The organism is Janthinobacterium sp. BJB401 (assembly GCF_013372745.1).
Lineage (GTDB): Bacteria > Pseudomonadota > Gammaproteobacteria > Burkholderiales > Burkholderiaceae_D > Janthinobacterium > Janthinobacterium rivuli.
In genome coordinates this window covers 1-115,343 of the sequence record NZ_JABXFH010000009.1, presented here as the reverse complement: position 1 = coordinate 115,343, position 115,343 = coordinate 1, and the positions used below count along the sequence as shown (strand labels likewise).

Here is a 115,343-nt window from a genome sequence, read left to right as displayed (position 1 = left end):
GTGATAGCCGTCGAAATCGCCCTTGCCGATGGCGGCACCTTGGCTGCGGGCGATCGCATACGCCATACTGAAGTGAAAGTAGAAATTCGGCAGGATATATAAATTCAAATACTCGTCGGCGGGCAGCGCGAGATCGGCAAAGCCGGCGCGGTCGCGGCAGATGCGGTCGCCCGGCCCGTCAAAACGTTCTGCGGGAATGGCCTTGAGATAGCGCATGGTCTGCGCGATCTGTTCCTGCAGGCTGGCGGCGGCGCTGAAATCGGCCACGTCCAGCCCCGCCAGCGGGCAGCAGCCGCGCAGGGAAAAGCTCACGGCCGCGCGCACCTGCTGGGCGAATGGCAGCATGTCCGGGTGCAGACGCGCCGCCAGCAACTGCGGCGCGGTGCCGGTCTTGTCGAGCATGGCGGAAAGCTGCGCCAGCGAACGGTAAAAGATGGTGACGGGATTGATGTGCATCGCGTCCGTCATGCCAAGCCTTCCTGCGCGGCAACCGTCTTCAGCACGCGGATCAGCCGGCGTTCATGGCGGCCCACGGCGGCCCAATCCCAGGCGTCGGCCGGGCCGAATGCCGGGTAATGGCGCTGCCATTTTTCCGCGCGCTTCTGCGAGTTGACGCTCACATGCGAGTCCAGGCCCTTGCCGCTAGACAAGCGCAGGTACACGCGGATGACGCCCCAGCCTTCGCACACATAACGATACGTGAGGCCACCGCACTGGGCCGGGTCGAGCGCGATGCGGCGCGGGGCGAAGTGCCCGGCCATGTCCTGGTAATGCACGGCCAGGAGCACGTCGCTAGCCCCTTCCGCTTCCAGCCTGGCCGCATACGCGCACAGCTCGGCAGGCGAGTGGAAATGCAGCGTTTCCCGTTCCGCCTCCGAATAGGCCTGCGCCACGGCCGCGCCGGGCTTGGCGAAGATTGCTTCGGCCATGACCGCGATACCTGCTGTTGATAATCCCACTGTGCCTGCCTTTCCTGTTGCCTGATGGTTACGCCATGCGCCGCCATCCTAGCATGGCGTCAGCGCCGGTGCCGGCTGAAAAATTCCCAGATGACTTCATTCGCATCGATGGCGCGCGTGGTCTTGCCGATGGGCAGGCCGATATTGAAGGCATCGGCGCCCGGCCAGGTGTGGCCGCCGTCCTTGACGCTGAGCAAGGCCACGCTGGCGCTGCCAGCACCACTCCCCTGCTCCAGCCAGTTCACTTGCGTAGTGTCGCCAGCAGGACCAGGCATCAGGCGCGGCTGCGGCGTGGCGCCTTCGATGCCGTTGTGCTTGCGCCAGTAATCGAAGGTACCTTCGGCCGACAGGTAGCTGGCGGCCTTGCCCTCAAACAGCACGACCTTGTCGGCCGTGCCCTGTATTAACAGCATGCCGACCTTGTCCGTTTTCTGGTGATGCTGCACCACGGGTTCCGGCATGGGCGCGCCCACCGAGGCGACGGCGGCGAATTGCTGCGACAGCTCGGCCGCCAGGCGCAGGGCAAAGAAACCGCCGCGCGACAAGCCCGTCGCATACACGCGCTTGTCATCGATGCGGTAATCCTGCTTGAGTTTACTCAATATCGCTTGCGTAAAACCGACGTCGTCCGTGCCCGCCAGGTAATCCATGCCGAAGCCCACGTTCCAGTCCTGCTTGATGCCTTGCGGATACACAACGATGAACTGGTGCCGCTCGGCCGTCTTGTTCATCTGCGTGTACAGCATTTGTTCCGCCATGCTCATGCCGCCGCCATGGAAATTGAAGACGACGGGAAAGGCTTGCTGCGGCTGGCTTTGGTAAGACGGCGGCGTGTAGACGATGTAGCGGCGCTTGTCTTCCTTGTGCTGCAGCGATTGCACCTGGGCCAGCACGGGCGTGGACAGGCAGGACAGGAGCAACAGGCTGATGACGATTTTCATGGGCTTCCCTTCAAGTAAAAGAGCAGCCAGCATAAGCAGGGGCAGGTGAAATCGCGGTGAAATCCGCTGACTTTATGGCGCCGGAGCAGGAACGATGGCGACACGGTAGCCCGTCGCGCCGGGGTGGAAAACGATGTCCCAGCACATGGCTTGTGCCAGGCGCAGCAGCAGGTTCTGGCCATGCGCGAAGCCGTGGACGCGCCGAGGCTGTCCCGGCGGCATGGTATTGTCGATGCTCAGGCAACCTTGCACAAACGCAATGCTGATCCGGCAATCGGGGCCGCCATGGAACAGCGCATTCGCCAGGCAATTATTAATGAGCAACATGACCAGTTGCGGGTTGCCAACCACTTCCAGCCGCTCGGGCAAGTCCAGGCTCAGCAGGCTGGCATCCCAAGGATGGTCGTCGAGCAGGCGCAACAGGCATTGCTCGATGCAGCCGCGCAATTCCACCATTTCGCCGGGCAGTTGCTCGGCCCGTGCCAGCGCGAACAGCACGTCGATGGTGGCGCGCATTTCGTCCGTGGATTGCCGCAGCTGGGCCTGTTCCCGCCCGCCCAGGGGCTGCGCATGGGCCAGTGCCAGGGTGTTGTGCATCAAGGTCAGCGGCGTGCGCAATTCATGGCTGACGTCGCGGGTGAATGCCTGTTCGCGCTGCAACACCGCCTGCAGTTCGGCAAAGGTGGTTTCCAGGCGGCGCGCCAGGAAACCGATCTCGTCTGGGCGGTCACGCTCGCTGAAATGGACGGCGCTGCCGGGTGCCAGCTGGCGCGCTTCCTGCGCCAGGCGCTGCAAGGGCAGCACGAGGCGCCGTGCCAGCCAGTACGCGAGCAGCAAGGCCAGGGCGATCAGCGCCAAGGCCACGCCAGCGACGACACTGCCCACTTCCCGCGTCAGGCGCGAGACGACCAGCACGGGCGCCACGTCGGCCAGCAGATAGCTGCGCTGGGGCTTTCCGCCGGCAACCATATCGAGCGCCAGCACATGATAATGCTGGCCCGTCGTGGTAAACACTTCACCGCGCGGGGCAGACGGCGGCACTTGCGCGCGCACCGTTTGAGGCAAATCAAGGTAGCTGCCATAAACCGTGATGAGGTCGCTGCCAGACGGCGTAAGCTTGCCGTGCTGCTGCCAGCGCATGCTGACGGCCGCCGCTTCGCGCTCGAGCAGGCGCTGCACCAGCATGTCTTCCGTCACGTAGGCGATCACCAGCGCCAGGCCCGTGTAGCACAGGCACAGCAATACAGCGAAGCCGGCCAGGGCGGCGAACAGGCGCTGCCGGATCGACTTAACCATCGCTGGCCGCCGCATCGAAGACAAGACGGTAGCCCAGCTGCGGTATGGTCACCAGCACACCCGCCGCGCCAGCCCCGCCAACCAACTCCAGTTGCTTGCGCAGCGCGTAGATATGCGATTTCAGGGCGTCGCTGTCGGGCGGCTGGCTGCCCCATAACTGTTGCAGCAAGGCCGAGCGCGAGACGGCGTGCGGATGCTCGCGGCACAGCAGCAGCAAGATTTTAAAACCCGTCTGCGTCAGTTGCAGCGGCACGTCGCCGACCAGCGCGCGCCCTTCGCGCGTCTGCAAGGTAAAGGGACCCACGCGCATTTCCTGGTGCACGTGCAACTGCTGCCGGCGCGCCAGCGCTTCGCAGCGCAAGGCCACTTCGCGCAGGTCGAACGGCTTGGTCAAATAGTCGTCGGCGCCGTCGCGAAAACCGCGTGCCTTGTCTTCATACGCATCGCGCGCCGTCAGCATCAAAATCGGCACATTGCTGGGCGCAGCCGCCTTGATGGCGCGGCACACTTGCAAGCCATCCATGTCAGGCAGGTTCAGGTCCAGCAGCACCACGTCATAGCTGTTGCGCGTGGCCAGCTGCACTGCCAGCGCGCCCGTGCCCGCATGGTCCGTCTGCCAGCCCAGGCCGTCGAGGAAGTCGAGCACCTGGCGCGCGATGGCCAGGTGGTCTTCCACCAGCAGGATGCTCAAGGCAAGCTTGCTCATGACACGCCGGCGATGCGTGCGTATAGCCAGAAATTGCCGGATTTTCCGCGAATTTGCCGATAGCAGCGCAGATAGCCTTCCCGCTCGAAAGCGCAGCGTTCCAGCACGAGCATCGAACGTTCATTGCTTTCCAGCACGGTCGCCTGGATGCGCAGGAAGCCCAGGCGCAGGAAACCCCAGTCCACGACCGACGCGGCAAGGGACGTGGCCACGCCCTGCCCCCAGACGGCGGGCGCCAGGTCGTAGGCGATTTCCGCCGTGCGATGCTGCGGGGAAATCGCATTGAAACCGATCGTGCCCACCAGTTGGCCGCCCTCGCGCAGCACGACGGCCAGGCGAATGGACGACGATGGCTGAGACGACGCATAGTCATCGAAATTGGCCTGCAGGTCGTCGACGCAACGCAAGTTCCAGCTCGTGTGTTCCACGACAGCAGGGTCGGCCAGGTAGGCATACCAGGCGGGCGCGTCGCTACGCTCCAGGTGGCGCAAGGTCACCAGTGGATGGTCAGAAGCGGGTAAATCAACAACGTTCATTGCTTTGCATCTTCCTCAGGCGAGCGGGCAATCGGCGGCCAGCCAGGTGGCGAAATCATCGGCGGCCAGCTCGAAATCGTCGCGCTGCATCGAGCCATGCCCCACCAGGTAGACAGCGCGCTCAGCGCCATCAAACGCCAGCATGACGGCACGGCCGCCGCTGTCATCGCCGATGGTCATGTAGCCGGGGCAAAATTGCTGCGTCTCATACGTTTCATTGCGTTCCCGCAAGCTTTCCACGCCATACAGCACTACCTGCTCACCGCGCATGCCTGCTTGCCCGTCCTGGAGAAAGCGCAGGTAGTGCGCCGGCAAGGCGTGGCCCAGCCAGCGCTCGAACGCTTCGACTTCCTGCTGACTCACGCAGCGCCCTTGCGCCGCGCTTCCCACGTACGCCGCAGCAAGCCGTACAGGGCCGAGTCGCTGACGTGGCCGCCGACGATCCAGCGCTCTGGCAGAAAACCTTCCTTGTTGAAACCCTGGCGTTCGAGCGCGCTGGCCGAACCGGCGTTGAGCGGGTCGATATCGGCTTCCAGGCGGTTCAGGTCGCGCTCGATGAACGCGTATTCCAGCAGTGCCGACAGCGCTTCGTGCATATAGCCCTTGCCCCAGTACGGACGGCCCAGCGCGTAGCCGATCTCGGCCCGGCGGTTCTGGCGGTGCTCGGAAAACAGGCTGCAGCTGCCCAGGTATTCGCCCGTCGCCTTCAGCTCGACGGCGAAGCGGAAGAATTCCTCTTTCTCGAAAGCGGCGATATCCTCGGCAATCTGGCGCGCGGCGCGGCTGGCATCCTCCCAGGGCGGTTCGCTGAAATAGCGCATCACTTCGGGATCGGAATGCATGGCGAATTGCGCCGCCTCATCCGATGCTTGCGGCTTGCGCAGGATCAGCCGCTCAGTGGTGATGGTTTTGGTATAAGCCATGCAACTCCAATCGATGGTTCAAGAACGATACTTATTATTCCATGCAACTATAACGATGTGGCAATTTTGTGGCGCTGCTTTTAATGTACTATGGCAATATTTTTCACCATATCATTGATGCAACTTCATGATTCGCCTATGCACGCAGTAAAGGACGCACCAGTTATCGACGCCACGGCGCAGCCCGAGGTCTTGAGCAAGCACAAGCGGCCAGTGATCGTCTGGGCCAGCATCGGCTTCTTCTGCATGTGCGCCATGCTGCTTGGCATGACCATCTGGATCGTCTGGTCTTCGCATGCGGTCCGCCTGCGCGAAGCGAGCGCGGCGACGGAAAACATGGCGCGCGCCCTGGCGACGCAAGCCTACATGGAACTGGAAATCGCCGATGCGATGCTGGAAGATATTGCCGAACACGTCCGCAACGAAGGCAATAATGACGCGACCGGCGAGCGGCTGGAATCCCATCTGGTGCAACTGTCCAGGAATATCGTGGAAATTGCCGGCGTCTTCATTTTTGACAGCGAGGGCGATTGGCTCGCCACCTCGTCCGGCACCAGGCAGGACGGCAACAACGCGGACCGCGACTACTTTATCTATCACAAGACGCATGCGCAGCTGGGCAGCCGCATCAGCGCGCCCGTGCGCAGCAAATCGACGGGGCAATGGGTCTTGCCCGTGTCGCGCCGGGTGGAATCGGCGGACGGTTCCTTTGCCGGCGTGGTGCTGGTCACCCTGGGCCTGGCCTCGTTCGAACGCATCTACGAGAGCCTCAGCCTTGGCAAGACGGGCACGGCATTCTTTGCCCTCGACGACGGCACCTTGATCTACCGGCGGCCGTTCCAGCCCGATGTCATCGGCATGGATATTTCATCGGGCGCACTCTTGCGCGCCTACCGCGAAAAAGGGCCGGTCGGCACGGCCATGATGACGGCCAAAGTGGACGAAATCGAGCGGCTGTACAGCTATCGCCACCTGGAACGCTTTCCCGTCATCGTGGCGGCAGGCTTGTCGAAGCAAGACATCTTTGCCGAGTGGCAACGGCTGAGCATGCAAATCGTGCTGGCGTCGCTGGCGGCGGGGGCGGCGCTGCTCTACCTGTTCCGCAGGCTGATGCGGCAGATTGCCGTACGCGACCGTATCGAGGCCAGCCTGCGCCAGGTCACGACGGAACTGCAGCACGCGAACGCGGATCTGGCGGCGCGGGCGTCGCAAGACGGCTTGACGGGACTGGCCAACCGCCGCTGTTTCGACGAGACCCTGGCGCATGAACTGAAGCGCGCCCAGCGCAGCGGGCACGCGGTATCGCTGATCATGCTCGACGTGGATTTTTTCAAGAAATTCAACGACCAGTATGGCCACGTGGCGGGCGACGCATGCCTGCAGGCCGTTGCTGGCGCCGTGGCGCGCAGCGTCGGCCGGGCCGAAGACCTGGCGGCCCGCTACGGCGGCGAAGAGTTCGCCGTGATCATGCCTGGCACCAATGCCGCAGGCGCGCTGGAAGTCGCGGAAGCCATCCGCTCGGCGGTGGAAGCCTTGCAGATTCCCCATGCGGCCAGCGCAAATGGCGTCGTGACCGTCAGCCTGGGCGCGGCCACGCTGCAGCCAGGCCAGGAGCGGCGCACCGAGAGCAACGAGCTGATACGCGAAGCCGACACCTTGCTGTACCAGTCGAAAAACACGGGCCGCAACCGCGTCAGCAGCAGCGTGCCAGCAGCATGAGGCCGACCATGTCCAGAAAAAGAATCGCCCTCACCTTGCCGGTCACCCTCAGTGCACTGGCCGTCTGGCTGGGCTTGAGCATGGGCGGCCGCTGGCTGGAATCCGCCGGCTACGCCTTGCCAGGCACAGCCGTCACCGGCCGTATCGGCCTGTCATGGGCGCTGGCCGCCCTGTTCGCGCTGGCGCTGCTGCTGGCGTCAAGCCGGCCCCGCGAAGCAGGCCTGTGCGCGCCGCAGCCATGGAAAACAGTGTGGCTCGTCTCGCCGCCCCTGCTGTATGCGCTGCTGATGCTGTTGCTGGCCTGGGCCGGCGGCTGGCCGCAGCCGCGCGTGCTGCTGATCGTCGCTGGCAATGCGGCGCTGGTGGCCATCTCGGAAGAGCTGATGTTCCGCGCCATCTTGCTGCAGGGCATGCTGGACCGCTACGCCGTCTGGCCAGCCGTCCTGATGTCCTCGGCGCTGTTCGGCCTGGCCCACACCGCCAACGGCCTGGCCACGGGCGACGTCAGCGGCGCCTTGTGGCAAGCCGTGGCCGCCACCCTGCAGGGCGTCGGCTACGCGGCCATCCGCCTGCGCACCCGCTCCATCTGGCCCATGGTGCTCGTGCATGGACTGTGGGATTACGCGCTGGTGACAGCCACCTTGCCCAACCCGGCCGAAGACGGCGCATCGATCCTGCCGACTATCGCCCTGCTGGCCGTGCTGCCCTTGTGCCTGTACGGCGTCTACCTGCTGCGCCCCAGCCAGCGAACGGCAATATCTCAAATGCAACCATAGGAATGTGCATGGCGTTTTTTTCACGTGATTACGAGGTATTCCTGCTGCTGGCCGCGCCCGATGCAGCGCCGCTCTGGGATGCGGAACAATGGACGCCGTTTGCCGCCAGCCTCGATGGCCTCATGGCGCAAGCCAGCGCGCGGGGCAAGGCCGGCGTGCGCAGCCATCAATACAATCCCAAGGGCAAGCCGGTTCCCTTTGGCCGCCTGGGCTGGAACGGCAAATCGCACGCCAAGTGGACGCATACGGCGGCCACGACGGAAGCGCGCTTCATGAGCCTGGAAGCCTGGGCGCCATCGTGGACGACCTGCGAAAAAGACGACCAGGCGCCCGATCTGTTCCTCGCCCTGGCCAATGAATCGCTGCTGGGACGGGCGGGCAAAACCTTGCAATTCGGCCAGCGCCTGGTGTGCGCGATCGCCACGGACATGGGGCCCGATGCGGCCGCCGCCTTGCGCCTATCCCTGGCGCAACTGGCCGTGCAACAAGACGCCGTCGTCTTCGCCCGCACCCAACGTCAGTGGGGCCGCGCCGCGTATGGCGGCTTCACGGGCGCCATCCAGGATATGCTGATCGGCGGCCTGTTCCAGCCCGACGACCCGCATGCGCGGCCGCTCGATGCGGCCACATTCCGCGAGCCGTGGGAAAGGCTGGCGCCAGCCTCCGCTTAAAACGTGCCCGGCAGCAGGATCTTTTTATCCACCTGCTGCAAGTCGCGCAAGCCGCAAAAGGCCATCGTCAGGTCGAGTTCATTGCGGATGATGTCCAGGCATTTGGTGACGCCCGGCCCGCCCATGGCGCCCAGGCCGTATAAAAACGGGCGGCCGATGTACACGCCTTTCGCGCCCAGCGCCACGGCCTTGATCACGTCCTGGCCCGAGCGGATGCCGCCGTCCATGTGCACTTCGATCTGGCTGCCGACGGCGTCGACGATGGCGGGCAAGGCTTCGATCGACGATTGCGCGCCGTCGAGCTGGCGTCCGCCGTGGTTCGAGACGATCAGCGCATCGGCGCCGCTTTCCACGGCCAGGCGCGCGTCTTCCGGATCCATGATGCCCTTGATGATCAGCTTGCCGCCCCAGCGCTGCTTGATCCATTCCACGTCGGCCCACGACAGGCTCAGGTCGAACTGCTGCTGCGTCCAGGCCGACAAGGACGACATGTCGGACACGGACGTGGCGTGGCCGACGATGTTGCCAAAACCCCGGCGTTTCGTGCCCAGCATGCCGGCCACCCAGCGCGGCTTGGTGGCCATGTTGATGATATTCGGAATCGTCAATTTCGGCGGCGCCGACAGGCCGTTGCGCAAGTCCTTGTGGCGCTGGCCCAGCACCTGCAAGTCCAGGGTCAACACCAGTGCGCCGCACTTGGCCGCCTTGGCGCGGTCGATCAGGCGGTTGATGAATTCGCGGTCCTTCATCACATACAGCTGGAACCAGAACGGTTTCGTCGTGTTTGCCGCCACGTCCTCGATCGAGCAAATGCTCATGGTCGACAGAGTGAACGGCACGCCGAAGCGCTCGGCCGCCTGGGCCGCGAGGATTTCGCCATCGGCATGCTGCATCCCCGTCAAGCCCGTGGGCGACAGGGCTACCGGCATCGACACGTGCTGGCCCACCATGGTCGAGGCCAGGCTGCGGTTTTCCAGGTTGACGGCCACGCGCTGGCGGAATTTGATCTTCGCGAAATCGCTGTTGTTGGCGCGGTACGTCGATTCCGTCCAGGAGCCGGAATCGGCGTAGTCGTAAAACATGCGCGGCACCCGTTTCTGGGCCAGCACGCGCAAGTCTTCGATGCAGGTGATGATACTCATGCGTTTCCTCGGTCGATGGCAAGTCGAACCATGATCGTGCATTTGCCTGCAATTGTCTATCCGGCAGGCAATGCCGCCACACTTACCAATCGCGCGCGCCGAGGATTTTCTCGCCCAGTTCAGTCAACTGCGCCTGCGGATAGCGCAGCTTTTCCTTTTCCTCGGGGTCGCCGGGAAACGCATAGCCTTGCGGCGCGCTGCGCTCGCGCCAGCTTTGCACCCGCCAGTCGCGCAGGGATTGATTATCTTCCTGGGCGGGCGTAAAGGAAATATATTGCGCCAGGCGCACCTGGTCGGTGGACGTGTTCGGGCGGATGCCGTGCGCCAGCAAGCTATTAAAGATCAACAACTCCCCTTTCTTCATGGCGATGAATTCCATCGGGTACGGCACCGTCGCCAGGTCCGGCTGCCACGGGTTGCGGTCCAGCGGCACGGTCTTGCGCCACGCCAGCAAGTTGTTGAACAATTCCGGATAGCATTGAAAGCCGCCGCTCTCGGGCGAGGTGTCGGACAGGGCCAGCACGCCTTGCACGTTGACGGGCAACGGGTCGAGCGTGGTATCGGCATCCCAGTGGATGAAGCCGCCAAACTTGCGCTTGCCATTGTTCGGCGTGTTCAGGTTGGCGCGGTCGATGGTCACCCACAAATCCTGGCGGTCCCAGATGTCGACAAAGGCGTCATACACGCGCTGAGTCTGGCGGTTATCCCACAGGGTCTGGTTGTGGTAGGCCTCGACCATGCCGGAACCGTTGAGTTCTTTCATCGCGTGGTCGCGCAACTGGTCCTGGTTCCAGGTGGCGGCGTCGTTCTGGTCGAGTCCTTGAAATTCCCACAGGAAATCGGTTGTGCGGCGCACCTGTTGCGGCGACACGGCATCCTTGACGATGACGTAACCGTAGGTTTGCCAGTGCAAAAAGTCGCTGTCGGACAGCACGCGCAGGGGCAGCTGTTTCCGGATGTCGCGCAACTGGGTCTGTTCCGTGTAGGCCACGGACGGGTTGCCGGGACGGTCTTCGCCGTATTGGTATCGGTCTTCTTGCATCGCTGTCTCCTGTGTTGGTGTGAGACAGATTGTGCTGCGACATTGCCGCGTAAAATGCGTGCGCAGCAACCAATACTGATACTATCCTGACTATCCACCACCTCAAAACGTCACAATGACGCCTTTATTCGAACAAGTCACGATACCGACAGGCCACTCCTGGGGCTTGCTGTGGCGCGAACTCGAGGCCATTCCCTTCCTCTGGCACTACCACCCGCAGTTCGAGCTGACCCTGACGGTCAATGCGCGCGGGCAACGCTACATCGGCGACCACCTGGGCGACTTCGAACCGGGCGACCTGGTGCTGCTGGGGCCGAATCTGCCGCACACGTGGTCGGCCAGCGAGCGCATCGACAGCACGCAACCGATGCTGGCCGTCGTTGTGTGGTTTTCGCTGGAATGGGTGGAGCAGCTGGCCGCCTGCTTTCCGGAATTGCACAGCTTGCGGCAACTGGCGCGCCGCGCCGGCCCTGCCCTGCATTTTTCGCCGGCAACGAGCGCGCGCAGCGCGGCCAGGTTGCTGCAACTCAATGAACTGCCTGTGCCGCAGCGCCTGCCGCTGCTGCTCGACGTGCTGCTGGACCTGGCCGGCGATGGCAGTGCGCAGCCGCTGGCGTCGGAAGCGCTGGCGCCGGTGCATGCCGATGGGCAGCAACAGCGCATGACTATCGTGCTGGACTACATGCACGCGCATTTCCGGGAAGAGATCGCACTGGAAACCCTGGCGCGGCGGGCGGCCCTGTCGCTGGGCGCGTTTCATCGCTGTTTCAAGCGCCACGCGCATTGCACGCCGGGCGAATACCTGGCGCGGCTGCGCATCGGCCGCGCCTGCCAACAGCTAATCGAAAGCAATCTGGCCATCGCCGTCATCGCGCAAGAGGCGGGCTACCGCAACCTCGCGCATTTCAACCGCCAGTTCCGCGCCGCCAGGCACGTCACGCCGCGCGCGTTTCGCCTGCAATACCGGCGCGGCGCCACAGGCACAGCGTAAATCCATTCGGAAACGAAAAAGGGGATCAGATTTTACAATCTGACCCCCAATATTCTGGTGCGGCTGGCAGGAATTGAACCCACGACCCCTTGGTTCGTAGCCAAGTACTCTATCCAGCTGAGCTACAGCCGCCTAAGACAAGATTATAGCAGGGCTTTGCAGAATGGCAAAGGGCGCTGCCGCGATATTTCACAATTGAGATACCAACTGAGATACCACCACCCAGGTGCCGCGACAGCGCGCGCGACCTGCACCGACTGGCTGGCATACGGAAAATATTTTTTAAGCATCTAAATATAACACTGTTATTTAATAGTATTATATTTAAGATAATCAAACAGATTCCAACCGTCCCATCCATCCATGCAGAGGAAATAATGCGCCCCACCTTTACCTTCTCCACATTCGCAACGGCATGCGCCTTCGCCGCAATCTTTGCGACGCCAGGCGTGCAGGCCCAGACCATGATGAGCATCATCGCCTTGCAAGGCGATGCCGCGCCGCCGCCCGTGGTGTTCATCTCGGATACGGGCCGCGAAGGCCTGTTTTACCTGTCCGGCACCGGTTCCGCCACCGATGCCGACGGCGCCACGGTCATTCTCAGCGGCAACAAACTGTACAAGCGCGCCTACAGCGGCGCCTTGCACGCGAAATGGTTCGGCCTGTCGGAAGCATCGAACAACAATACCCCGGCCGTCACCGCCGCCATCAGCAAGCTGAAATCCGGCCAGGAACTGGTGATCGATGCCGGCGAGTACAAATTCCAGGGCGCGCTGCGACTGCCCGCAAACAAGCGCATCCGCCTGACGTCGCTGGGCACCCTGTTTTTCGGGCCAGGCGACGGCCTCATCGTTGAGAACACGCACGATGTGTACCTGGAAAAAGTCGTCGGCCTGAGCTGGACCAGCGCCACGCCCGATTACAGCAGCTACAGCGGCTCGGGCGTCACCCTGCTCAATGCCAGCAATACCAATCTGAATGCACGCTGGATCGAGGGATTCAGAAATGGCATCAAGGTTACGGGCGATGGCAGCGCCAAGGGGTCCCAGTACAACAAGGTGCAATTCAATTATCTGTACCAGAACGCGGTGGGCATCTACCTGACGACGGAAAGCACGGGCAGCAAGAACTGGGTCAATGAAAACACGTTCACAGGTGGCCGCATCGCTGGCGAAACGGGCTTGCGGGCAGAGAAAGGCCCGAACCAGACGGATTACTTCAACGGCAACAAGTTCTACAACATCGGCTTCGAAAGCCTGCTCAACGGCATCGATGTCGACCATTTCAGCCACAACACGATCATCGCGCCCCGTTTCGAGCAGGTGCAATATGGCATCAACCTGAAATCGAATACCTACAGCAATACCATCATCAGCAGCAGCATTTACGAAGGCAGCTTCGTCGGTGGCGGCGTGCCGGGCAATGCGGGCAAGTACACGACCGTGCTGGGAACCTTGCTGACGACGGGCGGCATGATGTCGGGGGCGCTCAGCATTTCGAATTACGAAGGGAAATTCCTGTCGCTTAACAGGGACCCCAGCCACAGCGCGAATAGCGCGACACTGGGTAAAATCCTGAGCCTGTCCAACCTGGTCAATGTCGTGCCATAAGCGCGACGCGGGCGGAAATGCAAAAAACCCGGAAAGCGAGCTTTCCGGGTTTTTCTTTACTGCTGATACTGGTGCGGCTGGCAGGAATTGAACCCACGACCCCTTGGTTCGTAGCCAAGTACTCTATCCAGCTGAGCTACAGCCGCAAACTCTGACACACTTCGCCGGACGGCGCGAAGCTTGAAACTTTCATCAAGATGAAGCGAACTCCATCTTGGCAATACTGGTGCGGCTGGCAGGAATTGAACCCACGACCCCTTGGTTCGTAGCCAAGTACTCTATCCAGCTGAGCTACAGCCGCAAAACTTCTACAACATTCCATCAACAACATGGAGGCGAAACTTGGTACAGCAAAACCAGGCAAAGTCTGATTTTCAGTATTCTGGTGCGGCTGGCAGGAATTGAACCCACGACCCCTTGGTTCGTAGCCAAGTACTCTATCCAGCTGAGCTACAGCCGCGCAGGCAAACATTATAGCGTATTCATTTCGCTTTGAAAAGTTCGATTTTTCAATCGCTTAGCTGATTTTGCAGCAATACTGCCCCGCAAGATCGACTACCTTTTCACTGCCAAAAAGCTCACGCCTTTTTATCGATGGACACTTCCGCTTTCACAGGAGCCTCCAGCGAATCGAGAAGTTGCTGTCTCGAAAGAAGCGGGATTATAGGGACTGCTTTCCAGCCTGTCCAGTGCTATCTGCAAGTGGCGCGCAAGCGTGCGGAGGCGCCGCGCCGCTTGGGGCTACAATACCAGCCAGACAGGGGCGCTTGTGCCTCCCCAATTCATGACGGCGGGCATTGACCAACATGACCCATTTAACTGAGCTGAGCGGCGGCGGCCCGGCGAGGCAAGAGCCCGTGCGGCAGACTCACTGTTGCAGGATTTCCGATGGCCAAGCCTGACCGCACGCAAGATCTGCTGCCTCCATCAGCGCCGCTGAGCCTCTCCGACGAGCGCCTGGCCAACTTGTTGGAAAGCATCACCGACGGCTTCTGCCTGCTCGACCGCGACTGGACCATCCGTTATATCAATACGCGCGGCGCCGACATGCTTGTACCGCAGCGTCCGCCTGGCGCCAGCCTGGCAGGCAACAATTTGTGGCAAGCCTGTACCGCCTTGCAGGGCACGGAACTGGAAACGCAGTACCGGCGCGCCATGGCGCAGCAGCACAGCTGCAGTTTCGAACTGCTGTATCCGCCGCTGGGGCGCTGGCTGGAAGTGCGCACCTTCCCTTCCAGCGACGGCTTGACCACGTACATCCAGGACATCAGCCAGCGCAAGGCGACCGAGGAAAGCTTGCGCCACAGCGAGGAAGGCTTGCGCGCGCTGGCCAATTCCATTCCACAACTGGCCTGGATCGCCAGCTTCGACGGCACCATTGCCTGGTACAACCAGCGCTGGCACGACTACACGGGCACCAGCGCCGAACAGATGGCGGGCGACGGCTGGAGCATCGCCTATGACGCGCAGCATTTGCCGCCCATGCTGCACGCGTGGAAGGCCGCCTTGCGCGATGGCACGCCCTTTGAAATGGAATTCCCCATCCGCGGCGCCGACGGCCAGTACCGCTGGTTCCTGACGCGCGCCAATCCCGTGCGCGACCGGGGCGGCCAGTTGCTGCGCTGGTTTGGCACGAGCACCGACGTCGACCAGGTCAAGCGCGCGCAGGAAGCCTTGCGTGATGAAACGCGCGTGCTCGAGTTGCTCAACAATACGGGCGCGGCCCTGGCCGGCACCCTGGACTTGCCGGCGCTGCTGCAGGAAACCGTCGATGCGGCCACGCGCATCAGCGGCGCGCGCTTCGGCGCCTTTTATTATGACGATGCGGGCGAGATCCACGACGGCGCCGCCCACCTGCCGTCGGCGCGCGCCGTCAACGGCATCAGCCTGTACCAGGCCGAGGCCATCGCCACGGAACTGCGCCAGGGACCGGCCATGCGGCAGAACGACTTGCTGGCCGCGCCCGACGCCAGCGCCGACGGCGCACCGCCGCTGCGCAGTTGCCTGAGCCTGCCCGTCAGCTCGCGCTCGGGCCTGATGCTGGGACGCTTGCTGCTGGGCCATCCGCAGGCGGGCATGTTCAGTGCGCGCAGCGAACGCATCGTCTCGGCCATCGCGGCCCAGGCCGCCGTCGCGCTCGACAATACGCGCCTGTACGCAGCCGCCACGCGCGCCGCCGAAGAGCGCAAGGTGCTGCTCGACAGCGAACGCGAGGCGCGCGCCGAGGCCGAGCGCACGAACCAGTTGAAAGACGATTTTCTCGCCACCCTGTCGCATGAACTGCGCACGCCGCTGTCGGCCATCCTCGGCTGGGCTCAGGTGCTGCGGCGCGGCACGCGCGACCAGGCCGACCTGCACCGCGGCCTGCAAAGCATCGAGCGCAACGCGCGCGCACAGGCGCAGCTGATCGAAGACTTGCTCGACATGAGCCGCATCACCTCCGACAAGGTATTGCTCGACCTGCAAACCCTCGCGCCCGCCAGCATCATCGCCTCGGCCATCGAAACCCTGCGCCCGGCGGCCGACGCCAAGCACATCGCCATCCACAGCAGCATCGCCAGCGACGCGGGCAACATCACGGGCGACCCCAGCCGTATTCAGCAAGTGATCTGGAACCTGCTGTCGAATGCCCTGAAGTTCACGCCGCAAGGGGGCCGGGTCGATATCGGCGTGCGCCGCGAAGCATCGCGCCTGGCCATCACGGTGACCGACAACGGCGTCGGCATCAAGAAAGACTTCCTGCCCCACGTATTTGACCGCTTCCGCCAGGCCGACGCCTCGACCACGCGCCGGCACGGCGGCCTGGGGCTGGGACTGGCGATCGTCAAGCACCTGGTGGAGCAGCATGGCGGCACGGTCGCCGTCAGCAGCGCCGGCGACATGCAGGGCACCAGCTTTACCGTGCGCCTGCCGCTGGGGACGCCGGCCGCTGCCGCGCGCCAGGCGGGCAACGCCCCGTCCGCCAGCCATGACTTGCGCGGCGTCACGGTGCTGCTGGTCGATGACGAAGCCGATGCGCGTGAACTGACGGAACGCATCTTGCGCGACAACAACGCCGATGTACACGGCGCCGGCAGCGTGGCGCAAGCGCTGCAACTGCTGGAGCAGGTGCACCCCGATGTGCTGATCAGCGATATCGGCATGCCCGACGCCGACGGTTTCGACTTGCTGGCGCAAGTGCGCGCACACGCTTCCCCCGATGTGGCGCGGCTGCCCGCGCTGGCGCTGACGGCGTTCGCGCAACCGCAGGATCGCCAGCGGGCGCTGGCCAGCGGCTTCCAGGCCTGGGTCTCGAAACCGCTCGACCCGGCCGAGCTGGTGACGGCCGTGGCGCAACTGGCCGCTGCGCACGCTGCCACGGAGCGCAAAACACCACCCTAAAAAGATGATGCAAAGAAATACATAGTGCAGTACAAAATGACTATTTTCATGGGTTGGCCTTCCTACTTTCAGACGCGGCACTGTCCTACAAGCAACTATGCTGAAGTTTGCTACACTGAAATGCAGAAGCACACCTGCACGGCAGGCTGGAGACGGCGACCTTGGCCGGCGAGGACGACAGAAGCGAGCTCATGCGCTGTTGTGCGCCCTATCTTGTTGCAAGGCGCTACTATCATCCGACCGCCGCCAGCCCCTGGCTGCGGTAAAAGCCCGTGTTGCATAGACCGTATAACCGAGACCCTACATGCCCAGCCAAGATGAGATTTTGAAAGCCAAAATTTTGGTCGTCGATGATTCCCCCGACAATGTTGACCTGATGCTGGAAATCCTGCGCGATGCCGGCTACACCGACGTGACGGCCACCATGCGGCCGGCACAGGTCTGCCCCCTGCACCGGGAGCATTGCTACGACCTGATCTTGCTGGATCTGCAAATGCCGGAACTCAATGGTTTCCAGGTCATGAAAGGCTTGAAGGAAATCGAACATGGCGGCTACCTGCCCGTGCTGGCCCTGACGGCGCAACCGAGTTTCAAGATCGCCGCCCTGGAAGCGGGCGCGCGCGACTTCATCAGCAAGCCTTTCGACCTGATGGAAGTGCACAAACGCATCCACAACATGCTGGAAGTGCGCCTGCTGTACAAGGAACTGGCGCAATACAGCAAGCAGCAGCAGGAACTGGCGCTGCACGATCCGCTGACGGGCTTGCCGAACCGGCGCCTGCTGGAAGACCGCATCGAGCATACCTTGCAGCAATCGGCCCGCAGCCGCGGCAAATCGGCCATCCTGTACCTGGACCTGGACGGCTTCAAGGCCATCAACGACAGCTACGGCCACGGCTATGGTGACGACATCCTGAAAATGGTGGCGGCACGCCTGGTGGGCGCGTCGCGCAAGGAAGACACGGTGGCGCGCATCGGCGGCGATGAATTCGTCATCGTGCTGGGCAACCTGGCCGGCAAGGGCGACGCGCGCGAACCGGCGGCCAAGCTGATCGAAGTCATTTCCGAACCGTATTTCATCAACGACCTGACCCTGCGCCTGTCGACCAGCATCGGCATCGCCATCTACCCGGACGACGCCAGCACCGTCGAATCCCTGCTCGGTGCGGCCGACACGGCCCTGTATGAGGCCAAGCGCGCCGGCAAGAACCGCTTTTGCTGCACGCCGCACGAAGTGATCGCGTCGCAGGTCAACATGCAGAAAAGCAGTATTCCGTCGATCGCCTGACCTGACTTTTACGCCCCGCGGCACATAAAAAAAACCGGCAAGCCGGTTTTTTTTATGCATGGGCCATCTTATTTCTTGCCAGCGGCTGCCTCATGCTGGCCCGCATGCTGGTGGTCCGTTTGCGCATCAACGGTTTCCGGCGGCACTTCGATGCGCGTGATGCCGGCATCGACGGAGATCGGGTCGCTGGCGGGGAAGGTCATTTCCACGGCGTCGTCGAGCAATTCTTCCTTGGCCCGCTCTTCGCCGCTCATGCCCTCTTCATCGGCCAGGATGGCCAGCGCGCTGGCCCATTTGACGAAATTGAGGTTGGACAATTCGCGCACGGTGGTCACGCCAAACGCTTGCTGCAAGGCCTTGGCGTCCTTCGGGCTGACGCCGCGCAGGGCGCTGATGGGCGCATTGACGATGTCGCGGAAGCTTTTGTCGAGGTATTCCTTGTCGACGATGGTATCGATATTCATGGCATGTCCTTTCGTTTCGGTAAGCGGGCCAGTGCTGCATGGGGGAGGCACAGCCCCACTATGGCAGCGTAGAGCGCCCCGGTATGTGCGCAGCCGTACGTAACGGCAGGAACGATAGCTGCTGGCGCAAACGATAATATTGTCTATCACATAAAAATGATGGAAGGAGATTAAAATTGCCGAAAAGACAGAAATTTTCCATCCATGCGCCCCGCGATGAAATCCTCATGTATGATCCACAACTTGAATTTGGTCCTCACCTTTCACCATTCACGGGGCGCTATGTCCGCACAAACAGATCCGATCAAGGAAACGGCCCAGGCCGATGCGGAACGCGCCGCCGATCTCAGCGAGTTGCTCGGTCATGTCAACACCAGCTGGGACAATGAACGGCGCGCCCTGTCGCGCCAGCTGCACGACAGCCTCGGTTCTTCGCTGACGGCGCTGACCATGCACTTGTCGCTGCTGACGCAAAAAATGCCGCAGGAAGCGGCCTTGCTCGACCGCGCGGCAACCATGAAGCAATTGCTGCTGAATGTGATCGAGACCAACCGCCAGATGCAGATGAAGCTGTGGAACGACAAGCTCGAGTTTCTCGGCGTAAATGTGGCGCTGGGCGAGCTGGCCGCGCAATTTGCCGAACAACACAAGATCGCCGTGCGCTGCAGCCTGCCCGAAGATGAACTGATTTGCCCGCGCAACGTGGGCGTGGCCCTGCTGCGCACCCTGGAAGAAGCGCTCGGCAACATCGCCGCGCACGCCCACGCCACGCAGGTGGACATCATCATCGACGACAATGACGAGGCGCTGATGATGACCGTCAAGGATGACGGCGTGGGGCTGCCAGCGAGCGAACCCGTCGAAATGAGCAAGCACGGCCTGCGCGCCGTGCGCGAGCGCGTGCATTACCTGGGAGGCACCCTGAGCCTGGCAGCCAATCCGCAAGGCGGCACGGCCCTGACCGTGGTCTTGCCGCGCATTACCCCAAAAGAATAGTCTTTGCCAGGCCGCATCGGGCCAGAACACTGCCGGAGCGCCCCGAACCGCAGAACGATTCGACGACAGGAGACCGCATGCAAGGACTCATCCCCACCCTGCTGGCAGCGCTGCTGGCCACGGGCGCCGCTCAAGCCGCCGACAAGGCCGTGCCGCCGCCGGAAACCGTGGACAAGCTGGCCTGGCTGGCCGGCTGCTGGAACGTCGACGGCGCCGAGCCCGGCTCCGGCGAACAATGGAGCACTGCCGCTGGCGGCACCCTCCTCGGTACCAGCCGCACCGTCAAGGGCGGCAAGACGACGGCCTTTGAATTCGTGCAGATCCGCCTCACCGACCCGGGCCAGCTGGCCTACATCGTGCAGCCGTCGGGCCAGCCGCCCGTGATCTTCAACCTGCTGCGCCAGGACAAGCCGAATGAATTCATCTTCGCCAACCTGGACAATGATTTCCCCAGCCGCATCATCTACCGCCACGACAGCGAGCGCATCTTGCACGCCAGCATTACCGGCACCTTGAAGGGCAAGCTCACCACCATAGACTTCCCCATGACGCGGGGCCGCTGCGAAGCGGCGCCCCTCGCGCGCAGCAAGTAACAATCAACGTCAAGGCAGGAAGCGGGGCCGCGTCTTGCGGCCCCGCTTGCATCAGCGTTACAAACGAGCGCCAACGTCCGCAGGAGAATACATGGTGAAGGCGGCGGCCAAGCCCAGCCAGCCCGCAAGCCAGGCAATGAAGGCCGCCACGTGGCCATACTCCCAGCGCCCACGCAGGCGCGCATAGGCTGCGGCGAACTCCGCCTGGCTCACGTCGGTGCTACTCCCCCATTCCGCATTGACAGGGGCGACAAGGAAAGCCCACAGCAGCAAGGAGGCAAGCAGTGCGGCTGCCGACGCGGCCAGCAGGCGCCCCTGAGGCAGGCGCCTGGAACGAAAAGCCAGCACGGCAACGGCCGCCATGGCGGCCATTTGCACGACTCCCCCTACCGGACCAAACAGGGCATACAAGGTGCTCGTTACCTGCGCATACAGGGCAGGCGGATAGCCGAGCTTGACGGGCAGCTCCAGCAGATGCGTGGCACCTGGCGCGAGGCCCAGAGCGGCCAGAGTCAGTGCAATGACTTGCAGTAATCGTGATGGCATGCCTGCCTCCTCCGCCAGAGCGCGCACCGTCCACCGGCCATCGCAAGGAAAGATTTTCATCTGCATGGCGTTCGCCTCGCTGGCGCGATCACCCTTCCAATAAGACCAGGCGGGCGTGGTGGAGTTCAGCGTATCGACCGCATCTGGAAGCCTTTTTTGTAGCCGGTGTCGGGCACCCTGGCGCCGGGCGCATAGGTTGGCGAAGCCGTGCCCTTGCAGTGCCGCCGGGTCCACAGCGTGGCGCCCCGCTGACTGCCCGCGATCAGCGATTTCACGGGCAGGACGTGACCCTTGCGCAGCATCCAGCAAATGGTCGGCCCCAACTGGGTAAACGTGACCTTGTCGCCCTTGTAGCGCTTGCCCGTCCACAGGCAGAAGTGATCCTTGCCGCAGGAGGCGGCCAAGGCTTCGCTTGAACCGGCCGGTGCGATCCTGAGCTCGGTGCCATTGGCCAGTGTGATGATGGTAACGCCGTCAGCAGTGACCGCCTGCCGGGCAGCAGCCCCCTCTTCCGACGCAGTCTCAAGGACAAATGCGGCAATATCGGCCTTGGAAAGCACCGGCCGCTCGTCGTCCTGGGAGGCGGCGGTGGCAAACGGCACGGCAGCCAGGCACAGCAGAACGACGAACAGGCCAAGCCAGCGGCGGGGGCTGACGGCAATGTTGGCAAATGCATACGCAGGCATGGCATGTCCTCCGTTCCAGTCGGTACGTGTGGTAATGCAAACACCTTCAGTTAGACAGGCAGGTAGCGGGAGATTCCCTCGGACAGACGACAAAAAGGGGCCTTGCGGCCCCTTCTTGATCTGGCACAAACCAACTGTTTAATGCAGCTTGACCTGTGGCGTGCTGCGCTTGATCAGGAAGCGTCCCATGGCCATGACGGCCGTGCGCACGCTGCCCAGCACGGCGTTATGGTGCATCAGGTGCAGGCTGACATACATCATGCGGGCGACAAAGCCTTCGACGAACCAGCTCAAGCCCTTCAGCGAACCCATCAGGGTACCGACCGAGGTGGTGCGGCCGAACGACACGAGCGAACCGTAGTCCAGGTATTCATAGGGCTTGGTTTGCGGCGGCTTGCCCTTGGCTTGCAGCAGGAAAGTTTTCAGCAGGTAATCGGCTTGCTGATGCGCGGCCTGGGCGCGCGGCGGCACCAGCTTGCCATCGGGCCCCGTACAGGCGGCGCAGTCGCCCAGCGCGAAGATATTCGCGTGGCCCTGCACATTGAGCATGCCCGTCACTTCCAGCTGGCCGGCGCGATTGGTCGGCAAACCCAGGGTGGCCAGAAATTCCGGCGCGCGGATGCCGGCAGCCCACACGCAGATGTCGGCCGCATAGCTGGTGCCGCTGGCTACCGTCACCTTGTCGGCTTCGATCGTGGTGACGCGCGTATCAGTCACCACGCTGATGCCATGCTGGTGCAGCAGTTTCGAGGCGGCAATCGACACGCGCTCGGGCAACGGCGCCAAGATGCGCGGCGCCCCTTCGAGCAGGGTGATGCGCACATCCTTGATGGCGTTGAGATTCTGGAAGCCATACGCGGCATACACGCCGCTCGCTTCGCGCAATTCTGCCGCCAGTTCCACGCCCGTGGCGCCGCCGCCGATGATGACGATGTCGACACCGGGATGGCCCGCGTCGCCCTGGCGCTGCTCGGCCATGGCCAGCAGCTTCAGCAGGGTCAGGCGGAAACGTTCGGCGTCTTCCGTGGCATTCAGGGAAATCGTGTTTTCCTTGGCGCCGGGCACACCGAAGTAATTCGAGGTGCTGCCCACGGCCAGCACCAGCTGGTCGTAGCTGACGGTGCGCTGTGGCAAGAGCTGCTCATCCTTGTCCGTGGCGATGGCACCCACGGTGAGGCTGTTCGAGGCGGCGTCGAGCGCGATCAAAGGACCATAGACATAGGTAAAACCATTGTCGTGCGCCAGCATCTGGTACGACAGGCCCTCTTGATGAATGTCCAGGGTGCCGGCCGCCACTTCATGCAGCGACGGCTTCCAGATATGGTACAGGCGGCTGTCGACCAGGGTGACCTGGCCGGCGCCGAGCTTGCGGCTGAGTTTGCAGGCCAGCTCCAGGCCGCCTGCACCTCCCCCTACGATAACGATTTTACTATGCAAAGATCCTCCTGTTTATTAATCCCTGTGCCCGTTGCCGTTGCCGTTGCCGTGACCATTGCCATGGCCTTTGCCCGGCTTGTTGTCATGCTTGTCGCGCTTGTCATCATGCTTGTCAAAGTGCTTGTCATGCTTGTTGTCATGACGGCCGCGGTCGCCGTAATCGGGACGGCCATGGTCGCCATGCTGCTGGCGGTAACGGGGCACATATTGGTTGTTATACCAACTATCTTGAACGAAATATACCTCTTGGTTACAGGCATTATACTTGCGGCAGTGCTTGGACCAGTGTTTGGCATGGCCAGGCGGCACGCGCAGGTAGATCGGACGGGCCGAATAGTATTGCGGGCGCTGCACGATGACGGGCTGGGCATAGATCAATTGCGGCGCGGGATAGTCGCCGATGTCGAGACGTCCGTAAAAGCCTGGCTGGCCGACGGTGACGGAGACGCCGACCTGGGCGACGGCAGCGGTAGCTGCCGACAGCAAGACAGCGGCAAGAATCAGGGTTTTCATGGTGACACTCCTTTTAGTTATGCCGTCATTGTAGACCTTGTGTGACCAACTGTTTGTTCGCAAGGACACATAAGGATTGCCGTGGCAATCTCACCACAGCTTGCCCAAGGGCACGACCACACCGCTGAACAGCGACCAGTCCGGCGACGCCGCCGTCAAGCCGCGCGCCATGCCGATGTCGATGGCCAGCCGTGGCGTGGGGGTGTAGGTGGCGGCCAGCAGCAATTGCGCCGTGGCCGGCGCGCCGCGCAGGCGCGTGCCCGATACTTCCGCCGTGGCGCCCCAGCGCTCACTGACGGGTGTGGAAAAGGAGGTCGCCCAGCCCGCTTGCACCCTGCCCGTACCAGGGTCGGAGGCCCCCAGGCGCGTGGCGTTCAAATTGGCGTCCAGGTGCACGGCGCCCAGGTCGCGGCTGAAAATGCCATTGAGCGACACGTCGCTCTTGCCGCTGCCGATGCTGTCTTTGGCTGTGGGCAACTTCCAGCCCAGTTCCAGGCCCAGCGCCGTGGCGCTGTCGAGCAAAAAGGCGCGCTTGAGCACGACCGTCGTATCGCCCACGCCCGTCTCGCGCCGGCCCGTGTCATCGCGTGCGCGCACCACACCCTCGCCTTCGAGCAGCACGCCCCATTCGGGCGTGAACGCCAGTTTGAAGGTATATGGCAGACTGGCGCGGCGCGTGTCATCCGTTTTCGACAGCAGGCCGCCGGCCTCGAATTCCAGCTGGCCCGGCACGGGCAGCTGGGCGGGACTGGCCACGGAAGGACGGTAAGGCAGGACGGGATCGCCCTGCTGCGCCTGCGCCAGGGGCGCCAGGGACAGCAGCAGGGATAAGCAAAGCAAGCGGGGAAATAACATGAAAGACCCGGAAGTAGTAAACGCGCAATAGCGACAGCCTACCACCGCCGCGCCGATTGCGCCCGAGCCAGCCCCGTTTCAGGCCAGGCGCCGCACGTCCTGCCTGGCGGCTGGCGCTGCCCGGCGCAACGGCGTGACGTTGCTGGACGCTGGCACGGCCATCTGTTGCGCCTGGGCATGCAAGCGGAACACGCCCACCAGTTCCGTCAGGGTCTGCGCCTGGTCCTGCAGCGATTCGGCGGCAGCCGCCGCCTCTTCCACCAGGGCCGCGTTTTGCTGCGTCACCTGGTCCATTTGCAGCACGGCCTGGTTGACTTGCTCGATGCCGGCGCTTTGCTCGGCGCTGGCGGCCGTGATTTCCTGCATGATGTCGGCCACCTGGCGCACGCTGGCGACCACTTCATCCATCGTCTTGCCCGCGTCATGCACGAGTCTGGAACCGATCTCCACCTGCTCGACGGAGTCGCCGATCAGGGTCTTGATTTCCTTGGCGGCACTGGCAGAACGTTGCGCCAGGTTGCGCACTTCGGACGCGACGACGGCGAAACCGCGTCCCTCCTCGCCCGCCCTGGCCGCTTCCACGGCCGCGTTCAAGGCGAGGATATTCGTCTGGAAGGCAATGCTGTCGATGACGCTGATGATGTCGACGATCTTGCGCGACGAGGCATTGATCGATTCCATCGTCTGCACCACCTGCCCCACCACGGCGCCGCCCTTGCCGGCCACGTCGGATGCGGCGCCGGCCAGCGCATTGGCCTGGCGCGCATTGTCCGCATTCTGCCGCACGGCCGACGTCAGCTGCTCCATCGACGACGCCGTTTCTTCCAGCGAACTGGCCTGCTCTTCCGTGCGGGACGACAAGTCGAGGTTGCCCTGGGCGATTTCACCCGAGGCCGTGTTGATGGTGTCCGTGCCCGAACGCACCTGGCTGACGATGCCCACCAGCTTGTCGCGCATGGTTTTCATGGCAAACAGCAGGCTGGCGCTGTCGTGGCTGGCCGTGCGGATGTCGACGGTAAGGTCGCCCTCGGCGATGGCGCCGGCGATCCTGACGGCATACGCCGGTTCGCCGCCGAGCTGGCGCGTCAGTCCGCGCGTGATCAGCGCTCCCAGCGCCAGGCCGGCCGCCACGCTGCCCAGCACCAGCGCGATCATGAAACTGCGGCTGGCCTGGTACACGCCGGATGCCTGCTCGGCAGCCGCCTTGGCCCGAGCTTCCTTCTGCAAGGACAATTTATCGAGCACGCCGTCGAGCTCGTCCGCATGCTGGCGCGTCTTGGCCAGCAGAGCCGTCAGCTGCGCGCTGCGCTGCGCCAGCGGCTCGGCCGCCGCCAGCGCCAGCGACTGCTGCAAGGTGCTCACATATTCGGCTTCAACGGTGGCGAAGCGGGCAAACAGCTCCTTGGCGGCTGGCGTGACGAACAGCGGCTGGGCCTTGGCCAGGTTGCTCTTGTTCTCTTCCAGGTATTTGGCGATATCGGCCTGGCGCCCCGCGCGCTCTTCGCTGGTGGTCGCCAGCAGGAAATTGCTGCGCGCGCGGCCCACCTTGATGAGGGCGATATTGGCTTCCTTGATGTACGACAACCCCAGCAACTCATGGTTGTACATCTGCCCCGCCATGGTGTCGATCTTGCCCATGTTGAAGATGCCGATGCCGGCCACGATGGCCCCCATCAGCGCCACGCAAAAGAAGGCCGCGAGCAGGCGCGTCCCCACTTTCATTTGATTCAACATGTTTCCTCCTAGACAAGTCGATAGCCAATAATTTAAGCGTATGACTTGAATATAAGGAAAAAACGGCCACTAAAATGCTCGGATTGTCACTAAGCAACAATTCCTTGATTTAAAGCAACATACCCCGGAGCTTGCCGTGCTAGCAAACCCCGAGGAGCGGGAGCGTCAATGCCCGCTGTGCCCGCCTGGCTTGCGCACCGTCATTTCCACGCCACCCTTGGCCGGCAGCTTGCCCCTGCCCTGGCCGCGCACGGGTTCCGGCAAGGCGCCCGTCCATTCATAAGCCACGCTGCCGGCCGGGTGCTTGTACCAGCCCGGATCGCGGTAGTCGCCCGGTTTCTGGTCCCTGCGCACCTTAACTGTCGTAAACATGCCACCCATGCCGATGGCGCCGAAGGGGCCGTCGCCGGCCATCATCGGCAGGGTATTGTCGGGGATCGGCATCTGCATGTCGCCCATGTCGGCCATGCCCCGCTCGCCCATCACCATGTAGCCGGGCACGAGCTGGTTGATCTTCGCCGCCACGCCCTGGTGGTCGACGCCGATCATGGTCGGCACGTCGTGCCCCATGGCATTCATCGTGTGGTGCGACTTGTGGCAGTGGAAAGCCCAGTCACCGAGGTCCGTGGCGGTAAACTCCACGGCGCGCATCTGGCCAACGGCCACGTCCGTCGTCACTTCGGGCCAGCGCGATTCGGGGCGTGTCCAGCCGCCGTCCGTGCCCGTCACCTCGAATTCATGGCCATGCATGTGGATCGGGTGATTCGTCATCGTCAGATTGCCCACGCGCACGCGCACCTTGTCGCCCTGGCGCACGACCATGGGGTCGATGCCGGGGAAGACGCGACTGTTGAAGGTGAACAGATTGAAATCCGTCATTGTCATGATCTTTGGCGTGTAGCTGCCCGGATCGATGTCATAGTTGCTGAGCAAGAAGACGAAATCGCGGTCCACCTTCATGAAGTTCGGGTCTTTCGGATGCGTCACCCAGAAACCCATCATGCCCATGGCCATTTGCGTCATTTCATCGGCATGCGGGTGGTACATAAAGGTGCCGGGGCGCTTGGCGACGAATTCATACACAAAAGTTTTACCGGGGGCGATGCCGGGCTGGGTCAGGCCCGTGACGCCATCCATGCCGTTCGGCAAGCGCTGGCCGTGCCAGTGCACGCTCGTATGTTCCGGCAATTTATTCGTGACAAAGATGCGCACGCGGTCGCCCTCCACCACTTCAATCGTCGGACCTGGCGACTGGCCGTTGTAGCCCCACAAATTGGCCATCATGCCGGGCGCCAGTTCGCGCACGACGGGTTCGGCCACCAGATGGAATTCCTTGACGTTGTTGTTCATGCGCCAGGGCAAGGACCAGCCATTCAGGGTGACGACGGGATTGTATGGACGCCCGTTCGGCGGTGGTGGCGGCGCCTTGGTGTCGGCGCCGGCCATGCTGACGGCTTCCGGCAACGAGGCCGCACCGACTCGGCTGACAGCGGCCGCACTCAGGGCGACGGCGCCCGCATTCATGAAAAAGTTTCTACGTGTAATCATCATTATTCCTTCTCGGCTGGGCCGCTGCCATTGATGGCCGACTGCAATGTTGTTTGGGCGATCCAGAAATCGCGCTGGGTCTCGATGGCGCCGTTCACGCTGGCCACCTGCTCGCGCGCATCGGCCAGCAGTTCGAACACGCTGGCCAGCATGCCGTTGTAACGCAGCAGCACTTCATGCGAGATCGTCTTGCGCAGCGGCACGACCTCATCGCGGTAGTGGCGCGCCAGGTCGTAGGCCGTGCGGTAGCTGGAATACGCCTCGCGCACTTCCGAGCGGGCCCGTACGGCCGTGCCCGCCGTGCGCTGCAGCGACTGTTCATACAGCGCTTGCGCCTTGGCATTGCGCGCCGAACCCCAGTCGAACAGGGGCAGTTCCAGCGATACTTCATAGCCGTTTTCGCGCGGTGCCTCGCTGCTGCTCTTGTTGGTGTAGCCCACGTCGAGCACGTTGACGAAACCCGTCACCTTCGACAAGCCCAGCGCGCTGGCCGTGGCGTGCGCGTCGAGTTTCGCGCTTTGCACGTCGAGGCGCTGCTCCATCGCCTGCGCCTCGATATTGCCCGCCTCCTCCGCCTGGGCTGGCAAGTCGGGCAGGCGCGGCGGCAAAGTAAAACTGGTCTGCTTGCCCCACAGGCCCAGCAAGCGCGTCAGGTGCTCGCGCGTCACCAATGCCTGGTGGCGCGCACGGGCCAGGTCGCTGACGGCGTCCGCGTAAAACACTTGCTGGCGCGCCTGGTCGAGGCGGCTCCAGTTGCCCGCCTGCCGCAAGCGCGTGGCCAGTTCCGCACCCGCCTCGGCCGACAGCAGCGCGCGTTGCATGAACTGTTCCGTCTGCACGGCGGCGACCGCATTGAAGTAGGCACGACGGGTGTCGGCCGCCAGTTGCACGGCGCTGCTGGCGGCTTGCAGCTTGGCTTGTTCGAAACGGCCCCGCTCGATGTTCAAGCGCATCGGCATGGTCAGCAGGCCGGCCAGGTCGAAGCTGACGCCGCGGTCGATTTCGTTGCCGTGGCTGCCGTGCGAGCGGCCGAACGACAGGCCGGGATTGCGCAAGCGGCCCGCCTGCACCAGGTCCGCTTCGGACGCGCCCAGTTCGGCCAGCGCCACCTTCATGCCGTGGTTGTTCATCAGGGCGATGCGCACGGCGCTGTCGGCGTCCAGGGGCTGGGCCAGCAAGGCAGCCAGTTTTTCCTCGCCCCCCTCGCCGGCCAGCGCCGCGGGGGCGCCCGTGCGGACGTCGGCCAGCGTGGACACCGTCCGCATGCCGCCATCCTGGCTGAAGCTGGCGCAACCGCTCAGCAGCAAGACGGCCGCCAGGGCCAGCGGCGTCAGGCAAGTTGATTGTGTGAAACGGGCCATGTCAGTGTCCTTCATGCTGGTGGTGCTGATGTTGCGGGGCAGGTTTGGCATCCGGCTTGGGGCTGGGGTTGGGCTGGGCCATCGGCATCTTGTGCCCTTCCATCTTGTGGCCATCCATCTTGTGGCCATCCATTTTCATCATGCCCATGTGGCCGCCGGCCTTGCCGACTTTGTCGTTGACGGCGCGCCAGGTCTGGTCGGGCGTGGCGTCTTCCTCGGCGGCGGGGCGGTAGCCGGCAAAGGCGGAACGGTAAGTGGTGGCCGGCACGGATGCTTGCGCCTCTTGCGGGGCGGACGGGGACTGCGCTGCGGCGGCCAGCGGCAGCACAGCCAGCGCAAGGCTGAACAGATATTTCATGGTATTCCTTGAATGACAGGGTATGGCGCGGCGGGCGCGCGACTGGAACGCTGGCGCGGCCGGTACGAGGTGCACGATACAAGCTGCAGGGACGTGCGACGGCGGCACCGCCAGGTTCAATGGGCGGTCAGGCGGAGCGTGTGCTTCTCGGGGGACGTTCGGGACCAGACGGTATATGCCCGGCGAACAGGGAATCGGGCGCCAGCGCCGGAAGCGGCGCGCGCAGGGTCAAGGCGTGCAAGGCCGGCATGCCGGGCGGCGCCGTGGCGCCCACGGTGCAGGCGCCATGGTTGCTGCAATCGTGGCCGTGATGCGTGGCGCCGCCATCGTCCATGGCCATTTTCATCGGCTGGTCCGCCATTTGCATGTCGGCCATGTCGTGGCACGTGGGCGCCTCGATTGCGACAGCCGTGACGGTGACGGCGACCGCCAGCTCGCCCACGCAGCAGCTGCGCATGGCCGACGCAAAGCCCTGCAAGGGCAGCGTGACGGCCAGCAGCCAGAGCAGCGAGCGGGCGAGAAAGCGGAAAAAGGCACGGTTCATGGCACAACTATAAACCTTCCCACATGAGGAAGGTCAAGCCCCTATTTGCGCCGGTAGCCGTGCGTCAGCCAGATGACGTAGACACCGTAGTAGCCCTGCCCTTCGAATATGACCTGGCCGTCGGCGAAGGAGATTGTCTCCACTTTATTGACGATGAAATACGCGCGGTTGTCCGCCGCCTCCACGTCGCCCCAGTAGCGTGGAACCTGGTTCCGGTAGCCGCTGGCTCGCCCGATCGCGTCCATCAAATCGCTGATCATGAAGTCGTACAGCATGTCGGCCAGCAGCGGCCGGTGGCCCGCCAGCATGGCCGTGATGTCGGGATAGCCGGCCTGCATCAGCTCGGGCAAGTCGCTTTCCTCGTCCTGCAGGTCATCCTCGCGGCAAGTCTGAATAAAACTGTTGAACGGCTCGTCGAGCAGGGGCGCCAGCGCCGTTTCCGGCACGCTCAGGCGGAACGGATGCAGCGGCAGCACACTATGCTGGCCATAGTTGAGTCCGCGGCAGCCTAGGAAGGACAGCGGGTGCGGCTGTCCAGCGACTTCGCAGCGGATGCCAAGTTCTTGCTCAAACGTCATTCATCCACCCCTGCCATCCCCTTGTCCTCGTTGTACTTGATCAGGGTCACATGGTAAGCGCTGGCGGGCAACCCGGACAGGCTCAGATGCGACAGAAAACAGCGGATCAGTTTATCAGGCCGGCTCCGTGATGCCCACGCAATTGCGCCCGTTTTCCTTGGCCACGTACAGGGCCGCATCGGCTGCCAGCAGCACGGCGTCCGCACCGCCCACCTTGCCCGCTTCCTGTTCCGACGACACGACGCCCAGCGATACCGTGACAAAGCCCGCGCCGGGAATCACGGCGGCGGCCACCTTGGCGCGCAAACGTTCGGCCACCTGCATGGCCACGTCCAGGTCGGCATCGGGCAGCAGCATGATGAATTCATCGCCGCCAGTACGGCACAGCACGTCGGCATCGCGCGAACAGGAGCGCATCAGCTGCGCCAGTCGCAGGATGACTTCGTCGCCCACGGCATGGCCCCAGCGGTCGTTGACTTGCTTGAAATGGTCGATGTCGATGGCGACGACGGAGAACGGCCGCGCCTGCGCCTGCCATGCATCGAGCGCCGCCGCCATGCCGCGCCGGTTCGACAGGCCCGTCAGCGGATCCGTCTCCACGTCGGTCTTCAGCTTGCCGATCTTGTTCTGCAACAACGCCAAACCCTTGAGCAAGGCCCTCTTGATCTGCGCCGCCTCCACATACCAGGCGCGGATGGCGCCGATGTGCTCGGCCGTGCCGGGCGCATCCATGCGCCGTGCGCCCTCGGCCAGTTGCACCAGCGGCCGGGAAATCAGGCTGGCCAGCCACCAGATGAATGGCAGGCTCAGCAAGGCGATCGGCAGCGAATGCCACACCGTATTGGCCATCAGCTGGTTCAGCGGGGCCAGGGTCATGGCAGTCGGGCGCTGCGCCACGATGCCCCAGCCCGTCGACGGCATGACGGCGTAGCCGGCCAGCATGTCCACGCCCAGGCTGTTGTGCATGCGCCGGTTGCCGCCGCCCTGCTGCGCGATGATGGTGTCGATGACGTCATTCTTGCCGGCCACGTCGCCCAGGCGCCCGGGGTCCGGGTGGTACAGCAGGCGCCGGTTCTGGTCGACCACGTACAGGTAGGAGCCGTCGCGGTAGTAATGCTGGCCCAGCATGGTGTACAGGATGTTTTTCTGTTTCAGGTAAATGCTGCCGCCCACATAGCCGAGGTAGCGGCCATCCTTGCCAACGATGGGATGCGAAATGAAGACCACCAGGTTGCCGGCCGAGGAAACGTAGGGCTGCGTCACCAGCGGACGCCGTTCGCGCAGCGCCTGGATGGCGCCGGCCGAATCGAGCGTGCGGTTTTTCAGGGCCAGCGTTTCCGGCGACACGCCCAGCACCTTGCCCTGGGCATCGACGATGAGCACGGAATTGAAACTGTTCGTTTGCAGGCGCAGGCGCTGTGCCTCGTCCGTCAGCCATTGCTCGTCGCCCAGGCGCGATGGCAGGCTGCCGGCGCTGTAGGCCAGCTGCTGGCGCGCCGACTGCAGGAAATCCTCGGCCGTGCTCGCCAATTTGCTCGCGTACGCGTGGTTCGCTTCCAGGGTGGTATCGATCAGCAGCTGGCGCTGCACGCTGTAGCTGGCATAGAAAGTATTGGCCAGGGACACCAGGGCGCTGGCAAAGGCCACGAGCACGATCAAACGGCGCAAATTCATGCGCAGAACAGGTTTAGTCCACATGGGGTTGGCAAGATTTGGAAAGTATTGCGCTAAAGAAAGAGCGCATTATACCGAGAGGCCCGTGCCAATATTGAAATCTTGGCATCCATGGTCAAAGAAAGTGTACAAGCGGCAACGCAGAGCGCTGCCGCTTTGACCTACATCAAGCGTGGATGGCGTGCTTGCGGACCCAGTCCACGTAACGCTGCATCCAGCCCTGGAAAAAGCCCAGGCTGGCCGGTCCGATGCCGCCATGTTCGTCGAACAGGCCGTCCTTGGCCTGGATAAACATTTCAGGCTGGTTCAGCAGCGGCACGTCCAGGTAGGACAGCACATTGCGCAAATGCTGCTGCGCCAGGGCCGTGCCCGTGGCGCCGACGGAAACGCCCAGCACGGCGCCCGGCTTGCCGCCCCACACGCTCTGGCCATACGGACGCGAACCGTGGTCGAGCGCGTTTTTCAGCACGCCGGGGATCGAGCGGTTGTATTCGGGGGTGAGGAAGAGCAAGGCTTGCGAAGCGGAAATGTCAGATTTGAGGCGCAGCACCTGCTCGGACTGCGCGCCATCGTCATCCTGGTTATACAGCGGCAAGTCGCCGATGTCGATGTGCTTGAAGGAAAACTCGGGCGGCGCCAGCTTGACGAGCGCATCGGCCAGCTTGCGGTTGAAGGAATCCTTGCGCAGGCTGCCGACGATGATAGCAACGTTATATTGACTCATATAAATCCCCGATCTTGGTTAATAGAAAGCCCTGGAGTGAAGCTCACGCCAGGGCTATCTTGCCACACAATCATCGGTTTCGCGCTGCTTAACGTGCGCCGGCAAGCCCTTGGTATTCGCGATAATAGCGTCCGCCCAAATTGGTCAACACTTCGTAGCCGATGGTATTGGCCATGGCCGCGACTGCGTCGACCGGGTGTTCGGCGCAGATCAGGTCGACCAGGCTGCCCGGCGCGACGCGCTCTTCGGCGATGGCGCTCACGTCGAGCGTGATGGAATCCATCGAGATGGCGCCGATCTGCGGCACTTTCACGCCATCGACGATGGCCAGGCCCTGGTTGCTCATGCTGCGCAGCCAGCCATCGGCATAGCCGACGGACACCGTCGCCACCTGGCGCGGCTCGCTGGCCGTGTAGCGGCGGCTGTAGCCCACGTGGTCGCCGGCGGCGATCGTGCGCGTCTGCAGCACCTTGCCTTGCAGCCGCACCACGGAGCGCAGGGGATTCGGTTCGCCGCCCTGCGGCCCGATGCCGTACAGGGCGGCGCCGGGGCGCACCAGGTCAAAGTGATAATCGGGCGACAAGAAGATGCCCGAGGAATTGGCCAGGCTGGCGCGGTACTGCGGCAAACGGGCGCGGATGGCGATGAAACGGGCCAGCTGTTCGCCATTCATGGGGTTGCCGCGTTCGTCGGCGCACGCCAGATGGCTCATGATGTAGCGCACCTTGATGCCGTCCAGAAAGTGCGTATCCAGCAGCCAGGCGTCGATTTCCTGCGGCGACAGACCCATGCGCGACATGCCGCTGTCGACCTGCACATTCGCCTCCAAGGTTTTGCCCAGCGCCTGCGCATGCGCGCGCCAGCCGGCCACCTGCGGCTCGCTGTTGAGCACGGGAATCAGGCCATGGGCCGTGAATTCGCCTTCCGTGCCGACGGGCGGACCGTGCAGCACGAAGATGGCCGCGTCCGGCGCCACGTGCGGGCGCAGGCTGATGCCCTCTTCCAGGTGCGCCACGAAGAAATGCCGGCAACCTTCTTCATACAGGGCCGCGCCCACTTGCGCGGCGCCCAGGCCATACGCGTCGGATTTGACGACGGCCGAGCAGGCGGCCGGGTGCGCCTTGTCGCGCAGCAAGCGGTAATTGGCGCGCACGGCGTCCAGATCCACCGTCAGGATGGCGCCGCTACGTTCCTTGGGAGGCATGCTGGCCGCCATCTCAGGCCGCCGCGTGCTGCAGTTTGCCCTGGCCCTGCGCGCCGCTGTAGCGGCTGACGGACAGGTCGTCGGCCAGGATGGCCGGCTTTTTCGACGACATCAGGTCAGCCAGCAATTGCGCCGAACCGCAGGACATGGTCCAGCCCAGGGTGCCGTGACCCGTGTTCAGGAACAGGTTGCGCAGCGGCGTGCGGCCGACGATCGGCGTGCCGTCCGGCGTCATCGGACGCAGCCCCGTCCAGAAAGTCGCTTCCGCCGTGTTGCCGCCGCCGGGGAACAGGTCGTTGACGACCATTTCCAGGGTTTCGCGGCGGCGCGGGTTCAGGTTCAGGTTGTAGCCGGCGATTTCCGCCATGCCGCCCACGCGGATGCGGTCGTCGAAACGCGTCACGGCAATTTTATAGGTTTCATCGAGGATGGTCGATACGGGCGCTTTGGCCGCATTGACGATAGGCACGGTGATCGAATAGCCCTTCAATGGATACACGGGAATGTCCAGCAGCGGCTTCATGAAGCCCGTCGAGTAGGAACCGAGCGCCACGACATAGGAATCGGCCCTGACGATTTCCGCGCCGCATTGCACGCCAGCGATTTCGTCGCCCTGCGTCAGCAGCGCGTCGATGGACACGCCATAGCGGAACTTCACGCCCAGCGCCTCGGCCATCTCGGACAGGCGGGTGGTAAACAGCTGGCAATCGCCCGTTTCATCGTTGGGCAGGCGCAGGCCGCCGAACAGTTTATCCTTGACAGCTTCGAGTGCCGGCTCGGCGCGCGACAACTCGTTGCGCTGCAGTACTTCATATGGCACACCCGCATCTTTCAATACTTCGATATCCTTGGCGGCATCGTTGTATTGCTTTTCAGTGCGGAACAATTGCATCGTGCCTTGCTGGCGGCCTTCATAGGTGATGCCGGCCTCGGCGCGCAGCACCTTGAAGCAGTCGCGGCTGTATTCAGCCAGGCGCACCATGCGTTCCTTGTTCACGGCATACGCTTCCGGTGTGCAATTACGCAACATCTGCCACATCCATTTGAGCTGGGCGGCGCTGCCGTCGAGCGAGATGGCCAGCGGCGCGTGACGCTGCATCATCCACTTCACGGCTTTCAGGGGAATGCCGGGCGCGGCCCATGGCGAAGCGTAGCCGGGCGAGATTTGCCCCGCATTCGCGAAGCTGGTTTCCAGTGCCGGGCCCGGCTGGCGGTCGATGATGGTCACCTCATGTCCTGCCTTGGCCAGATAGTAAGCACTGGTGACGCCGATGACGCCGCTACCCAGAATCACGATACGCATAGTTTCCTCATTATATTTTTTAGGCTGACGCCAGATTAACCGCTATCATATTGGGAAAGAGCCAGTATTTGTTCACGTATAAATCGAGATATTCAGCAATAAATCATGAGAATCCTTAAAGAATCGGCACGTGGCCTCGACAAGCTGGATCGCCACATCCTGCGCATCCTGCAACAGGATGGCCGCATCTCGATGAAAGACCTCGGTGAACAGGTGGGACTGTCCATCACGCCCTGCATCGAGCGGGTCAAGCGCATGGAGCGCGACGGCGTCATCACGGGCTACCATGCCAAGGTGAACCCGGCCGCGCTGGGCGCCAAGCTGCTCGTCTTTGTAGAGATTACGCTCAATCAAAAATCCGCGTCCGCCTTCGAGCAATTCCGCCGCGAAGTGCTGCAGATTCCCGAGGTGCAGGAATGCCACCTGGTGTCGGGCGACTTCGATTACCTGATCAAGGCGCGCATCCATGAAATGGCCGAGTACCGCAAACTGCTGGGCGACATGCTGCTGCAGCTGCCGGGCGCCGCGCAATCGAAAAGCTATGTGGTGATGGAAGAAATCAAGGAAACCCTGGCGCTGTCGACCGACGTATTGCAGAGCCGGTAAAAGTACCGCCAGCCGGCACCAAAGGCATCGATTTTTGCGCCTTTGTATAATCTTGTAGCACATTCTGGGCGACACAAGCACACTGCCCTCCTGACATCACGCCCGTCCCCTCTGAGATTGGAAGCAGTGATGCACATTGGGAGTCCGTATGAACACATTGATAAAACTGGCAGCTTCCTGCCTCGCGGGACTGGCCGTGGCCATGTGCACCGCCAGTGAATACAAAGTCAACCGCGCGCCGGACAATGGCGCCATCTATCAGAACATCAAGGTCGGCAAGACCACCCGCCTCGACCTCGACGCGGCCCTGGGCAACGCCACCGTCGTGAGCTTCGATCCCGGCTATGAAGTCTGGGTCTACAAGAACCAGCTGCAAGCGCCCAAGGTGACGCGCCTGATTCCCCTGCTGGGCGAAAAAGGCACGCGCGAAGTGGCCGTCATGTTCGACCAGGCCGGTATCGTCAAGAAATTCCGCATCCACGAGCCGCGCGAGTAAGCCCATGCGGACGCGCCCACCGCGTCCTCTTGTTCTACACTGGCGTTTTATCCTCCGGTGCCTCCATGCAATTACCCGCAAGCCTCGCCCATATCTCGGCGGAACAAGACTGGCAACACACGACAGCGTATCCACCGCTCGGTTTTATTCCTTTCTCTGAAGGCGCGCTGGGCAATGGCGACACCTTCGGCCTGTACTGGCCCATCGGCCGCGAAGCGAGCGAGCCCATCGTCGTCGAGACGTGGCACGACGAGTGGCGCATCCAGCCGCACTTTTCCAGCCTGGCGGCCTTCCTGCAAGCCCACGCGGCAGCGGAAGACGAGTATGTCGGCACGCCAACCCTGGCCGACGACCCCGCCTCGCCGCGCGCCGCCTTCCTGGAAGCCAAGGAACAGATCGCGCAGCGCAAGCCGGAGGCGGCCATCGCCCTGCTGGAAGCGGCGCTGGCCATCGTGCCCGAATATACGGACGCGCTGGCCTTGCTGCACGGCCAGTATGTGCGCGCGGGAAGAACCGATGCCGCCGTCAGGGTGGCCATCCAGGCCATCATTTCGCCACCGTCCTTTGGCGGCCCGCCACTGAAAGCCTTGCAATGGCTGCGCGCGCAGCCGGTGCCGGACGGGGAAATTGACCCCATCTGGCGCGCCTGCGGGCAATTGTCGTTCCACTTTGGCGGCAGCAAGGAGAATGCCGATTACCCCGTGCTAATGACCGCCATCGCCAGCTACCTGGCGCAAGACAACCATGTTGGCGCCTCGACCCTGATGCAGACGTATGCCGAATTGATGAGCGCGGAAACCGTGTCTTTCCAGGAACGCTATGGCTTCGATGCCAGCGCTTTCATCGGGCGGCAAATCACCGTCAGCGCGATGCTGCCGCAAGGCAGCCGCGACCCTGCCACGCTATGGCCAGGCGACCTGGCTTGATTGCTGCCGAAACAGCTTGCGATATGCCGATGGCGAGGTCTGCAGGCTGGTACGGAAATGCTGGCGCAGCGACAGGGCCGTGCCGAAGCCGGCCTCTTGCGCCACGACATCGATCGAGGCCGCGCTCTTTTCCAGCATGCCTTGTGCATGTGCCAGGCGCTGGTTCAGCAGCCACTGCTTGAACGACGTACCCGTCGCCTGGCGAAAGTGGCGCGTAAAATTGCGCCGGCTCATGGCGGCCCGTTCGGCCAGCGCGTCGATGCTGTGCGCCTGGCCCAGGCTGGCTGTCACACTGGCCAATACCTCGGCAAAGCGCCCTTCGCTGCCGGACACGGGCAGCGGGCGCTCGATGAATTGCGCCTGCCCGCCCTGGCGGTGCGGCGCCACGAGCAACCGGCGCGCCACCCGGTTCGCCACTTCGGCGCCCGCCAGCTGGCGCAGCAGATACAGGCAGCAATCGAGGCCGGCCGCCACGCCGGCCGACGTCAGCACGGCGCCATCGTCCACGTACAGCACTTCCCGGTCCACCCTGACCTTGGGATAGCGGGCCGCCAGCCGGTCCGCCATGCCCCAGTGCGTGGCCGCGCTCTTGCCATCCAACAAGCCCGCCTGCGCCAGGGGAAACGCGCCCAAACATAGCCCCACCATGCGCGCCCCGCGCCGGCTGGCCGCCTGCAACGCCGCGACCAAGGGCGCCGCCCCATCACGGCAATCGTCGTGCCAGGCCGGCATGATGACGATATCGGCCCCATCCAGTCCTTCCAGGCCGAACTCGGGCGTGATGCCAAAGCCGGCCGCCGTGCGCAAGGGCGCGGGATCGGCCGCGCACACGCGCACGTGGAAAGGCGGCAGATCGGCCTCGTCCGTCTGGGCGCCAAACACGAGGCAAGGCACGGACAGGTGAAATGGCGTCATGCCGTCAAAGGCGATCACGGCTACCGTCAGAGGAGCGGCATGGGCAAGAGTAGTAGTCATGGCCCGATTTTATCGCACACTGGCCTTCGGGCCACTTTTTATTTGCATCGCGCGGCTTGACAATGGCTGTATCGGGGAAGTCCTTCCCCTTTCAACCATTCAAGGAGTCACGCATGTCCAACACTACCGCACCACGCCGCGCCCTGCTCGTCATCGACGTGCAAAATGAATACTTTACGGGCGACATGCCCATCGAATACCCGTCCGTCGACATCTCGTTGCCGAATATCGTCACCGCCATGGCCGCCGCCCGCGCCGCCGGCGTGCCCGTGATCGTCGTCCAGCACGATGCGCCGGAAGCCTCGCCCATCTTCGCCAAAGGCAGCGACGGCTGGCAGTTGCATCCGCAAGTGGCCTCCTTTGCCGCCGACCACCGCATCAACAAGAGCATGGGCAGCGCCTTTGCGGGCACGGATCTGCGCGCCTGGCTCGATAGCCACAACATCGACACCTTGAGCGTGATCGGCTACATGACGCACAATTGCGACGCCGCCACCATCTACCACGCCGCGCACGATGGCTTGCAGGTGGAATTCCTGCAGGACGCCACAGGCACCCTGCCCTACGCCAACGCGGGCGGCACGGCCAGCGCCGAGGAAATCCACCGCGTCTTCAGCGCCGTCTTCCATTCGAATTTCGCCGCCGTCGCCAGCACGCAGGACTGGCTCAATGCCGTGCGCGAGGGCAAACCGCTGGAAATAGACAATATCTATCTGTCGAACCAGCGCGCGCGCAAGGCGCAGGTGAACTGACGCCGGCGGGAATGGACGGGTATCATGCGTCCATTCCCTATTTGATGATGAACGATGCGAAAAATAACTGTGCTCGGTTCAAGCGCTGTTGGCTTGTTCCTGCTGGCCACGGCCGCGCTGGTGCTCGATGGACTCAACGACAACCCGGCCCCCGCCGACGTGATCGTCGTGCCCGGCAATACGATCCTGCCTGACGGCACGCCCAGCCCACGCCTGCAGGCGCGGCTCGACGCGGCGCTCAAGCAGTTCCAGGAAAACAGGGCGCCGCGCATTCTCGTCAGCGGGGCGACGGGCAAGGAAGGTTTTGACGAGGCCGCGGCTATGGCCCGCTACCTGCAGTCGCGCGGCGTGCCCGCCAGCGCCATCCTTGAGGATAATCAAGGCTGGACGACGGACGCCACGGCCCGCAACACGGCGCTTCTCATGCGCCAGCACGGCTGGCAGACAGCCATGGTCGCCACGCAATACTTTCACGTGCCCCGCTTCCGCCTGGCGTTGCAACGCGCCGGCATCAGCGTCAGCGGCAACGTGCACGCGCCCTACTTCGAGCTGCGCGACCTGTACTCGGTGCCGCGCGAAACGGTGGGTTATGCCGCGTATTTCATGCGCCATTGATACCAGTTCACTCGCTCCAGTCGCGCGAGCGTTCCACGGCCCGCTGCCACTTGTGCAGCCGGCTCAAGCGTTCATCGGCCGCCATCTGAGGCTCGAAACGGCGTCCCACCTGCCATTGGGCGGCGATTTCTTCCTGCGAATCCCAGAAACCCACGGCCAGGCCCGCCAAATAAGCGGCGCCCAGGGCCGTCGTTTCCGTCACCACGGGGCGCACCACGGGCACATTTAATATGTCGGCCTGGAATTGCATCAGCATGTCGTTGCGGGCCGCGCCGCCGTCGACGCGCAATTCGGATAGCGCGATGCCCGCATCATCCTGCATGGCGGACAAGACGTCCACGTTCTGGTAAGCCACGCCCTCCAATGCCGCGCGCGCGATATGCGCCTTGCCCGTGCCGCGCGTGATGCCGATCAGGGTGCCGCGCGCGTACGGGTCCCAGTACGGCGCGCCGAGGCCCGCGAACGCGGGCACGAATACCAGGCCGCCCGAATCGGGCACGCTGGTGGCCAGCGCTTCCACTTCGGACGAGTCGCGGATGATGCCGATGCCGTCGCGCATCCATTGCACGGCCGCACCGGCGATGAAGGCGCTGCCTTCCAGCAAATAATCTGTCTTGTCGCTGCCCGCGCCCAGGCTCCAGCCCACCGTCGTCAGCAGCCGGTTTTTCGATGGCAAGGGGCGCTTTCCCACGTTCATCAGCATGAAGCAGCCCGTGCCGTAGGTATTCTTCGCCATACCCGGTTTCAGGCACGCCTGGCCGAACGTGGCCGCCTGCTGGTCGCCCGCGATGCCGGCGATCGGCACGGACACGCCCAGCAATGCCGCATGCGTGTGTGCGGCCACGCCGCTCGATGGCACGACATCGGGCAGCAGGGAAGCGGGAATGCCCAGCAGCGCCAGCAAGTCCGTGTCCCACTGCAAGGTGTGGATATTGAACAGCATGGTGCGCGCCGCGTTGCTCGTGTCCGTCAAGTGCGCGCCGCTCATCTTGTAGATCAGCCAGCTGTCGACGGTGCCGAAGGCCAGCTCGCCCCGTTCGGCGCGCGCGCGGGCGCCGGCCACGTTGTCGAGCAGCCATTTGAGTTTGGTGGCGGAAAAATAGGCGTCCAGCACGAGACCCGTCTTTTTCTGGATCAAGTCCGCCTTGCCCTGCTCGACCAGTTGCTCGCAATAGGCGGCATTTCTGCGGTCTTGCCAGACGATGGCGTTGGCGACGGGTTCGCCCGTGGCGCGGTCCCACAGCACCGTCGTTTCACGCTGGTTGGTCACGCCGATGGCGGCCACGTCGGACGCCGCCACGCCGCTGTCGCGCAGCACTTGCTGCAGCACGCCCTCTTGCGAGACCCAGATTTCGTTCGCGTCATGCTCGACCCAGCCCGGCTGGGGGAAAATCTGGCGAAATTCGCGCTGCGCGCTGGCGTGCGGCCGGCCCGCATGGTCGAACAGGATGGCGCGCGAACTGGTGGTGCCCTGATCTAAAGCAAGTATGTAGTTGGTCATTGTCTGGTGGTGCAAATCGGGTAAAAACAGGCACGGAGCCATCAAGCTCCGTGCCTCGGGACAGCGGCGGCAGTTTACCTTACCTTGCCTTCTTTCCAGGCTTGCAGCAGCTTGTCGTAGGCAATCGTTTCACCCTTCGGCTTTTCATTCGCCAGCTTTTTCCATGGAGCGTGCTGGTCCGACAGATACTGGTTCGGATCAACTTTCGGATTGAGCTTGGGTGCGCAGGCCTTCATGCCGGCCCGCTGCAAGCGCGCCATGACCTGGTCCATTTCCTCGGCCAGATTATCCATGGCGGCCTGCGGCGTTTTTTCCGCCGTAATCGCCGTGGCCACGTTCTTCCACCACAGCTGCGCCAGCTTCGGATAGTCGGGCACGTTGTTGCCCGTCGGCGTCCACGCCACTCTGGCCGGGCTGCGGTAGAACTCGATCAAGCCGCCGTACTCGTTCGCGTGTTTCGTGAAGTAATCGTGGCGGATGTCGGAGTCGCGGATGAAGGTCAGGCCGACGATGGATTTCTTCAGCGACACGGTTTTCGACGTAACGAATTGCGCGTACAGCCAGGCGGCGGCCTTGCGGTCGTCCGGCGTGGACTTGAACAGGAACCAGGAACCTACGTCCTGGTAGCCGTTCTGCATGCCCTCTTTCCAATACGGGCCGTGCGGCGACGGCGCCATGCGCCATTTCGGCGTGCCATCCTTGTTCACCACCGGCAAGCCGGGTTTCGTCATGCCGGCCGTAAATGCCGTGTACCAGAAAATCTGCTGGGCGATTTCACCCTGCGCCGGCACGGGGCCCGATTCCGAGAAATTCATGCCGTTCGCCTGCGGCGGCGCGTATTTCTTCATCCAGTCGATATATTTCGTCAGCGCAAAGACGGCCGCCGGCGAATTGGTGGCGCCGCCGCGCGACATCGATGCGCCCACGGGCGTGCACTTGTCGGCCGCGACCTTGATACCCCATTCGTCGACAGGCATGCCGTTCGGAATGCCCTTGTCGGCCGCGCCAGCCATCGACAGCCAGGCATCCGTGAAGCGCCAGCCCAGCGAAGGATCTTTCTTGCCGTAATCCATGTGGCCATAGACTTTCTTGCCGTCCAGTTCCTTCACGTCATTCGTGAAGAAATCGGCGATGTCTTCATAGGCGGACCAGTTCTGCGGCACGCCCAGCTCGTAGCCATACTTGGCCTTGAACTTGGCTTGCAAATCCTTGCGCGCGAACCAGTCGGCGCGGAACCAGTACAGGTTGGCGAACTGCTGGTCGGGCAGCTGATACACCTTGCCGTCCGGCGCCGTGGTAAAGCTGATGCCGATGAAATCCTTCAGGTCCAGGCCGGGATTGGTGAATTCCTTGCCCTTGGCGGCCATGTAGTCGGACAGCGGCTCGACGGCGCCGTAGCGGTAGTGGGTGCCGATCAGGTCGGAATCGGAAATCCAGCCGTCATAGATGCTCTTGCCGGACTGCATGGAAGTTTGCAGCTTTTCCACCACGTCGCCTTCCTGGATGATGTCGTGGCGCACCTTGATGCCCGTGATTTCCTCGAAAGCCTTGGCCAGGGTCTTCGATTCGTAGACGTGGGTGTCGATGGTTTCCGAGACCACGGAAATTTCCTTGATGCCCTTGGCTTTCAGCTTGGCCGCCGCATCGATGAACCATTTCATTTCAGCAAGCTGTTGCTGCTTGCTCAGGCTGGATGGCTGGAATTCCTTGTCGATCCAGGTTTGCGCCTGCTTGGCGTCGGCCAGGGCCGCATTCGACACGAGCATGGCCGCAGCCGCGAAGACCGTGAACTTCAATTTCATCGTGAATCTCCCTTATAGTTGTCATCCGGCCTGCCGGAGGCTGGCCGCTTTTTCATCTACGATTTAACACACCCAACTAACTTAACGCACCTGACAGAAGCGTAGCGAGCGGCAGTGATTTGTGGCCGAGAAGCGCAACCGTACTTTAGTACGGTGAGCATCGCCGGCCGCAAAGCGCGCCGCGCAGTAGCTTATGTCAGATGCTCTCACCCCCAACGCATTACCACTAACAACACTACAAAACTGATGCCGGCCCCGATGGCCTGCTGCATTTCCGTGAACCCCGCCCACGCCAGATTCACATACGCGGCCGTGAGCAAACCGATGAACAGGCGGTCGCCGCGCGTGGTGGGCATGGGCAAAAATCCCTTGCGTGCTATGCTGGGCGAACGGATTTGCCACACCGTCATGCCGGCCAGCATCAAGCCGATGCAAATGAAGAAGATGGCCACTTCCGGCGTCCACGCCATCCAGCCGAACAGGCTGGCTGTGCTATCGGTATTTTCCATGTCATACCCTCCCCATCGCAAAACCTTTGGCAATGTAATGCCGCACGAACCAGATCACCAGCGCGCCAGGCACGATGGTCAGCACCCCGGCCGCCGCCAGCACGCCCCAGTCCATGCCGGCCGCCGACACGGTGCGCGTCATGGTGGCGGCAATCGGCTTGGCATTGACGGACGTCAAGGTGCGCGCCAATAACAGTTCCACCCAGCTGAACATGAAGCAGAAAAACGCCGTCACGCCCACGCCTGACTTGATCATCGGCAAGAAGATGCGGATGAAAAAGCGGGGGAAACTGTAGCCGTCGATATACGCCGTTTCGTCGATTTCCTTGGGCACGCCGGACATGAAACCTTCCAGTATCCACACGGCCAGCGGCACGTTGAAGACCATGTGCGCCAGCGCCACGGCCAGGTGCGTATCCATCAGGCCGACGGTGGAATACAGCTGGAAGAACGGCACGAGGAAGACGGCGGGCGGCGTCATGCGGTTGGTCAAGAGCCAGAAGAACAAATGCTTGTCACCGACAAAGTTGTAGCGCGAGAAGGCATAAGCTGCCGGCAAGGCGACCGTGACCGACATCACCATGTTCAAGGCCACGTAAATCATGGAATTGATGTAGCCGCTGTACCAGGAGCGGTCGGTAAAAATCGTGTGGTAGTTGGCAAACGTCAGTTGCTGCGGCCACAGGCTCAACACCCCGACGATTTCCTCGTTGGTCTTGAGCGACATGTTGAGCATCCAGTAGATGGGCAACAATGACGCCAGCAGGAAGACGACGAGGATGGCGCTGCTCATTTTCTTGTGCATCATTTCTGGTCTCCCGTGCCGACTCTCTGCATCCACGTGTACAGCACAAAGCAGAACAGCAGGATGATGAGGAAATAGATCAGGGAAAACGCGGACGCCGGCCCCAGGTCGAACTGGCCCACGGCCTTTTGCGTCAGGTATTGCGACAAAAAGGTGGTGGCATTGCCCGGTCCGCCGCCCGTCAGCACGAACGGTTCCGTGTATATCATGAAACTGTCCATGAAGCGCAGCAACACGGCGATCATCAGCACATTGCGCAGTTTCGGCAGCTGGATGTAGCGGAACACGGCCAGACGCGAGGCGCCGTCGATGCGCGCCGCCTGGTAATACGCGTCGGGAATGGCGCGCAAACCCGCATAGCACAGCAGCACGACGAGCGGCGTCCAGTGCCAGATATCCATCACCATCACCGTCAGCCACGCGTCGAGCGAATTGCCGTTGTAATTGTAGTCAAAGCCCAGCTGGTTCAGGGTGTAGCCCATCAGGCCGATGTCGCCGCGGCCAAAGATTTGCCAGATGGTGCCCACCACGTTCCAGGGAATCAAGAGGGGCAGCGCGATCAGCACCAAGGCGAGGGACGCCTTCCAGCCATCGGCCGGCATGCACAGGGCAATCAAAATACCCAACGGAATCTGGATCGCCAGCACGGAGCCGGAAAACAGCAGCTGGCGCAGCAAGGCGCTGTGCAAGTCACCGTCGAGCATGACCATGCGGAACCACTCCGTGCCCACGAAGACCTTTTGCGTGGGGCTCAGAATATCCTGCACGGAATAGTTCACCACCGTCATCAGGGGCAGGATGGCGGAAAAGGCCACGCACAGCAGCACGGGCAGGATCAATAGCCAGGCGCGGCGGTTGTTATCGGTTTTACCGTTATGTATCATCAGGCCACCCGCTTATCGTTGACATAGAACAAGGTGCGTTGCGGCGGAAAGCGCAGCCGCACAGCATTCCCGGCGACGGCATCGATGGCGCGCAGCTTGGCCGCCACCGTCGCGCCACCCAGCTGGAATTCCGCCAGGTAATGCGTGCCCATGTTGCGCACGGCAGTGACCTTCGCGTCCAGGCAATGATCATTCCCCTCGCCCGCTTTCAGGCATTCGACGAATTCCGGCCGCACGCCCACCGTGATTTTCCCTTGCGCGCCAGACAGCGCCGCGCGCGCGGCGGCGGACACGGCCAGCAGTTGTCCCGCCACGCGCACGCCGCCATCGTCCAGGGTGCAATCGAGCAAGTTCATGCCCGGATTGCCAATGAAGTAGCCGACAAACGTGTGTTCCGGTTCCTCGAACAGCGCTTGCGCACTGCCCGTCTGCACCACTTCGCCCTGCGTCATGACGACCACCTGGTCGGCAAAGGTCAGCGCTTCCACCTGGTCGTGCGTAACGTAGATCAAGGACAATTTCAGTTCGTGGTGGATTTCCTTCAACTTTCTGCGCAGCAGCCATTTCAAATGCGGGTCGATCACCGTCAGCGGTTCGTCGAACAGCACGGCCGCCACGTCGGGGCGCACGAGGCCGCGTCCCAGCGAAATCTTTTGCTTGGCATCCACGGACAAGCCGCTGGCGCGCAGTTTCAGGTCGCCCGTCAATTCCAGCATCTGCGCCACTTGCTGCACGCGCTTTTTCACCTCGATCTCTTTCCAGCCGCGATTGCGCAACGGAAACGCCAAGTTGTCGTGCACGGTCATGGTGTCGTAAATGACGGGAAACTGGAACACTTGCGCGATATTGCGTGCTTCCGTGGGCAGTTGCGTCACGTCCTTGCCGTCGAACAACACCTTGCCATGCGACGGTTTTACCAGACCGGAAATAATATTGAGCAAGGTCGTCTTGCCGCAGCCGGACGGCCCCAGCAAGGCGTAGGCGCCGCCGTCATGCCACGCCATGCTCATGGGCCGCAGCGCATAGTCGGCGGGTGCCGTCGGATTCGGTTTGTAGGCGTGGGCCAGGTCGACCAGTTCGATGCGCGCCATGTCACACCCCTCCCTGCGCAGGAGCGAACAGCAGGCCGCCGTCTTGCGCGAAGATCAGCAAGGCATGCGGCTGGCAATACACGGTACAGGCACTGCCGATCTCCAGGTTGTGTACGCCGCCGAGCTGCGCCACCAGGGCCAGGTCGCCACGGCGCGCATGCACATAGGTTTCCGAGCCGCTGATTTCGGCCAGGTCCACCGTAGCCGCGATGGCCACGTCGCCATCGGACTGCGGCGACAGATGCAGGCTGTGCGCGCGCACGCCGAGAATCACCTGCGTGCTGCCACCCAGGCGGGCGCGCTGCTCACCGCTCAAGTGTATCGACAGGCCGTCGGCCGCCTGCGCCACGCCGGCAGCATCCACGCGGGCGGGGATCAGATTGATGGGAGGGTCGCTGAAGGTGCGCGCCACGTCGATGGAATTGGGCGCGTTGAAGACGTCCAGGGTCGGCCCCTGCTGCAGCAAACGTCCCTCGTGCAGCACGGCCACGTGGCCGCCCAGCTGCAGCGCTTCCAGCGGTTCCGTGGTCGCATACACGACCGTCGTGCTGCCGCTGGAAAACAGTTCCGTCAATTCGCGGCGCAATTCCTCGCGCAGTTTGTAGTCGAGATTCACCAAGGGCTCGTCGAGCAGCAGCAAGGACGCATCCTTGATCAGCGCGCGTCCCAGCGCCGTGCGCTGCTGCTGTCCGCCCGACAATTCTCCGGGCGTGCGCTGCAGATACGGCGTGATATGCAGGCGCTCGGCCAGCGCCAGCACCTTGCTGCGTATCTGTTCCTCGGGTTCCTTGCGCAAGCGCAAGGGCGAAGCGATATTGTCGTAGACGGTGAAGGCCGGATAGTTGATGAATTGCTGGTACACCATGGCCAGGTTGCGTTTGCTGACGGGCACGCCCGTCACGTCGACGCCATCGGCCGTCACGGTGCCCCCGCTTGGCTTGTCCAGGCCCGCCATCACGCGCATCAGGGTCGTCTTGCCGGCACGCGTGGTGCCCAGCAGGACGTTGATGGCGCCCGGCACGAGGGCCAGCGACATCGGATATAAAAAGTCGTCAGCCCCCTGCTTCCTGCTGATCTTGTCCAGTACCAGTTGCACGCGCTTCTCCTCCAGTGATGGTTTCTTATTCTTCGCCGCACCCTCTGCGGGGCGCGGTCGCCAACGTGTGCTACTTATGACAACGGATGCTGCAACAGCCAGGCATCGAGCCTGTCCGCCGTCTCGCGCGGCAGGTGCAGGCCCAGCTTCGAGCGCCGCCACAGGATGTCGGCCGCGCTGACGGCCCATTCATGGCGCCGCACATAATCGACTTCCGCCGCGTACAGGCCGGCGGCGATTTCCTCACCCATGGCCGCCACGTCCGCCCGCCCGGAGAGCAGCACGTGGATGCGCGTGCCGTAGGCGCGTGCATAGCGCGCCACCAGCGCCGCCGGCAGCCACGCGTACTCGCGCTGCAAGCCTTGCACGAACTGGCCGAACTCGCGCACGGCCCTATTCTGCGGCGTGCTGCCGTACACGTCGCCGCCAGGCAGGCAGGCGCTGGCTGTCCAGGCCGGCAGCGTATTGCCCAGCAAGGGCGCCAGCATGTCCATCGCTTCCTCGGCCAGCTTGCGAAACGTGGTGATCTTGCCGCCGAAAACACTGAGCAGCGGCGCACCTTCCCGGTCCAGCTCGAAACGGTAATCGCGCGTGACGGCCTTGGCGTCGGCCGCCGCGTCTTCCACCAGCGGGCGCACGCCCGCATACGTCCACACCACGTCGGCCGGCACGATGGGCTTGCTGAAATAGTAACTGGAAAGCTCGCACAAGTAACGAATTTCCTCGTCATCGATTTCCACCTTGCCACGGTCGCCTTGGTAGTCGAGGTCGGTGGTGCCGATCAGGGTGAAATCGTGCTCATACGGAATGGCAAACACGATGCGCCCGTCCGGATGCTGGAAGATATACGCGTGATCATGCTCGAACAGGCGCTTGACGACGATATGGCTACCCTTGATCAGGCGCAAATGGCGTCCCTGTCCACCGGGCGCCGCCTGCTGCAGGAACTCGGCCGTCCACGGCCCGGCCGCATTGACGACGCTGCGCGCCCGCACGGTCGTCTGCCTGCCGCTGGCGTGCTGCAAGGTGGCCAGCCAGGAAGCGCCCTCCCCCTCGCCTTCGCGTGCCAGCATCGTGCAGCGCGTGCGCGTCAGCACGTGCGCGCCCTTGTCCGCCGCGTCGATGGCGTTCAGCACCACCAGGCGCGCATCGTCAACCCAGCCGTCGGAATACACGAAGCCACGCTTGAACTCGGGTTTCAAGGGTGCGCCGGCCGCGTGGCGGGTCAGGTCGATGCCGCTGGAGGCCGGCAGGATTTCCCGCTTCGCCAGCATGTCATAGAGGAACAGGCCGGCGCGTATCAGCCAGGCCGGACGCTGGCCCTTGGCATGCGGCATGACGAAGCGCAAGGGCCACATGATGTGCGGCGCCGAGCGCAGCAGCACTTCGCGCTCGATCAGCGCCTTGCGCACGAGGCCGAATTCATAGTATTCGAGGTAGCGCAGGCCGCCGTGTATCAGCTTGGTGGAGGCCGACGAAGTGTGGGACGCCAGGTCATCCTTTTCGCACAGCAGCACGGACAGGCCGCGGCCCGCCGCGTCGCGCGCGATGCCGGCGCCATTGATGCCGCCGCCCACCACCAGCACGTCGCATGCCATCGCTGTCTCCACACCCTGCTGTGCTGCGGCCATCGGGACTCCGTATCTGTCGGGGACACGCTGGCGAGGAAAGACTAGGCATCGCCGGCGACTGTCGTTAAGATCAATACTTAGCTAATACGAATGCAATATGAATAAGGTTACGCCAGAATACGAACTCATAGCAACATATTTTTAGTACTATTTGTTCGTTTCTGTTCGTTTTGATTTTTAAAGAGAGCACCATGATCCTGAATCCCCGCCAGCGCCGCCTGCTCGAAGTGGTGCGCCAGAAGGTCACCATGTCCGTCGAAGAGCTGGCCCAGCAGCTGGCCGTGACGCCGCAAACCGTGCGCCGCGACGTCAAGCAGATGGAAGAAGCGCGCCTGCTGGCCCGCTACCATGGCGGCGTCGGCTTGCCCTCGTCCGTGGAAAACATCGATTACAGCCAGCGCCAGGTGTTCAACAGCGACGCCAAGCGGCGCATCGCCGCCGCCGTCGCCGCGCAAGTGCCGCACGGCTGTTCGCTGCTGATCAATATCGGCACGACGACCGAGGAAGTGGCGCGCGCGCTGGGCCGGCACACGGGCTTGCACGTGGTGACGAACAACCTCAACGTGGCCGCCATCCTGGCCGACAACGCCGCCTGCGAAGTCATCGTGGCCGGCGGCGTGGTGCGCGGGCGCGACCGCGGCATCGTCGGCGAAGCGACGATCGACTTCATCCGCCAGTTCAAGGTCGACATCGGCATCATCGGCATTTCCAGCATCGACGAAGACGGCAGCCTGCGCGACTTCGATGCGCGCGAAGTGAAGGTGGCGCAAGCCATCATCGAGCAGTCGCGCGAAGTGTGGCTGGTGGCCGACCAGCACAAATTCGGCCGCAAGGCGCTGGTGCGGCTGGCCGACCTGGCGCAAGTCGACGTCTTGTTTACGGATGCGCCGCCACCGCCCCGCTTTGCCGAAGTATTGCGCGAAGCGGGCGTGAAGGTGGTGCTGGCCTGAGCGGACCACGTTTCTGCATGAAAACCTCGCACTGTCGCGCGGGCAATACGCCGTGTGTGGGCAAGCACACGCAATGATATGAAATATTTATCAATTCGGCAAAAATGCTGTTACCATTGATGCAACAAGAGTTATTTTTTTAATCTTCCTCTCCGGCAATACGATTATTGGCTTGTTATTGCTTTTTATCTATCCAGAGCAAGAAAAAAGGAAAAACTCTTTGCCGGTAAGTGATTTCCTGTGAAAACAGTGTTAAAACTACCTCAAGCACGATGATAGTTCCCAAACAAACCACTCGACAGCAAGCGTGAAGGCCTTAACCATGCCGGCAACGCCGCCCAGTGAAGGAAAAGAAATGAGCCATAATTTTGAAACGGCCGCCATGCCGCAAGCCGCCCATCCCAACAGCGTCCCCGTCAGCGAGCTGGAAGCCCATCTCGGTTACTGGCTGCGTTTCGTTTCCAACCACGTTTCCCACAGCTTCCAGAAGAAAGCCGAAGCCAATGGCGTGACGGTCTCCGAATGGGTGGTGCTGCGCGAAATGTTCCGCCTGGGCTGCACCTCGCCCACGGTACTGGCGCAAGTGTCCGGCATGAGCAAGGGCGCCGTCTCGAAATTGATCGACCGTCTGGAAAGCAAGGGCATGGTCAGCAAATCGATCCTGCTGGCCGACCGCCGCCAGCATTCGATCGAGCTGACCACGGAAGGCGAGGCGCTGGTGCCCGTGCTAGCCGGGATGGCCGACCAGAACGACGAGGAATTCTTCGGCAAGCTGCCGCGCCAGCTGCGCGACGACCTGCTCGAAGCGATGAAGGAAGTGGCGCGCACGCATCAGCTCAAGAGCGCGCCGCTGAACTAAGGCAATCCTGGCAAGGGTGACACGCTGGCGCGGGCGCTTCGGCTATGATGCTGGCCTGACTGTTTACCAGGAACACGCATGGCCCTGCACATCGAAACTCCCTTGCTCAACTCGCGCGCCCTGAGCCTGCACAGCGAACGCGCCATCTGGCTCAAGCTCGAAGCCTTGCAGCCGCCCGGCTCCTTCAAGATCCGCGGCATCGGCCTCGCCTGCGAAGAATACGCGCGGCGCGGCGCCAGCCGTTTCATCTCCTCTTCCGGCGGCAATGCCGGCATCGCCGTCGCCTATGCGGGACGCCAGCTGGGCATTCCCGTCATCGTCGTCGTACCTGAAACGACCAGCGAACGGGCCAGGGCCCTGATCGCGCAGGAAGGCGCCGAAGTCATCGTGCACGGCGCAGCGTGGCAGGAAGCGAACGCGCTGGCGCAGTCGATGCTCACGCCGCAAGACGCCTTTTTGCACCCATTCGACGATCCGCTGCTGTGGCAGGGCCACGCCGGCATGATCGATGAAGTGGCCAGCGCGGGCCTGAAGCCGGACGCCGTGGTGCTGTCGGTCGGCGGCGGCGGCCTGCTGGCCGGCGTGGCCGAAGGCTTGCAGCGCAACGGCTGGGATGACGTGGCCATCGTGGCCGTGGAAACGCAAGGCGCGGCCTCGCTGGCCGCGGCCGTGGCTGCGCGCGAACACGTGGCCCTGCCGGCCGTGACGAGCATCGCCACGTCGCTGGCCGCGCGCCAGGTCTGCGCGCAGGCGTTTGCCATCAGCCAGACGCGCCTGCTGCACAGCGTGGTGGTGTCGGACCGGGCCGCCGTCGACGCCTGCCAACGCTTCATCACCGACCAGCGCCTGGTGGTGGAACCAGCCTGCGGCGCGGCGCTGGCCGCCGTCTACGGCAAGGCGCCGGAACTGGCGCCCTACCGCAATGTGCTCGTCATCGTCTGCGGCGGCGTGACGGCCACCACGCAGCAGCTCGACCACTGGAGCGCCACCCTGTAGCTAGGGCGCCGCCTCGAGCAGGGCCACGCCATCGCGGCCCTGCCCCTTGGCGGCATACAAAGCCTGGTCGGCCAGGTCCAGCAGCTGCGCCGGCGTCAGCGCGCCTTCGCGGAAGATGGCGATGCCGATGCTGGTCGTCACCGCCAGCGGGCCGCTGGCCAGCGCGAACGGCTGGCGGATGGCGTCGATGATCTTGGCGCCGACCTGGCGCACTTCGGCCGCGCCGTTCACGCCTTCGAGAATGATCACGAATTCATCGCCGGCCAGGCGCGCCACCAGATCGCTGGCGCGCACGCTGCGCACCAAGCGCGCGGCGAATTCCTTCAGCACCTCGTCGCCCGCCTTGTGTCCCAGGCTGTCGTTGATGGCCTTGAAGCGGTCGATGTCGAGATAGGCCAGCGCCATCGGCGCGCGCGCGGCCCGCGTGCGCTGCATGCTTTGCGCCAGTTGCTCGTCGAAGCGGCGCCGGTTGGCGATGCCCGTCAGCGTGTCGGTGGCGGCGGCAAACTGCAGCGCCGTGTGCACCGCCTTGGTCTTGGTGATTTCGTGGATCAGGCCATACACGCCTTCCACCGCGCCGCTCTCGCCCACATCGGGCACGTAGCTGGTCTGGAAGGCGCGCTGGCCGGCATCGCCCTCGCCGCCGATGGAGAATTCATACTCGACTTCCTCGCCCGCGAAGGCGCGCAGCAGGTACTCCTCGCGCAGCTGGTAGGCTTCCTCGCCCAGCACGTCGCGGATCGACTGCATCATGCTCTCCTGCCGCGACCTGCCGAACCATTTTTCAAACGTCGCGTTGATGAACTGATAGCGGTGCTCGCGGTCGATGTAGACGATCACCACGGGCACATGGTCCGTCAGCAGTTTCAAACGCCGCTCGCTGTCGCGCGTCTGCGCCTCGGCGATTTCACGCTCGGCCACCAGCGAATAGAAATCGCGGCTCAAGTCGCCGATCTCGTCGCGCCGCTCGATTTGCAGCACGTCGATCCCCAGGCGATGGCGACGGATCTCATGCACCTGGTGGCGCAAGCGCGCCAAAGGCTGCAACAGGCGCAGCACCACGCGCCAGCCGGCCAGGCCCGCCAGCGCCGCCAGCAGCACGGCGGCCAGCAGAATCTTGCTGCGGATCGCGTGCAGCGGCGCGAACGCGTCGCGCATCGGATACACGGACGCCAGTATCCAGCCCGTCGAGGCGATGCGGTGGTAGGCAAACAGCGCATCGACGCCTTGCGTGGTGGTGCCCGTCAGCCAGCCCTCGAAGCCCTGCATGGCGCGCCGCGTGGGCACGCTGACGGGGCCGTGCGCTTCGATATGCTGCATGATGCGCGACTTGTCGGGATGCTCGACGATCACGCCGGTGCTGGTCATGATGTACAGGTAGCCGCCCGGACCCGGCTTGAGGGCGCCCAGCCGGCCCAGGAAATCGGGCTGGCGCAAGTTGACGCTGGCCGCCAGCACATAGCGCACGCCGCCCTGCGCGTCGAACACGGGCTGCGTCACCACCACGATGGGCATGCCGGAAATGCTGCCGTTGAGCGGCGCGGAAATCACCGAGCGCCGCGTCGCCAGCGTCTGTTCAAAGTAAGGACGGCCCTTCACGTTCAGCCCCGCCTGCGGCTTGAAGGGACTCACGCTGGCCAGGACGATGCCGTCGAGGCCGACCACGCCCGCCGAATAAAACTCCTTGCCCAGTACCGTTTGCGCGGCCAGGAAACGCTGCAGGCTGGCGCCGTCGTGCGCGCCGCCGGCCGCCAGGCTGTCTGCCATCGCGCGCAGCACATTGCGCTTCGCGTCGAGTTCTTCATCGATGAAGACGGCGGCGCTGGACAGCGAGACGTACTGCTGGCGCCCCGTCACGTCGCGCATGCCGCGCTCGGCCACGGCCAGGGTGGCCAGCGCCAGCGAGGCCACCGCGCCCAGCACGAGCAGGAAGACGACCACGCTCATGCGCGCCTTCAGACTGGCGGGCAGGCGCCGGCGCAGCCATGTGCGCCAGGTCGTCACGGCCGCTGCTGCAAATGCCGGCACAGGCGCTCGACCGATTCTTCCAGCGCCAGGGTGCCCGTATCCAGGGTCAGCGCGGCGGCCAGCGGCGCTTCATAGGGGGCCGACACACCCGTGAATTCAGCGATCCGCCCCGCGCGCGCCTTCGCGTACAGGCCCTTGACGTCGCGCGCCTCGCACACGGCCAGCGGCGTGCTGACGTGGACTTCGATGAAATGCGCCGCGCCGATGATGGCGGCGGCCATGGCCCGGTCGGCGCGGCTGGGCGAGATGAAGGCGGCGATGACGATCAAGCCTGCCCCGTTCATCAGGCGCGCCACTTCGGCCGTGCGGCGGATGTTTTCATGCCGGTCTTCGGGCGTAAAACCGAGGTCGCGGTTCAAGCCATGGCGCAGCTGGTCGCCGTCAAGCACCGTCACGGCGCGGCCCTGCACCTTGAGCCGGCGCGCCAGCGCCTCGGCGATACTGGATTTTCCGGCGCCGCTCAAGCCCGTCAGCCAGACCGTGGGGTGTTGTCCTGCTGTCATCACACTGCCTCTCTTTTGTAGAGCTGGCAATATAACAAAGCCGCGCAGGAAAGGACAGATTATCAGGCTGCGCTGCGCGCCTCCAGCAGCAACTGTCGTATCTCGGGCACGCAGGAGCCGCAATTGCCGCCCGCCTTGACGCAGGCCGTCACCTGCGCCGTCGTCGTCAGTTTTTGCTCCTGAATCGCGGCGCAAATGGTGTTGCGCCCCACGCCAAAGCACGAACACACGGTGGGACCGGCGTCGACGCCCTTGCCGATAGGCTGGCCCAGCAGCACGCCGGCGCGGTCCGCCGCATCCATTTGCGCGTGCGCGAACAGGCCCGCCAGCCAGCTGCGCGACGGCAGGTCGGGACGCGGCGAGACATACACGCATTGCGCGATGCGTCCCTCGTCCAGGTGCACGGCGCGGTACACGCCGGCGCTGGCGTCCGCGTAATCGAGCCAGTCGGCATTGTCGTCCGTGACGCCGAGCAGCGCGCGCGCCCAGGCGCCCAGATCCTCGATGCGCTGGCGGCCGGCCAGCTCGTAGCGCAAAAACTGCTCGCCCTGGATGCGCGTCCAGTGCGCCACGCCGTCCAGATTCAAGGGCGTGCGGCTGAGCACAAACGCATGCCAGTGCACGCGGAACTGCTCGATGCGCACGGGCGTATGCTTGAATTCGGGTTCGCCCGAGACGGGGTCGACGACCGGGTTGACGACGGCGCCCACGCGCGCATCGGACGCATTCGCGTCGCTCCAGTGGATCGGCACGAAGACCTGGCCGCGCGCAATGCCGCCGCCATGCACGACCCGCGCCACCATCGCGCCCCAGGCGCTGGTGATGCGCGCCAGCTCGCCTTCGCGCACGCTGTACAGCAGCGCATCCTGCGGGTGGAGGTCGATGAATGCTTCGGCGACGTGGCCCGACAGTTTCGCCGCCTTGCCCGTGCGCGTCATCGTGTGCCACTGGTCGCGCACCCGGCCCGTATTGAGGATGAGTGGATAGTCCTCGTCGGGCATGTTGCGCGGCGCGCGCGGCGCCGTCGCCACGAAACGCGCGCGGCCATCCGCATGCGCGAAGCGGCCGTCGCCGAACAGCCTGGCCTGATCCTGCGGCCACTGCTGCGGCGCCAGAGCATCGTAGCGAGCAGTATCCAGGCCGGCCAGATGGCCCAGATTGAACAGGCGCTTTGTGGCCCCGTTGTTGCGGAAAGCGGACAGGCGCGCGTGCTCATCGAAGATGGCTTGCGGCGACGTGAAATCGAAGCCGGCATAGCCCATGCGACGCGCCACGTCGCACAGCACGTCCCAGTCGGCGCGCGCTTCGCCGGGCGCCGGCAGGAAGGCCCGCTGGCGCGAGATGCGGCGCTCGGAATTGGTCACCGTGCCATCCTTTTCACCCCAGCCCAGGGCTGGCAGCAGCACGTCGGCATGGGCATTCGTGTCCGACCCGGCGCTGATGTCCGACACCACCACCAGTTCGCATTTATCGAGCGCGCGGCGCACCTGGTCGGCGTCCGGCATGCTGACCAGCGGATTGGTGGCGATGATCCACACGGCTTTGACTTTACCCGCCTCGATGGCGTGGAACAGGTCCACCGCCTTCAAGCCGGGCTGGCTGGCGATGCGCGGCGAGTCCCAGAAGGTTTGCACGGCCTCGCGGTGCAGCGGTTTTTCGAGATCCAGGTGCGCCGCCAGCATATTGGCCAGGCCGCCCACTTCGCGCCCGCCCATGGCGTTCGGCTGGCCCGTGAGGGAAAACGGCCCCATGCCGGGCTGGCCGATGCGCCCCGTCGCCAGATGGCAGTTGATGATGCTGTTGACCTTGTCCGTGCCGGAGGACGACTGGTTCACGCCCTGCGAAAAGGCCGTGACCACCTTGCGCGTGGCGGCAAACGCCTGGTAGAACGCCAGCAAGGCTTGCGGGTCGACCTTGCAGATGGCCGCCACCTGCAAGGGATCGCCGCAGTCCACGTGGGCGGCCGCCAGCGCCTCGTCGAGACCCGAACTGTGCCGCGTGACGAAATCATCGGCGATCACGCCCTCCTTCGCCAGATAGCACAGCAAACCGTTGAACAGCCACACGTCGGTGCCCGGTTTCACGGGCAGGTGCAAATCGGCCAGCTCGCAGGTGGCCGTGCGGCGCGGGTCGATCACCACCAGTTTCATGTGCGGCCGGCTTTCCTTGATACGCGTGATGCGCTGGAACAGGATCGGGTGGCACCAGGCCGTGTTCGAGCCCACCAGCACCACCATGTCCGCCAGTTCCAGGTCTTCATAGCAGCCCGGCACGATATCCTCGCCGAACGCGCGCTTGTGTCCCGCCACGGCCGACGACATGCACAGGCGCGAATTGGTGTCGATATTCGCGCTGCCCACATAGCCCTTCATGAATTTATTGGCGACGTAATAGTCTTCCGTCAGCAGCTGGCCCGAGACATACAGGGCCACGGCGTCGGGGCCGTGCTCGTTGATGATGGCGCGCAGGCCGCCGGCCACTTGGTCCAGCGCGGCATCCCAGGAAGCGCGCCGCAGGACGCCATCGACGCGCACCTGCGGCTGCAGCAAACGGTTGTCGAGGTCCAGGGTGTCGCCCAGGGCCGAGCCTTTCACGCACAGGCGGCCCTGGTTGGCCGGATGGTTGGTGTCGCCGGCGATGCGGATGGCGCCGTCGGGCAGGCGTGTCGCTTCCACGCCGCAGCCGACGCCGCAATACGGGCAAGTGGTTTTTACGGGCGTGCAGCTTGTCATGGGGAGGTCCTGTCAGGCGGCCTGGGCGCACAGCGCCTGGCCAAACAATAAATGGGCGCGCAGCTTGCTGATGTCGCGGCGCTGCTGGATCAGGTCGAAATACCAGGGACCGTCCTGCACGTCGCCATACAGCACGGCGCCAGCCAGGCGGTTGCCCTGCACCACCAGGCGCTTGTAGACGCCGCGGCGCGGATCGCGCAGCACCAGGTCTTCGCTGCCCTCGCCGCCGATGATGTCGCCAGCCGAGTACAGGTCGATGCCCGTCACTTTCAGTTTGGTGGCGCTGGCCTGCTGCACGTAGCGGCGGTGGCCTGCGCCGGCCAGGTGCGCGCCGCACACGCGCGCCTGCTCCCAGATGGGCGCGACCAGGCCGAAGGTGGCGCGCCGGTGCTGCACGCACTCGCCCACGGCGTACACGCGCGGATCGTAGCTTTGCAGGCAGTCGTCGACGACGATGGCCCGTTCGCAATGCAGGCCGGCCGCTTGCGCCAGCGCGATGTTGGGGCGCACGCCGGCCGTCATCACCACCAGGTCGGCGGGGATCGACGTGCCATCGGCAAAGCGAACTGCCTGCACCCGGTCGGTGCCGACAATTTCAGCCGTTTGCGCCTGCATCAAAAACCGCAGGCCGCGCGCTTCCAGCGCCGATTTCAGCAGCATCGACGCGGGCGCATCGAGCTGCTGGTTCATCAGGGCGCCGCTCATGTGCACGACGGTGACGTCCATGCCCTGGCGCTGCAAGCCGTTGGCCGCTTCCAGTCCCAGCAAGCCGCCGCCGATGACCACCGCGTGGCGGTGCGTGCGCGCCGCCTGCAGCATGGTGTCGACGTCGCTGATGTCGCGAAAACCGATCACGCCGGGCAGGTCGTGGCCTGGCACGGGCACGATGAAGGGCGTGGAGCCGGTGGCCAGCAGCAGGCGGTCATAGGCGACCGTGACGCCCGACAGCGATTGCACGGTGCGCGCCTTGCGGTCGATGCGCACCACGGGGTCGCCCGCGTGCAGGGTGATGCCGTTGTGCGCATACCAGTCGCGCGTGTGCAGCATGATGTCGTCCACCGACTTTTCGCCAGCCAGCACCGGGGAGAGCAGGATGCGGTTGTAATTACCGTGCGGTTCGGCGCCGAATACGGTGATGTCGTACAGGTCCGGCGCGAGTTTCAACAGTTCCTCGACCGTGCGCATGCCGGCCATGCCGTTGCCGACGACGACTAAAGACGGCCGCGCGGCGGTGTTCATATGGCCACCCACACCATGTCGGCAAACACGCGCGCGGGCCACGCAGCGACGGAATGCTCGGGCGCTTCGATGCACTCGCCGCTGGCCAGGTCGAAGTGCTGCTTGTAAATCGGCGACGCCACCACGACGCGCTCGCCGATGCTGCCCACGAGGCCCCGCGACAGCACGGAAGCGCCCGCGTTCGGGTCGACATTGTCGATGGCGTACACGCGCGGCGCCGCATCGCCGACGCGGAAGACGGCCACGTGGCGCCCATTCAGCAGCGCGCATACGCCCGTGTCGGGCACGATGTCGGCCAAGGGGCAGATGGCGACCCAGTTGTCGGCGGTGGCGCCGGAAAGTTCATTCATCGCATTCATGGCTCAAGCCTCCACGGCAAGGATGGGGATCACGGTGCTGCGGCGTTCCATCTCGGTGGCGGGCCGGATCTGGCCCCGCTCTTCGACGAACACCACGTTTTCATCGTTCTTCTCGCTGTTGACGAAGTGGCGGAAGCGCTGGCGCACGGCGGGGTTGGACACTGCTTCCTTCCACTCGCAAGCATAGGTGTCGACCACGTGCTGCATGTCCGCTTCCAGTTCCGCCGCCATGCCCAGGCTGTCGTCGATGATGACGCGCTTGAGGTAATCGAGGCCGCCTTCCAGGTTGTCGCGCCATACGCTGGTGCGCTGCAGGCGGTCGGCCGTGCGCACGTAAAACATCAGGAAGCGGTCGACATAGCGCACCAGGGTGGCTTCATCAAGATCGGAGGCGATCAGTTCCGCATGGCGCGGCTTCATGCCGCCATTGCCGCACACGTACAAATTCCAGCCCTTTTCCGTGGCGATCAGGCCGATGTCCTTGCCCTGCGCCTCGGCGCATTCGCGCGTGCAGCCGGAAACGCCGAACTTGATCTTGTGCGGCGTGCGCAAGCCCTTGTAGCGGTTTTCCAGCTGGATCGCAAAACCCACGCTGTCGGCCACGCCATAGCGGCACCAGGTGGAGCCGACGCACGATTTGACCGTGCGCAGCGACTTGCCGTAAGCGTGGCCCGATTCGAAGCCGGCCGCGATCAGTTCTTCCCAGATGGCCGGCAACTGGTCGACTCTTGCGCCGAACAGGTCGACCCGCTGGCCGCCCGTGATTTTCGTGTAGAGACCGTATTTTTTCGCCACCATGCCCACGGCGATCAAGCCATCGGCCGTCACTTCGCCGCCCGGCATGCGCGGCACCACCGAGTACGTGCCATCCTTCTGGATATTGCCGAGGAAGTAATCGTTACTGTCCTGCAGGCTGGCGTGCACGGGAGACAGGACGAAATCGTTCCAGCACGAAGCGAGGATATTCGCCGCCACGGGCTTGCACACGTCGCAACCGAGACCCTGGCCATGGGCGGACAGCAGCGCGCCGAAGCTGCGGATTTTTCCCACGCGTACCAGGTGGTGCAATTCCTGGCGCGAGTACGCAAAGTGCTCGCACACGTGGTTGTTGACGGCCAGGCCCTGCTTCTGCATTTCCGCCTTCATGATCTGCGTGACCAAAGGCACGCAGCCGCCGCAAGCGGTGCCGGCTTTCGTGCAGCTTTTCAGGGCGCCGATGGTGGTGGCGCCCTCGGCGACGGCCGCGCACAGCGCGCCTTTCGACACGTCGTTGCACGAGCAGATTTGCGCCGACTCGGGCAAGGCGTCCACGCCCAGGCCCACCTTTTGCTGGCCATCCGCCTGCGGCAAGATCAGGAACTCGGGGAATTCCGGCAGCTCGATTTTATTGAGCATCATCTGCAGCAAGGTGCCGTACTCGCTGGCGTCGCCCACCATCACGCCGCCCAGCAGGTATTTGCCGCAATCGGAGACGACGATTTTCTTGTAGATCTGCTTGCGTTCATCCATGAACTGGTAGGAGCGGCTGCCCGGCGCATTGCCGTGCGGGTCGCCCAGGCTGGCCACGTCCACGCCCATCAGTTTGAGCTTGGTGCTCATGTCGGCGCCCTTGAACGTGGCTTCGCCCTCTTCCTGGAGCACATGGCGCGCCGCGATGCGGGCCATCTCGTAGCCTGGCGCCACCAGGCCGAAGACCAGGCCGCCCCACAGCGCGCATTCACCGATCGCATAGATATCGGGATCGGACGTGACGCAGCTGTCGTCGATGGCGATGCCGCCGCGCGGTCCCACCTCCAGGCCGCAGGCGCGCGCCAGTTCGTCGCGCGGGCGGATGCCGGCCGAGAAGACGATCATGTCCGCTTCCAGGTGGCTGCCGTCGGCGAACTGCATGCGGTGCGTGGCCGATTCGCCGTCGACGATGGCCAGGGTATTTTTTTGCGTGTGCACGGTCACGCCCAGCTCTTCGATCTTGCGGCGCAGGACGCGCGCGCCGCCTTCGTCGACCTGCACGGCCATCAGGCGCGGCGCGAATTCCACCACGTGAGTGTCGAGCTTCAAATCGCGCAAGGCTTTCGCGCATTCGAGGCCCAGCAATCCCCCGCCGATCACCACGCCAGTTGTTGACTTTCCACCCCAGGCCAGCATGGCTTCCAGGTCTTCGATGGTGCGGTAGACGAAGCAGCCTTCTCTATCCTTGCCCGGCAGCGGCGGCACGAACGGCGTCGAGCCGGTGGCGAATACCAGCTTGTCGTAGGCCAGCACTTCACCGGTGCTGGCCGTGACGGTTTTCGCCACGCGGTCGATGGACACGGCGCGCGCATTGAGCTTCAACACAACGTTGCCCTTGTCGAAAAAGCCGGGCGCCACCAGCGACAGGTCGTCCGCCGATTTGCCGCTGAAAAATTCGGACAGGTGCACCCTGTCGTAGGCGGGGCGCGGCTCTTCGCACAAGACCGTCACGGACAGGCGCGTATTGTTTTCCAGCGCCAGCCGTTCAAGGAATTTGTGTCCGACCATGCCATGACCAAGGACGACGATGTTCAAGGGGTGGTTCATGCTTGTCTCCTCAGGCCGCGGCCATGTTCGGTTCGGCTGCTACACGGGTAAAGCGCACGGCGATGGCGCACAGGGCCGAGATCACGACCAAGGCGCTCAGGATGATCAGGGTCTGGCGGATGTCGCCCGTGCCCTTCATCAGGAATCCGGCCGCCACGGCGCCCACGTTGCCGCCGGCGCCGATGATGCCGGCCACGCCGCCCAGTGCCTTGCTGTCGATGAAAGGCACCAGCGCGTAGGTCGCGCCGCACGCCATGTGGGTGAACAGGCCGAAGACCAGCATGGCGATGACGGCCCAGGTGACGCTATCGACCTTGGCAAACCACAGCAGGCCCACGCCTTCGCCGATCATCAGCATGAACAGCAGGGTCACGCGGCTGTTCAGGTTGCCGCGCAGGGCCAATTTATCCGACATCCAGCCGCCCAAGGCACGGGCAAACAGGGCCAGCAAGCCGAAGCTGCCGGCGGCCAGGCCGGCCGATTTCAGGGACAGGCCGAAATGGTCGACGTAGTACACGGCGGCGATGTTGTGGATGAAGATTTCGATGCCGAAGCAGGCGCCGTAGGTGACGAACAGCAGCCAGACGCGGTAATTGGAACTGGCCGCCTTGAAGCTGTCCCAGCCCCCCTTTTTACCACCCTCGATGGCGGTGCCTGCGGCGCGCAAGTCCGAGTAATTACCTTCAGGGCAATCCTGCGTATAGCGCCAGTAGAGGACCGCCATCACCAGCATCAGCACGCCCGGCACCAGCAGGGCCACGCGCCAGCCCAGCGATTCGGACACGCCCAGCATTACCACGGCACCGAGCAGCAGCGGCATCAACGCCTGCGCCGCACCGCCGCCCGCATTGCCCCAGCCGGCGGCGGCCGCGTTGGCCGTGCCGACAACACGCGGGGCGAACATCACGGAGGTGTGATATTGCGTGATGACAAAGCTGGCGCCGACAGCACCGATGCCCAGGCGGAAGAACAGAAAGCTTTCATAGCTTTGCGAAGCGGCCACGCCCAGCACGGGAATGGCGCCCAGCAGCAGCAAGCCCGTGTAGGTCTTGCGCGGGCCGTAGCGGTCGCACAAGGGCCCGACGATCAGGCGCACGAGGATGGTGATGGCGACGGCCGCGATATTGATGTTCGCCACTTGCGCCAAGGAAAGGCCGAACTCTCCCTTGATGACCGGCATCAGGGGAGCGCAGGCGAACCAGGCGAAGAAACACACGAAGAATGCCATCCACGTCAGGTGGAATGCGCGCATGGGTGGCGTGGCGAGGGAGAAGAGCGCGATGCGCGTTGCTTTTTGGCTGGCCATATAGGTTCCCGAAGTATCCCGAAAATAACAAAAATGCAAACAAAAACGGCGCCCGCCCCACCGATGAAAAATCAGCCTGGGCGGACGCCGTTGTCCATGTGGTCCGTCGTTGGACCGTTGTGCGTTTATTCAGGGGATCGCCGTTGATCCGTAACTCTTGTGTAGCAAGCGCCGTGCCAGCTTGCCGCACGGGCAGACGCCCTTATCGATACGAGGTTTGCGCCAGATCATGGCCAATCACGGTGCAAGCACGCCACTTGCTGGTGCATGCGGGAACCAGTACGTGGCATTTCTTGTCTAAACCACATCTGAAGCAGTAGCGGGAGGCCACGATGGTCAAGACACTGCGACGACGACGCTTAAGGCCACCTTGGCCGCCATGGCTGGCATGTGCGTGCGCCGGGCTGTTGCTGATGGCGTGGAGCAACACTGCCGCCGCGCAAGAGCCGAAGGAACACAGCGAGCTCGATGCCACCGTCGTCGCGCCCTTTCAGGCCGCGCGCGGCGAGCGGGTCACGCAGGCGCGCACATTTGTCCTGCGCCTAGCCTATCCCGACGAGGGGCGCTCGCATGCCGTGCGCTGGAGCCTGACCTTGTCCGGCCCGGGGCCGCAAGGGGCCGTGCTGCGGCGCTGGTCGGGCACGGAACAGGTGGGGACCAAAGGCAAAAGCGTAAACTTGCCCTGGGATGGCCGCGCCGACGCCGATGCGCGCGAACGCAGGGTGCTGGCGCCCGACGGCCTATACCAACTGCGTCTGCTGGCCGTGGCCGATGCCGGCACGCCGCAGGAGGCGCAGGTGGAACAGCAATGGCACGTCCAGGTGAAGCGTGGCGCCAGCACGGCGCCCAGGGTACCCGCCTTCCAGGCCGGCCTGCAACAACTGCCCAGCCTGGAAGGCCAGTCCGCCTACCGCATCGTCTACGCCAACCTGCACAGCCAGACGCGCCACAGCGACGGCGGCGCGGCGCTCGACGCCTGCCGTAGCGCGCAAGACCCGCAAACGGCGCCCTTCGGCCCCATCGATGCCTATAAATATGCGCAAGAACACGGACTCGACGCCCTGCTGACATCCGAGCACAATCACATGTACGACGGCTCGGACGGCACCAACGCCGCTGCCACTGCCGCCGAAGCGACAGCCCTGTACCAGACGGGCCTGGCCGAAGCGGCCGCGTATTCGGCCGCCCACCCCGGCTTTCTGGCCCTGTACGGCATGGAATGGGGCGTCATCAACAAGGGCGGCCACCTGAACATTTTCAATAGCGAGCAATTGCTGGGCTGGGAACGCAATGCCCTGGGCGAATTGCTGGCCGACGTGGAAACGCCGAAGGGCGATTACGCGGGCCTGTACCGCTTGATGCGCGAACGGGGCTGGATCGGCCAGTTCAACCACCCGGCGCCAGCGGGCCAGTTTCTCGTCAACGGCCAGCCGCTCGGCTACACGCCGGACGGCGACGCGGCCATGGTGCTGTGCGAAGTCATGAACACGTCCGCGTTTTCCACGAATGACGAGGAAACGGAAAACCGGCGCAGCAATTACGAGGCGGCCTGCAACCGGGCCCTGACGGCCGGCTACCACGTGGCTTTCAGCAGCAACCAGGACAACCACTGCGCCAACTGGGGGGCGTCGTATGGCAACCGCACGGCCGTGCTGGTGGCCAGCCCGGCCGCCGGCACGCCCGTTTCACGCGACAGCTTCCTCGACGCGCTGCGCGCGCGCCGCGTCTACGCCACCATGGACAAGCACGCGCAACTGCTGTTCACGGCGAATGGCAGGCTGATGGGTGAGCGCTTCGACAACCACGGCCCCCTGCGCCTGGCCACCCATTTCAGCAACAGCGCGGGACGGCAAGCGGCCGACGTCGCCATCTTCCACGGCGTACCGGGCGGCAACGGTTCCGTTACCCCCATCTCGGACCAGGCCGAGCTCACCGTCACGCCCGCGCCCGGCCCCCATTTCTATTACGCGCGCCTGACGCAAGACGATGGCAACATCGTCTGGTCGGCACCCGTGTGGGTCAATCAGTTGCCGTGATGGCGACAGGGCGGGCGGCATGCTGGGCCATCAATTCGGCCACCCAGTCGATAAAGACGCGCAGTTTCTTGCTGACATGGCGGTTCGGCGGATAGGCAAGATAGAGCGGCATGGGATCGACCGTCCATGCCGGGAACAGCGGCAGCAGTTCGCCCCTGGCCAGGTGCGCGCGCGCCATATAATCGGGCAGCCACAGCACGCCCAGCCCCGCCACCCCGGCCGCCAGGTAGGCGTTGCCGTCGTCGATCGACAGCACGTACTGGCCATGGATCTTGACGCTCTGGCCCTCGCGGTGCATCACGTAGGGAAAGCCGTTGCCGCTGCGCCCCCAGCGAAAGCGCACGATGCGGTGCGCGCTGTCCTGCAAGTCCAGCGGATGCAAGGGCGTGCCCACCCGTTGCAGGTAGGCTGGCGCCGCATACACGCCCAGCGGCAAGTCGGCGAGCTTGCGCGCCATCAGCGACTGGTCGGTGATGGCACCGCCGCGTATCACGCAATCGACATTGTCGGCGATCACGTCGACCATGCGGTCGCTGGCGCCCATGTCGAGCACGATATCAGGATACAGCGCATGAAACCCGGGCAGCGCAGGCATCAGCAGCAAGGCGGCGAACGGACTGGGCACGTCCACCCGCAACTGGCCCCGCGGCAAGGCGGCGGCATGCGGCAAGCTCGTTTCGATTTCTTCCAGGGTATCGAGCACCTGCACGATGCGCTCGTAGTAGGCGGCGCCATCGGCCGTCACATTGACCTTGCGCGTGGTGCGGTTCAGCAGTTTCAGGCGCAGCCGCGCTTCGAGCTGCTGCACCAGCTGCGTCACCGTGGTGCGGCTCATGTGCAAGGTCGCGGCCGCCCGCGTAAAACTGCCCGTCTCGACCACCCGCACGAACGCCTTCATCGCATCAAACCTGTCCATTCGCACCTCCGCCATTCGATTGTTTGGATTATACAAACAGTGCAGACGATTCTGGCCGCTTTATCAGCAGGCCGGCAGCAGATAAAGTGTTCCCCAGGCAGCAACTTCGCTGCATCAACAAAGGAAAGCTGATGAAACGCGACGTCGTATTCCCTCCGGGCCGCCAAGCCCTGTATGAACAGAACCGTTATTCGCCCGCCGTGCGCGCCAACGGCCTGCTGTTTGTCTCCGGCCAGGTCGGCAGCCGCGAAGACGGCTCGCCCGAACCCGGACTCGAGGCCCAGGTCCGGCGCGCCTTCGACAACCTGAACGCCATCTTGCAAGCCGCCGGCTGCACTTTCGACGACGTGCAGGACGTGACCATTTTTATCGTCGACCCGCAGGCTAACTTCCAGCGCATCTGGGATATCGTGCAGGCAGAGTATTGGGGCCAGGCGCCGCACCCGACGGTGACGGCCGTGGGCGTGACGTGGCTGTATGGTTTCCAGTTCGAAATCAAGGTGGTGGCAAAGTTGCCGGGCTAGCACACTGCATCCGGAAGCGTGCAGGGAAGTGGCAGCAGGCTTTCCCTCGCACGATTGCCCGCCGCAAGGTGCGCTGGCACTGATCTATGGCAACATTGCGCAACCGCCCCATGCCAGGAAACGGAATGAAACCAAAAGCGCTGATCATCGCCAATATTGAAGAATACTTGCTAGAGCCGCTGAGCGCAGCTGGCTTCAAGTTCTCGCCAGGCCAGCTGACCTTCAAGCGAGCACAGGACGAATTCGTCCAGGCCATCCATTTCCAGGCCAACCGCCATAACGAAGAGGATGTCTGCGCAGCATTCTGGAGCCACTATCAGGTCTCGTCCAGAGCCTGTACAAGCTGGCACAAGGCGCGTTACGGCTATGAACCTGTCAACAATATCGTTGGCGAGGTGGCGGACTGGAATATCAAAAACTGGCAATTCCCTGTCATCGATGGCAAACAGGACAAAGAACACCAGCTCGTCGATCCGGCCCATCGGGCAACAGTCATGGCCTGCCTGCGGGACAATCTGCTGCAGTTGGCGATTCCCTGGCTAGACCACCATTCCAACTGGGAAAATGCAGCCCTGGCCCTGGTTGAAGCGCACGACTCGCATGCCAGGGCCTGCGATTTCTATCTGATGGCCGGCAAGCAGGAACTAGCCTTGTGGGCCTTGAACGAAGGCATTGCCTACTGGGAAAGAAACCCCAAGGCATCTTATCCGCAAGAAAAAGAGGAAATCGCTTTGCGCATGGAGAAATACGTCCATGCCTGAAATCACGTGCCCCTACGACGGCGACTGCGGGCGCCGCTTCGCCCCCAGCGCAATGGATGCCGCGGATGGCGCGTTTTTAACAACGGCTATCGCCAAAAAAATGACCTTCATGTTCCTGCACTGCCCCGCATGTGCAAGGATGTTCCAGTTCAATCCCGTCGCCTGGACGGCGCAGGCTTGTGAGGCGGTCGCGCCGAAGGCCGCCCGGCCAGCGAAGAAAAGCGGCAAGCAGCTGGAGAAATTGCTGGCAAGGGAAAAAGTGGCCCTGCCCCTGGCCTATCTCGAGCACCTGCGCAGTGGAAAGCCGCGTTCCGATGTGGCGGTTGACAGCGATGAAGATCACTTCACGCTGTACAGCCTGGACCAGCTATGTCAAGACGTCGATGTGAATGGAAGCAGCTATCTGGCAGTCAGGCAGCTGGCAGGCTTTGCGCAGACGCTGGCGCAAGCGGCGGGAGCGGCTTCGAAGCAGGCAGCACCGTTCAGTCCTGCCGAGCTGGCGGCTTGCCTGGCCATCGGCGAGGAAGCCACGCGCATCCTGTTCATCGACAGCCGCGACAACGATACATTGTGGATTTATCACCCTGACGGCGGCGATGTCGACAGGACGCGGCTCACAGTGAGTGCATTGCTCGGGCTTGGCGCCCCTTGAGGGCGCAACACGCCGCAGATTCTGCGGCCTGCCTCCATTCCAGCAAACAATATTTGAAAAACATGTTATTTTTTAAATAGTCGTTCATAGACACTGGTTCCCCACAGCAATCCATGGCACCATGGATGCGCCGTTTTGCCTGCAACGCGGCCTCCATCGGACCAACCAGGAACCCTCTATGTCGTCATATCGCACTCTCGCCGGCAGCATGCTGCTCGGCCTGGCCGCAGCGGGCATTGCCCATGCGCAAGCTCCTTCTGCCGCCGCCACTGCTCCAGCCGATCCCCATTTGTGGCTGGAAGAAGTCCTCGGCGACAAGCCGCTGGCCTGGGTCAGGCAACACAACGCCGTCGCCACCAAAGAGCTGGAGGCCCAGCCCGGCTTCCCGGCCCTGCAGGCGCGCCTGAAAACCATTCTCAACTCGAAGGAACGCATTCCCTACGTCAGCAAGGAAGGCGAGTTTTACTACAACTTCTGGCGCGATGCCCAGCACGTGCGCGGCATCTGGCGCCGCACCACGCTGGCGCAGTACCAGCTGGCCGAACCCGCCTGGGAAACCGTGATCGACCTCGACCAGCTGGCCGCCGGCGAGAGTGAAAACTGGGTCTGGGGCGGCGCCTCCTGCCTGTATCCGAAGGGCGAACGCTGCCTCATTTCCCTGTCGCGCGGCGGCGGCGACGCCAAGGTGGTGCGCGAATACGACGTGGCCAAGCGCGCCTTTGTCGACGGCGGCTTCACCCTGCCCGAAGCGAAGGGCAGCGCCAGCTGGATCGACCAGGATACCCTGTTCGTCTCCACCGATTTCGGCCCCGGCTCGATGACCAGCTCCGGCTACCCGCGCATCATCAAGCAGTGGCAGCGCGGCACGCCGCTGGCGCAGGCGCAAACCTTGTACGAAGCCAAACCCGACGACCTGAGCGCCGGCGCCTACAAGGATTTCACGCCCGGCCACGAACACCAGTTCATCGAGCGGCAAATCGATTTCTATAGCGGCGAAATGTTCCTGCGCGACGGCGCCGAATTGAAAAAAGTGCCGAAACCGGACGACTCCACCGCCTTCACCGTGCGCGACCAGCTGGTCATCACCCTGCGCTCGGACTGGAAGGTCAATGGCACGACCTATGTGCAAGGCTCCTTGCTGGCCACGGATTTCAAGGCCTTCATGCAGGGCAAGCAGGAACTGGAAGTGCTGTACGCGCCCACGGCCACGTCGTCGCTGGACAATGTCACGGCGACCAAGTCGGCCATCCTCGTGACCACCCTGGACAAAGTGAAAAACCGCCTGACGGAACTGCGCCACGTGAACGGCAAGTGGCAGCGCCGCGCCGTCGATGCGCCGAAGCTGGGCACCCTGGCCGTCAGCGCGCTCGACCCGGTCGACTCGGACCAGTACTTCCTGACGGTGACCGACTTCCTCAACCCGACCACCCTCTACCTGGCCACGGCGCAAAGCGACAAGCGCACGAAAATCAAGTCGCTGCCCGCCTACTACGACGCGGCGCCGTACAAGGTGGAGCAGTTCGAATCGACGTCGAAGGATGGCACGAAGGTGCCGTATTTCGCCATCATGGGCAAGAAGACCAAGTTCGACGGCAGCAACCCCACGGTGCTGTATGGCTATGGCGGCTTTGAAGTGTCGCTGAAACCGAGCTACAGCGGCACCACGGGCGTGGCGTGGCTGGAAAAAGGCGGCGTGTACGTGCTGGCGAATATCCGCGGCGGCGGTGAATTCGGTCCCCGCTGGCACCAGGCGGCGCTGAAGGAGAACCGCCAGCGCGCGTATGACGATTTCATCTCGGTGGCGCAAGACCTGATCAAGCGCAAGGTCACCAGCCCTCGCCACCTGGGCATCATGGGCGGCAGCAATGGCGGCCTGCTGACGGGCGCCGTGCTGGTACAGCGTCCCGACCTGTTCAACGCCGTCGTCAGCCAGGTGCCGCTGCTCGACATGCGCCGCTATAACAAGATGCTGGCGGGCGCCTCGTGGATGGGAGAATACGGCGACCCGGACGTGGCGGAGCAATGGGCCTACATCAGCAAGTACTCGCCGTACCAGAACGTCTTCAAGGACAAGAAATATCCGCGCGTGCTGTTTACCACCTCGACGCGTGACGACCGGGTCCACCCCGGCCATGCACGCAAGATGGTGGCGAAGATGGAAGAGCAAGGCCACGACGTGCTGTACTGGGAAAACACGGAAGGCGGCCATGCGGGCGCGGCCAATAACGACCAGCAGGCGCTGATGTGGGCGCTGACCTACACCTTCCTGCTGGAGCAGCTGAAGTAAAGTGGTGGTGTCGGATTACGCGTTCACGCGCCTCGGCGGCCCCGCTAATCCGACCTGCCCGGCTACTTCGCCTGCGCGCTGGGGCGCTCGGCGATGCGGTCGCGGTAGGCCTGCAGATTGGACAAGCCTTCCGCGCCTGGCCGGTACTTCATCAGGCCGCGCGCGAATTCCAGCGCGCAGAAGGCCGTGATGTCGGCAATCGTAAACCGGTCGCCGGCGATGTACGGCTGCTGCGCCAGCACCTGGTCCAGCCATTGCGCCGTCTCGCGCAACTTGCCCGCTTGCGCCGTGGCGAAATCGGGAAACTGCGGGTTTTCCAGCGCCACCAAGGCCGGATGGCCATGGCGTACCCAGTTGGCGGCGGCGCTGAACAAATGCAATTCCACGCGGCGGTCGGCCATCTCGATAAACGCGCGCTCCTCGTAACCTTCGCCCATCAGGTTCGGCTGCGGCTGCAAGCCTTCCAGGTAAGTGCAGATGGCGCGCGTCTCGGTCAGCACGCGCCCGTCCGCCAATTCCAGCACGGGCACGCGGCCCAGCGGGTTTTTCGCCAGGAAGGCGGGATCGCGGTGCTGGCCCGCCATCAGGTCGAGCGCCACTTCCTCGATGCCGGTGATGCCCTTCTCGGCGATGAACATGGTGACGCGGCGCGGATTGGGCGTGCGGGGGCTGATGGTCAGTTTCATGTGCTTGGGTCTCGTCTCGTTATGGTGTTGGACTATCGGCTGCGGCACCAGCCTGTGGCAATGCAGCCAGGCGCCCATCATACCAGCGCACCGCCATGGTGCGGCATCCCTGGCGCGTTGACTTTGCCCCCGTTTCCACTTAGATTGCTGTACGGGAACGCTGGCTGTCAGTTCAGCGATGTCCCGCTACCGCCATCCACGCTCGCGGCCTACCCGGCTGGCGGGCGTTTTACCCATGAACGAAGGGCATACCATGCATCGCACACCGACTCCGCGTTTCCGCCGCAGCCAACTGGCCGCCGCCGTCCTGGCACTGACCGCCGTCACCGCCTTTACCACGGGCCACGCCGCCCCCGCCGCCAAATACGCCTCGGCCAGCCACGCCCTCGGCACCACCACGCAGCTGCCGCGCGGCGTCACGCCCTTGCACTATGCGCTGTCGATCACGCCGGATGCCGCCGCCTCCACCTTCAAGGGCGCAGCCGCCATCAAGGTCGCCGTCGACGCGCCGACCAGCAGCATCACCTTCAATGCCCTGAACCTGGCGTTTGCCGGCGCCGCCATCGAAGGCGCGGGCGGCAGCAAGCAGGTGATGCGCAAGATCGATATCGATGCGGACAAGCAGACGGCTACCGTGCATTTCGCCCAGCCGCTGGCCAAGGGCGAGTACCTGTTGCGCATCGACTACAGCGGCAAGATCGGCACGCAGGCCACGGGCCTGTTCTCGCTCGACTACGACACGCCGCAAGGACGCCAGCGCGCGCTGTACACGCAGTTCGAAAATTCGGACGCGCGCAGCATGCTGCCATCATGGGATGAACCGGACTACAAGGCCACCTTCGCGCTGGACGTGATCGTCCCGAGCAGCCAGATGGCCGTCGGCAACATGCCGATCGCCAGCAGCGAAGACCTGGGCAATGGCACCAAGCACGTGCGCTTCGCCACCACGCCGCGCATGTCGACGTATCTGCTGTTCTTCGGCCTGGGCGACTTCGAGCGCGCCACGGCCATGAGCGACGGCACGGAAATTGGCGTCATCACGAAGAAGGGTGCGCTGGCGCAAAGCCGCTTCGCGCTCGACGAATCAGCCGCTCTGCTGCGCGAATACAACGATTATTTCGGCGTGCGCTACCCGCTGCCCAAGCTCGACAACATCGCCGCGCCGGGCCGCAGCCAGTTCTTCGGCGCCATGGAAAACTGGGGCGCCGTCTTCACCTTCGAATACGGCCTGCTGCTCGACCCGAGCATCTCGACGCAGACCGACAAGGAAAACATCTACACCACCCTGTCGCATGAAATGGCGCACCAGTGGTTCGGCGACCTGGTCACCATGCGCTGGTGGGACGACCTGTGGCTCAACGAAGGCTTTGCGTCGTGGATGGAAAGCCGCACGACGGAGCGTTTACACCCCGAGTGGAACACGGCCCTGTCCAACGTCGGCGGGCGCGAATCGGCCATGAGCCAGGATGCGCTGCGCACCACGCATCCGGTGGTGCAGCGCATCGCCACCGTGGAACAGGCCAGCCAGGCCTTCGACGGCATCACCTACCAGAAGGGCGAAGCGGTGATCCGCATGCTCGAAGCGTATGTCGGCGCCGACACGTGGCGCACGGCCGTGCGCAGCTACATGCGCAAGCATGCGTACGGCAATACGGTGTCGGACGACCTGTGGCGCGAAGTCGATGCGGCCGCAGGCAAGCCCGTCAGCGCCATCGCCCATGATTTTACCCTGCAGCCGGGCGTGCCGATGGTCACCGTGAGCGACGCCGTGTGCAGCAAGGGCAATACGCGCGTGACTCTGACGCAGACGGAGTTTTCCAAGGACCAGCCGGACAAGAAGCCGCTGTCGTGGAAAGTGCCGGTGATCGCCTCGACGGTCGGCAACGGCAAGCTGGCCAAGGTGGTGCTCAAGGATGGCAAGGCGACCCTGAACGTGCCCGGTTGCGGCGCCCTGCTGGTGAACGCGGGCCAGAGCGGCTACTACCGCACCCTGTACGCGCCAGCCGGCACGCGCGCGCTGGCGGGCAGCTTCGCGCGCCTGGCGCCGATCGACCAGCTGGGCTTGCTGGCAGACAGCCAGTCGCTGGGCATGGCGGGCTTGCAGGACCCGGCAGGCTTCCTGGAGCTGGTGAAAGCCACGCCGCTGTCGGCCGATCCGCAAGTGCTGGGCCGGGTGGCCGCTTCGCTGAACAGCCTGTATGAACAGTACGCGGGCGAGAGCGTGGAAAGCAAAGCGCGCCAGCAGGCTTTCGGCCGCTTCGCCATGGCGCGCCTGGCGCCGATGATGGCGCAGACGGGCTGGGAGGCGCGCGCCGGCGAAGCGTCGAGCGTGGCAACCCTGCGCGGCCGTCTGATTGCCATCCTCGGCGACATGGGCGAACCGGGCGTGATCGCGGAAGCGCGCCGCCGCTACGCGGCCAGCGAACAGGCAGGTGAGCAAAATCCGTCCGCCATGCCCGCGCCGCTGCGCCGCACCATCCTGGGCGTCGTGGCCCAGCATGCGGACGCCGCCACCTGGGAGCAGCTGCACGCCAAGGCGCGGCAGGAAAAGACGCCGCTGGTCAAGAACCAGCTGTACGACTTGCTGGCGTCGACCGACGATGCGGCCCTGGCGCAGCGCGCGCTGGCGCTGGCGCTGACGGATGAACCGGGCGTAACCAACAGCCCTGCCATGATCTCGCGCGTGTCGCGCACGCATCCGGAACTGGCCTTCGACTTCGCGCTGGCGCACCTGGAGCAAGTCAATGCGCGCATCGACGCCAGCTCGCGCAGCCGCTACTTCCCGCGCCTGGCGGCCGGTTCGGCGCAACCGGACATGATCGCCAAGCTGGAAGCGTATGCACAGGCCAACCTGCCGGCCGGCGCGCGCGGCGACGCCGACAGTTCCGTGGCCGGCATCAAGTACCGCATCAAGGTGCGCGCCGAGCGCCTGCCTGCCGTCGATGCGTGGCTGGCGAAGCAAACGGGTTAACTGGGGAGCAACCTTCCTCCCGGCGCCTGGCGCCGGGAGGAAGAAATCGCAGGCAAAAAAAAACCGGCTTCGCAAAGTGCGGTAGCCGGTTGAAACGCTGTATCAGAGCGCAGGGATAAAACGGAAAACACATGAAAAAGTGGAAATCGTGCCGGTCATTGAGGTGTCCGGCAACCTTGCGCCCGGGGTTTCCGTGCGCCATGTATCCACTATGCCAGTCCTTCCCTCGGGCAGGCTTAGGACTTCATTAAAGCCCCTGTATTTTCCCGCTTTTACCCCGCATGCCTTGCCATCGCAGCAATTTCACGCTGCGCCAGCCTGTCTGGTGCCGATGGTTGAGCTCACCGGCTAAGCTGTTGAGTCATGCCTGCATCCTATCGCTCCCGGAACGTAGTGACTTGCGCACCGCATGCTGTGTGCCAACGAAAGCATCATAACAGCGCCATATGACCGCCTTATGACGTAGCTCTAACATTGCACGCGCGCTGGCGCGCGGATCGCGTACCATTCCCCTATCGCCCTTGTTCCTGCCGCCCCATGTTCAGACTGAACCTTCGCACCGTTTTTTTGCTTGCCTGCGCCGTGCTGGCCGCCTGCACGCCCTTGCCGCCCGCCCCTGCCCCGGCTTCCACGCCGGCTACCCCTGCCGCCATGCCCAAGCCAGCGTGGCAGCGGCCAGGCGTGCAGCTGCTGCACATCGCGCCCGAAGAATCGCTGCTGACCATCACCGTGCGCCGTGGCGGCGCGCTGGCGCGGCTCGGGCATGACCACGTGGTGGCCAGCCGCAGCCTGCATGGCGTGGTGGCGCCCGCGCTGGGACGCGCGCAGTTCCGCTTCCGGCTCGACGCAATGAGCGTGGATGAAGCAAGCCTGCGCCAGGCGGCCGGCCTGACGACGGCGCCGTCGGCCGACGCCATCGCCGGCACGCGCCACAACATGCTGGTGCGCGTGCTCGAGGCGGAACGCTATCCGTGGGTGAGCATCGACGCCCGGCGCACGGGCGACAAGGAGGTGTTCGAGGCCGACATCACCCTGCATGGCGTGACGCGCACGCTGCGGCTGCCGGTGCGGGTCGAGCAAACGGCCGATGGCCGCCGCCTGCAGGCCAGCGGCAGCCTGCTATTAAAACAGAGCGACTTCGGCATCGTGCCCTTCTCCGTCCTGGGTGGCGCCATGGCCGTGCAGGATCAGATGGAGCTGGCGTTTCGCATTACCGCCCGGCAAGAGGTCAGCGCGCCAGGATCAGGCGCAAGCCCAGGCCGATGAAAATCGTGCCGGCCACCCGGTCCAGCCACAGGCCGGCGCGCGGGCGGCGGTTGAGCCACAGGCCGACGGCGCCGGAAAAATAGCCGAGCAGGCCAAACAGCACGCAAGCCTGCGCCGTGAAGACCAGGCCCAGCTGCGCCGTCTGCCAGCTGGCATTGCCCTGGCCCGCGACGATAAACTGCGGCAGGAACGACAGGAAAAACAGCACGACTTTCGGATTGATACTGTTGGCAAACAATCCCTTGCCGAACAGGCGCAGCAAGGATTCGTCGGGCAAGGCCGCCGCGCCATCGACTCTGGCGCCGCCGCGGCTACGCAAGGCGCCGATGCCCAGCCACACCAGATATAGCCCGCCGGCCACTTTCAGCGCCGTAAATGCCGTGGGCGAGGCGGCCAGCAGGGCCGACACGCCGATGGTCGCCAGCACCGTGTGCGTGAGGCAGCCAAGGGCGCAGCCCAGGCCGAACGCCATGCCCTGGCGACGCCCGCGCGACATGCCCACGCCCAGCACCATCAGGTTGTCGGGACCGGGACTGGCGGTGATCAAAACGGCGGCGGCCAGGAAGGCCAGGAACTGGTCGGGACTGAGCATGAATATCTCGCGGGCAAAGGCGCCATGATACCGGAGCGGACGCCATGCCGGCAGGACATGAAATTGCCGTATGTCACCGAGAGTCGATTAAAATGGGTACTCCACAGCAAACGGCGTTGCCGCCGGTTTCCGCGCGACCATCACCCAACCCATCGATGCCAGCCCACCCGCCCCTTTTGCGCCACCGCGCTTCCAGCTCCCGCGCCAGCGCCTGGCTATGCGGCTGGCCGCTGCTGTTCGGCCTGCTGCTCGGCCTGCTCGGCCTGCTGGGCCTGGCGGGCGCGGCGCAGGCGGATCCTTTGCCCCTGAGTAAGCAAGGCATCCAGCATCTGGGTAACGGTGGACAACTGTTTCTCGCCGGCGGTGACGCCGCGCCTGCCGACGCGGCCGCCCTGCCCGCCTGGCTGGCGCGCCAGCGTCCGGCTGAACAGGTCGACCTGCTCGGCGGCGCCTACTGGCTGCATGCACAGGTGCGCAACGACAGCAGCGAAGCGGCCTGGGTCATCGACCCGAACGACACCCTGATCGACCTGGTCGACCTGCACGTGTATGGCCCCGGACCGCACACGGCGCCGCGGACCTTGCTGACGGGCTACCAGCGCCCGCACGAGTATTTGCTGCACTACGGCAGGAACGTGCAGCTGGCGCCGGGCGCCACGTATGACATCCTGATCCGCTTTTCCAGCCCGTATTACGCGCGCGCCCCCCTGTTCGGCGTGAAAACGCAGCAGGACTACCGCAAGCTGGTGGGCAAGGAAAACTTCCTGATGGTGGCCTCGATCGGCGCCCTGTTGGCGCTGGGCCTGTTCAATTTTTTCATCTTTTCCATCACCCTGGAAAAAGCCTCGGCCTATTACGCGCTGTACGTGCTGACCTATGGCCTGGCCTGGGCCATGACTTTCCACGTCTTTGCCGACCTGTTCGACTGGCATAGGCTGCAGCTCCATTACGTGCCGTTTTTCCTGCTGCCCGTCTTCAGCACCCTGTTCTACATGCATTTTCTGCGCCTGCGCGACTACTCGCCCCTGCTGTACCGCATCAGCAAGGTCAACCTGGTGCTGCCCTTGCTGCTGCTGCCCAGCTGCTTCTTCGCCCTGTCGTATGCGCACACCCTGGCCACCATCGCCATCAGCATCTGGATGCTGCTGGCGCTCATCTGCGGCATCGTCGTCTGGTGCCGCGGCTATCAGCCGGCGCGCTTCTTCGTGCTGGCCTTCGTCGCCCTGATGCTGCCCGGCTTTCTGATCCTGCCGGCCAACCTGGGCCTGATGCCGGCCATGGTGGCCAACGCCCAGCTGGTCACCCTGCTCGGCGGCACGTTTGATGGCTTGCTGCTGGCCTTTGCCCTGGCCGACCAGATCCGATTGCTGCGCAACAACCTGGAACAGCGGGTGCAGGAACGCACCCTGGCGCTCACCCTCAGCAACGACGCCTTGCTGAAGGCCAAGGAGCACGCGGAAGTGGTCAGCCGCCACCGCATCGATTTTCTGTCCGCCATGAGCCACGACATCCGCACGCCGCTGGCTGGCGTGATCGGCATGCTGAAATTCGCCCTGCGCGACCAGTCCGTGCGTGGCCGCACGCAGGAATACCTGCGCATCGGCCTGCACAATGGCGTGTCGCTCCTGACCATCCTCAACGACATCCTCGATTTCTCGAAGATCGACGCGGGCAAGCTGACCCTGGAAACCGTGGACTTCGACTTGCTGGCGCTGATCGGCGACGCGGCCGGCATCGTGCAGGGCCAGGCCGACGCCAAGAGCCTGCTGCTGCGCCGCGAACTGGCGCTGGATCTGCCGCGCTACGTGCGCGCCGACCCGACGCGCCTGCGGCAAATCCTCATCAACCTGCTGGGGAATGCGCTGAAATTCACGGCCAATGGCGAAGTGCTGCTGGAAGTGCGGCGCGCCCGCACGCCGCCGCGCCACGACGGGCGCAGCGAGATCGAATTCATCATCAGCGATACGGGTACCGGCATCGACGCGGACACCTTGCCGCGCCTGTTCCAGAAATTCGAGCAGGCCGACCACTCCACCACGCGCCGCTACGGCGGCACGGGCCTGGGCCTGGCCATCTGCAAGGAACTGGTCGAACTGATGCAAGGCACGATCGGCGTGGAAAGCCGGGTCGGCATCGGCTCGCGCTTCCATTTCACCTTGCCGCTGACGCCGGGCAGCGCGCCGGCGGCCGACGCGCGCCGGCCGGCACGCCAGGCGCGCCACGCCTGCCGCCTGCGCATCCTGTGCGCCGAAGACGTGCGCACCAACCAGATCATCATCGGCACCCTGCTCGAAAGCATGGGGCATGCCGTGACCATCGTGGAAAACGGAGAACAGGCGCTGCGCGCGCTGGGCACGGAACCCTACGATTGCGTGCTGATGGATGGCCGCATGCCGCTGATGGATGGCGAACAGGCCGCACGCCTGATCCGCGACGGCGGCAACGCGCAATTCCCCATTCCCGACGCGCACATCCCCATCCTCGCGCTGACGGCCAACGCCAGCGAACATGACCGGCAACGCTACCTGGCTTGCGGCATGGACGATTTCCTCAGCAAACCCGTCGACGAAGCGCTGCTGTTCGAAAAAATCGACGCCCTCATCGACCTGCTGCTGGCGCGCGGCCAAGCGCTGCCGCCGGCCGCGCCCGTCGAAGATGACGCCCTGGCGCGCCAGTTCGGCCTGGACGACGCCAACGACGAGCCAACCGCGCCGGCCGATCCCATGACGGCGCCCGTGCACATTTTGCCGCTGGCAGGCCTGTCGCCGCAGCACTTGCAACGCATCGCGCAAGCGTTCCTGACGGAAGCACCACGGCGCCTGGACCTGGCCTGCCACGCCGTACGCGATGGCAACGCCAGCGCGGCCGCTGCCGCCTTCCACGCCTTGAAGGGCAGCGCCGGCTACCTGAGCCGCCCCACCCTGCACGGCCTGTGCCACCAGATGGAAACCCTGGCGTCGAACGGCCAGCTCGACAACGTGGAGCAGTTCCTGCCGCAGCTGCAGGCGGCACTCGATTCGGCGCGGCGCGACCTGGAAGCTCAGCCCGCCGGCTGAACCATCCAGCCCTGCGCTTGCAGCCACGCCAACAGCAGTTGCGGCCACGCGGCCGGCTCGCTGCCCGGCTTGCCCAGGCCCCAGCCATGGCCGCCGTGCTGGAACTGGTGCAGCTCGACGGGCACGCCCGCGCGGCGCAGCGCGGCCGCCATCAATGCACTGTTCTCGGGCGTCGACACGCGGTCGTCGAGCGCCTGCGCGATGAAGGTGGGCGGCGTGCGCGCATCGGCGTGCAATTCCACCGACAAGGCGTCGCGCGCCGCCTGCGCGGGATGGGCGCCCAGCAGCTGCTTTTTCGCATGTGTCGTGTCGAATGGACGCTGCATGGTCAGCACGGGGTACAGCAGCACGACGAAATCGGGCCGCGCGGAGACGCCATCGATCGCATCGACGGGCGCATAGCGGGGCGCGTCCGGCAGGACGGCCGTCATGCCGGCCAGGTGCGCGCCGGCGGAAAAGCCCAGCATGCCGATGCGCGCCGGGTCGATGCCCCATTCAGCCGCGCGCGCACGGATCACGTGCATGGCCCGCTGGCCATCCTGGAATGGCGCGGCCACCCCGCCGCCTTCGCGTGGCAAACGGTACACGAGCTCAAACGCCGTGACGCCGTGCGCCTGCAGCCAGTTGGCGGCGGGGCCGCTCTCCTTGCCCGCCTCGATATGCGCATAGCCGCCGCCGCTGACCACGAGCATGGCGATACCGTTCGGCTGCGCCGGGCGGTGCGCGATCAGATACGGTTGTTCCACCTGCGTGATGGAGCCTTTGGCGCTGTCGCGCTGCGGGCCCGGCGCCGCGCCACCGGGCGGCGCGCCGGGCCACAGGAATAGTGCGCCGGGTGGCGCGGCGCCCGCGTGCAGGTGGAGCAGGACCAGGCATACCAGCATCAGGCGTTTCATGCCTTGAAATCCGTCTCGCCCTGGATCACGGCCGGATAGCCCGTCATGGCGCGCGACGTCTGCATGCCCGCCATCACGGCCGCCTCGACGCAGCCCGCGTTGAGGCCCGTCCTGATCCAGTCGCCCGTCAGGAACAGGTTGGAAAAGCCCGACTGGTCGGTGGCCAGCCGGTACTGCGTGCTGCCCACCACCGACATCACGTAGCGCTCGGACGGGTCGACGTTGGCGCGCCAGTACTGGCTGTCGAAGCGGGCCGGCCCCGCCCCCTCTTTCGCATCGACCAGCCATTGCCACGGAAACGCGCCCGGCGCGCCCGCCTCGGGCCACAGCGCGCCGATCTCGCGTTCCAGCTGGTGCAGCGCGCCCTGCTTCGCCCTGGCCGCGCAGCGGGCGGGGAAGTCCGTGTCGGTGACGGGCGGGTAGCTGTCGACGGGGAAGGCGCTGCAAAAGTAGGAGACGTTTTTCGGCTCCAGCCCCGCCGGCCAGTCCTCGTGCGCCAATAACTGGTCCATCGGCGCCCACGTGTCGTACGGCTCCGTAAAAGCCGACAGCACCGGCTGCTGGCCCTTGGGCTGCGTGGTCCAGCCCATCTGCGCCAGGTTCTTGTTGAGCCACACCTGATAGGCCTGCGTGGCCACGGTTTTCACCTTGTCGGCCGCCAGTTGCAGGGCCGGGCTTTGCACCAGCAGTTGCGGGCACAGGGCTTGCAGCGAACCGATGGAAATACCGAACACCACCTTGTCGAAATCGACACCCTTCTTCAACACCGTGGCGGGCAGCGCGCGGCCGAACGCCTGCTGGTACTGCTGCGGCCAGCCGCTCCAGTACGATTCCAGGTTGACGTCCTGCGCCTGCAGCAGCGCGGCCTGGGCCGGTTCGATCTGCGCGTAATCGGGCGCGCTGGGCCAGCAAGCCAGGCCTTTCACGTCCACCAGCGGCGCGTAGCCGGCGGCCGGGTCCTTCAATTGCACCTGCTGCGTGATGCGGATGCTGGCTATGTCGCCCGCGCCCGGCACCAGTTCTTCCACGCGCTGGAAGAATTTGAATTCCACGCCCCTTTTCTTCAGCACTTCGTACAGCGGCGTAAAAATCGTGTCGCCCATGCCGGCCTGCATCTTGAACATGATGCCGCCCTTGTAGGCCAGGCCGATGCGCGCCATCGAGCGCAAGAGCGTCCCCGCCTCGATGTTCGGTTTCGAAAAATCGCCGCCTTCATAGGCGAAGACCAGGTCGTAAAAGCCGCGCACGGGCGCCGAGTTGACGCTGAACTGCTCGTCGCCGCCATGTTTTCGCAGCCAGGCGCGGAAATCGATGTCGTTGATGACGTCAAAGCCGTGCTTGAACACGCCATCCTCGAACATGCCTTTCATGACCGTGATGCCCAGGTCCAGGCAAATGAACAGGCGGCGCAATTCATCGTCGCCATCGATCAGGGCCCGGTAGCGCAGGCGCAGCCACGCGCGAATGCCGTTCAGGGTGCTGGCCAGCAGCTGGTGGCGCGCCTGGTCGTGGCGCGTGGAGTCGGGCGCCAGGTCAGCCACCAAGGCCGCCAGGGCGCCGACGGACAAGCCCACGTCCAGCCCCAGTTCGTCGGCCTGCCCCACCACTTCATCGGCCAGGCGGCGCAGCCAGCCCGGCCACACGCCCTCTCCCTGCGAGGCGCTGGCGCTGGCGCTGGCACTGGCACTGGCACGCTCTATGCGCGCGTCGGCGTCCGCCACTTGCCGGATCTGGCGTATCCACTGTTCGATCCAGCCCACCATGGCGATGGCCATCTGCCACAGGGTGATGTCTTCGCCGCCCTCGCCCGGTTCGCCCGGCAAGGTGGGAAAGACGATGGACCAGTTGCGCCACTTGCCCTTGACGTCCTCGGACAGGGCCACGTAATCGTGCTGCTTGAAAGCGTCGCGCCAGGTGGCCAGCGGCGCACCGGGCGGACGCTCCAGGCTGGCATACGCTTCCTTGATCATCTTGAAAGCGTTCGCGTAAAAGCCGAACCAGATGTGCAAGCCGTGCTCCTCGATGCGCTGGCCCACTTGCGCATTGCGCCCGCTGGCGCCCTTGCCGCCCAGGCGCCAGCCCAGTTGGTAGACGGTGATGGCGTGCCGGTTTTGCCAGCCCGGCTGGTTCGTCAAATAATACGCGGTGGTCATGGCCGCCACGCCGCCGCCGAGGATGGCGATCTTTTCCGGTGCGATGCGGGAATTGTCGACCAGCTCCTCGCCCGGCATGGCCGTGAAATCGAAGTTCACATTGAACGGCAAGATCGCCGCCTGCGGGCCCAGCCGCAAGCCCAGGGTCTGGTCCAGCGGGAAGCTGTCGAACGCGTGCAAGGTACATTCGTATTCATAGCCGAGCAGGCGCGCGCTGTGCAGGCGGTTGATCTCGGCCGGCGCGGCCACGAGGGCCTGGTACACGGCTTTCACGCCCGCGCTGTCGGGGAATTGTTTGAGGAAAATCTGGTCGATGCGGGGATTGCGCAGCAAGGACAAAATATCGGCCCAGCCGGCCTGATCCATGTCGAAGAAATCGGGAATGGACAGGAAAATCTGGAATGCCTGCTCGATGAGTTCCAGGAAACTGTTGATGGGTTTGTGCGGCCCCGTCTGCACGGTGGCGTTGACTTCCAGCAACGGGTGCAGCGCCAGTTTCGTTTCCGGCGAAAAATGCTGGAAACCCTTGGCGGCCACGGAGCAGCGCAGCGGCTCGCTGCCGGCCGCGGGAATTTCGTAGTCGCACAGGTATTTCGGATAGCCGAACAGTTCGCGCCCGTTAATCAGAGCCATCGCGTCATCGACGAAAATATGGCACGGGTACCAATAGATATGCGCGAGCTTGCCTGCGTCATCCATCTGGCCGACCATGATCCAGGTGACGATGTCGACTTCCGTGATCCAGCCCTTGGCCTGGTCAACGGGATTGGCGGAGTCCGCATGGTTGACGCGCGTAAAGGTCAGCATCACATACGGCGACAGGGCTTTCAGTGTCATCTTGCTGCCCGCCACCTGGTTCAGGGTGGTATTCACGGTCGCTTGCAGTTTCGCCAGGTCGCCCCGGACGAAATAGCCATACATTTCCGACTGTTTCAATTGCAGCGGCGAGTGCATCATCACCGAACCGCCCTGATAGATATACGAAGGTCTTGCCGAAGGTGTCGCCGTCATTGCCCTGTCCCCTTTAAGTTTCAGTCAAACAAGATTTCTACAGTGTATTTGAGAAAGATCAATGAATGATATGAAATAAATTAAAGGATTTGCCAAGATGCATAGGCTCATCCGGAAAGCTGCCTGCGCACAACGGCCGGGGCAAGTCCATGCCATCGGGTGTACGATGCAGCATCTTGAGCGTTACGAGCACCATGCCATGGCAATGATTACCACCGACTACGTTTCCACTTATTCAGGCAACCGTTTTTATCCCTTGCGCCCGCATATCGACAAGGTCGCCATCGAGGACATCGCCCACGGCCTCGCTTACCAGTGCCGCTTCAATGGACAGACGCAAGTGTTTTATTCGGTCGCCCAGCACAGCCTGATCGTCGCCGAACTGGTGCCGCCCCATTTGCGCCTGGCCGCCCTGCTGCACGACGCGGCCGAAGCCTACCTGGGCGACATGGTGAAACCCTTGAAAGTGCTGCTGCCGGAGTTTGCCGTGCTGGAAGACAAGGTCAGCGCCATCATCGCCGCCACCTATGGCCTGGACTTTTCCGATTACGCGCCCATCAAGCAGGCCGACCTGATTGCGCTGGCCACGGAAAAGCGCGACCTGATGCCGCACTCGGCCGAGCGCTGGGCTTACCTTGACGGCATCGCCCCCTTGCCCGGTATAATCGAAGCCATGGGTCCGGCCGAAGCCAAGCAGCGCTTCCTGCATGCGTTTGCCCAGCTGGGCGGGCTTGGCCTCGCTGCCTGAAGCCCTGCACCTGCCGCACGAACGGGCGCTAAGCTCCGGTTTTTGCACGGCTTTTTTAGATATCCACAGCAACTGTGGATAAAGTTGTTGATAAGCCCCTCTTGACAAGCCGCAACACCAGTATTGATGCGGGTTTCAACAATTTGCTGATTTCACAGGCAATTTTTTACCCCAATGAAATCAATGACTTGCAATCATGAATTTGCGCTTGAGCAAACTTACTCTGCCACCATGAAAATATATTTTTCTGTGCATAAGCATTCCTGGCGCCAGGGCGTCTTGCTTGAAGCGCATTGTTTTGACAAACCCCGCAGACTGGCATAGTGTGGAGTAGCGAGCACGATCAACGGTGGATAAACGCATGAACATGGATAGCGATAGCGCCGCCAAGGGGGCGGACGAACCGGACTGGCTGGTCGATGAGCCGCTGGAACGGACAGACGCGACGGCAGAGCCTGCCACCGCGGCGCCATGGCGCGTGCTGATTGTTGATGACGATGTCGACGTGCATGTGGTCACCAAGTTCGCCCTCAGCCAGGCCAGCTTCCAGGGGCGCCGGCTGAGCTTTTTGCACGCGTATTCGGGTGCCGAGGCCCTCAGCTTGCTGCGCGGCACGCCCGATATCGCTGTCGTGCTGCTCGATGTGATCATGGAAACCCAGGATGCCGGCCTGCAAGTGGCGCGCCAGGTCCGCGAAGAATTGCACAACAGCGCCGTGCGCATCATCCTGCGCACGGGCCAGCCCGGCCAGGCGCTCGAGCACCGCATCATCATCGACTACGACATCAACGATTTCTGGTGCAAGACCGACCTCACCACACGCAAGTTGTTTACCACCGTGATCGCCTCGCTGCGCACCTACGCCACCTTGCGCGAAGCGCAGCAGCAAGTCGCCGAACTGGCCGCCGCCCTGGCCCAGTGCGGCAACACGCCAGCGGCGCCAGCCGGCGGCACGCCCTGAGCATCGGCCGCTACTTTCAGTCATAAAAAACAAGAACACTGGATAGGCATACAGGCTTGCGGCATGCCCCATTTTGGCCCCTTTTTCCCGCCGATGGCGTGTGCTGAGCGGCGCTAATTTCCTAAGTGGCGGATTGTTAAGCGCTTTTTCAGATATCCACACGGACTGTGGATATCTTTGTGGATAAGGGCCTATTGACAGCCTTCAAAGCCACAGCCCATGCGGCTTTCAATAAACTGCCCAATCAAACAGCAAAAATAAAATCCATTAAAATCAAACACTTATAAACTCACACATAATCACAGGAAAATTATTTCGTCAATTTCGTTATCCCATCATTTGTGCATAACTGAGCCGTAATGATCAAAGCGACAACACCAGGCTAACGCTGCCGGCAACACAGTTGCCGTGCGGATATTCAATGCAGGCTCTGGCGGCGCTGCTCCGGGTGCAGCAGCACTCTCTCGATTAGTTCGGGGGCGACATTGTATGACTTCAGGTATTCCAGCGCGCACAAGGTGCTGAAGGCGGCCTGCACGGCAATGCCCAGATTGACGATATCGCACATCTTCTGGTCGATGCGCACATGGCGCACCACTGGTATGGCAGGCATGTGCAGCGTTTCTGTGGAATGAGGCATGATGGACAACTCCTGCGAAGGGGACGGAGGGGGAGACGGCGTAGCGGTGCGAACCGCGACAGCGCGGAAAGGGACAGTGCTCGTGTTGACGCTAAAAGTATTGCCGATAAACTCTCGATGTCAATGGCAGGGAAACATGAGCCACGGTTTTTTTCTTGCAGGCACAAGCGCTGCCGAAAGCGATGGACAAGCGCGAACGGCCACGGCGATAATCAGCTATGCCCTCACCCTCCTCCCTTCCGCCCGACCAGCCCCGTCCGCAACCCGCTTCGCTTGCCGACCTGTTCTTCTCGTTCACCTGGCTGGCCCTGCAAGGCTTTGGCGGCGTGCTGGCCGTGATCCAGCGCGAGATGGTCGAGCGCAAGCGCTGGCTGACGCAGGAAGAATTCCTGGAAGACTGGGCCGTGGCGCAAATCATGCCCGGGCCGAATGTCGTCAACCTGTCGCTGATGGTGGGCGGGCGCTATTTCGGCTTGAAGGGCGCGCTGACGGCGCTGGCCGGCATGCTGGCCGCGCCCCTCATCATCGTGCTGGTGCTGGGTGTGCTGTACACGCGCTTTGGCGACAACCCGCAGATGGCGGGCGCCTTGCGTGGCATGGCGGCCGTGTCGGCCGGCATGATCGCCGCCACGGGCGTGAAACTGGCGACCGCGCTGACCAAGCATCCGCTGCCCCTGTGGCTGACCTTGTCCATCACCGTGCTGGGCGTGCTGATGGTGGCGATCTTGCGCTGGCCCCTGCTGTACATCCTGCTGGGCCTGGGCGGCATCGGCTGCCTGCTCACCTATCGAAAGCTGTCCCCATGAATCCGCCCCTGCAACTGGTGTTGAGCACGGGCGACTGGCTGAACCTGTTCGGCCACTACCTGATGCTGTCGCTGATGTCGATCGGCGGCGCCATTTCCACCACTTCCGAAATGCACCGTTTTCTCGTCGAGCAGCATGGCTGGCTGACGCAGGCGCAATTCAACGAGTCGATCGCCATCGCCCAGGCCGCGCCGGGCCCGAACGTGCTGTTCGTCGCCCTGATGGGCTGGAACGTGGGCATGAACGCGGGCAGCTACACGGCCGCCTACCTGGGCGTGTTCATCACCATGGTGGGCATCATGCTGCCCAGCACCACCCTCACCTACGTGGCTGCCCAGTGGGGCTACCGCAACCGCGACCTGCTCCCCGTGCGCGCCTTCAAGCAAGGCATGGCGCCCATCGTCGTCGCGCTCCTGATTTCCACCGGCATGATTTTGGGCGGCGCCAACCATGACATCCGCACCGACTGGCCCCTGTGGAGCCTGTCCATCGTGGCTGGCATGATCATCTGGCGCACGAAGATCCATTTGCTGTGGCTGCTGGCGGCAGGGGCCGTGCTAGGCTGGTACCAGCTCGTCTGACCTTACACGGCCAGGTGCCGTTTTACCTCGTCACCATCCATCTGCGCCGCCGGTCCGCTGGCGACGACACTGCCGCGCGACAGGACGATGAATTCGTCGGCCAGCTCGCGGGCGAAATCGAAATATTGTTCGCATAGCACGATGGCCATGTCGCCGCGCTGTTTCAGCAAGGAAATGACCCTGCCGATATCCTTGATGACGGACGGCTGAATACCCTCCGTCGGCTCGTCGAAGATGATTAATTGCGGCTCGGCCAGCAGGGCGCGGGCGATGGCCAGCTGCTGCTGTTGTCCGCCGGACAAATCGCCGCCGCGCCGCTGCAGCATCTCTTTGAGCACCGGAAACAGTTCATACACGTGGGGATCGATGCGCGACGCTTGCCTGCCCCGCTTCACCGCCATGCCCATCAGCAAGTTTTCCTCGACCGTCAAACGCGCAAAGATGTCGCGCCCCTGCGGCACGTAAGCGATGCCCAGCTTGGCTCGCGCATGCGGCGCCAGCCTCGTGATGTTGCGCCCCTGGAACACCACCGTGCCCTGCGCCACGGGCAGCACGCCCATCAGGCATTTCAGCAAGGTCGTCTTGCCCACGCCATTGCGGCCCAGCAAAGCCAGACACTCGCCCTTGCGCGCCGACAGATTGATGCCGCGCAAGGTGTGCGAGGAACCATAGTATTGATTCAATTGCTCGACTTCCAGCATATGTATTCACCTTCCCAGATAGACTTCGATGACGCGCTCGTCGGCCTGCACTTCGTCCATGCGGCCCTGCGCCAGCACGGACCCTTCATGCAGCACGGTGACGATGCCTTGCTGGGCAATGTCCGTGACAAAACCCATGTCGTGCTCGACCACCATGATCGAATGCTTGCCGCGCAACTCATTGAGCAATTCCGCCGTGCGCGCCGTTTCCGCATCCGACATGCCGGCCACGGGTTCGTCCAGCAAGATCAGCTGCGGCTCCTGCATCAGCAGCATGCCGATTTCCAGCCACTGCTTTTGCCCGTGCGACAGCAAACCGGCCGGCCGCGCCTCGTGGCCGTTGAGGCGGATCAGGCGCAAGATGGCTTCGATCTTGCCTGCCTGCTCCGAGCTTAAACGCGCAAACAGGGTGGGCGCCACGCGCTTGTCCATCTTCATCGCCAGTTCCAGGTTATCGAACACCGTGTGCTGCTCGAACACGGTGGGGCGCTGGAACTTGCGGCCAATGCCCGCGTGGGCGATTTGCGCTTCCGTCATGGTGGCCAGGTTCATGGTCTGGCCGAACCAGGCCGTGCCGGACGTGGGCCGCGTCTTGCCGGTGATCACATCCATCATCGTCGTCTTGCCCGCGCCATTCGGACCAATGATACAGCGCAACTCGCCCACGGAAATATCGAGACTGAGCTTGTTGATGGCCTTGAAGCCATCGAAGGACACGCTGATGTCTTCCAGGTAGAGGATGGCGCCATGCGTCGTATCGACGCCCTCGCTTTTCACGCGCGAATACGTGGGGCCAGCTTCCGCGCTGGCCATGCCGGGCAACATGCGGATGCTCATGCGCCCTCCTCTGCCACGACGGCCATTTTTTTGCGTTTGAGCTTGCTCAACACGCCGAGCATGCCTTGCTGCATGAACAGGGTCACGACGATGAACAGCAAGCCCAGCGCGAACAGCCACAGTTCCGGCAAGGCGGCCGTGAACCAGCTTTTCAAGCCGTTGACGGTGAAGGCGCCCAGGATGGGACCGATCAAGGTACCCCGTCCGCCGACTGCCACCCACACGACCATTTCAATGGAATTGGCTGGCGACATTTCGGACGGGTTGATGATGCCCACCTGCGGCACGTACAGGGCGCCAGCGATGCCGCACAGCACGGCCGACAAGGTCCAGACGAACAGCTTGAACCACAGCGGGTTGTAGCCGAGGAACATCAGCCTCGCTTCGCTGTCACGCACGCCCTGCAGTACCCTGCCCAGTTTCGAGCGGACGATGGCGCGCGCGCCGATCAAGGCGGCCAGCAGGAACGCCAGGGTCAGCAGGAACAGCACGGCCCGGGTGGCGGGCGCCGTGATGCTATGGCCCAATATCGTCTTGAAATCCGTGAACCCGTTGTTGCCGCCAAAGCCGGTGTCATTGCGGAAGAACAAGAGCATGAAGGCATACGTCATCGCTTGCGTGATGATGGAAAAATACACGCCCTTGATGCGCGAGCGAAACGCAAAATAGCCAAAGACAAAAGCCAGCACGCCGGGCACCAGCACGACAAGCGCCATGCAGTACCAGAAATGTTCCGTAAACGCCCAGTACCAGGGATAGGTTTTCCAGTCGAGAAAGACCATGAAATCGGGCAAGCTGCTGTGGTACTGGCCCTGGTCGCCGATGGCGCGCATCAGATACATGCCGTGCGCATACGCGCCCAGCGCAAAGAACACGCCATGGCCCAGGGACAGGATGCCCGTGTAGCCCCAGACGAGGTCCAGCGCCAGCGCGGCCAGCGCGTAACACATGAACTTGCCCACCAGCGCCACCGTGTAGGCGGACACGTGCAGCGCATGGCCTTCGGCAAACGTCAGATTAAACATCGGCAATAGCGCTGCCAGCAGCGTGCAGGCGGCAATGGCCAGCCAGACGGGCCGCGTGAACAGGCCCTGCTTTATCGGATAGGAGGTAGTCATTCGACGCTGCGTCCCTTCATGGCAAACAGGCCCTGCGGCCGGCGCTGGATGAAAATGATGATGAACACGAGAATGGCGATCTTCGCCAGCACGGCGCCCGCCACCGGTTCGAGGAATTTGTTCACTTCACCCAGGCCCAGCGCGGCGATCACGGTGCCGGCCAGTTGGCCCACGCCACCCAGCACCACCACCATGAAGGAATCGACGATGTAGCTTTGGCCCAGGTCCGGTCCCACATTGCCCAGCTGCGACAAGGCCACGCCACCCAGGCCCGCGATGCCGGAACCGAGGCCGAAGGTCAGCATGTCGACCTTGCCCGTGGCCACGCCTACGCAATCGGCCATGCGGCGGTTTTGCGTGACGGCCCGCACGAACAGGCCCAGGCGTGTCTTGTTCAAAATCAACCACACGGCCACCACGACAACGACGGCAAAGCCGATGATGGCGAGGCGGTTATACGGCAGCACGAGGCCGCCCAGCACGGTGACGCCGCCCGACATCCAGGCCGGATTGGCCACTTCCACGTTTTGCGCGCCAAAGATCGTGCGCACGGCCTGCATGAGGATCAGGCTAATGCCCCAGGTGGCCAGCAGGGTTTCCAGCGGCCGCCCGTACAGCCAGCGGATCACCGTGCGCTCGAGCGCCACGCCCACCAGCCCGGCGACGAGGAAGGCGGCCGGTAGCGCCGCCAGCAGGTACGCATCCTGCAGGCCAGGCAGGAAGTTGCGGAAGAACAGCTGGCACAGATACGTCGTGTAAGCGCCTATCATCAGCAATTCGCCATGCGCCATGTTAATGATGCCCATCAAGCCAAACGTGATGGCCAGCCCCAAGGCGGCCAGCAGCAGCACGCTGCCCAGAGAGATGCCGTAAAACACATTGCCAGCGAATTCCATGCGCGCCACTCGTCCCTTGATCTGGCGCATAGTCTCGATGGCGGCCAGCTGCACGGCTTCGTCGGGCTCGCCCCCTTTGTCCAGCATGGCTTGCAGCACGGGCAGCAGCCGGGCATCGCTGCTGCCGGCCAGCGCCTGCACAGCTTGCTTGCGTGTGGCCGCATCGGGCGCATGCAGGTTGGCGCTGGCGATCAGCACTTGCAATAGTTGTTTAATTTCAGCATCGTTTTCCCGCCCCAGCGCCGTGCGGATCAAGGGGATTTGCGCGGGATCGACCGCCTTTTGCAAGGCTTGCGCGGCAGCCAGGCGCGTGCTCCGCTCGGAAGCCAGCAGCTTCAACCCCGAGAGAGCGCCCGCCACGGCCGAGCGCAAGCGGTTGTTGACCATCACGCCATCGATGCCTTCCGGCAGCGGCACGTTCTGGCCGCTTGCCGGGTCAACCGCCTGCTCGCCATCGACGATATACACCTTGCCGTCGGGCGCGGCGTACAAGGCGTCGTCCTGCAGCGCTTGCAGCACCTTGGCCGCTTCGGGCGTGGCCAGGGCGGCGATCTGGGCCACGGCGGCGACCCTGGCGTCGGGGTCGTCGCCGGATAGCGGTTTGAGCAGATCGGGAGGGATGGCTGCCTGCGCCAACGGGGAGAACAGCAGGCAGGCGAGGACCAGCAGTTTGGGGAAGAGCTGCATGCGCATGGAGTCCTTTTATTGAAACAGATGTCTTGATGGACATCCTTACCCCCAAGGCAAGGACAGGGGTCAGACCCGGCGGGTCTGACCCCAGCTCTTTGCCTGGGGTTGCGATGACGATTCGACGCGCAAGCTTCTACAACTTCTGCTTGCCCTCATTCCCTTTGATAAACGGGCTCCACGGCTGGGCGCGTATCGGTTCCTTGGTTTTCCACACGACATTGAATTGCCCATCGGCCTTGATCTCGCCGATCATCACGGGCTTGTGCAGGTGGTGATTGGTCGCATCCATGGTCAGGGTGAAGCCCGACGGCGCCTTGACGCTCTGGCCAGCCATGGCGGCGATCACCTTGTCGGTATCGGTCGATTTCGCCTTTTCCACGGCTTGCGCCCACATGTGGATGCCGACATAGGTCGCTTCCATCGGGTCGTTCGTCACGACCGAACCCGCGTTCGGCAACTTTTGCGCCACGGCATAGGCTTTCCACTGCTTGATGAAGGCGGCATTCACGGGATTCTTGACGGACTCGAAATAATTCCACGCCGCCAAGTGGCCAAGCAAGGGCTTGGTATCGATGCCGCGCAACTCTTCCTCGCCCACGGAAAACGCGACGACGGGCACGTCCGTGGCTTTCAAGCCCGCATTGCCCAGTTCCTTGTAGAACGGCACGTTCGAATCGCCATTGATGGTGGAAATGACGGCCGTCTTGCCGCCCGTGGAAAACTTCTTGATGTTGGCGACGATGGTTTGATAGTCGGCATGGCCGAACGGCGTGTAGACCTCGCTGATATCGCTATCCTTGACGCCCTTGCTTTTCAGGAAGGCGCGCAGGATCTTGTTGGTGGTGCGCGGATACACGTAATCCGTGCCCAGCAGCACGAAGCGCTTGGCGCCGCCGCCATCCTTGCTCATCAGGTATTCCACGGCGGGGATCGCCTGCTGGTTCGGCGCAGCGCCCGTATAAAACACGTTCTTTTCCAGCTCCTCGCCCTCGTATTGCACCGGGTAAAACAGCAGGCTGTTGAGCTCCTTGAACACCGGCAAGACCGACTTGCGCGACACGGACGTCCAGCAGCCAAACACGACGGCGACCTTGTCCTGCGCCACCAACTGGCGCGCTTTTTCCGCGAACAAGGGCCAGTTCGACGCCGGGTCGACGACGACGGCTTCCAGCTTCTTGCCCAGCACGCCACCCTTGGCATTGATTTCGGCAATCGTCATCAGCGCCACATCCTTGAGCGACGTTTCGGAAATGGCCATGGTGCCGGACAGCGAGTGCAAAATGCCCACCTTGATCGTATCGGCGGCCAGGGCTGCCTGCATGTAAGTGGACGTGGCCAGGGCCAGTGCGCCGGCGGCGGCCGCTTTCAGGATGATGCGTCGTGACATGGGGACTCCTGTGATGGGTTCGTGGGGTCAAAGCTGGGCATACGATGTTGTTAAAGCAGAATGCATGCCAGCACCAGCAGGTGTCCGCCATGGTGCACGCGGCTTTTGCCGCACGAAAAAAAACCTGGCTGCACAAGGACTGTGCAGCCAGGTTTCAAATTGCCGTAAAACGGTGCGCCGGACGCAACAATTCCGGCATCAATCCTTGCGCGGCGCTCCACGCAGGCGGCGCCAGCCCTTGCGTCCCAGCGGGAACAGCAGCACGAAAGCGATCAGCCACGGCAGAATGTACGCCATGGCCGTGATGGCGTTGGCCACGCCTTCCGACAGGTTTTCCGTAAAATTGCCCAGCGCGCGCTTGACGGGCCGCCAGAACGATTGCTTGCCTTCAGCACTGATGACGACGTTCAGCAAGTCCGTGTCTATGCGCTGCATCAACAGCGCATTGGCCGCCGTCGCCTGCTCCAGCTCCACTTGCACGGTGGCCAGTTCCTTGCTCACCTTGATCAGGGCATCGACGTTCGTACCCGAACGCTTTTCCAGGTCTTGCAATTGCGCCTGGTATTGCTTGAGCATTTCCAGGCGTTTCTTGCTATCGAGCACAGGACGGCCCAGGTCTTCCACCTTGGTGCCCTGGCTGGTGACGTCGCCTTCGGCCGCGACCAGCGCGACGAGCTTCTTGATGCCGGCCGGCTTGGCGCGCATGCTGATGCGCGCATGCACATAGCGGCCGCTGTCGACGCTGGAATCGAGCAGCAGACAGCCGTTTTCCGTGTCGGCCTTGCAGGCGGCGACAACTTTTTCATACAGGGGCCGCACTTGCGCCTCATTCGTGTCGACGCTGACATTATGTTCATAGGCAAGAAACTCGCTGCCCTTTTCCTTGCCCTCAAGGCGCGCGGCGCTCGATTGCCCGCCGCTCTCGCCCTTGCTGCCGCAACCGGCCAGCAACATCAGGCCGATCAGGCCAATACAGATTTTTTTCATGATTTCTTTCTTTGGATTATTTTTGCAGAGGCAACAATTCGATATCGGGCAAGTGCGCCGCCACGTCCTGCACCGTCGCATGGCCGGTCAGGGACGCCACCACCTGCGGCAGCGGTTCCGCCCAGATTTCCGGCAAGTCGCGTTCCTCCGGCGCCAGCACGGGAAAGGCCAGCTGCTCGCGCGGCGGCGTGAAAGCGGCCGCGACGCCAGGCTTGTTGCCGCGCGCATCGACGCGGTACCAGCCAAACTCCTGCAGGTACACGGCGTTCAAGCCATGCAGGCAAAACGGCGGCCCCACTTCGCCGATGGCCAGGCGCTGGTAGCACAGGCCGGCAGGAATGCCGTTGGCGCGCAGCAATGCGGCCAGCAAATGGCTCTTCGCATAACAGTATCCCGTGCCATGCTGCAAGACGTCGGAAGCGCGGCAAGTGACGGGATTGCGCTGGTAGTCCCAGCTGTGGGCCACCTCGTCGCGCACGAAGGCAAAGCAGCGGGCCGCGATGGCCGCGTCGCCCACCGCGCCTGCCGCCAATGCGGCTGCCTTGGCGCGCACGGCCGGATGGTCGCTGTCGATATACAGGCTGCTGGCTAGATATATGGAAAAGTCGGTAGACATGGCATCGAGGTCATGCAAAAAGATAATGCGCGATTCTAGTCGAAGCGGCATGAAATCGAGCGTTTCCTTGCGCAGGAACAAAGAAAATCCGCTCGTCAGGCTCTCTGCGCGGGGGGCGGCGACTTTGGCGCCGGCCCGGTAGCTGGTATCATGCGGGCAAACGCAACCGGCCACATAGACCCGGCACAAGCACTACCCTGCGAAGCGGCCCCGCCACCGGGCGCGCCGCCGACGCCACCCTACAGATCAGAGAAACGAGTTCCCTATGAGCACATCATCGTCCCACCCATCGTTCTGGCGCCGTGTCCCGCTGGCCTTCGGCGCCTTCTTCAGCACCCTGTCGGACGCCGCCTATGCGGCCAGCGTGGAAAAGCTGTCCCTGCCCGAGGCCGCTCCCGTCGCGCCAGTCATCCTGAAAGAAGCGACGCCCGATGCCGCCCTGCAATTGCTGGCACTGCTGCAACGCGAAGCGCGCCTGATCGACTTCACCCAGGAAAACCTGGGCAGCCATGCCGATGCCGACATCGGTGCTGCCGCCCGCGTCGTGCATGAAGGCTGCGCCAAGGTCATGCGCGAATATTTCACCATCGACGCCGTGCGCCAGGAAGCCGAAGGCAGCCGCATCGTCCTGCAGGAAGGTTTTGACAGCGCGCAAGTACGCCTGACGGGCAACGTCGTCGGTTCAGCGCCATTCACGGGTACATTGAGCCATCGTGGCTGGCGCGCGTCCAGCGTGCGCCTGCCGAAACTGAGCGAGCAGCACGACGCCGCCATCCTGGCACCGGCCGAGGTGGAACTGTGAACGACACAACGAACAACACCCCGCGCTACGCCATCGGCATCGACCTGGGCACCACCCACAGCGCCCTGTCGTATGTGAACCTGGTCGAGAGCGACGGCGAGCAATCGAGCCACGGCGTGCTGAAAGTGCCGCAACTGTCGGCGCCGGGCACCGTCGAAGAGCTTTCCTTGCTGCCGTCGTTCGTCTATCTGCCGCACGCCGATGAAGTGGCGGCGGGCGACTTGGCCCTGCCCTGGGTTACCGAGGAAGCCGAAGCGCCGTTCGTCGTCGGCGAAATGGCCCGCAGCCGCGGCGCCACCACGCCGATCCGTCTGGTGTCGAGCGCGAAAAGCTGGTTGTGCCACCCGGGCGTGGACCGCCGCGCGGCTATCCTGCCGAACGACGCACCGGCGGAAGTGGCGCGCATTTCGCCGATTACGGCCGCCACGCGCTACCTGACGCACTTGCGCCAGGCCTGGGACAACGCCCACCCGCAAGCGCCGTTCGCGCAGCAGGAAATCACCGTGACGATTCCCGCCTCGTTCGACCCGGCCGCGCGCGAGCTGACGATGGAAGCGGCGCAGGCGGCCGGCTACACCTCATTGACCTTGCTGGAAGAGCCGCAAGCGGCCCTGTACAGCTGGATCCAGACCAGCGAAGGCCGCTGGCGCAAGGAAGTCAAGCCGGGCGACATCATCCTGGTCGTCGACGTGGGCGGCGGCACCAGCGACTTTTCGCTGATCGCCGTTTTGGAGCGCGACGGCGTGCTGGAACCGCACAGGGTCGCCGTCGGTGAACACATCCTGCTCGGTGGCGACAATATGGACCTGGCGCTGGCCCACCTGGTGGCCCGCAAGCTGGCCGCCAACGGCACCCAGCTCGACGCCTGGCAAATGCGCGCGCTCACGTATGGCTGCCGCAGCGCCAAGGAAAGCCTGCTGGCCGACAGCGGCATGGAAACGGCGCCGATCGTCGTGCCGAGCCGCGGCTCGAAATTGATCGGCGGCTCCATCCGCACGGAACTGACGCGCGCGGAAGTGTCCACCTTCATCCTCGACGGCTTCTTCCCGCAGGTGGAAGCATCGAGCCGCCCTGCCGTGCGCACGCGCGCGGGCCTCACGCAACTGGGCTTGCCCTATGCGCAGGACGCGGCCATCACGCGCCACCTGGCCGCGTTTTTGGGCCGGCAAGTGGCGGCGACCAGCGAACTGGAAGGCTTTGCGGGCCGCCAGGCGGACGGCGCCAGCTTCTTGCACCCGACGGCCGTGCTGTTCAACGGCGGCGTCTTCAAATCCGACTTGCTGGTCCAGCGCATCATGGCGACCGTCAACGACTGGCTCTACATGGAAGGCGCGGAACCGGCGCGCATGCTGGCCGGGGCCGACCTGGACCTGGCCGTCGCGCGCGGCGCGGCCTATTACAGCTACGTGCGGCGCGGCCATGGCGTGCGCATCCGCGGCGGCACGGCCAGTTCCTTCTACGTGGCCATCGAGTCGGCCATGCCGGCCATCCCCGGCATGGAACCGCCGATCCAGGCCCTGTGCGTGGCGCCGTTCGGCATGGAAGAAGGCAGCGAACTGGAACTGCCGGGCCAGCAATTCGGCCTCGTCGTGGGTGAACCCGTGCACTTCCGCTTCTTTGCCTCGTCCACGCGCCGCAACGACCAGATCGGCGACTTGCTCGACTTCTGGGGTCCCGATGAATTGCAGGAACTGAGCGAAATCCAGGCGACCTTGTCCGCCGAAGGCCGGTCGGCCGGCGACGTGGTGCAGGTGAAACTGCACGCCAGAGTCACGGAGGCGGGCACGCTGGAGCTGCTGGCCGTGTCCCCTGACGGCGCCGAGCGCTGGAAAGTGGAATTCGACGTGCGCGGCACGCCGCAGCCATAAGCATGCGCGGCGCGAAGGTGCAGCCGGCCTTCCTGGTCGGCATCGACCTGGGCACCACCAACACGGTGGTCGCCTATGCCAAGGCCAATGATGCGCAGGCTGAAATAAACCTGTTCGCCATCGAGCAGCTGGTCGCGCCAGGCGAAGTGGGCGCACGCCCCCTGCTGCCGTCCCTGCGCTACCACCCCGCCGCCGGCGAACTGGCGACGGGCGACTTGCAGCTGCCGTGGCCACAGCAAGACCTGGAATATGCCGTGCTGGGCGCCCTGGCGCGCCAGCTCGGCGCCCAGGTGCCGGGCCGGCTCGTTTCCAGCGCGAAGAGCTGGCTGTCGCATGCGAACGTGGACCGCCAGGCGCCGATTTTGCCGTGGGGCGCCGATGCCGACGTGGCCAAGGTGTCGCCCGTGGCGGCCAGCGCCAGCTACCTCGCGTATGTGCGCGCTGCGTGGCATCACCGTTTCCCCGATTCTCCGCTCGAAGAGCAGGAACTGGTGCTGACCATTCCCGCCTCGTTCGACGAGGGTGCGCGCGCACTTACTTTGGAAGCGGCGCGCATGGCGGGCCTGCCCACCGTGCGGCTGGTGGAAGAGCCGCAGGCGGCTTTTTATGATTACCTGCAGCGCCGGCGCGCCACCCTGCGCACAGACCTGGCCGACACGCGCCGCATTCTGGTGTGCGACGTGGGTGGCGGCACCACGGATTTCAGCCTGATCGACGTGACCTTCGATGACGACGGCGAACCGCAGCTCACGCGCAGCAGCGTGGGCAACCACTTGATACTGGGCGGCGACAATATGGACCTGGCGCTGGCCCACCTGGTGGAAACGCGCATGGCCGCTGGCAGCGAAGGCGGCATGAAGCTATCGGCCGCGCGCTTGTCACAGCTGATGGAGCGCTGCCGCGCCGCCAAGGAATTGCTGCTCTCCAGCGACGCACCCGACAAGGCTACCGTCACCCTGCTGGGCGCAGGCTCGCGCCTGATTGGCGGCAGCCGTTCCGCCGACGTCACGCGCGAGGAGGTGGCGGCCATGGTGGTCGACGGCTTCTTCCCGAAGGTGGAACTGAACGATGTAGCAAAAAAGGGGCGCGCCGGCATCGTCGAATTCGGCCTGCCGTATGCCCAGGATGCGGCCATCACGCGCCACCTGGCCAGCTTTCTGCAACAGCATCAAGGGGCACTGCCCGATACCCTGCTGCTGAACGGCGGCGTGTTCCGCGCCGACGCGCTGGCGCGCCGCCTGGCCGAGACGCTCGCCCACTGGCGCGGCGCTCCGCTCACCATTCTGCACAACGACAATCCCGACGTGGCCGTGGCCCGTGGCGCCGTCGCCTACGCGCTGGCCCGCAGCGGCCAGACGCCGCGCATCGGCGGCGGCTCGCCGCGCAGCTACTTCCTCGTGCTGGGCGAAGCGGGCAAGGACAAGCGCGCCGTCTGCATCCTGCCCCGTGGCAGCGCCAGCGGCGAAGAAATCCGCCTGACGGAGCGCCTGTTCGCGCTGCGTCTGGGCCGGCCCGTGCGCTTCCATCTGGCCACCTCCCTCTTTGAGGCGGGCACGCCGCCCAAGCTCGGCGAAATCGTCGACCTGGACGCCGGAGAATACCTGCGCCTGCCGCCGCTGGCCAGCGTGCTGCAAGCGGAAAGCGGCGACAAGCGCGACATCACCGTGCAGCTGGCAACCGTGATGACGGAAGTGGGCACCCTGGAAGTGCACTGTGTGGCCGAAGCCGATGCGAACCAGCGCTGGCTGCTGGAATTCCAGCTGCGAGGCGAAGAGGACGTAGCAAGCGAAACGTCCAGCGTATCACCACGCGTGAAGGAAGCCATCGAGAAGATCGAGCGCATCTTCGGCGGCAAGGCGCAAAAGGTCGAGGCCAAGGAAGTGCGCCAGCTGCGCCAGCACCTGGAACGGGGACTGGGCGGGCGCGAAAGCTGGGAGACGCCGCTCTTGCGCCAGCTGTTCGACGCCTTGCTGCAACGCGCGCGTGGCCGGCGCCGCTCCGCCGAACATGAGCGGGTGTGGCTGAACCTGGCCGGCTACTGTTTGCGGCCCGGCTATGGCGACGCGCTCGACCCGTGGCGCATCGAGCAGCTGTGGGCCCTGTTCGACGCGGGCGTGCAGCACCACAAGGACAACCAGGTATGCGCCGAATGGTGGACCCTGTGGCGCCGCGTGGCCGGCGGCTTGAGCACGGAGCAGCAACTGCGCCTGCTCGACGACTTCGCCTTCAACCTGCAAGCCGATGCGGCCCAGCGCGGCAGCCGCCCCGTCACCCTCGTCAACGGCAGCGATGACGACATGCTGCGCCTGGGCGCCTCGCTCGAGCGCGTCCCCGGCGCCTACAAGGCCGAAGTGGGCGCCTGGCTGATCAAGCGGCTGCAGAAGGCTGATAAAAAGGGCGAAGCGGCGGACACGAACACGCTGTGGGCGCTGGCCAGGGTCGGCGCACGCCAGCCCTTCCACGGCAGCGCGCATGAAGTGGTCGACAGCGCCACCGTGGCCGACTGGCTGCACGTGCTGCTGGCGCTGGACTGGAAAAAGACGGAACCGGCGGCGTTTGCCGCCACCCACCTGGCGCGCATGACGGGCGACCGTTCGCGCGACATCGTCGATGAACTACGGGCCAACATCCTGGCCCGCCTGAAAGCCGTCGGCGCCCCGCCCCTGTGGCAGGCGATGGTCAGCGAAGTGACGCAGCTGGACGAAGCTGTTACCCGCCGCATACTGGGCGAGGCGCTGCCGCCGGGATTGAAGTTGATCGGCTGACATCATTGATCACGTAGGTCGGATTAGCCCGGAGGGCGTAATCCGACAACATCGCCGGCAGCACCTGTCGGATTACGCGCTTGCGGCCTCGGCGGCCCCCACTAATCCGACCTACTTGCCACAAGCCATTTACCCCTCGCTACGCGCCCCACGATACCGCGGCAAGCCATCGGCCAATTTCACCCACGCCAGTTGCGTGTCCGTATAGATATGGCTGTGCGGCGGCAGTTGTTCCGGGTCGTCCAGACTGCCGGTGGTCAGGCCAACCTCGTCCGGGTCGCGCGCATCCTCGAACGTCAGCTGCGTGCCGCAGCGGGGGAAAAAACTGCGCGTGCAGTGTTCGCTGGACGCGTATGGCGTGGCCTGTCCCCGCAGCCAGCGAAAATTCGCCCGTGGCACACTGAACCAGGCGACAAACGGCGCGCCCGACGCGCGGCGGCACATCGAGCAATGGCAGGCCGTTTCATGGAAGGCGCCCGTGCCCGCCTCGTAGCGCACGTCGCCGCATAAACATCCTCCGCTCAGCATGGCATCCTCCTGCAAATGAAAAAGGCGCCCAGTGTAGCGCCGCTGCGGCGCCACGGTTTGCGCTAGATCAGGGCGATGATCAACAGCAGCACCGCCAGCGGCGCCTGCACCAGCACGATGCCCGGATGCGTGCGGCGCAGCTGTGCCCACACGGACAGGCCCGGCACTTCCTCGTGCGGATGGTGGGCTTCGTCGCGCAGCGACATCGCGTGCAGGAACATGCCGGCGATCAAGGGGCCGGGATTGACCCACCAGCCCTGCTCGAGCAAGCCGCGCGACAGGTAGATGGCCAGCGCGCCGATGGCAAACGGCGAGGCCCACACCAGCACCAGTATCAAACGGATGCCATAGAATTCCGCCAGTGTCCCCATGCGGTGCAAACGGCTGACATCGTGATCTTCCATGCGCCGGTCGATGGCCAGTTCGGCGCGGCCGTACAGGGTCCACAGGCCGCCGAACAGGCAGCCCAGCAGCACGCCGATGACGATGTCAGCCACGAATACCGCATATTTGTTGACGTCGGCCGTGCCAATGCCCAGCGAGGTGTGGGCGGCCGCATGCAGGTGCAGGCCGGCCTGCTCGCCTTCGGCCGTCGTATAGCGGTCGCGCACGTCATACGTGCTGCCGATATACACGACGTTCTTGCGCAGCGCCCCGGCATCCACGCCAGCCTGGCCATCGATCAGTTTGACGCGCGTGCGCGTAGGGTTCAGGAATTGCGGCGCCACGGCGGCCGGGTGAAACGGCGCGGTGACGGCGTTCTGTTCGGCCGCCGCCTTGGCATCGCCGCGGATGACGGGTTCGAACGCCCAGCGCGCCAATTCCTTTTCGCTGCCCGTGCGCCGCGCCAGCTGGCACACGCGGCCGGCCAGCGCCACCACTTCCTTTTGCTCGGACAGGGCGGCCGGCATGGGCTGCTTCTGCTCCTGCTCGTCGGCGCCATGCGCCAGCTCGAAAGCCACGGCCGCCAGCACGGGGCATTTCAGCTCGATGCGCGTGACGGCGCCCATGCGTTCGCGGATACGCGGGCTGGCAAAGTGGATGCCGGCCGCGCAGCGCGCGCGTATCCAGGGCAGGTTCGCGTTGCGGTCCGATTGCTCGGGCAGGATCAGCACCAGTTGCCGGCCATGCGCGGCCAGCTGGTCGAGCAGGCGGTCCAGGGGCCGCTCGCCGTCCTTGTGCTGTTCGTACACGGCCGGCGCCAGGTCCAGGTCGATGGCCAGCACCTTGCTGCCGCGCGCGGCGGCGCTGGCAATCAATTGCTCCAGGCGAGAACGTTCCAGCGGTTCGCGCTCGTCGAAGACCTGTTCGAACGCGGGCTGGTCGATTTCGATGATGCCGGGCCGGTAGGCGGCGCCCGGATCCTTGCCCCGGCCCAGCAGCTGCTCCTGCGCCGCGCTGGCCCGCAGCATGGCCGCATCGAGCCATTCAAGCACGTGAAACCCTTCCAGCGCCAGCATCAGCGCGGCGATCAGGCTGGCGCCGATCACGTGATGCAGCAGATGCGTGCCCGTCAGCTTGAAGGCCGAGCCAAGCTGGACGGCCGGCCACAGCAGGCGCCGCCAGAGTGGCGGGCGCGGTTGATCCGGCTGGCTGGTTTCCACGGTGCGTTCCCCTTGCGTGCGCTGCAGGAATATCATTCAAGCAACAAATAATGACGAAAGGATAGTGTATTGCAGTTGTGCCCGTTTCGCCGCACAACTGGCACGGGTCAACCCGGCAGCCTACTGCGGCCTGGCCAGCAGCAGCTTGCCCAGCGCTTCGAAGGCCGGCGTGGTGGTCGGGTCGTTGGCCGCATTGGCCGCCGTCGGCGTGGAGGCGAAACGCACGATCACCATTTCCGCCTTCGGGTCGATGTAGATGCGCTGGCCGTACACGCCGCGCGCCATGTAGGCGCCATGGTCGTTATGCGTGACCCACCACATGTCGCGGTAGCTCCAGCCCTTGAGCAAATCGTAGCCGCCCTTGGCGAACAGCTGCTTGTCGCCGCCACGGCGGATATCTTCGACGGCCGCCCGCGGGATGATTTGCTGGCCGTTGTAGCGGCCATCGTTGCGCAGCATCTCGCCGAAGCGGGCCAGGTCGCGCAAGCCCGCGCTCAAGCCGCCGCCGGCAAACGGCGTGCCCGTCGAATCGACCGACATGTAGGCATCCTGCTCGGCGCCCAGCTTTTGCCACACATGCTCGGACAGGTACGCATTGACGTTCTGGCCCGTGACACGGGCGACGATCCAGCCCAGCACGTCGGAGTTGACCGTGCGGTAGCCGAAGCCCTCGCCATGTTTTCCCTCATGCCGCACCGTTTGCAGGTACTCAAAATAGCTGCGCGGCCCCTTGTAATCCTTGGGCTTGGGCAGCGGGCTTCCGGCCGCCGCATGCTGCCACACTTCCGCTTTCGGGTCGGCGTAATCTTCGCTGAATTTCAGGCCCGTGGTCATGTCGAGCACCTGGCGCACGGTGGCGTCGCCAAATGCGGATTTGGCCAGTTCCGGCACGTACTCGGCCACCTTCTTGCCCGGATCGAGCTTGCCTTCGGCCACCAGGGCCGCGCCGATGGTGCCCACCACGGACTTCGTCACCGACATGGCGCCATGCTGGCCGCCCTCCTTCAACACACCGAAATAGCGTTCATACACGATGCGGCCCCGGTGCAGCACGACGATGCCGTCCGTGTAATTGGCGCCCAGCGACTGCTCCCACGTCATCGTCTCCTTCGCGCCCAGGGGCGTGAAGCGCATGCTGTCGATATCGTTGCGCAGCGCGCGCGGCAAAGGCACGGGCGCGGTCAAACCGCGCGCCACTTCCACCGTCGGCATCAGCTGGCGGAAATGCGACACGCTCCAGCGCAGCTGCGGAAAATTGAAATAGCTGCCATCGTCGAAGCGGATGATTTTATCGGCCGGCGGCGGCGCGCCTACCATCCATTTCAGCGTGGCCGGGTCGCTGGCGGCGGCCGACAGCGGTTTGGCCACCACCTTGCTTGTCTCTGCCGCATGGGTGCCGGCGGCCAGCGCCAGGCAGGCTGCGGCCAGGGCCAGGTGGCGGATGAGTGGCAATGTCGTCATGCGTCTTCTCCTGTCATGGCTGGCGCCGGCAACGGCGCTCGCTTCATGCGATGCATGCTAACAGAGAAACTTTTTATCTTGTCCTGCGGCATCCTATTGTGCGGGCCACGCGCTGAGACGAACGTCTCACACGCGCGCCATGCTGCAGCGCAGGATGCGCCGCCCCGCGCTTCGTGCTAAAAACGGAGACACCATAAAAACAGACACGAGACACTGGAGAGCGCCATGCCCTACGTCCGCCAGACCAGCCATATCGACCGCGTGCGCGACCTGATCGCCGGCCGTATCGTCAACCCAGGGGCCGATACGGCCAGGCTGGCGTCGTCGTACCGGCGCTCGCTGGACGACTACCGGCTCGATCCCGCCTCGACGACAGGGCCGCGCATCCTGACGGGCGCCGAACTGCGCGCCATCCAGCAGTCCGAGGAAGATTTTCTGCGCTCCACGGGCCAGTGCCTGCCGCGCCTGCACGCCATGGTGCGCGAAGCGGGTTACTGCGTCATCCTCGCCAATGCGCGCGGCGTGACGATCGACTACGTGGTCGACACGGACCAGCGCAAGGATTTCAAGAAAGCGGGCCTGTACCCCGGTTCGTGCTGGTCGGAAGAAGAGGAAGGCACCTGCGGCATCGCCTCCGTGCTGCTCGACCACGAAGCCATCACGGTGCACAAGACGGACCATTTTCGCGCCGCGTTCACGGGCCTGACCTGCAGCGCGGCGCCGATTTTTTCGCCGCACGGCGACTTGATAGGCGTGCTCGATGCGTCGGCCTTGAACTCGCCCGACGCGCGCGACAGCCAGCGCCTGGTGAAACAACTGGTGCGGCAAGGCGCGACCCTGATCGAGGACGGTTTTTTTCTCAAATCCTACAGCCATTGCTGCATCCTGCTGGCGCACCGCAACCGCCACTTCGTGGAAGTGCAGCCGGAAATGCTGCTGGCCATCGACGAGCATGGCGACATCGTCGCCGCCAACCGCTGCGCGCGCGACGTCATCACGGGCCTGGATAGCCTGCCGCGTCCCGTCACCGAAGTGCTGGAGGTGCGCGCCGAACGGCTGTTCGATGCCCGCGCGGGACACAGTCTGCTGTCGTTGCGGCTGGCCGGCGGCAGCACCTGGCTGCACGCCCGCGTGCGCGCGCCGCTGCGACCGGCCAAGGCGCGTGCGCGCGCGATGCGCGAGGCGCCGGTCGCGCCCAATGTGCTGGAATACACGGCGCCGGAACTGGCCGAACGCACGCGCATCGTGCACGCCATGAACGCCGCCAAATGGCGTCCGCTGCAGGCGGCCGCCATGCTGGGCATCTCGCGCGCCACCCTGTACCGGCGCCTCAAACAGCTGCATATCGTGGCGCCGCACCGCCAGTAGGCCGTCCGAAAAGCTGAGATTTCCGTCTCAAATTCAGCCATGCTGCGCTGCGGAATGCGGCACCAGAACGCCAGTGTTACAACATCGTCAGCGGCAAGACAGCCGCATCCCATCATAAAGTCAGCAGACTTGGAGGAGACACGATGCAAACCGATATCAACCCCCACAACCTGGCCGTGGCCGGCATCCTGGAGCAGCTCGAAGGCTTTCTTCGCGCCAGCGACGGCACGGGCGCCGCGCAACTGTTCGAACAGGACGGCTACTGGCGCGACCTAGTGCTGTTTACCTGGAACCTGAAAACCCTGGAAGGCCGCGAACAGATCGCCGCCATGCTGGCCGCCCAGCTGGGCGCCGTGCAGCCGCTCTCCATCCGCATCGCCGACGGCGAACATGCGGTGGAAGCCGGCGGCGTGCTGCAAAGCTGGATCACGGTGGAAACGAACGCGGCGCGCGGCGTGGGCTTCATCCGCATCCGCGACGGCAAGATATGGACCCTGCTTACCACCATGAGCGAATTGAAGGGTTTTGAGGAAGCCAAGGGCGGGCGGCGGCCCATGGGCGCGGAACACGGCGCGCGCACGAACCGCAGCAGCTGGCTGGAGCACCGTGAGCAGGAAGCGGCGGAACTGGGCTACGCGCGCCAGCCCTACTGCGTCATCATCGGCGGCGGCCAGGGCGGCATCGCGCTGGGCGCGCGCCTGCGCCAGCTGAACGTCCCCACCATCATCATCGAGAAAAATTCGCGCCCCGGCGACAGCTGGCGCAAGCGCTACAAGTCCTTGTGCCTGCACGACCCCGTCTGGTACGACCACATGCCCTACATCCCCTTCCCCGACAACTGGCCCGTCTTCACGCCGAAGGACAAGGTCGGCGACTGGCTGGAGATGTACACCAAGGTAATGGAGCTCAATTACTGGGGTTCGACGTCATGCGAATCGGCCAGCTTCGATGAAGCCACCGGCGAGTGGACGGTGCAAGTGCTGCGCGACGGCCAGCCCATTACCCTCAAGCCCAAGCAACTGGTGCTGGCCACCGGCATGTCGGGCAAGGCGAACATGCCGAAGTTCAAGGGCATGGACGTGTTCCAGGGCGAGCAGCAACACTCGTCGCAGCATCCGGGGCCGGACGCGTATGTGGGCAAGAAGGTGGTCGTGATCGGCGCGAACAATTCCGCGCACGATATCTGCGCCGCCCTGTGGGAAGCGGGCGTGGACGTGACCATGGTGCAGCGCTCGTCGACGCACATCGTCAAGTCCGATTCCCTGATGGAGCTGGCGCTGGGCGACCTGTATTCGGAACGGGCGCTGGCGGCCGGCATGACGACCGCCAAGGCCGACCTGACGTTCGCATCGATTCCGTACAAGATATTGGCCGACTTCCAGAAGCCCGTCTTCAAGGCCATCCGCGAACGCGATGCGGATTTTTACGCGCGCCTGGAAGAACGGGGCTTCATGCTGGACTTTGGCGACGACGATTCCGGCCTGTTCATGAAATACCTGCGCCGCGGCTCCGGCTACTACATCGACGTGGGCGCCTCCGAGCTGGTCGCCGAAGGCAAGATCAAGCTGAAAAGCGGCGTCGGCGTGCAGGAACTGAAAGCCCATTCCATCGTGCTGTCGGACGGCACGGAACTGCCGGCCGACCTGGTGGTGTACGCCACCGGCTACGGCTCCATGAATGGCTGGGCGGCCGACCTGATCTCGCCCGAGGTGGCGAATAAAGTGGGCAAGGTGTGGGGCCTTGGTTCGTCCACGACGAAAGACCCTGGCCCGTGGGAGGGCGAACAGCGCAATATGTGGAAGCCCACGCAGCAGCAGGCGCTGTGGTTCCACGGCGGTAATCTGCATCAGTCGCGCCACTATTCCCAGTACCTGTCGCTGCAGTTGAAGGCGCGCATGGAAGGGTTGAACACGCCCGTGTATGGGCAGCAGGAGGTGTATCACTTGTCGTGAAATCCGGGGTCAGACCCGCCGGGTCTGACCCCAGCCCTCGCTTTGGGGATAGGTATAAAAAATGGCGGCGGCCCGAAGTCCGCCGCCATTTTTACGTCATGCAGCCAACGATTACTGCTTGATGGCTTCGATCGCAAACGTCAACGTCACGTCATCGCTGACCGCTGGCGCATATTTGCCGGCGTTGAATTCCGAGCGTTTGATCTTGGCCGTGGCGTTGGCGCCGCAAGCGTCTTTTTTCAGCATCGGGTGCGGTGCGCAGGTGAACGAGGTGACAGTCAGGGTGACTGGCTTGGTCACGCCTTTCAGGGTCAGGTTGCCTTCAACGGAGGCCAGCTTGTCGCCATCGAAATTGAACTTGGTCGATTTGTAGGTGGCGACAGGATACTTGGCCGTGTCGAGGAAGTCTTCGCCCTGGATGTGCGAGTTGAACAGGGTCGAACCTGTGTCGACGGACTTGGTATCGATCAGCACTTCGACGGCGCCCGTCTTGGCGGCGCGGTCCAGGGTGACCTTGCCGGTGGTGTTATTGAAACGGCTTTGCTGCGTCGAGAAGCCCATGTGGGTGTATTCGAAACGGGGGAAAGTGTGGCTGCCATCGATGACATAGACTTCAGGCGCGGCAACAGCGGACAGCGAGAAGCCGGCGGCGGCGATAAAAGCGAGCAGTTTTTTCATTGTAGGTTCCTGATAGAAAGTGGAGGATGTCAAAACCGCAAGCAGCTGCAGGCGGGGGCGCATGCGGCTGATTGTCTGGCTTCAGTTGCAACAGATTATGCATGGCATGAAGATCGATGTAAAACGGAAAATATACCTAGTTAGCATCGATAAAATCGATAATAGCGGGCAATACGGTCCGCGACAGCGCCTTCTGCTGCCGATTATTGTCTGCATTGCCAAAAATATCCAGCGTTATCCAGCACCTCGAATATGACATCAGATGAGAATGATTCTTGTTATTATTTGATGGGCTTGCTATCATTGCCGGCTTTGATAACGAGGAAACGCGCGGTGCTTGAACGCTATTACCAGGAATTGCTGCGCTTGATTTCGCGCTCCACCGGCTGCCGCGACAAGGCGCAGGACGTGGTGCAGGAAGCCTACGCCCGCATCCTGGCGCGCGAGCCGCTCGGCGGCGCACCTGCCCTGCACAGCGGCGCGGCGCCCGATAGCGGCCAGCGCGCGCTGCTGTACGTGACGGCAAAGAACATCGCCATCGACGAACAGCGCTTGCGCCAGCGCCGCCCCCACGACGACATCGACACGCCCCATTTCCAGCTGCGCGCGCCACGCGCCGACGAACCCGAACAACGGCTGCACGACCGGCAAACCATGGAGCGCCTGCTGGCCATCATCGACGCCTTGCCGCCGCGCTGCCGCCAGGCGTTCGCGCTGTACAAGTTCGATGGCCTGAGCCAGATCGAGATCGCCGCCCAGATGGGCATCTCCGTCAACATGGTGGAAAAACACATCATCAACGGCATGCTCGCCTGTAAAAAAGGCATGCCCGAGCGGGATACGCTATGAAACAGCGCATGACATCACAAGACACGACGGCCGACGACATCGATTTCCTGGCGGCGCAATGGCTGCTGCGCCACGACGCGGGCCTGGCCGCGCACGAACTGGCGGCGCTGGACGCATGGCTGGCCGCCGACGCGCGCCACCAGCAAGCCTGGCAGGCGCTGGCCCGCACCGATGCGCTGCTGGCCAGCCTGCCGGCGCAGCGCGTGGCGGCCTTCAGCCAGCCAGCCCCGGCGGCGGGCACGCCGTCATCGCTGCTGCGGCGGGTGCGCCAGGCAGCCTCCTTCCCGCCACGCGGCGCGCTGGCCGGCGGCTGTCTGCTGCTGTGCGGCCTGCTGGCCTGGCCGCTGGCCAGCCATTGGCAGCAACCGGGCTTCCAGCACGATTACAGCACGGCGCGTGGCCAGTTCGCCACGCAAGTCCTGCCCGACGGCAGCCGCATCGAACTCGATAGCGGCAGCGCCGTCGACGTGGCCCTGTACCGCGACCGGCGCAGCGTGCGCCTGCTGCGCGGCCAGGCCATGTTCCATGTCCACGCCGACCCTGCGCGTCCGTTCCAGGTCATCGCGGGAGCGGCCACGGCGACGGTGCTGGGCACGCATTTTTCGGTGCGCCACGTGGGCGCCACGACACAGGTGAGCGTGGCGCAAGGCACGGTGCGCGTGGAAAGCGAAGCCGGCGCGCATGCCGAAGTGCTGCAGGCGGGCGACACGGTCACCGTCACGCCCCAGGGCGTGAAGGCCCTGGCCAGGGTCAACGCGCAAGCGGTGGGCAACTGGCGTGCGGGGCGCCTCGATTTCGAGGATGCCACCCTGGCCGAAGCGCTGGCCGAATTCGAGCGCTATGGCGATACGGGCCTCGTGCTCGGCGATCCGGCGCTGGCCAGCCTGCGCCTGAACGGCAGCTTCGACGCGAAGCTGCCGGCGCAATTTGCCGCCGCCCTGCCGCTGGCCTTGCCCGTGCGCGTGGTGCGCCGGGACGGCAAGCTGCATATCGTCGCCCGCTGATTTGTCCCCATGACGCGAAATAAAATCCATCCGCACGTCAGGGTAAATGAGACTCATTCGTTTTAACTATGAAGGATCACCACATCACCATAGGAAAAACCTGCATATGACTCCACCGCGCCCTCCCCTGCACGCCCGCCTGTCTCCCCGCCTGTCCCCTCTCTTCCTGGCCATCGGCTTGGCCTTCGCCACGCCCGCCATGCATGCCGCCGCCGCGCCGGTGGCGCCGGTGGAATGGCAGATTCCCGCGCAGCCGCTGAACCGCGCGCTGAACGAACTGGCGCGCCAGGCCGGCATGGTGCTGCTGGCCGACGCGCGCCTGACGCACGGACGCCACAGCGCGCCGCTACAAGGCCGGCATTCACTGCCCGAGGCGCTGCGCCAGTTGCTGGCCGGCAGCGGCCTGCAGGCGCAGCTGCAGGGCGGCACGACCATCATCATCAGCGCGCCCGCGCCTGTCTCTGCCGGCGCCGTGCAGATCGGCACCCTGCGCGTGAATGGCCAGGGCGGCAGCGGCAGTTTCGAGGCGGACGACACGGATCCGGCCGACCTGCCCTACCTGACGCCGGCCGCCTCCGTGTACATCGGCCGCGAGCAGATCGAACGCTTCCGCGGCACCTCGCCGGCCGACATCTTCAAGGGCGTGGCCGGCGTGCAGGTGGGCGACAGCCGCAACAGCGGCGCCGTCGACGTCAACGTGCGCGGCATGCAGGGCCAGGGCCGCGTGCCCGTGCTGATCGACGGCAGCCTGCAATCATCGACCGTCTACCGCGGCTACGCGGGCATCGCCGACCGCAGCTACATCGACCCGGACCTGATCAGCGCCATCCGCATCGACAAGGGCCCGAACCTGTCGGCGCAAGGCGCGGGCGCCATCGGCGGCATGGTCAGCATGCAGACGCTGCGCCCTGAAGACATTTTGCGACCAGGCCAGCGCACGGGCGTGCGCCTGCGCGGCGGCATCCAGGACAACAGCGTCTCGGCGCCCGCCGATTTCGGCAGCACGCCGCGCACGCAGCGCAACAAGCTGGGCAACCCGCGCAGCGGTTTTGGCAGCATCGCCGTGGCCACGCGCCAGGATGACTACGACCTGGTGGCCGCCATCAGCCAGCGCAGCATCGGCAATTATTTTTCCGGCACACGGGGCTTCGAACGCTATCAAATGCTCAATGAATGGGGCGACGACAATGGCGTGACGCAGTTCTTCAAGAAGGGCGATGAAGTGCTCAATACGGCCAACCGCACCACCTCGGCCCTGCTGAAAGCCAGCCTGCGCCTGCCGCACGAACAGAAGCTGGAGCTGGGCTACCGCTATTTCGACAGCAGCTATGGCGAAATCATGCCCTCGCAAATCTACCGCAACAGCACCGGCAGCATTCCCCAGTGGGACCCGAGCCAGGTGCGCACCAACGCGCTGACGGCGCGCTACGAGTGGAAACCGGAAGGCCAGCAATTGATCGACCTGAAGGCCAACCTGTGGCTGACGGACATGCAGAGCAAGTCGCGCAACGGCGACATCTTCAGCAATCCGCTCGAAGGCAAGACCAATCCGGGCGACCATGAATGCAAGGAGTGCGTGGAAGTGCTGTACCTGGCGAAGAACCAGGCGCGCCGCGTTGGCGCCGACCTGACGAACACCTCGCGCTTCGCCACCGGCATGGGCGCGCTCAAGCTCGATTACGGCCTATCCCTGCAGAACGAGGATATCGGCCCGGCCGACAGCGTGGCCATCCTCGATGACGACCTGAATGCCAACCACACCCTGCGCAACGGCAAGCGCCACGAGCAAAGCGCGTTCGCCTCGCTGCAGTGGCAGGCGCGCGACTGGCTGACGGTCGAGGCGGGCGGACGCTTCCAGCGCTTCGACTCGCGCGACCGCAACCGCCGCGCGGAACAGCAATACCAGCCGCAGGGCTGGCAATGGGTCACCATGTGGGACAAGGACGGCGGCCAGCTCGGCGCGTCGAAGTGGTACCAGGATGCGCAGGGCCAGTTCACGGCGGCCACCAATCCCGCGCTGGTGGGCGGCATGGTGGAACGCTATGGCGAGGAACCAGCGCCGCTGGACGTCTCGCAGGTCGCCGACTGGAGCGGCAACGACTATGTCTTCCGCGACGCCATCCCCGGCCTGTTCACCTACAGCAAGCCGATCCGCCGCAAGGACCACGGTTTTGCGCCCACATTTGCGCTAACGGCGCGCCTGTCCGACAGCGTCAGCGTGTTTTTGCGCGATGCGCGCGGCTTGCGCATGCCCAGCCTGTACGAGTCGACGATGGGCTTCTCGGCCACGTATTCGTCACCCCTGAACGCCGAGCGCAGCCACAACCGCGAGATCGGCGTGAGCGTGGTCAAGGATGGCGTATGGAGCGCCGCCGACAAGCTGCGCCTGCGCGTTGCGTATTTCGACAACGTCACGCACGGCTACATCACGCGCCGCCCGATTCCCGACTTGCCGGCCCACGCGCAGAATTTCTCGATGGCGAACACGGACAAATACAGCGTCTCGGGCGTCGAACTGCAATCGTCGTATGACCGAGGTAGCGTGTTTGCCGACTTTTCCGGTACCTGGAACCGCAAGACCCTGATCTGCGACGCGGCCACGGCGGCGTATTTGCGCAAGGCCAGCAAGTGGCAATCGGAGATCTGGAACACGCCAGACTGCTCGCCCATCGGCTTTTCCAGTTCTTACGTGAGCAACCATATCCAGCCCAAGCTGAGCGCCAACCTGACCCTGGGCGCGCGCTGGCTGCAGGAAAAACTCACCGTCGGCACGCGCCTGACGCACGTCGGCCACCCACTGGCGCGCCAGGACGACAAGGCCGTGTGGCAGTCGTGGACGGGCACCTCGCCGCAGGTGCTGACGCAGGCCTACACCCTGGCCGACCTGTTCGCCAGCTACAAGATCACGCCCAACGCCACCGTCGACGTGGCGGTGGACAACCTGACGGACCGCTACTACCTCGATCCGCTGACCCTGAGCCTGATGCCGGGACCGGGCCGCACGGCGCGCGTCACGCTTGGCCTTCGTTTCTGATTTGATTCATCCTTATAATAGAGAGCAGATATTCCATGCATGCAGCAAGCGACACCACTTTAAACGCCGTTCCGACCAACGCGGCCCCGACCCGCAGCCAGCGCCTGAAAGCCGACACCATGGCCACCCACGAATTGCTGGACCAGCGCATCATGGCCAGCGCGCCGTTTTCCAGCCGCGACAATTACGCGCGCTTTTTGCAGGCGCAGTACGCGTTCCTGCGCGACGTCGACGCGCTGTACGACAACGCGCAACTGGCCGCCCTGCTGCCGGACCTGGAACAGCGCCGCCGCTACGCCAGCATCGCGGCCGACCTGCGCGACCTCGAGACAGCATTGCCGGCAGATGCGGCCACGCCGCCGTTCGACGCGCAGCTGGACCTGGCCACGGCGCTGGGCTGGCTGTACGTGAGCGAAGGCTCGAAGCTGGGCGCGGCCATCCTGTATAAACTGGCCGGCAAGATCGGCCTCGATGAACACCATGGAGCGCGCCACCTGGCCGGCCATCCGGACGGACGCGCGCGCCACTGGCGCGATTTCACGTCCGTACTCGATACGGCCGTGCTTGACGATGCCGGTGAAGCGCGCGTGATCGATGGCGCGCGCGCCGCCTTCCTGCGCATGCATGGCCACGTGGAGGCCTGCGCCTGATGGAGGAGCCAGTCATCCAGGCAGTTGCGGAAGCGCATACGGCACGCCTGCGCCGCTGGGCGTGGACGGGCGCCGGCATGCTGATGGTGGCGCTGGGCGTGATCGGCGCCATGCTGCCCGTCATGCCGACGACGATCTTCCTGATCCTGGCGCTGGCGTGCTTCAGCCGAGCCTCGCCGCGCCTGGAGCACTGGCTGCTGCACCACCCGCGCTTCGGCGCGCCGCTGCGCCAGTGGCGCGAACACCGCGCCGTGTCACGCCGCGGCAAGGTCCTCGCTTGCCTGGGCATGGCCATCGGCTTTGTCGCCATGTGCCTCGGCCATCCGCCCTGGTGGGTCATCGTCCTCGTGGCAACGATGGAAATCGCCGTCATCATCTACCTGTTGCGCCGCCCGGAAGGCCCGGCGCCGGCGCCAGAAAAGACGCCGTCGGCTGACTGGCACAAGCCGCTGACCATCGCCACCGTCTTCGCCATGCATGGCGCCCTGCTGGGATGGGCGCTGTACCACCGCGCGCCAGCGGCGCCCCTGCTGGCCATCGCGCCCGACTCCGCGCAACCGGCCATGCTGTACTTGCCGGCCGCCGCCCCGCCCCGCCCTTTGGAGCAGAATCTTGCTGAACAGGTCAGCGCGGCCGCCGCACCGTCGCGCACCCTTGCAAAAAAGGCAGCGCCGGCAATCAGACAATTCGTGCTGCCGCAGCCCGATGCCGCGCCCATGGCGCCGCAAGCCGAGGCCATCGCGGCCGTTGCCGACGTGCGGCATGCGCCCGTGACGCCGGCACCGGCGGCGGCGCCATCCATCGCGGCGGCACCACCCTCGCCTGCCCTGCCGCCCGCGCCGCAGGAGCTGCGCAGCGGCGTATCTAGCTGGGAAGGCAAGGTTTTGGCGCGCATGGAACGCTTCCGCCGCTATCCGACGGCGTCGCGCGCGAAGCAGGAACAGGGCGTGGTGTATCTGCGCTGCCGCATCGACCGCGACGGCCAGGTGCTGGCGGCCGCCATCGAGCGCAGTTCCGGTTCCGCAGCGCTGGATCAGGCCGCGCTCGACACTTTGCAACGGGCGGCGCCGCTGCCACGCATTCCCAAGGAACGGCCGGACCCGCTGGAATTATCGATTCCCGTCGAATTTTCCATCGGCTGATCGCGTAAAAACCGCGTTTACTCTCGCCAAACACCCATATAGACATTATTTGCATATTCAAAGCAAGATTCTGTCGTAGGAGTAATAACACGATCGGAGGTATACTACGCAACCGACGTAACAGGCCGGGCGATTTGGCCCCTGCAAGCGCGCCTGTCACGGTCCAATAAAAAAGGAAACACTGCATGACCACACCACACCGTACGCCGGTGATTCGCATCGATGGCGCAAACAAGACCTTCGCGCTGCCCAAAGGCGAACAATTCCACGCGGTCAAATCGGTCACGCTGGAAGTCTATCCCGGTGATATTTTCGGCCTGATCGGCAAGAGCGGCGCCGGCAAATCGACCTTGCTGCGCCTGATTAACCTGCTCGAGCGCCCTGACAGCGGCACCATTACCGTGGCCGGGCGCGAACTGACACGCCTGGGCAAGAGCGAATTGCGCGACGCGCGCCAAAATATCGGCATGATTTTCCAGCAGTTCAATCTGCTGCAAAACGCCAGCGTCTTCGACAACGTCGCCTTCCCCCTGAAAATCCATGGCACCACCAAGGGCGAGGACATCGCCGCCAGGGTCGAGGAATGCCTGGCGCTGGTGGGCCTGTCCGACAAGCTGCACAGCTACCCGGCGCAATTGTCCGGCGGGCAGAAGCAGCGCGTGGCAATCGCCCGCGCGCTGGCCAGCCACCCCGACGTGCTGCTGTGCGACGAGCCGACGTCCGCGCTGGACGCGGAAACGACGCGCGCCCTGCTCGACACCCTGCGCGACATCAATGCGCGCCTTGGCGTGACCATCGTCATCGTCAGCCATGAGCTGTCGGTGCTGGGCGCCATCTGCAACAGGGTCGCCGTCGTGGAAAACGGCGCCATCGCCGAACAATTCGAGTTGAGCGACACGGCCACCCCGCGCAAGACGGCGCTGGGGCGCGAGCTGGCGTATTACGGTACCGAGGCGTTTGAAGCCACCGCATGGAAGGATGCAACACATGTTTGAAGAATCGATCAATAACGTCATCAACCTGCTGCCGGAAATCTGGGTGGCGCTGGGCCAGACCATGACCATGCTGGGCATTGGACTGACGGCCGCCATCCTGATCGGCGGCCCGCTGGGCATCCTGCTGTTCCTCGTCTCGGAAGGCCAGTCGCTGGAAAACCGTCCGCTGTCGATGATCCTCGGCTGGCTGGTGAACACCGTGCGCAGCTTCCCCTTCATCATTTTGCTGGTCGCCCTGACGCCGTTTACGCGCATCATCGCGGGCACCTCGATCGGCCCGCTGGCAGCTGCCGTGCCGCTGTCGTTCGCCGCCATTCCCTACCTGGCGCGCCTGGTGGAACAGAACCTGCGCGAAGTGCCGCGCGGCGTGATCGAGGCGGCGCACGCCATGGGCGCGTCGGAAATGCAGATCATCTTCCGCGTGTTGCTGGTCGAAGCGCGCTCCGGCCTGGTGCTGGCGCTGACCGTGCTGTCGATCAGCTTCCTGTCGTATTCGGCCGTGGCCGGCGTGGTGGGCGGCGGCGGCATCGGCGACCTGGCCATCCGCTACGGCTACTACCGCTTCGAGACGGACATCATGGTCGCCACCGTGGCCATCCTGATCGTGCTGGTGCAAACCATCCAGTTCGCCGGCACGCGCATCGCCAAGCGCCTCGACAAACGTTAATTCATCTTCAGTATTTCAGTACAAGGAAAAGCATGAACCACATTCGCCGCAACCTGCTCCTGGCCGCCGCCAGCCTGGCCTTCGCCACCGCCGCCCACGCCAAGGACCCGAAAGAACTCGTCATCGGCACCAGCTCCGGCCCGTATTCGGACCAGCTGAAGCTGGGCATCAAGCCTATCCTGGAAAAACAGGGCTACAAGGTCAAGATCGTGGAATTCAACGACTACGTGCAGCCGAACTACGCGCTGGCCGAAGGTTCGCTGGACGCCAACGTGTTCCAGCACATCGTGTATCTGACCAAGTTCGCCACCGATAACAAGCTGCCACTGAGCTCCCTGATCACCGTGCCGACCATGCCGATCGGCCTGTACGGCGGCAAGCAAAAGTCCCTGACGGAAGTCAAGAACGGCGCCACCATCACCATGCCGAACGACCCGACCAACCAGGCGCGCGCGCTGGTGATGCTGGCCAAGATGGGCTGGATCAAGCTGAAACCGAACGTCGACCCGCTGCGCGCGTCCGAACGCGACGTGCTGGACAACCCGAAGAAGCTGAAACTGGTGCCGCTGGAAGCGGCGCAGCTGCCACGTTCGCTGGCCGATGCCGACTACGCTTTCGTCAACGGTAACTTCGCCCTGGCCGCCGGCATGAAGCTGACGTCGGCCCTTAGCGTGGAAAAGATCTCGGACAGCTACATCAACCTGGTCGCCATCCGCACGGCCGACAAGGCCAAGCCATGGGTCAAGGACCTGGAAGCGGCCTACCGCTCGCGCGCCTTCCTCGACGCGACGAACAAGTATTTGGCCGGCTACGAAAAGACGGACTACCAGCTGGCGCTGGAAAAGACGCTGAAAAAATAAGACGGCGCATGGAATGCAAAAAGAC

The 115,343-nt window shown here is 64.0% G+C and carries 100 protein-coding genes, 4 tRNA genes and 1 pseudogene (1 of these 105 running past the window's edge); 42 read left to right on the top strand and 63 right to left on the bottom strand.

Annotation, left to right across the window (positions count from 1 at the left end; all coding sequences use genetic code 11):
- From HWE17_RS08750 to HWE17_RS08715, 8 genes are all read right to left on the bottom strand, one after another.
- Positions 1-468, bottom strand: partial view of a DUF1993 domain-containing protein gene (locus tag HWE17_RS08750; RefSeq protein WP_255206167.1) — the 5' portion only. Its footprint begins 45 nt before the window's first position; only the first 468 of its 513 coding nucleotides appear in the window; its start codon is at positions 466-468; its stop codon lies off the left edge, out of view.
- Entirely contained in the window at positions 465-929 is a 465-nt protein-coding gene (locus HWE17_RS08745; RefSeq protein WP_035820032.1) for a hypothetical protein, read from the bottom strand. Before HWE17_RS08745 ends, HWE17_RS08750 begins: the two co-directional genes overlap by 4 nt.
- Positions 930-1,018: 89 nt before the next feature.
- Complete coding sequence (locus tag HWE17_RS08740) at positions 1,019-1,900, bottom strand: PHB depolymerase family esterase (RefSeq protein ID WP_176388497.1); 882 nt, start codon at positions 1,898-1,900, stop codon at positions 1,019-1,021.
- A gap of 72 nt (positions 1,901-1,972) precedes the next feature.
- Positions 1,973-3,196, bottom strand: a complete 1,224-nt coding sequence (locus HWE17_RS08735; protein ID WP_176388496.1) for a HAMP domain-containing sensor histidine kinase — start codon at positions 3,194-3,196, stop codon at positions 1,973-1,975.
- A complete protein-coding gene (locus tag HWE17_RS08730) occupies positions 3,189-3,902 on the bottom strand; it encodes a response regulator transcription factor (protein ID WP_176388495.1) in 714 nt (237 codons plus the stop codon). The genes HWE17_RS08735 and HWE17_RS08730 overlap by 8 nt, the downstream gene beginning before the upstream one ends.
- On the bottom strand, positions 3,899-4,438 hold the full coding sequence (locus tag HWE17_RS08725) for a GNAT family N-acetyltransferase (protein WP_176388494.1): 540 nt from the start codon (positions 4,436-4,438) through the stop codon (positions 3,899-3,901). The genes HWE17_RS08730 and HWE17_RS08725 overlap by 4 nt, the downstream gene beginning before the upstream one ends.
- 15 nt (positions 4,439-4,453) lie before the next feature.
- Positions 4,454-4,801 (bottom strand): SMI1/KNR4 family protein, encoded by a 348-nt coding sequence (locus HWE17_RS08720; protein WP_176388493.1) that lies wholly within the window; start codon positions 4,799-4,801, stop codon positions 4,454-4,456.
- Positions 4,798-5,361, bottom strand: a complete 564-nt coding sequence (locus tag HWE17_RS08715) for a GNAT family N-acetyltransferase (RefSeq protein ID WP_176388492.1) — start codon at positions 5,359-5,361, stop codon at positions 4,798-4,800. The genes HWE17_RS08720 and HWE17_RS08715 overlap by 4 nt, the downstream gene beginning before the upstream one ends.
- A 138-nt stretch (positions 5,362-5,499) precedes the next feature.
- Between HWE17_RS08715 and HWE17_RS08710 the strand changes: the two genes are divergently transcribed.
- Genes HWE17_RS08710 through HWE17_RS08700 form a run of 3 tightly spaced genes read left to right on the top strand, consistent with a single transcriptional unit; the run spans position 5,500 to position 8,527 of the window.
- Complete coding sequence (locus HWE17_RS08710; RefSeq protein WP_176388491.1) at positions 5,500-7,080, top strand: sensor domain-containing diguanylate cyclase; 1,581 nt, start codon at positions 5,500-5,502, stop codon at positions 7,078-7,080.
- 8 nt (positions 7,081-7,088) lie between these two features.
- A complete protein-coding gene (locus HWE17_RS08705) occupies positions 7,089-7,856 on the top strand; it encodes a CPBP family intramembrane glutamic endopeptidase (RefSeq protein WP_176388490.1) in 768 nt (255 codons plus the stop codon).
- An 8-nt stretch (positions 7,857-7,864) separates the two neighbouring features.
- Positions 7,865-8,527, top strand: coding sequence for a hypothetical protein (locus HWE17_RS08700; protein WP_176388489.1), 663 nt, complete (start codon positions 7,865-7,867; stop codon positions 8,525-8,527).
- Here the strand turns inward: HWE17_RS08700 and HWE17_RS08695 are convergent.
- On the bottom strand, positions 8,524-9,669 hold the full coding sequence (locus tag HWE17_RS08695; protein WP_099388243.1) for an alpha-hydroxy acid oxidase: 1,146 nt from the start codon (positions 9,667-9,669) through the stop codon (positions 8,524-8,526). The genes HWE17_RS08700 and HWE17_RS08695 overlap by 4 nt on opposite strands.
- An 82-nt stretch (positions 9,670-9,751) precedes the next feature.
- A complete protein-coding gene (locus HWE17_RS08690; protein WP_176388488.1) occupies positions 9,752-10,711 on the bottom strand; it encodes a phytanoyl-CoA dioxygenase family protein in 960 nt (319 codons plus the stop codon).
- 115 nt (positions 10,712-10,826) lie between these two features.
- Here HWE17_RS08690 and HWE17_RS08685 point away from each other — a divergent pair, with 115 nt between their 5' ends.
- Positions 10,827-11,702, top strand: coding sequence for an AraC family transcriptional regulator (locus HWE17_RS08685; RefSeq protein WP_176388487.1), 876 nt, complete (start codon positions 10,827-10,829; stop codon positions 11,700-11,702).
- 55 nt (positions 11,703-11,757) lie between these two features.
- Here the strand turns inward: HWE17_RS08685 and HWE17_RS08680 are convergent.
- Positions 11,758-11,834, bottom strand: a tRNA-Arg gene (locus tag HWE17_RS08680).
- Between the two features lie 332 nt (positions 11,835-12,166).
- Here HWE17_RS08680 and HWE17_RS08675 point away from each other — a divergent pair.
- On the top strand, positions 12,167-13,312 hold the full coding sequence (locus HWE17_RS08675) for a NosD domain-containing protein (RefSeq protein ID WP_176388486.1): 1,146 nt from the start codon (positions 12,167-12,169) through the stop codon (positions 13,310-13,312).
- Between the two features lie 69 nt (positions 13,313-13,381).
- Here the strand turns inward: HWE17_RS08675 and HWE17_RS08670 are convergent.
- The 3 genes from HWE17_RS08670 to HWE17_RS08660 all read right to left on the bottom strand — a co-directional run bounded on the left by HWE17_RS08670 (position 13,382) and on the right by HWE17_RS08660 (position 13,772).
- Positions 13,382-13,458, bottom strand: a tRNA-Arg gene (locus tag HWE17_RS08670).
- Positions 13,459-13,536: 78 nt separating this feature from the next.
- A tRNA-Arg gene (locus HWE17_RS08665) sits at positions 13,537-13,613 on the bottom strand.
- Between the two features lie 82 nt (positions 13,614-13,695).
- Positions 13,696-13,772, bottom strand: a tRNA-Arg gene (locus HWE17_RS08660).
- A 428-nt stretch (positions 13,773-14,200) separates the two neighbouring features.
- On the opposite strand from HWE17_RS08660, the gene HWE17_RS08655 reads away from it, so the two are divergent.
- Together HWE17_RS08655 and HWE17_RS08650 are read left to right on the top strand one after the other, a co-directional pair.
- Positions 14,201-16,693: an ATP-binding protein gene (locus tag HWE17_RS08655; RefSeq protein ID WP_176388485.1), complete on the top strand. Its 2,493-nt coding sequence runs from the start codon at positions 14,201-14,203 to the stop codon at positions 16,691-16,693.
- 304 nt (positions 16,694-16,997) lie between these two features.
- Positions 16,998-17,981, top strand: coding sequence for a diguanylate cyclase (locus HWE17_RS08650; RefSeq protein WP_035820059.1), 984 nt, complete (start codon positions 16,998-17,000; stop codon positions 17,979-17,981).
- Between the two features lie 68 nt (positions 17,982-18,049).
- On the opposite strand, the gene HWE17_RS08645 is transcribed toward HWE17_RS08650, so the two are convergent.
- Entirely contained in the window at positions 18,050-18,445 is a 396-nt protein-coding gene (locus tag HWE17_RS08645; protein ID WP_035820061.1) for a hypothetical protein, read from the bottom strand.
- Between the two features lie 282 nt (positions 18,446-18,727).
- On the opposite strand from HWE17_RS08645, the gene HWE17_RS08640 reads away from it, so the two are divergent.
- Complete coding sequence (locus tag HWE17_RS08640) at positions 18,728-19,441, top strand: sensor histidine kinase (protein WP_035820063.1); 714 nt, start codon at positions 18,728-18,730, stop codon at positions 19,439-19,441.
- Between the two features lie 77 nt (positions 19,442-19,518).
- Positions 19,519-20,034 (top strand): DUF6265 family protein, encoded by a 516-nt coding sequence (locus tag HWE17_RS08635; protein WP_176388484.1) that lies wholly within the window; start codon positions 19,519-19,521, stop codon positions 20,032-20,034.
- 57 nt (positions 20,035-20,091) lie between these two features.
- On the opposite strand, the gene HWE17_RS08630 is transcribed toward HWE17_RS08635, so the two are convergent.
- The 15 genes from HWE17_RS08630 to HWE17_RS08560 all read right to left on the bottom strand — a co-directional run bounded on the left by HWE17_RS08630 (position 20,092) and on the right by HWE17_RS08560 (position 35,099).
- The gene (locus HWE17_RS08630) at positions 20,092-20,580 is read right to left on the bottom strand and encodes a hypothetical protein (protein ID WP_176388483.1); all 489 of its coding nucleotides are present in this window, start codon (positions 20,578-20,580) and stop codon (positions 20,092-20,094) included.
- A gap of 125 nt (positions 20,581-20,705) precedes the next feature.
- The gene (locus tag HWE17_RS08625) at positions 20,706-21,266 is read right to left on the bottom strand and encodes a peptidase inhibitor family I36 protein (RefSeq protein WP_176388482.1); all 561 of its coding nucleotides are present in this window, start codon (positions 21,264-21,266) and stop codon (positions 20,706-20,708) included.
- 138 nt (positions 21,267-21,404) lie between these two features.
- On the bottom strand, positions 21,405-22,703 hold the full coding sequence (locus HWE17_RS08620; protein WP_035820065.1) for an NAD(P)/FAD-dependent oxidoreductase: 1,299 nt from the start codon (positions 22,701-22,703) through the stop codon (positions 21,405-21,407).
- 15 nt (positions 22,704-22,718) lie between these two features.
- The gene (locus HWE17_RS08615) at positions 22,719-23,216 is read right to left on the bottom strand and encodes a hypothetical protein (protein ID WP_176388481.1); all 498 of its coding nucleotides are present in this window, start codon (positions 23,214-23,216) and stop codon (positions 22,719-22,721) included.
- 90 nt (positions 23,217-23,306) lie between these two features.
- Positions 23,307-24,071, bottom strand: a complete 765-nt coding sequence (locus tag HWE17_RS08610) for a transporter (protein ID WP_255206166.1) — start codon at positions 24,069-24,071, stop codon at positions 23,307-23,309.
- A 78-nt stretch (positions 24,072-24,149) separates the two neighbouring features.
- Positions 24,150-25,805, bottom strand: a complete 1,656-nt coding sequence (locus HWE17_RS28890) for a methyl-accepting chemotaxis protein (RefSeq protein ID WP_176388480.1) — start codon at positions 25,803-25,805, stop codon at positions 24,150-24,152.
- A gap of 165 nt (positions 25,806-25,970) precedes the next feature.
- Positions 25,971-27,353 carry a multicopper oxidase family protein gene (locus HWE17_RS08600; protein WP_176388532.1) on the bottom strand — a complete coding sequence of 461 codons (1,383 nt, stop codon included), beginning with the start codon at positions 27,351-27,353 and terminating at the stop codon, positions 25,971-25,973.
- Positions 27,354-27,355: 2 nt separating this feature from the next.
- The gene (locus HWE17_RS08595; RefSeq protein ID WP_035820069.1) at positions 27,356-28,714 is read right to left on the bottom strand and encodes a TolC family protein; all 1,359 of its coding nucleotides are present in this window, start codon (positions 28,712-28,714) and stop codon (positions 27,356-27,358) included.
- A gap of 1 nt (position 28,715) precedes the next feature.
- Positions 28,716-29,072: a hypothetical protein gene (locus HWE17_RS08590; protein WP_035820070.1), complete on the bottom strand. Its 357-nt coding sequence runs from the start codon at positions 29,070-29,072 to the stop codon at positions 28,716-28,718.
- A gap of 127 nt (positions 29,073-29,199) precedes the next feature.
- Positions 29,200-29,616, bottom strand: a complete 417-nt coding sequence (locus tag HWE17_RS08585; RefSeq protein ID WP_035820071.1) for a hypothetical protein — start codon at positions 29,614-29,616, stop codon at positions 29,200-29,202.
- 41 nt (positions 29,617-29,657) lie between these two features.
- The gene (locus tag HWE17_RS08580; protein WP_176388479.1) at positions 29,658-30,194 is read right to left on the bottom strand and encodes a hypothetical protein; all 537 of its coding nucleotides are present in this window, start codon (positions 30,192-30,194) and stop codon (positions 29,658-29,660) included.
- Between the two features lie 114 nt (positions 30,195-30,308).
- Positions 30,309-31,892, bottom strand: a complete 1,584-nt coding sequence (locus HWE17_RS08575; RefSeq protein WP_176388478.1) for a sensor domain-containing diguanylate cyclase — start codon at positions 31,890-31,892, stop codon at positions 30,309-30,311.
- A gap of 142 nt (positions 31,893-32,034) precedes the next feature.
- A complete protein-coding gene (locus tag HWE17_RS08570; RefSeq protein WP_035820076.1) occupies positions 32,035-32,592 on the bottom strand; it encodes an NADPH-dependent FMN reductase in 558 nt (185 codons plus the stop codon).
- An 88-nt stretch (positions 32,593-32,680) separates the two neighbouring features.
- Positions 32,681-33,796: an alanine racemase gene (gene alr / locus HWE17_RS08565; RefSeq protein WP_255206165.1), complete on the bottom strand. Its 1,116-nt coding sequence runs from the start codon at positions 33,794-33,796 to the stop codon at positions 32,681-32,683.
- A gap of 13 nt (positions 33,797-33,809) precedes the next feature.
- A complete protein-coding gene (locus HWE17_RS08560) occupies positions 33,810-35,099 on the bottom strand; it encodes a D-amino acid dehydrogenase (protein WP_176388476.1) in 1,290 nt (429 codons plus the stop codon).
- A 105-nt stretch (positions 35,100-35,204) separates the two neighbouring features.
- Between HWE17_RS08560 and HWE17_RS08555 the strand changes: the two genes are divergently transcribed.
- From HWE17_RS08555 to HWE17_RS08545, 3 genes are all read left to right on the top strand, one after another.
- Positions 35,205-35,705: an Lrp/AsnC ligand binding domain-containing protein gene (locus tag HWE17_RS08555; RefSeq protein WP_034754979.1), complete on the top strand. Its 501-nt coding sequence runs from the start codon at positions 35,205-35,207 to the stop codon at positions 35,703-35,705.
- Positions 35,706-35,853: 148 nt separating this feature from the next.
- Entirely contained in the window at positions 35,854-36,201 is a 348-nt protein-coding gene (locus tag HWE17_RS08550) for a hypothetical protein (protein WP_035820081.1), read from the top strand.
- 65 nt (positions 36,202-36,266) lie between these two features.
- Positions 36,267-37,127, top strand: coding sequence for a tetratricopeptide repeat protein (locus tag HWE17_RS08545; protein ID WP_176388475.1), 861 nt, complete (start codon positions 36,267-36,269; stop codon positions 37,125-37,127).
- Here the strand turns inward: HWE17_RS08545 and HWE17_RS08540 are convergent.
- Positions 37,104-38,102 (bottom strand): GlxA family transcriptional regulator, encoded by a 999-nt coding sequence (locus HWE17_RS08540; protein WP_176388474.1) that lies wholly within the window; start codon positions 38,100-38,102, stop codon positions 37,104-37,106. The two genes, HWE17_RS08545 and HWE17_RS08540, sit on opposite strands and share 24 nt — an antisense overlap.
- Positions 38,103-38,215: 113 nt before the next feature.
- On the opposite strand from HWE17_RS08540, the gene HWE17_RS08535 reads away from it, so the two are divergent.
- The gene (locus HWE17_RS08535) at positions 38,216-38,854 is read left to right on the top strand and encodes a cysteine hydrolase family protein (RefSeq protein ID WP_176388473.1); all 639 of its coding nucleotides are present in this window, start codon (positions 38,216-38,218) and stop codon (positions 38,852-38,854) included.
- Between the two features lie 54 nt (positions 38,855-38,908).
- Positions 38,909-39,469, top strand: a complete 561-nt coding sequence (locus HWE17_RS08530; protein WP_176388472.1) for a YdcF family protein — start codon at positions 38,909-38,911, stop codon at positions 39,467-39,469.
- 7 nt (positions 39,470-39,476) lie between these two features.
- Here HWE17_RS08530 and glpK read toward each other — a convergent pair whose 3' ends face one another.
- The 8 genes from glpK to glpD all read right to left on the bottom strand — a co-directional run bounded on the left by glpK (position 39,477) and on the right by glpD (position 48,788).
- On the bottom strand, positions 39,477-40,970 hold the full coding sequence (gene glpK / locus HWE17_RS08525) for a glycerol kinase GlpK (RefSeq protein WP_176388471.1): 1,494 nt from the start codon (positions 40,968-40,970) through the stop codon (positions 39,477-39,479).
- 74 nt (positions 40,971-41,044) lie between these two features.
- Complete coding sequence (locus HWE17_RS08520) at positions 41,045-42,772, bottom strand: ABC transporter substrate-binding protein (protein ID WP_034779106.1); 1,728 nt, start codon at positions 42,770-42,772, stop codon at positions 41,045-41,047.
- Between the two features lie 206 nt (positions 42,773-42,978).
- Positions 42,979-43,254, bottom strand: a complete 276-nt coding sequence (locus tag HWE17_RS08515; RefSeq protein ID WP_035827682.1) for a DUF2160 domain-containing protein — start codon at positions 43,252-43,254, stop codon at positions 42,979-42,981.
- A 28-nt stretch (positions 43,255-43,282) separates the two neighbouring features.
- On the bottom strand, positions 43,283-44,086 hold the full coding sequence (locus HWE17_RS08510; protein WP_176376880.1) for a carbohydrate ABC transporter permease: 804 nt from the start codon (positions 44,084-44,086) through the stop codon (positions 43,283-43,285).
- Positions 44,086-44,970, bottom strand: a complete 885-nt coding sequence (locus tag HWE17_RS08505; RefSeq protein WP_034754965.1) for a carbohydrate ABC transporter permease — start codon at positions 44,968-44,970, stop codon at positions 44,086-44,088. The genes HWE17_RS08510 and HWE17_RS08505 overlap by 1 nt, the downstream gene beginning before the upstream one ends.
- A complete protein-coding gene (locus HWE17_RS08500) occupies positions 44,970-46,061 on the bottom strand; it encodes an ABC transporter ATP-binding protein (RefSeq protein ID WP_176388470.1) in 1,092 nt (363 codons plus the stop codon). Before HWE17_RS08500 ends, HWE17_RS08505 begins: the two co-directional genes overlap by 1 nt.
- Position 46,062: 1 nt before the next feature.
- A complete protein-coding gene (locus HWE17_RS08495) occupies positions 46,063-47,157 on the bottom strand; it encodes an ABC transporter ATP-binding protein (RefSeq protein WP_176388469.1) in 1,095 nt (364 codons plus the stop codon).
- 74 nt (positions 47,158-47,231) lie between these two features.
- The gene (gene glpD / locus HWE17_RS08490; RefSeq protein ID WP_255206164.1) at positions 47,232-48,788 is read right to left on the bottom strand and encodes a glycerol-3-phosphate dehydrogenase; all 1,557 of its coding nucleotides are present in this window, start codon (positions 48,786-48,788) and stop codon (positions 47,232-47,234) included.
- Between the two features lie 191 nt (positions 48,789-48,979).
- Here glpD and HWE17_RS08485 point away from each other — a divergent pair, with 191 nt between their 5' ends.
- The 3 genes from HWE17_RS08485 (at position 48,980) to HWE17_RS08475 (ending at position 51,593) form a co-directional block, all read left to right on the top strand.
- Positions 48,980-49,738 carry a DeoR/GlpR family DNA-binding transcription regulator gene (locus tag HWE17_RS08485; protein ID WP_176388468.1) on the top strand — a complete coding sequence of 253 codons (759 nt, stop codon included), beginning with the start codon at positions 48,980-48,982 and terminating at the stop codon, positions 49,736-49,738.
- A 355-nt stretch (positions 49,739-50,093) separates the two neighbouring features.
- Positions 50,094-50,597 (top strand): MarR family winged helix-turn-helix transcriptional regulator, encoded by a 504-nt coding sequence (locus tag HWE17_RS08480; RefSeq protein ID WP_051958782.1) that lies wholly within the window; start codon positions 50,094-50,096, stop codon positions 50,595-50,597.
- Between the two features lie 78 nt (positions 50,598-50,675).
- Positions 50,676-51,593, top strand: a complete 918-nt coding sequence (locus HWE17_RS08475; protein ID WP_176388467.1) for a pyridoxal-phosphate dependent enzyme — start codon at positions 50,676-50,678, stop codon at positions 51,591-51,593.
- Here HWE17_RS08475 and HWE17_RS08470 read toward each other — a convergent pair whose 3' ends face one another.
- The 7 genes from HWE17_RS08470 to HWE17_RS08440 form a co-directional block, all read right to left on the bottom strand.
- The gene (locus HWE17_RS08470) at positions 51,594-53,597 is read right to left on the bottom strand and encodes a diguanylate cyclase (protein WP_176388466.1); all 2,004 of its coding nucleotides are present in this window, start codon (positions 53,595-53,597) and stop codon (positions 51,594-51,596) included.
- Positions 53,594-54,124, bottom strand: a complete 531-nt coding sequence (gene cysC / locus HWE17_RS08465) for an adenylyl-sulfate kinase (RefSeq protein WP_176388465.1) — start codon at positions 54,122-54,124, stop codon at positions 53,594-53,596. Before cysC ends, HWE17_RS08470 begins: the two co-directional genes overlap by 4 nt.
- Before the next feature lie 62 nt (positions 54,125-54,186).
- Positions 54,187-56,856 carry a nitrate reductase gene (locus HWE17_RS08460; RefSeq protein ID WP_176388464.1) on the bottom strand — a complete coding sequence of 890 codons (2,670 nt, stop codon included), beginning with the start codon at positions 56,854-56,856 and terminating at the stop codon, positions 54,187-54,189.
- Positions 56,857-56,868: 12 nt separating this feature from the next.
- Positions 56,869-58,095 carry an NAD(P)/FAD-dependent oxidoreductase gene (locus tag HWE17_RS08455; RefSeq protein WP_176388463.1) on the bottom strand — a complete coding sequence of 409 codons (1,227 nt, stop codon included), beginning with the start codon at positions 58,093-58,095 and terminating at the stop codon, positions 56,869-56,871.
- A complete protein-coding gene (gene nirD, locus HWE17_RS08450; RefSeq protein WP_099378652.1) occupies positions 58,092-58,445 on the bottom strand; it encodes a nitrite reductase small subunit NirD in 354 nt (117 codons plus the stop codon). Before nirD ends, HWE17_RS08455 begins: the two co-directional genes overlap by 4 nt.
- Positions 58,446-58,457: 12 nt before the next feature.
- A complete protein-coding gene (nirB, locus tag HWE17_RS08445; RefSeq protein WP_176388462.1) occupies positions 58,458-61,010 on the bottom strand; it encodes a nitrite reductase large subunit NirB in 2,553 nt (850 codons plus the stop codon).
- Positions 61,011-61,020: 10 nt separating this feature from the next.
- On the bottom strand, positions 61,021-62,316 hold the full coding sequence (locus HWE17_RS08440) for an MFS transporter (RefSeq protein ID WP_176388461.1): 1,296 nt from the start codon (positions 62,314-62,316) through the stop codon (positions 61,021-61,023).
- 413 nt (positions 62,317-62,729) lie between these two features.
- Between HWE17_RS08440 and HWE17_RS08435 the strand changes: the two genes are divergently transcribed.
- Positions 62,730-64,352: a CehA/McbA family metallohydrolase gene (locus HWE17_RS08435; protein ID WP_255206162.1), complete on the top strand. Its 1,623-nt coding sequence runs from the start codon at positions 62,730-62,732 to the stop codon at positions 64,350-64,352.
- On the opposite strand, the gene HWE17_RS08430 is transcribed toward HWE17_RS08435, so the two are convergent.
- Positions 64,336-65,268: a LysR family transcriptional regulator gene (locus HWE17_RS08430; protein WP_176388459.1), complete on the bottom strand. Its 933-nt coding sequence runs from the start codon at positions 65,266-65,268 to the stop codon at positions 64,336-64,338. The genes HWE17_RS08435 and HWE17_RS08430 overlap by 17 nt on opposite strands.
- A gap of 128 nt (positions 65,269-65,396) precedes the next feature.
- On the opposite strand from HWE17_RS08430, the gene HWE17_RS08425 reads away from it, so the two are divergent.
- From HWE17_RS08425 to HWE17_RS08410, 4 genes are all read left to right on the top strand, one after another.
- Positions 65,397-65,792, top strand: coding sequence for a RidA family protein (locus HWE17_RS08425; protein WP_099400537.1), 396 nt, complete (start codon positions 65,397-65,399; stop codon positions 65,790-65,792).
- Positions 65,793-65,917: 125 nt separating this feature from the next.
- Positions 65,918-66,553: a DUF4304 domain-containing protein gene (locus HWE17_RS08420; protein WP_176388458.1), complete on the top strand. Its 636-nt coding sequence runs from the start codon at positions 65,918-65,920 to the stop codon at positions 66,551-66,553.
- 52 nt (positions 66,554-66,605) lie between these two features.
- Positions 66,606-67,205, top strand: a complete 600-nt coding sequence (locus HWE17_RS08415) for a hypothetical protein (protein WP_176388457.1) — start codon at positions 66,606-66,608, stop codon at positions 67,203-67,205.
- A 178-nt stretch (positions 67,206-67,383) separates the two neighbouring features.
- The gene (locus HWE17_RS08410; RefSeq protein WP_255206161.1) at positions 67,384-69,492 is read left to right on the top strand and encodes a prolyl oligopeptidase family protein; all 2,109 of its coding nucleotides are present in this window, start codon (positions 67,384-67,386) and stop codon (positions 69,490-69,492) included.
- A 62-nt stretch (positions 69,493-69,554) separates the two neighbouring features.
- On the opposite strand, the gene HWE17_RS08405 is transcribed toward HWE17_RS08410, so the two are convergent.
- Entirely contained in the window at positions 69,555-70,178 is a 624-nt protein-coding gene (locus HWE17_RS08405) for a glutathione S-transferase family protein (RefSeq protein ID WP_176388456.1), read from the bottom strand.
- A 253-nt stretch (positions 70,179-70,431) separates the two neighbouring features.
- Here HWE17_RS08405 and HWE17_RS08400 point away from each other — a divergent pair, with 253 nt between their 5' ends.
- Together HWE17_RS08400 and HWE17_RS08395 are read left to right on the top strand one after the other, a co-directional pair.
- Entirely contained in the window at positions 70,432-73,149 is a 2,718-nt protein-coding gene (locus HWE17_RS08400) for a M1 family metallopeptidase (protein ID WP_176388455.1), read from the top strand.
- Positions 73,150-73,686: 537 nt separating this feature from the next.
- Entirely contained in the window at positions 73,687-74,415 is a 729-nt protein-coding gene (locus HWE17_RS08395) for a YceI family protein (RefSeq protein WP_255206160.1), read from the top strand.
- Here HWE17_RS08395 and HWE17_RS08390 read toward each other — a convergent pair.
- Positions 74,378-75,007, bottom strand: coding sequence for a LysE family translocator (locus HWE17_RS08390; protein ID WP_034754929.1), 630 nt, complete (start codon positions 75,005-75,007; stop codon positions 74,378-74,380). The two genes, HWE17_RS08395 and HWE17_RS08390, sit on opposite strands and share 38 nt — an antisense overlap.
- Positions 75,008-75,162: 155 nt before the next feature.
- Between HWE17_RS08390 and HWE17_RS08385 the strand changes: the two genes are divergently transcribed.
- Positions 75,163-78,063 (top strand): hybrid sensor histidine kinase/response regulator, encoded by a 2,901-nt coding sequence (locus HWE17_RS08385; RefSeq protein WP_255206159.1) that lies wholly within the window; start codon positions 75,163-75,165, stop codon positions 78,061-78,063.
- Here HWE17_RS08385 and HWE17_RS08380 read toward each other — a convergent pair.
- Together HWE17_RS08380 and HWE17_RS08375 are read right to left on the bottom strand one after the other, a co-directional pair.
- A pseudogene (locus tag HWE17_RS08380) lies at positions 78,048-78,827 on the bottom strand (alpha/beta hydrolase); the annotation flags it as partial. The gene HWE17_RS08385 and the pseudogene HWE17_RS08380 sit on opposite strands and share 16 nt — an antisense overlap.
- A gap of 128 nt (positions 78,828-78,955) precedes the next feature.
- Entirely contained in the window at positions 78,956-82,123 is a 3,168-nt protein-coding gene (locus HWE17_RS08375) for an FAD/NAD(P)-binding protein (RefSeq protein WP_255206158.1), read from the bottom strand.
- Positions 82,124-82,322: 199 nt separating this feature from the next.
- Between HWE17_RS08375 and HWE17_RS08370 the strand changes: the two genes are divergently transcribed.
- Positions 82,323-82,871, top strand: coding sequence for a phosphohydrolase (locus HWE17_RS08370; protein ID WP_099400530.1), 549 nt, complete (start codon positions 82,323-82,325; stop codon positions 82,869-82,871).
- Between the two features lie 361 nt (positions 82,872-83,232).
- Entirely contained in the window at positions 83,233-83,832 is a 600-nt protein-coding gene (locus HWE17_RS08365) for a hypothetical protein (RefSeq protein WP_255206157.1), read from the top strand.
- 418 nt (positions 83,833-84,250) lie between these two features.
- On the opposite strand, the gene HWE17_RS08360 is transcribed toward HWE17_RS08365, so the two are convergent.
- Positions 84,251-84,445 carry a hypothetical protein gene (locus HWE17_RS08360; RefSeq protein ID WP_255206156.1) on the bottom strand — a complete coding sequence of 65 codons (195 nt, stop codon included), beginning with the start codon at positions 84,443-84,445 and terminating at the stop codon, positions 84,251-84,253.
- A gap of 245 nt (positions 84,446-84,690) precedes the next feature.
- Between HWE17_RS08360 and HWE17_RS08355 the strand changes: the two genes are divergently transcribed.
- On the top strand, positions 84,691-85,278 hold the full coding sequence (locus HWE17_RS08355; protein ID WP_176388452.1) for a chromate transporter: 588 nt from the start codon (positions 84,691-84,693) through the stop codon (positions 85,276-85,278).
- Positions 85,275-85,859, top strand: coding sequence for a chromate transporter (locus tag HWE17_RS08350; protein WP_176388451.1), 585 nt, complete (start codon positions 85,275-85,277; stop codon positions 85,857-85,859). The genes HWE17_RS08355 and HWE17_RS08350 overlap by 4 nt, the downstream gene beginning before the upstream one ends.
- Before the next feature lie 2 nt (positions 85,860-85,861).
- On the opposite strand, the gene urtE is transcribed toward HWE17_RS08350, so the two are convergent.
- From urtE to HWE17_RS08315, 7 genes are all read right to left on the bottom strand, one after another.
- Positions 85,862-86,560 (bottom strand): urea ABC transporter ATP-binding subunit UrtE, encoded by a 699-nt coding sequence (gene urtE / locus HWE17_RS08345; protein ID WP_176388450.1) that lies wholly within the window; start codon positions 86,558-86,560, stop codon positions 85,862-85,864.
- Between the two features lie 6 nt (positions 86,561-86,566).
- Entirely contained in the window at positions 86,567-87,397 is an 831-nt protein-coding gene (urtD, locus tag HWE17_RS08340) for an urea ABC transporter ATP-binding protein UrtD (RefSeq protein WP_176388449.1), read from the bottom strand.
- Positions 87,394-88,515: an urea ABC transporter permease subunit UrtC gene (urtC, locus tag HWE17_RS08335; RefSeq protein ID WP_176388448.1), complete on the bottom strand. Its 1,122-nt coding sequence runs from the start codon at positions 88,513-88,515 to the stop codon at positions 87,394-87,396. The genes urtD and urtC overlap by 4 nt, the downstream gene beginning before the upstream one ends.
- Entirely contained in the window at positions 88,512-90,098 is a 1,587-nt protein-coding gene (gene urtB, locus HWE17_RS08330; protein ID WP_176388447.1) for an urea ABC transporter permease subunit UrtB, read from the bottom strand. Before urtB ends, urtC begins: the two co-directional genes overlap by 4 nt.
- Before the next feature lie 136 nt (positions 90,099-90,234).
- Positions 90,235-91,488: an urea ABC transporter substrate-binding protein gene (gene urtA, locus HWE17_RS08325; protein WP_176388446.1), complete on the bottom strand. Its 1,254-nt coding sequence runs from the start codon at positions 91,486-91,488 to the stop codon at positions 90,235-90,237.
- 198 nt (positions 91,489-91,686) lie between these two features.
- Positions 91,687-92,475, bottom strand: a complete 789-nt coding sequence (locus HWE17_RS08320) for a DUF4349 domain-containing protein (protein ID WP_176388445.1) — start codon at positions 92,473-92,475, stop codon at positions 91,687-91,689.
- 16 nt (positions 92,476-92,491) lie between these two features.
- Positions 92,492-93,091: a transglutaminase family protein gene (locus HWE17_RS08315; protein ID WP_176388444.1), complete on the bottom strand. Its 600-nt coding sequence runs from the start codon at positions 93,089-93,091 to the stop codon at positions 92,492-92,494.
- 265 nt (positions 93,092-93,356) lie between these two features.
- Here HWE17_RS08315 and HWE17_RS08310 point away from each other — a divergent pair, with 265 nt between their 5' ends.
- The 3 genes from HWE17_RS08310 to HWE17_RS08300 are packed head-to-tail and all read left to right on the top strand — an operon-like array spanning position 93,357 to position 98,526.
- On the top strand, positions 93,357-93,893 hold the full coding sequence (locus HWE17_RS08310) for a DUF2760 domain-containing protein (RefSeq protein WP_176388443.1): 537 nt from the start codon (positions 93,357-93,359) through the stop codon (positions 93,891-93,893).
- Entirely contained in the window at positions 93,890-95,761 is a 1,872-nt protein-coding gene (locus tag HWE17_RS08305; protein ID WP_176388442.1) for an Hsp70 family protein, read from the top strand. Before HWE17_RS08310 ends, HWE17_RS08305 begins: the two co-directional genes overlap by 4 nt.
- A gap of 2 nt (positions 95,762-95,763) precedes the next feature.
- Positions 95,764-98,526 carry an Hsp70 family protein gene (locus HWE17_RS08300; protein ID WP_176388441.1) on the top strand — a complete coding sequence of 921 codons (2,763 nt, stop codon included), beginning with the start codon at positions 95,764-95,766 and terminating at the stop codon, positions 98,524-98,526.
- Positions 98,527-98,655: 129 nt separating this feature from the next.
- Here the strand turns inward: HWE17_RS08300 and HWE17_RS08295 are convergent, their stop codons facing one another.
- The 3 genes from HWE17_RS08295 to HWE17_RS08285 all read right to left on the bottom strand — a co-directional run bounded on the left by HWE17_RS08295 (position 98,656) and on the right by HWE17_RS08285 (position 101,975).
- Positions 98,656-99,054, bottom strand: coding sequence for a GFA family protein (locus HWE17_RS08295; RefSeq protein ID WP_176388440.1), 399 nt, complete (start codon positions 99,052-99,054; stop codon positions 98,656-98,658).
- Positions 99,055-99,116: 62 nt separating this feature from the next.
- Positions 99,117-100,694 carry a CHASE2 domain-containing protein gene (locus HWE17_RS08290; RefSeq protein ID WP_176388439.1) on the bottom strand — a complete coding sequence of 526 codons (1,578 nt, stop codon included), beginning with the start codon at positions 100,692-100,694 and terminating at the stop codon, positions 99,117-99,119.
- 84 nt (positions 100,695-100,778) lie between these two features.
- Positions 100,779-101,975, bottom strand: a complete 1,197-nt coding sequence (locus tag HWE17_RS08285; RefSeq protein ID WP_255206171.1) for a serine hydrolase — start codon at positions 101,973-101,975, stop codon at positions 100,779-100,781.
- A 369-nt stretch (positions 101,976-102,344) separates the two neighbouring features.
- On the opposite strand from HWE17_RS08285, the gene HWE17_RS08280 reads away from it, so the two are divergent.
- Positions 102,345-103,487, top strand: a complete 1,143-nt coding sequence (locus tag HWE17_RS08280) for a sigma-54-dependent Fis family transcriptional regulator (protein WP_176388437.1) — start codon at positions 102,345-102,347, stop codon at positions 103,485-103,487.
- Between the two features lie 143 nt (positions 103,488-103,630).
- Complete coding sequence (locus HWE17_RS08275) at positions 103,631-105,439, top strand: NAD(P)/FAD-dependent oxidoreductase (protein WP_176388436.1); 1,809 nt, start codon at positions 103,631-103,633, stop codon at positions 105,437-105,439.
- A gap of 111 nt (positions 105,440-105,550) precedes the next feature.
- On the opposite strand, the gene HWE17_RS08270 is transcribed toward HWE17_RS08275, so the two are convergent.
- Positions 105,551-106,117 (bottom strand): YceI family protein, encoded by a 567-nt coding sequence (locus HWE17_RS08270; RefSeq protein ID WP_152282492.1) that lies wholly within the window; start codon positions 106,115-106,117, stop codon positions 105,551-105,553.
- 333 nt (positions 106,118-106,450) lie between these two features.
- Here HWE17_RS08270 and HWE17_RS08265 point away from each other — a divergent pair, with 333 nt between their 5' ends.
- The 8 genes from HWE17_RS08265 to HWE17_RS08230 all read left to right on the top strand — a co-directional run bounded on the left by HWE17_RS08265 (position 106,451) and on the right by HWE17_RS08230 (position 115,318).
- A complete protein-coding gene (locus HWE17_RS08265; protein ID WP_176388435.1) occupies positions 106,451-106,966 on the top strand; it encodes a sigma-70 family RNA polymerase sigma factor in 516 nt (171 codons plus the stop codon).
- A gap of 8 nt (positions 106,967-106,974) precedes the next feature.
- Positions 106,975-107,970, top strand: coding sequence for a FecR family protein (locus HWE17_RS08260; protein WP_176388434.1), 996 nt, complete (start codon positions 106,975-106,977; stop codon positions 107,968-107,970).
- Between the two features lie 106 nt (positions 107,971-108,076).
- Complete coding sequence (locus HWE17_RS08255) at positions 108,077-111,004, top strand: TonB-dependent receptor (protein WP_176388433.1); 2,928 nt, start codon at positions 108,077-108,079, stop codon at positions 111,002-111,004.
- A 35-nt stretch (positions 111,005-111,039) separates the two neighbouring features.
- A complete protein-coding gene (locus tag HWE17_RS08250) occupies positions 111,040-111,654 on the top strand; it encodes a biliverdin-producing heme oxygenase (RefSeq protein ID WP_176388432.1) in 615 nt (204 codons plus the stop codon).
- Positions 111,654-112,796, top strand: a complete 1,143-nt coding sequence (locus tag HWE17_RS28945) for a TonB family protein (RefSeq protein ID WP_176388431.1) — start codon at positions 111,654-111,656, stop codon at positions 112,794-112,796. Before HWE17_RS08250 ends, HWE17_RS28945 begins: the two co-directional genes overlap by 1 nt.
- A gap of 185 nt (positions 112,797-112,981) precedes the next feature.
- Entirely contained in the window at positions 112,982-113,791 is an 810-nt protein-coding gene (locus tag HWE17_RS08240) for a methionine ABC transporter ATP-binding protein (protein WP_035820171.1), read from the top strand.
- On the top strand, positions 113,784-114,458 hold the full coding sequence (locus HWE17_RS08235; protein WP_035820173.1) for a methionine ABC transporter permease: 675 nt from the start codon (positions 113,784-113,786) through the stop codon (positions 114,456-114,458). Before HWE17_RS08240 ends, HWE17_RS08235 begins: the two co-directional genes overlap by 8 nt.
- Before the next feature lie 32 nt (positions 114,459-114,490).
- Entirely contained in the window at positions 114,491-115,318 is an 828-nt protein-coding gene (locus HWE17_RS08230) for a MetQ/NlpA family ABC transporter substrate-binding protein (protein WP_176388430.1), read from the top strand.
- Positions 115,319-115,343: the final 25 nt, after the last annotated feature.

Coding starts and splice junctions, on each gene's coding strand:
- HWE17_RS08745 (WP_035820032.1), bottom strand. CDS start 929: ATGGCCGAAGCAATCTTCGCCAAGCCCGGCGCGGCCGTGGCGCAGGCC.
- HWE17_RS08740 (WP_176388497.1), bottom strand. CDS start 1,900: ATGAAAATCGTCATCAGCCTGTTGCTCCTGTCCTGCCTGTCCACGCCC.
- HWE17_RS08735 (WP_176388496.1), bottom strand. CDS start 3,196: ATGGTTAAGTCGATCCGGCAGCGCCTGTTCGCCGCCCTGGCCGGCTTC.
- HWE17_RS08730 (WP_176388495.1), bottom strand. CDS start 3,902: ATGAGCAAGCTTGCCTTGAGCATCCTGCTGGTGGAAGACCACCTGGCC.
- HWE17_RS08725 (WP_176388494.1), bottom strand. CDS start 4,438: ATGAACGTTGTTGATTTACCCGCTTCTGACCATCCACTGGTGACCTTG.
- HWE17_RS08715 (WP_176388492.1), bottom strand. CDS start 5,361: ATGGCTTATACCAAAACCATCACCACTGAGCGGCTGATCCTGCGCAAG.
- HWE17_RS08710 (WP_176388491.1), top strand. CDS start 5,500: ATGCACGCAGTAAAGGACGCACCAGTTATCGACGCCACGGCGCAGCCC.
- HWE17_RS08705 (WP_176388490.1), top strand. CDS start 7,089: ATGTCCAGAAAAAGAATCGCCCTCACCTTGCCGGTCACCCTCAGTGCA.
- HWE17_RS08700 (WP_176388489.1), top strand. CDS start 7,865: ATGGCGTTTTTTTCACGTGATTACGAGGTATTCCTGCTGCTGGCCGCG.
- HWE17_RS08695 (WP_099388243.1), bottom strand. CDS start 9,669: ATGAGTATCATCACCTGCATCGAAGACTTGCGCGTGCTGGCCCAGAAA.
- HWE17_RS08690 (WP_176388488.1), bottom strand. CDS start 10,711: ATGCAAGAAGACCGATACCAATACGGCGAAGACCGTCCCGGCAACCCG.
- HWE17_RS08685 (WP_176388487.1), top strand. CDS start 10,827: ATGACGCCTTTATTCGAACAAGTCACGATACCGACAGGCCACTCCTGG.
- HWE17_RS08675 (WP_176388486.1), top strand. CDS start 12,167: ATGATGAGCATCATCGCCTTGCAAGGCGATGCCGCGCCGCCGCCCGTG.
- HWE17_RS08655 (WP_176388485.1), top strand. CDS start 14,201: ATGGCCAAGCCTGACCGCACGCAAGATCTGCTGCCTCCATCAGCGCCG.
- HWE17_RS08650 (WP_035820059.1), top strand. CDS start 16,998: ATGCCCAGCCAAGATGAGATTTTGAAAGCCAAAATTTTGGTCGTCGAT.
- HWE17_RS08645 (WP_035820061.1), bottom strand. CDS start 18,445: ATGAATATCGATACCATCGTCGACAAGGAATACCTCGACAAAAGCTTC.
- HWE17_RS08640 (WP_035820063.1), top strand. CDS start 18,728: ATGTCCGCACAAACAGATCCGATCAAGGAAACGGCCCAGGCCGATGCG.
- HWE17_RS08635 (WP_176388484.1), top strand. CDS start 19,519: ATGCAAGGACTCATCCCCACCCTGCTGGCAGCGCTGCTGGCCACGGGC.
- HWE17_RS08630 (WP_176388483.1), bottom strand. CDS start 20,580: ATGCCATCACGATTACTGCAAGTCATTGCACTGACTCTGGCCGCTCTG.
- HWE17_RS08625 (WP_176388482.1), bottom strand. CDS start 21,266: ATGCCTGCGTATGCATTTGCCAACATTGCCGTCAGCCCCCGCCGCTGG.
- HWE17_RS08615 (WP_176388481.1), bottom strand. CDS start 23,216: ATGAAAACCCTGATTCTTGCCGCTGTCTTGCTGTCGGCAGCTACCGCT.
- HWE17_RS08610 (WP_255206166.1), bottom strand. CDS start 24,071: ATGTTATTTCCCCGCTTGCTTTGCTTATCCCTGCTGCTGTCCCTGGCG.
- HWE17_RS28890 (WP_176388480.1), bottom strand. CDS start 25,805: ATGTTGAATCAAATGAAAGTGGGGACGCGCCTGCTCGCGGCCTTCTTT.
- HWE17_RS08600 (WP_176388532.1), bottom strand. CDS start 27,353: ATGATTACACGTAGAAACTTTTTCATGAATGCGGGCGCCGTCGCCCTG.
- HWE17_RS08595 (WP_035820069.1), bottom strand. CDS start 28,714: ATGGCCCGTTTCACACAATCAACTTGCCTGACGCCGCTGGCCCTGGCG.
- HWE17_RS08590 (WP_035820070.1), bottom strand. CDS start 29,072: ATGAAATATCTGTTCAGCCTTGCGCTGGCTGTGCTGCCGCTGGCCGCC.
- HWE17_RS08585 (WP_035820071.1), bottom strand. CDS start 29,616: ATGAACCGTGCCTTTTTCCGCTTTCTCGCCCGCTCGCTGCTCTGGCTG.
- HWE17_RS08580 (WP_176388479.1), bottom strand. CDS start 30,194: ATGACGTTTGAGCAAGAACTTGGCATCCGCTGCGAAGTCGCTGGACAG.
- HWE17_RS08575 (WP_176388478.1), bottom strand. CDS start 31,892: ATGTGGACTAAACCTGTTCTGCGCATGAATTTGCGCCGTTTGATCGTG.
- HWE17_RS08570 (WP_035820076.1), bottom strand. CDS start 32,592: ATGAGTCAATATAACGTTGCTATCATCGTCGGCAGCCTGCGCAAGGAT.
- alr (WP_255206165.1), bottom strand. CDS start 33,796: ATGCCTCCCAAGGAACGTAGCGGCGCCATCCTGACGGTGGATCTGGAC.
- HWE17_RS08560 (WP_176388476.1), bottom strand. CDS start 35,099: ATGCGTATCGTGATTCTGGGTAGCGGCGTCATCGGCGTCACCAGTGCT.
- HWE17_RS08555 (WP_034754979.1), top strand. CDS start 35,205: ATGAGAATCCTTAAAGAATCGGCACGTGGCCTCGACAAGCTGGATCGC.
- HWE17_RS08550 (WP_035820081.1), top strand. CDS start 35,854: ATGAACACATTGATAAAACTGGCAGCTTCCTGCCTCGCGGGACTGGCC.
- HWE17_RS08545 (WP_176388475.1), top strand. CDS start 36,267: ATGCAATTACCCGCAAGCCTCGCCCATATCTCGGCGGAACAAGACTGG.
- HWE17_RS08540 (WP_176388474.1), bottom strand. CDS start 38,102: ATGACTACTACTCTTGCCCATGCCGCTCCTCTGACGGTAGCCGTGATC.
- HWE17_RS08535 (WP_176388473.1), top strand. CDS start 38,216: ATGTCCAACACTACCGCACCACGCCGCGCCCTGCTCGTCATCGACGTG.
- HWE17_RS08530 (WP_176388472.1), top strand. CDS start 38,909: ATGCGAAAAATAACTGTGCTCGGTTCAAGCGCTGTTGGCTTGTTCCTG.
- glpK (WP_176388471.1), bottom strand. CDS start 40,970: ATGACCAACTACATACTTGCTTTAGATCAGGGCACCACCAGTTCGCGC.
- HWE17_RS08520 (WP_034779106.1), bottom strand. CDS start 42,772: ATGAAATTGAAGTTCACGGTCTTCGCGGCTGCGGCCATGCTCGTGTCG.
- HWE17_RS08510 (WP_176376880.1), bottom strand. CDS start 44,086: ATGCACAAGAAAATGAGCAGCGCCATCCTCGTCGTCTTCCTGCTGGCG.
- HWE17_RS08505 (WP_034754965.1), bottom strand. CDS start 44,970: ATGATACATAACGGTAAAACCGATAACAACCGCCGCGCCTGGCTATTG.
- HWE17_RS08500 (WP_176388470.1), bottom strand. CDS start 46,061: ATGGCGCGCATCGAACTGGTCGACCTGGCCCACGCCTACAAACCGAAT.
- glpD (WP_255206164.1), bottom strand. CDS start 48,788: ATGGCCGCAGCACAGCAGGGTGTGGAGACAGCGATGGCATGCGACGTG.
- HWE17_RS08485 (WP_176388468.1), top strand. CDS start 48,980: ATGATCCTGAATCCCCGCCAGCGCCGCCTGCTCGAAGTGGTGCGCCAG.
- HWE17_RS08480 (WP_051958782.1), top strand. CDS start 50,094: ATGAGCCATAATTTTGAAACGGCCGCCATGCCGCAAGCCGCCCATCCC.
- HWE17_RS08475 (WP_176388467.1), top strand. CDS start 50,676: ATGGCCCTGCACATCGAAACTCCCTTGCTCAACTCGCGCGCCCTGAGC.
- cysC (WP_176388465.1), bottom strand. CDS start 54,124: ATGACAGCAGGACAACACCCCACGGTCTGGCTGACGGGCTTGAGCGGC.
- HWE17_RS08460 (WP_176388464.1), bottom strand. CDS start 56,856: ATGACAAGCTGCACGCCCGTAAAAACCACTTGCCCGTATTGCGGCGTC.
- HWE17_RS08455 (WP_176388463.1), bottom strand. CDS start 58,095: ATGAACACCGCCGCGCGGCCGTCTTTAGTCGTCGTCGGCAACGGCATG.
- nirD (WP_099378652.1), bottom strand. CDS start 58,445: ATGAATGAACTTTCCGGCGCCACCGCCGACAACTGGGTCGCCATCTGC.
- nirB (WP_176388462.1), bottom strand. CDS start 61,010: ATGAACCACCCCTTGAACATCGTCGTCCTTGGTCATGGCATGGTCGGA.
- HWE17_RS08440 (WP_176388461.1), bottom strand. CDS start 62,316: ATGGCCAGCCAAAAAGCAACGCGCATCGCGCTCTTCTCCCTCGCCACG.
- HWE17_RS08435 (WP_255206162.1), top strand. CDS start 62,730: ATGGCGTGGAGCAACACTGCCGCCGCGCAAGAGCCGAAGGAACACAGC.
- HWE17_RS08430 (WP_176388459.1), bottom strand. CDS start 65,268: ATGGACAGGTTTGATGCGATGAAGGCGTTCGTGCGGGTGGTCGAGACG.
- HWE17_RS08420 (WP_176388458.1), top strand. CDS start 65,918: ATGAAACCAAAAGCGCTGATCATCGCCAATATTGAAGAATACTTGCTA.
- HWE17_RS08415 (WP_176388457.1), top strand. CDS start 66,606: ATGGATGCCGCGGATGGCGCGTTTTTAACAACGGCTATCGCCAAAAAA.
- HWE17_RS08410 (WP_255206161.1), top strand. CDS start 67,384: ATGTCGTCATATCGCACTCTCGCCGGCAGCATGCTGCTCGGCCTGGCC.
- HWE17_RS08405 (WP_176388456.1), bottom strand. CDS start 70,178: ATGAAACTGACCATCAGCCCCCGCACGCCCAATCCGCGCCGCGTCACC.
- HWE17_RS08400 (WP_176388455.1), top strand. CDS start 70,432: ATGCATCGCACACCGACTCCGCGTTTCCGCCGCAGCCAACTGGCCGCC.
- HWE17_RS08395 (WP_255206160.1), top strand. CDS start 73,687: ATGTTCAGACTGAACCTTCGCACCGTTTTTTTGCTTGCCTGCGCCGTG.
- HWE17_RS08390 (WP_034754929.1), bottom strand. CDS start 75,007: ATGCTCAGTCCCGACCAGTTCCTGGCCTTCCTGGCCGCCGCCGTTTTG.
- HWE17_RS08385 (WP_255206159.1), top strand. CDS start 75,163: ATGCCAGCCCACCCGCCCCTTTTGCGCCACCGCGCTTCCAGCTCCCGC.
- HWE17_RS08375 (WP_255206158.1), bottom strand. CDS start 82,123: ATGACGGCGACACCTTCGGCAAGACCTTCGTATATCTATCAGGGCGGT.
- HWE17_RS08370 (WP_099400530.1), top strand. CDS start 82,323: ATGGCAATGATTACCACCGACTACGTTTCCACTTATTCAGGCAACCGT.
- HWE17_RS08365 (WP_255206157.1), top strand. CDS start 83,233: ATGAACATGGATAGCGATAGCGCCGCCAAGGGGGCGGACGAACCGGAC.
- HWE17_RS08360 (WP_255206156.1), bottom strand. CDS start 84,445: ATGCCTGCCATACCAGTGGTGCGCCATGTGCGCATCGACCAGAAGATG.
- HWE17_RS08355 (WP_176388452.1), top strand. CDS start 84,691: ATGCCCTCACCCTCCTCCCTTCCGCCCGACCAGCCCCGTCCGCAACCC.
- HWE17_RS08350 (WP_176388451.1), top strand. CDS start 85,275: ATGAATCCGCCCCTGCAACTGGTGTTGAGCACGGGCGACTGGCTGAAC.
- urtE (WP_176388450.1), bottom strand. CDS start 86,560: ATGCTGGAAGTCGAGCAATTGAATCAATACTATGGTTCCTCGCACACC.
- urtD (WP_176388449.1), bottom strand. CDS start 87,397: ATGAGCATCCGCATGTTGCCCGGCATGGCCAGCGCGGAAGCTGGCCCC.
- urtC (WP_176388448.1), bottom strand. CDS start 88,515: ATGACTACCTCCTATCCGATAAAGCAGGGCCTGTTCACGCGGCCCGTC.
- urtB (WP_176388447.1), bottom strand. CDS start 90,098: ATGCAGCTCTTCCCCAAACTGCTGGTCCTCGCCTGCCTGCTGTTCTCC.
- urtA (WP_176388446.1), bottom strand. CDS start 91,488: ATGTCACGACGCATCATCCTGAAAGCGGCCGCCGCCGGCGCACTGGCC.
- HWE17_RS08320 (WP_176388445.1), bottom strand. CDS start 92,475: ATGAAAAAAATCTGTATTGGCCTGATCGGCCTGATGTTGCTGGCCGGT.
- HWE17_RS08315 (WP_176388444.1), bottom strand. CDS start 93,091: ATGTCTACCGACTTTTCCATATATCTAGCCAGCAGCCTGTATATCGAC.
- HWE17_RS08310 (WP_176388443.1), top strand. CDS start 93,357: ATGAGCACATCATCGTCCCACCCATCGTTCTGGCGCCGTGTCCCGCTG.
- HWE17_RS08300 (WP_176388441.1), top strand. CDS start 95,764: ATGCGCGGCGCGAAGGTGCAGCCGGCCTTCCTGGTCGGCATCGACCTG.
- HWE17_RS08295 (WP_176388440.1), bottom strand. CDS start 99,054: ATGCTGAGCGGAGGATGTTTATGCGGCGACGTGCGCTACGAGGCGGGC.
- HWE17_RS08290 (WP_176388439.1), bottom strand. CDS start 100,694: ATGATATTCCTGCAGCGCACGCAAGGGGAACGCACCGTGGAAACCAGC.
- HWE17_RS08285 (WP_255206171.1), bottom strand. CDS start 101,975: ATGGTAGGCGCGCCGCCGCCGGCCGATAAAATCATCCGCTTCGACGAT.
- HWE17_RS08280 (WP_176388437.1), top strand. CDS start 102,345: ATGCCCTACGTCCGCCAGACCAGCCATATCGACCGCGTGCGCGACCTG.
- HWE17_RS08275 (WP_176388436.1), top strand. CDS start 103,631: ATGCAAACCGATATCAACCCCCACAACCTGGCCGTGGCCGGCATCCTG.
- HWE17_RS08270 (WP_152282492.1), bottom strand. CDS start 106,117: ATGAAAAAACTGCTCGCTTTTATCGCCGCCGCCGGCTTCTCGCTGTCC.
- HWE17_RS08260 (WP_176388434.1), top strand. CDS start 106,975: ATGACATCACAAGACACGACGGCCGACGACATCGATTTCCTGGCGGCG.
- HWE17_RS08255 (WP_176388433.1), top strand. CDS start 108,077: ATGACTCCACCGCGCCCTCCCCTGCACGCCCGCCTGTCTCCCCGCCTG.
- HWE17_RS08250 (WP_176388432.1), top strand. CDS start 111,040: ATGCATGCAGCAAGCGACACCACTTTAAACGCCGTTCCGACCAACGCG.
- HWE17_RS28945 (WP_176388431.1), top strand. CDS start 111,654: ATGGAGGAGCCAGTCATCCAGGCAGTTGCGGAAGCGCATACGGCACGC.
- HWE17_RS08240 (WP_035820171.1), top strand. CDS start 112,982: ATGACCACACCACACCGTACGCCGGTGATTCGCATCGATGGCGCAAAC.
- HWE17_RS08235 (WP_035820173.1), top strand. CDS start 113,784: ATGTTTGAAGAATCGATCAATAACGTCATCAACCTGCTGCCGGAAATC.
- HWE17_RS08230 (WP_176388430.1), top strand. CDS start 114,491: ATGAACCACATTCGCCGCAACCTGCTCCTGGCCGCCGCCAGCCTGGCC.